The following is a 110,280-nucleotide window of genomic DNA, read 5'->3' as shown; positions in this document are numbered from 1 at the left end:
CGCCAGCGCGCTGTTTTTCATCGGCTTCCACGCCGCGATGGCGGTCGCAGCGCCCCGCCGCGTGGTCGTCACGCTCGGTCTGTACGGGTTCGTCCTGCACGTCCTGTTCGGGAAGGCTTACGCGCTTGTGCCGTCGTACTTCGATCGGGACCTCGCGTGGGAACTGGGGCCTGCCGTCCAGTTCCCGCTGTCCGTCCTCGGCACAACAGGGCTGGCGCTTACACCGCTCGGTCCACCGTGGCTCCGACCAGTCGGGACTGCGCTCTGGGCCGGCGGCGTCGCAGTGTTTCTCAGCACGCTAGGATGGACAATTCGCGACAACGTCACTGGCGTGGCAACAGGGACCGGCGGTCCAAACGCCCACAGGGAGCCGGTCGACCGGACTGCCAACGTCGCAGTCCCGATAGCGCTCGGCTACCTCGCACTTGCGACCGGTGGTGCGCTCGTTACCGTCGCCGGCTTCGGGTCGGTACTCCCCCAACAACTGTCGCACTTGCTCGCTACGGGGACAGCCGCGCTGTTCGTCTTCGGCGTCGGTTTCCGGCTGTTTCCCCGGTTTCTGGTTGCCGAAGCGCCGCGACCGATCGTTACGGTAGTCATCGCTGCCGGCGCTGTCGGTCCCGCATTGCTCGGCTTCGGGCTGTTCGAACCCGGACTTCTCCTCGTCGGTGGCGTCATCGAGGCTATCGCGGTCGCAGGATTCACGCTGTCATATCTGGTCCTGTTCCTGCGGTCGGAGCGCCGTCGAGTCGGGTTCTACGCGGTGCTACTGGCAGTGGTGTTCGGGGTCGTCGGTATCGGACTCGGACTGATTATCGCCGCAACCGGTCGGGACCCGGCGCTGGTCAGCGCACACTATCGGGCGATGTTGGCGGGCTTTCTCGGACTCACTGTGGTCGGGGCGACGTTCCAGTTCTATCCGCCGGCCGTCGGCGTCTGGCCCTACGCTGATGACCGGACTGCGCTGCTGTCGATTGGGCTGCTTGGTGGTGGACTCGGCATACAACTACTCGGTCTCATCGGTCGGTTCGGCTGGATGAGATCAGTCGGCACAGTGGCTGGCGTTGTCGGCGCACTCTGCTATACGTATCTCCTGTTAGCGGCATTCGCTCGCCGATGGCAGTAGGAGCTCCCCGTCACGAGCCTACTCCGCGACAATGCTGTCGAGCAGTTTCGTCTGGGCGGCGGCGAGGTGTTCCGCGAACGTCGAGACAGAGATATCCAGTTCCGCCGCCACGTCGCCAGCGTTGGCTCCTTTCGGATACTCGAAGTACCCCATCTCAACGGCGGTTTCGAGCACTTCTTGCTGCCGGTCGGTGAGTTTACTTCGGTCGACAAGAATCGAGTCCACCGGGTCAACGTCGCCGTTCCGCCGCATCGATCGGAGCGAGACGCCGTCATACAGTTCTTTCAGCCGCGTCACGATAGCGCGAACCCGGTCGACATCGGGAACGTGGAAGGTCAGGTGGAGCTGTCCGCCCTCGGCACGGATATCCGCGACCGGACAGTCATATGTTTCGACCGCCTCGCAGACGCACTCAGTTCGCGACCGAGAAAACTGGTAGCGCGTCCCATTGCCTGTCGCGAACACTTTGTCCATGTCTTCCCGTGCTTCGATTTCCCCGTCGTCAGTGTCCGTGGCGGTGAACTCTTCGATGACTTGCCCGTCTGCATCTGGGCTGCTTCGGGCGACATCGGTCACTGCCGTGCCCGCCTCATCTGAGACGCTCGCCACTGGACAGGCCCCGGGGGTGTCGACCGACAGCTCCACTCTGATGCCGGAGTCGCTCATATGAGATACTGTGACACCACGTTACAAAACGGGCGAGGCGCGTTCCCACGGAGTGAAAAACCCCCTCAATCTGCTGGGTGCTGATCGGGAACCGATCCCTCGAACCCATCCGGCTGGTAGTCACACAGCGGGTCCGCAGCCAGCGGGTCCCCTGTCGTCGCATACGCCCGCGACCGGCTGCCGCCACAGACTGTTCGGTATCGACAGGCCCCGCATTTGCCCGTCAGCGCGTCATCATCCCTGAGTTGCTGGAACAGGGATGACTCCCGATAGATGTCTACGACGCTTTCCTCGCGGACGCTACCAGCCGATTTCGGCAGGAACCCGGAGGGGAACACCTCGCCGGTGTGGCTCACGAAGGCGAATCCCTTGCCAGCGCGAATGCCCCTCCGGCGTTTGAGCCCGCTGGCCCCCTCCTCCTGATTCTGCATCGCGACGCGCCGGTAGTGGGGCGCTTCAGTCGTCTTGAGGCCGAACGGGGCCTCGTCGCTGACCTCGTGGAGCCACGACAGCACGCGCTCCGCTCGCTCGGGATCAATCGGCGTCAACACTCGCCCGCGGCCGACCGGAACGAGGAAAAACACCGACCACAGCACCGCGTCGAGGTCCGCAACGAGGTTCCGGATAGCCGGCAGTTGCTCGACCGTTTCTGCACTGACGGTGGTGTTGATCTGCAGTGGAATATCGAGGTCACGAGCCGCCTCGGCGGCCTCCATCGTCGCCTCGAAGCTCCCGGACTCACCCCGGAAGGTATCATGAGACTCGCTGTCGCCGCCGTCGATGGACAGGGCCAGCCGCCGGAGTCCGGCGTCGTCGAGTTCGATTAGTCGGTCTCGCGTGATGGAGTTCGTCCCGCTGGGCGTCAGCGTCATCCGAAGCCCCTGCTCGGTCCCGTAGTCGACGAGTTCCGGGAGATCTTCCCGAGCGAGCGGGTCCCCGCCCGAGAGGACGACCAGTTGGCCGTCGCCAAAGTCGCGGGCCTGATCCAGCAGTGCCTTCCCCTCTGCCGTCGAGAGTTCGTCGGGATGTCGGCGGGGTTGGGCGTCGGCCCGGCAGTGTTTGCAAGCCAGTTCACAGGCCTGTGTCACTTCCCAGATCAGCACAAGCGGCTGCTCGTCAAGGTCGAGTTTCCCGCGCATCTATGCCTCCCGGTGGACGCGGGTAACGTGGCCCCCACAGCCACACTGCTGGACGTACTCCGTTGTGATCGTCTCACCGAACGCTTCCTCCAGCGCGTCGAACAGATAGGTTTCCGGGTGGCCGTGGTCGGCGTGGCTCACCAGATTGACGTGATTCCCAGCCGTCGTCATCTCGACGGCGTCGATGGCCTGTTCGACGACCAAGTCGGAGTCTTCGGCGTGTGCGGGCGTCTCCAGGTTCGCCGACCAGGAGTTGTCGTGAACCTCGGTCGTGACCGGCGACACGTCCTCGTGGGAGTGGCTCATATGTACCCGTTATCGGCGGGCGTCCCTCGGTCCTCTCCCGAAGATGTTCGGGTTACTATACACACCGGATAGCAGAGAGTCGATCTCCGAACAGCCGCTATCACACGTCCCGCTACGACACCTGATCGACGAGCCAGTCGAACTGCTTGTTCAGTTCCTTCTTGCGCTGTCGCGAGATCACGGTCGAATCGATCATCTCGCCGAGGACCGGGAGGTCGAGTGCGCTGTACTCCGTCGTCGCCGTGACTTCGGTCCCGCCGTCGACGGCCTCGACGGTGTATTCTGTCATCATTGACTCAAAGATACCTTGCTGCTGCTCGTACCGCAGCACTGTGTCAGTCTCGACGATTTCGAGGTCCAGTTCGATTTCGAAGAGTCCGACGCGGTTCGTGATGCCGAGGTCGTCGCCGTCGAGTGTTACCTCGTCGAACCCTGCCGCAAGCATAAACGGCTCCACGTCAGTTATGAGGGCAGTGACTGTTTCTGGATCGGCCGGGACCATCTGGGTCAGTGAGACACGCTCCATACCAGACGGCCAGTGGCCGGCGGAATAAGCGTTCGCCATACCCGGAGATGTTCGACGCTGTGGTTTTGACCGGCTTAGCCTCGTGTTGACAGCGTGTGACAGTACGCCCCAAGTTTCTTATCCTCACCCAAACTAAACGAACATGTTCGGGAATATCGCCGCGGGGGTTGGGCGAATATATTCGGATACACCAATGCCACACGCTGAACTCACGCTCACGATTCCGGAGGAGATTTGGATCGGCGACGTCTCGCGAGCGTACGACGACGCGACGTTTCGCATCCTGTCTGCGCTCCCCGGCGAGGACTCCGGTGTCGGGTTAGCGGAGATCACATCGGACGACCTCCCAGCGGTTCTCCGTGATATTGAAAATCGCGAGTCGGTCACGACTCTTGAGATACTCTCTCACCGGGACGACAGCGCACTGGTGCAGTTCGAGACCTCGATGCCACTCCTGCTCTTCCCGGTGCAGGGCTCGGGTGTCCCGCTTGAGATGCCGTTTACCCTGTCCAACGGCGAAGCCGTCTGGGAGATATCAGCGCCACAGGAGCGGCTCTCCGAACTCGGCGAGCAACTGGAAGAGTTCGGTATCTCATTCAATGTTGACCGCATCCAGCAACACCTCGAAACCGAGCAGATACTCACTGATAGCCAACTGGAGCTGGTTCAAGAGGCCATCGACGCGGGCTACTACGACACGCCACGGGAGTGCTCGCTGACGGAACTGGCGGACCGCGTCGGTATCGCGAAGTCGACCTGCAGCGAGACGCTCCACCGCGCGGAGGAACAGATACTCAAGCAGTTCGTTTCGGACCTCCCCGCGCGGTGACGGGAAGTCGAAGCGCGTAATACGCGCCTCTGTGAGAGGTACGACATATGAGTTCCGACGCGGTCGACGAGACGCACGAAAACGCCCGACAGGAGGTTATCGCGGTAGACGCCGACGACAACAAGGAAGGGCTGGTCAATCGGCTGGACGCCCACACCGGCGAGGGAGTCCGCCACCGCGCGTTCACCGCCCTGCTGTTCGACGAGAACGACCGAATCCTGCTCGCACAGCGCGCGGCAAACAAACGCCTCTGGGATACGCACTGGGACGGCACCGTCGCCTCCCACCCCGTCGAAGGCCAGACACAGGTCGAAGCCACCGAGGAACGGCTCGAAGAGGAACTGGGTATCGACCCTTCACAGTACCAGAATCTCCGCGTGACCGATCGGTTCGAGTACAAGCGCTACTACGAGAACGCCGGCCTCGAATGGGAAGTCTGTGCGGTCTTGCAGGCCACGCTCCACGACACCTCACTGGAACCGAATCCCGAGGAGGTCGACGGCCTCATGTGGGTTCCCTACGAGCGACTCCGCGAACACCCCGAGTACTACCGTCAGCTCCGCCTCTGTCCATGGTTCGAAATTGCGATGCGCCGGGACGAGGAACGGTAACGCCGACGCTCACTGACAGCACGGTCGACAGGTATTGCAGTGACGCCACCCTGACCCGCCCTCTTTTCGGCCCCGCCGCCTAACCCCGGGTATGGACGTTCCGCTGTACGACTCCCTTGACGGTCAGATCGTGCTCGTCACCGGAGCCACGCGGGGCATCGGGAAGGCAATCGCCGACAGGCTGGTCGACCTCGACGCGACGGTGTACGCCGGCGCTCGTGATACTGACGACATCGCGGCTACGGACCGCCACGCTATCGAACTCGACGTGACCGACGACGGGATGGTCGCCGCGGTCGACCGCATCGAGCGCGAGCAGGGCCGGCTCGACGTGCTGATCAACAACGCTGGTGTGATGGACTCACGGGAGCCGCTCGATGAGATGCCGACCGATGTTATCGACCACACCCTCGACACGAATCTCCGGGGAGCGGTGCTCATGACGAAGTATGCCCTCCCGCTGTTGCTGGCCGAGGCGGGCGGCCGCGTCGTCACCATGTCCTCCGGGCTGGGCGCTATCACCGAGAGCCAGTCAGGCGGCACGCCGGCCTACCGCATCTCGAAGACAGGCGTCAACGGGCTGACGAAGTACCTCGACGGCGAGTACGCGGCCGACGGCCTCATCGCCAACTCGGTGTGTCCGGGCTACGTTCAGACGGACATGACTGAGGGGAGCGCCCCACGAACGCCCGAAAAAGGGGCTGAAACACCAGTCTGGCTCGCTCGGTTCCGACCCGATGCGCCAAGCGGGCGGTTCTGGCGCGACAGAGCTGAAATCGAGTGGTAGCAGCCGCGATCAATCAGCGTTCTCGCTGTGGGCCGCCGCTGATACGTCCGTCGCGTGGGCTGGCTCAGCCGCCGGCAGTTGCAGTTCCACAGTCGTTCCCGGCTCGTCCGTGTCGGGGAACGACATCCGGCCGCCAAGGTTCCGGACGATCCAGTTGACGAGCCAGAGCCCAACGCCGGAACCGTGTTTGAGCGGCGTTTCGGTCCCCGAGCGGATGACCTCACGCTCGTGATCTGTGATACCGGGACCGTTGTCATGAACGGCCACACGGACGCCCGGCGTTCCATCGGCCCGTGTCGCCGTGATTTCGACCGCGACTGGCCCCGCATCGGTCGCCTGATGTTCGACAGCGTTCTCGACAAGTTCCTCCAGCGCGATGAGGACCGATGGACCACCCCGTATCCAGAGATCATCCTCGCAGGTGAGCGTGATCGCCACGTCAGGATGGCGGCCCTGCGCATCGTTCATGACCGAGTCCAGCAGTTTCTGAAGCGGTGTCGGGCTGTGCTGTTCGGTCTCTAGAGCCTCCGTGACTCGGCCAATCTTGTTACTGCGATCGACGATGTCGTCGACCGTGCTGATAATACGGTTGAGTCGTTCGCGTTCGTCGGCGTCGGCCGTATCCCTGAGCAGGTCCGCGTTCCCCTTGACGACGTTCATTTCGTTTCGGATATCGTGACGGAGCAAGCGGTTGAGCACGTCCAGTCGTTGCTCGCGCTGTCGGCGGTCTGTGATATCCCGAAGGCTGATAAGATGGCCCGAGACAACGCCGTACGCGCGGTACAGCGGTATCACGCGCACGTCGTAGTAGCGGACGCTGCCGTCGCGTTCGAGGGCCGTCTCGGTTTGCGTTCGCTCACCGGGGTCGGGGACCGTCTCGGCAAGTGCCGGTGACGTATGCGGTAGCGAGTGGCCCAGAAGCGAGTTCTGGTCTCCGTCGAACAGCGCCGTGGCGGCCGCATTGACATCGACGATGCGGCGCTCGTCGTCGACAATGATGACGAAGTCGTCCATTTCCGTGAAGATAGCTTCCCGACCCAGTTCCCGGGTCACCGGCGCCACATCAAGTAGCTGCCCGCGGAGGATGGCGACCGAGAGGACGGCCCCCGACGCGACGTACCCGAGACTCGTCGGGTTGAACGGAGTCGGTACCGCACCGAGCACGAACAGCGTCTGGACGACCGTCGGGACGGCGATGGCGAGCAACAATGCGACCCCTTGGCCCTGAAACACCTGGTTCGACCGGAACAGCATCCGCAACAGGAGGACACCGCCGGCGAGAATCAACAGCAGTATGTAGGACATGTGCCCCCAGTACATGACTTCGTACGCGGGAGCGAGGGCTACCGACGATGCGGAGACGGATTGTGTCCCGTGGCCGGACCAGATGAGTTCGTGGGCGTGATTCGACCACACGAGCGTGACAAACACCGCCGGTTCGACGAGCAACAGCGCTGTTCGGCGCTGCGTGAGCCAGTGTGGGTGCCCCGTGTACTCGATAACCGTCACGAGCCACGCGACAGGGATGATTACTGAGAGCGTCAGCTGTGCCTGAACGAGGCGCTCCATGGTGGATAACCCCGGCACAGCGAGTTCGATACCGTACGCAACAGCCCAGAGGCTCGCCGCGACGACGAACACTGCCAGCGGTCCTGCCCCTGGCCGGTCCCGGTGGAGCCACACCAGAAAGGCGACAGCCATACCGACAACACCCGACAATAAAACGACAGTAAGCGGCGACAGGACCATTCAGTAGCCTAGCAAAGGCGTCCCTGACATAACTATTCTCGGTCACTTCGACTGCGAACGGAGCGCAGACCAGACCGCAAGCGCACCGAGTGCGAACGCCGGAACAAGCGGGAGCGTGAGATAGGCGTCCCGGAGCGTGAGCCCGAAGTTACTGATGACGGTCTGGGCGGCCGGCAAGAGCAAAATTGCGCCAGGAACGAGGAGGAACGCCACGCCGATCATCCCGACCAGAATCCAGCCGCTCGTTCCGAACTCGGGACCGTCGGCGGCTTCCGTGCCCGTTTCACTGTCCGCACGTGACGTCTCTGTGGACTGTGGCTCCGTGTCAGGGCGATGGACGTAGCCGGATTCGTCGTCAGCCATCGGCACGCACCCCGTCGCACCTGCTCGAACGGTGCGTCACGATGGGCCCACCTCCAGTAATACCGACGGAACAACCTGGCTGCATATCTCGGAGTCAGGCAAGCGTGCGCAAAACGCTAACGGTCCCGCTACTGCGACAGACCGGGTGCTTCCTGGCTCGAGATGTCACGCAGGCTCATCCGATGGCCGCTGTCGGAAGCATGTGCGTCCCGCTGCCCCTCCGCGACCGACGAGTCGTCGTAGAGTCCCTCGAACGCACACTCATGGCAGACAACGTGGTATCTTCCAGCCATACATTTTCTTTCTTCTTTCTATATTTTAAGCGTATCGGTTTCAGATATTATATATATTGCAGTTCCGCAAACAGTCGTCAGGGTATTTATTCACCGCAGCCGATGGAGTAGTATGGTGGATTTCCAGTCCCGTGACACACGCCGGGGTTCGACTGACGGGGAGGACGAGGAGATAGATGAGGCCGAGACGGGGGACGACGAGGAATCCGCAGCAGCCGAGACTGACGACGCGGCCACTAGTTCGGAACCCACCGAAGCAGCGGATACAGCGACGAGGAATGACGACAGAGTCCCAGATGAGGCTGACAGCCCAGATACCTCTGGAACGGATGATACCGCAGAGAACAGTGACGAGTCTACCTCGGAGCCCGAAACTGACAGCTCTGTGACGGAGCGAATCGACGAGGCGGCGGATCACAGTGCGGACAGCCAATCAACGGCTGAAACACAGGACGCTGAAGTGATTGCCGAGGCGACACAGAGACCTGACGAGGGCCCACAGGAAGAACCCCACACTGAGACCCGATCAGCCGCTCAGTCGGAGGAGAAAGCGGCGGTTCAGACAGCGGATGAGACGACAGCGCAGACAGCCACCCAGACAGACGCGGCGCAGGAGCAGTCGGTGGCCACTGCCGTCGTCACAGTCGGGACAGCGACAGAGGAAGGCGACCCGACGGGCGAGGCGGTGGAGACAGCACTCGAAGCGACCGGCCAGACAGTCACAGCCCGTGAGCGCCTTCGAGGAGACTACGACGGCATCCAGGAGGCCGTCGACCGACTGGTCAGGCGTGACGACGTGGCGGTCGTCGTCACTGCCGGTGGCCTCGGTGTCGCCCCGTCGGAGCAGACGCTCGAAGCGGTCCACCCGTTGTTCGAGAAGGCCCTGCCGGGGTTCGAGGAAGTGTACCGGGGCCTTCTTTTCGAGCAGCAGGGGACCAGTGTCATCGCTGTCCGCGCGACGGCCGGAATAGCCGACGGGACGCCAGTGTTTTGCCTGCCCGCAGACCCAGCGGCGGCCCGTGTCGCTATCGACGAGATCATCGCGGCGGAAGCCCCGTCCCTCGTCGCTGAACTGTCCTGACCCAGAGGCGGCGGAGTCATGGTATCAGTCTTGTGTCCGTTTACCCGACTTAACGTGATATTTGCCGGTTCGATCCGGGCAGCCAATTTTGCCGATGCCAACGGCTTGTACTCCTAGATATCGGCCGTTTAAACGGATAAATCGCCGTGAAAGGTCGTTAACTGCGCCCCCCATTGAAGTGGAGACAGTCCACAGGGCCGGGTGTCATGTCCGATCGCAACGCGACACGACGCGGCGTGCTCAAAGGTATCGGCGCGACAGCTGCGGCTGCACTGGGTGGGGCGGCCCTCTCCGGGACGGTTGCGGCGGCCGGTCCCTGGGAGTCCGTCGAGTCCCCGACCGGGAACACCCTCCACGATGTCGAGTACACTACGGCCGGTGCGTACGCGGTGGCGGGTGGTGGTATCGTCCTCGAACGAACTAGTACGGGCTGGCAGAAGGTCATCGGCGGCGGCCCGACCGGCAACGGCAACAGCCTCTACGGGGCCGACGTGACCGACGACGGCAAGGCCCTCTGGTTCGTCGGCGCGTCGGGCGCTATCGGCGAGTACGACGTGGAGTCGGGCGTCCTCACCGACCACAGCGCCCCGATGGACGTCACCAACAATTTCAACGATGTGTCCGTGACCGGCAGCGCCGGCGAGGCGAACGTCTACGTCGCCGGCGACTCCGGCAAGATGTACTACAGCTTCGAGAACGGCGCGAGTGAGACCTGGGACTACACCACGCCCGGCTCGGGATCGGCCATCAACGCCGTCGACTTCCACGGGGTTCGCTCGGGCCACATTGTCGACGGCAACAAGAGCGTCTTCGTCACCGATGACGGCGCAACGTGGAACAAGATCGGCCTCGCCGATGCCAACGTCAACTTCTACGGCGTCGACTCCGACGGCCCGGACGACGTGTGGGTCTCTGGCGGTGGCGGCATGATATTCCACTGGAACGGCTCCGAGTGGATGCCGACTGACACCGGCGACGCCGGCCTGCGCGACATCGAGGTCACCGACGACGACAGTGCTGGCTACACGGTCGGTGGCGGCGGCAAGGTGTACGCCCTCAGCGGTGGCGACTGGACACAGGAGGAGACTCCTGCCGGCGAGAACCTGAAGGCCGTCGTCCGGGGCGGCACCGACATCGCGGTCGGTTCTGGCGGGACTATCCTCGAGAAGTGACGCCACAGTAGCACTGGCTGGTTCGAGGCCGCGACACATCGGAGCCACTGACTTTTCACCGGCCCCCTCCAACACCGTACATGGACGACATTCAGGTCCAAGGAACCTCGGTCCCCGCACTCGGCCTCGGAACGTGGCAGCTCACCGGCCATACCTGCCGTGAGACCGTTGAAACGGCCCTGGAGATGGGTTATCGCCACATCGACACCGCACAGGCGTATGGCAACGAGCGGCAGGTCGGGTTGGGGATGGACGCCACCACGGTCGACCGCGAGGACGTGTTTCTGACGACGAAGCTCGACGGGTCCAACCGCGACGAGCACAGTGTGCGCCGGTCGACCCGCGAGAGCCTGAATAAACTGGGAACAGACTACCTTGACCTCCTGCTCATTCACTGGCCGAACACGCCGTGGATGGCGTCGCTATCCGAGACTCTCGGCGCGATGAACAACCTCGTCGAGGAGGGGCTAGTTCGACACATCGGCGTCAGCAACTTCTCGCCGTCGCTGCTGGACAAAGCACGAGGCATCTCTTCAGCCCCTATTTTCACTGATCAGGTGCAGTACCATCCCTACTGGGACCAGCGGAAACTGCTGGACTACTGTCGCATTCACGACGTGCTCCTGACCGCGTATAGCCCACTGGCTCGCGGCGGCGTCCTCGACGACCCCGCGCTCATCCAGATCGGGAACAGGTACGGGAAATCCCCGGCGCAGGTCGCGCTCCGGTGGCTGGTCCAGCAGGAAGGCGTAGCCGCGATTCCGAAGGCATCGAGCCGCGAGCATCTGGAAGCGAACATGGCGATCTTTGATTTCGAACTCACCGACGCGGAGATGGAGCGGATTCGGGACCCGTCAAAGGTCAAGACGGGCGTGCAGTTCGTCCGGTCACAGTTGCCGTTCTGAGCGGTGTTCCGTTTCGAACCAACGATCTCTGGATAGGAGAGGATTCGGCGGGTGGTGGCACGTATGAAGTATTTTGTAGCGTTTACCCCCGCAATCGTGGCGCATGGTGTGGCAAATATTACTAATCACACAACTATGATAAGCCGTCTGGCCGCATCTTTTGTGTGGTGTGTTACCACTGGATTTCGGCGCGGGAACACACCGATGAACCCACAGCGAGGCCACTGTGTCAGTACACGAATCCGATCCGATACGACGGAGCATCGAAGTGGAGTACTGGGTCATCGACGACGCGGGCCGGCTGGTCGAACCGGGCGCGCTCGTCGACGCAACCCCTGGGGCAGAGCGGGAGTTCGTCGAGCCCCTGCTGGAAGTCAAGACGACCCCGTGTGAGACAGCGACAGAACTGCGCGAGGAACTCCTTGGCCGGCTCGGGTCTGTGCTGCGACGGGCCGACGACCTCGGGAAACGGCTCGTGCCGCTTTCGACCCCAGTCAACGCTGACGAGATTCAGGAGATTCCGTGTGACCGGACCCGGATTCAAAACTGTGTCGTCGGCGACGATTTCGAGTACGTCCGCCACTGTGCCGGCACGCACATCCATGTCGAACAGCAGTCGGGGCGGGAAATCGACCAATTGAACGCGCTGATTGCCATTGACCCCGCGCTAGCGCTCGTCTCATCCTCGCCGTACTTCCGTGGCCGGCGGCTGGCCGACAGTGCGCGCTCGAAGCTGTACCGCTGGATGGCGTACAACTCAGTGCCACACCAGGGCTGGCTGTGGTCGTATCTCGACGACACTGCGGAGTGGGACCGCCGGCTCGAACGGCGCTACGATGAGTTCGTGACCGCGGCTGTCGACGCTGGTGTCGACCGCCGGACTGTCGCAGCGAACTTCGAGCCCGAAAGCACGATCTGGACGCCGGTCCAGCTTCGGGCCGAGTTCGGCACCGTCGAGTGGCGGTCGCCCGACGCTGCACTCCCGAGTCAGGTCCTGCAACTCGCCGATGCTGTTGCGTCTCTCATGGACCACCTCAGGGAAACCGAAGTACGTATCGAGGGCGAAACGGGCCGCGTTACCGACGACGAAATCGTGCTCCCAGAGTTCGATGCTGTCCTTGCATACGCGAACGACGCTATCCGGGACGGAGCCACCTCGGACAGCGTTCGGTCGTATCTCGACCGGATGGGATTCGATGTGGACGCGTACGAGCCGGTCGCGCCGACGTTCGACAGACCGGAACCGGTCACACCTCACGATGCTCGCGAGACTCGGCTCGAACACGCTGACCGACTTCAGGACGATGTGCGACAGGCTGCGCCGGTCGCACTCGATTAGAACCGGAGTCGGCTCGCCGAGACGGAGTGGTGACCAAGGGTTTAGGAATCGCCACACCAATCCCGCGCTATGGTAACGGCGCTCGACGATGATGTCTGGTGGTACGATCTCACGGGCGTCAACGCGACGCTCGTTGACGACGACGGCGCGCTCACGCTCGTGGACACGGGGCTGCCCTGGCACGGGAACGGGCTCGTCGCCGGCCTGAGCGAGGCCGGCTACGAACTCCGGGATCTTGACCGAATCCTCCTCACACACTTCGATTTCGACCACGTCGGCGGACTAACCGCCTTCGACGGCATCGACGTGCCCATCTACGTCGGCAAGCGGGACGCGCCGCTGGTCACCGGTGAGCGGTCGCCGCCGCTGGGAAACCACAAGGGTGCGTTCCAGCGACTCGTCTCACCGTTCGTCGACGCACCGGACAACGACGTTATCCCCCTGGCCGACGGCGATACCGTCGGGAGTTTCACCGCCTATCACACCCCCGGACACACGCCAGGGCACGTCTGCTACGTCAGCGAGTCGCTGTCACTGGGACTGCTAGGTGACCTCGTCCGTGAGGACAGCGGCCGCTTCGAGCCGTCACCGTGGTTGTTGAGTTACGATACCGACGCCGTTGCCCGGAGTGTCAGAGATTTTGCCGAGCGCGCACCACAGTTTGAGATTGCTGTGCCGGGCCATGGCGTTCCCTTCGAAAAAAAAAACGGCTCAGAGCGGCTGGACCGCCTCGCGGCGACGGTGTGAGTAACCGGACCGTGTGGGACTGCGCTACAGTTCCTCGGCGACCGCGTCGGAACCGAGCAGGCCCGGGTCGACGACGAGGTCCGTCTGTCGGCTGGCGAAATCGGGCAGGGAGCCCTCTGCGTAGACGACGATCCGGAGGTCGGGGTTGAGGTCCTTGGCGACGGCGATGGAGGTCGCCTGTGACATCTCAGTCAGCAGGTACACGTCCGCTTCGTGGATGCCGGCCTCCTCCAGCCCGGGGCGGTTGCCCACGTCAGCGACCGTCACAGTGTGTCCCTCGGCTTCGAGCGCGTCCGTGAGTCCGTTGGGGTCCGAGCCGACGAGAACGACGTTCATTCGTACTCGATTGTCGCCGGCGGTTTGTGGGTCACGTCGTAGACGACGCGGGCGACGTTCTCGTGGGCCCCGGTGATGCGCGACTGCATACGCTGGAGCGTGTCCCAGTCGAGTTCCTGTGCGCGGGCGGTCATTCCGTCCCGGCTCTCGACGGAGCGGACGGCGACGACCCAGCCGTGGACGCGGTTGTCGCCCTTGACGCCCGTGGCCTTGCCGATGACGGCAGCGAGCGCCTGCCACGGCTCGTACTCCTCCAGTTCCTCCTCGACGACGTGGTTGGCCTCGCGGGCCACCGCCAGTTTCTCCTCGGTGACCTCGCCGATGATCCGGACGGCGAGTCCCGGACCGGGGAACGGCATCCGCTCGGAGATGATCTCTTCGAGGTTGAGCGCGCGGGCGACCTCACGGACCTCGTCCTTGTAGAGGTCCCGCATCGGCTCGACAATGCCGTCGAAGTCGATGCGTTCGGGGAGACCACCGACGTTGTGGTGGGACTTGATCGTCCCCTCACTCTCGATGCGGTCGGGGTAGATGGTCCCCTGCACCAGGTAGTCGGCGTCAACCTCGCGGGCGACCGTCTCGAACTCCCGGATGAACTGCTCGCCGATGATATGGCGCTTCTCCTCGGGGTCGGTCTCGCCTTCGAGTTCGTCGAGGAAGCGGTCCTGTGCCTCGACAATGCGCAGCGAATCCATGTAATCGAACGTCTCACGGATCTCGTCGGTCTCGCCTTTCCGCATCAGCCCGGTGTCGACGTAGACGGCGGTGAGCTGGTCGCCGATAGCCTCGTAGGCCAGCGCGGCGGCCGTCGAGGAGTCAACACCGCCGGAAAGCCCGATGACGGCGTGCTTGTCCCCGATCTCGTCGGCGATCTCGGCTTTCGCCTCCTCGATGAACTCGTCGACGTTCACCATCAGTGGCTCACCTCCTCAGTCGTCGCAGTGTGGGGGTCGTCGCCAAGGACTGCTTCGAGCAGTCCGACGAACGGCGGGCTGGCACGCGTCGGCCGGGAGCGGAACTCCGGATGGAACTGCGTCCCGATGAAATAGGGGTGGTCCTCGGGTTCGAGTTCGAGTATCTCCATACGGTTTTCGGCGTAGCCAGAGAACTTCAGCCCGGCGGCTTCGAGGTCGTCGATGTACTCGGGGTTGACCTCGTAGCGGTGGCGGTGCCGCTCCGTGCAGGACTCGCCGCCGTACAGCGTTGCGGCGAGCGTGTTCGCGTTGATTTCGGTTTCATGAGCACCCAGCCGCATCGTCCCGCCCATGTCCTCGATTTCGTACTGCTCGGGGAGGATATCGATGACGGGGTGTGGCGTGTCCTCGTCCAGTTCCGCCGAGTGGGCGGCGTCCAGATCCAGTACGTTGCGGGCGTACTCGACGACAGCCATCTGGAAGCCGAGACACAGCCCGAGGAACGGAACGTCGTTCTCGCGGGCGTACCGGATCGCCTCGATTTTACCCTCCGTGCCGCGGGCACCGAAGCCGCCCGGCACGACGATAGCATCGGCCTCGCGCATCCGGTCAGCATGGTGGTCATTCATTTTCTCGGAGTTGACCCACCGGACGTTCACGTCGACGTTCTTCTCCAGGCCGGCGTGTTTCAGCGCCTCGTGGACGGACATGTAGGCGTCTTCGAGGTCGTACTTGCCGACAAGCGCGACTTCGACCTCGCCTTCGGTGTTCTGGGTGACGAGGTCGCGCCAGCAGTTCTCCCGTTCGTCTTCCGGCAGCGCCTCCGAGGCGATGTCCAGTTCTTCCATCACGTACTGATCGAGGCCTTCCTCCTCGACCATCAGCGGGACGTGATAGATATCGTCGACGTCCGGGTTCGAGAAGACTGCTTCCGTCGGCACGTCACAGAACAGTGCGATCTTCTCCTTCGTGTCGATGTCGAGTTTGTCCGAACAGCGGCCGACCAGAATGTCGGGCTGAAGACCGATAGAGCGCAGTTCCTTCACAGAGTGTTGGGTCGGCTTGGTCTTCTGCTCGCCGTTTTTCGAGTAGGGGACGAGCGTGACGTGGGTAAAGAGAATATCGTCCTCGTCCTCCTCGTGGGCAAACTGTCGGAGCGCTTCGAGATACGGCATCCCTTCGATGTCTCCAACCGTGCCGCCAACTTCAATGATACAGACGTCGTTGCCTTCGGCGGCCTCGCGGATACGGCGCTTGATATCGTCGGTGATATGCGGGATAATCTGGACCGTGCGACCGAGGTAGTCGCCGGACCGCTCCTTCTCGATGACGTGCTGGTAGGTCTTCCCCGTCGTGACGTTGTGGTCGAAGGTCATGTCGATGTCGAGGAACCGCTCGTAGTTCCCCAGATCGAGGTCGACTTCCCCGCCGTCTTTGAGCACGTACACCTCGCCGTGCTGGAAGGGATTCATCGTACCGGCATCGACGTTCAGATACGGGTCAATCTTGACCGCTGTAACGTCGAACCCGGCGTTTTTGAGTAATCTACCTGTGCTGGCGGCGGTGATGCCTTTCCCCAGGCCAGACATCACGCCACCGGTGACGAAGATGAACTTCCGACCCAGTTCTGGGTCGTAGTCCGTTTCGGGTTCGGTCGGCATACCGACGGTGAACCCCGCGTAGTCTAAACGGTTTCGGAGCGCGCACTGTTCGCCACCCCGTCGCAGTGTCAACGCGACTACAGTGACGGCTGCGTGAGGACGCGCCACGCTGCCACGAGAACAGCCAGCGACAGCGCCGAGAACAGCGCATCACCGGGACTGGAGCCGATTGCGATGAACAGCAGGTAGCCGGCGACGAACCCACCCAGAAGCGAGACGACGCCGTGCCGTGTCGAGTGAGACACCGCCGCCCTGGTTCGCGTTGACATACAACATTATTTATCAGTATATAGTATAAATGTACCTTCGGTATCCGTGGGCGGGTTCGGCGACGGTCAGGACTTGAGCACGCCGGATCGGATGGCGAAGTACGTCCCGATAGCACCAGCCGAGGCGAGCACAAGCGCCCGTGCCGGCCCGCCCGCGACGAGTGCCGTCTGCATCAGTACTAACAGCGTCACCAGCGTGGCGAGAAACGACACAGCAGCGAACGCGAGCGGGCGATCCATGATTGAAAATCGAGCCGACAGCGCCTCTGTCTTTCGATACTATCCAGCAGGTGTGGGGCCTGAACGATACGTTCACTGGGCGCTGAACTGGCGACAGGAATCGACCACGGACCCTGAACAGTGGGTTCCCAGCAGCTACAGGTGGTCGCGGAGAAAGGGCCCAACTGTCTCGCCGATACGGCCGCTCTGACCGACGAAATGGTGGTCGGCTGGCAGGTGCTCAACTGTCTGGCCCAGCTCGGTGGCCCGGTCGACGACCGGGTCCCAGTCCACTGTCGCATCGCGCTCCCCGACCACGACCTGCACTGGACAGTCGATGGCCTCAAGCGCGGCAACAACGTCGAGGTGCTCGGTCACTCCGGCCGGTGGTGCAAGCACTGACAGGGCCACGGGGTCGGCCGCAGTGTCGTGTTCAGCGGCCGCACAGAGCGCCACAGCCGCGCCGAAACTGTAGCCAAACAGGCCGACTGCGTCGTACCCCTCGTCGGCCCATACCAGCGCGTTTTCGGCGTCGGCCCGCTCGCCACGGCCCTCGTCCCACGCGCCGTAGTCGAAGCGGAGACAGCCGATATCGGGGGCCAGCGCATCACTGACCGCTTTCAGGCGCGTGTCCGACCGCTTACCGCCGTACTGCGGATGGGGCGGGCACGCGACGACGACGGCATCCGATGCCGGCCGGTCGAGCGATGCGGTGACATCTCGCCCGCCCGGTATCCCGACGGTAGTCATACGTGTTCACTCGTCATCCCTCTGTAAGAAATTTAAGGTTGGAGAGACCAATGCGCATACATGGGAATCCTCTCGCGCGCGTCGTACGTCATCCGCTCCAAGCTCAACGCCGTCCTGAACCGAGCGGAGGACCCGACAGAGACCCTCGACTACAGCTACGAGCAGCTGCGTGACGAACTGCAGGACGTCAAACAGGGCATTGCGGACCTGACGACCCAGAAGAAGCGACTGGAGATACAGAAGCGCCGCCTCGAAGAGAACGTCGAGAAGCACAACGAACAGGCGCGCCAGGCTGTCGAGCAGGACCGCGAGGACCTCGCCCGCCAGGCGCTGGAAAAGAAAAAGCAGAAGATGAGCCAGATTGAGGACCTGGAAGGCCAGATACAGGACTTACAGAGCCAACAGGACCAGCTAGTCGAGCAGAAAGACGAACTGCAGAAACAGATCGAGCAGTTCCGCACCAAAAAGGAGACGATGAAGGCTCGCCACGAGGCCGCCAAGGCGTCAGCGCGCGTCAACGAGGCGATGACCGGCGCGGGCGACGAGATGCAGGACATCAATCAGGCTATCGAGCGCGCGGAGGAACGCACCGAGGACATGGAAGCCCGTTCGCAGGCGATGGACGAACTCCGCGAGGACGGCGTCCTCGAAAGTCAGATATCGGATGAGAGTTCACTGGAACGGGAGCTTGAAGAGGTCCGACAGAAAGGGTCAGTCGACGCCGAACTCGACACGCTCAAAGCAGAGATGGGGAAAGCCGAGGACGGCGACAGCGGGTCGAGCGATGCGGACGTCTCCGAGGCCGAACTGGAACAGGAACTCACCGACGAGAGTACACAAGTCGACGTCGACGAGAGCGAGGTCGAGTCAGAACTGGATGAGCTGAAAGAAGACGAGCAGTAACGCGGCGACACGGGAGTTTTATAGCGGCCAGACAACCGACACCGAGAGCGTCGTAGCTGCACACAGAAGCAGCTGTAGCGGTCCGCCGACACGCGCGAAGTCGGTGAAGCGGTAGCCGCCGGGGCCGTACACCATCAGGTTCGTCTGGTAGCCGATGGGCGTCAGGAAGGCCGTCGCGACCGCGAACGTCACGACAACGAGGAACGGGAACCCGGAAACGCCGATTTCAGCGGCGGTGGCGACGGCAATCGGGATCATCAACACGACGGTCGCGGCCGGGGTGATGGCGCTGGCGAGGACGGCAGTCAGGAGGTACACCAGCGCCAGCAGCGCGAGCGGCGGGAGGACGCCGGCGGCGTCAACGAGGAGCGCGCCGACGAACGCGGCCCCGCCAGTGGCTTGCATCGCCTGCCCCAGTGGGAGCAACCCGGCGAGCAGGAACACAACGTTCCAGCTCACCGCGTCGTAGGCCTTCGACGCGCTTAGCGTGCCGGTCGCCACCGTGGCGACGACGCCGCCCAGCGCGGCGATGTAGATCGGGAGGAGGTCCAGTGCCGCAAGCGCGATGACAGCAAGCAAGGTCACGAGTGGGACCGCCGCAGCGGCGTCGAGCGAGGGCTGGCCGCCGTCGAGCGCGTCGAACAGCTCGGGAGGGCCCTCTGTCAGGGTCAGGTAGCCCTCATCCTGAAGATGTCCCACTTCGTCAAGGGGCGTCTGGAGCAAGAGCAGGTCGCCGGCGGACAGTTCGACTGCTGTGAGGTCCTCGTGAATGATCTCGTCACCGCGGCGGACGGCGAGGACCGTCACGTCGAATCGACTGCGAAGTTGCACGTCGGCGAGCGTTCGCCCGCGGAGCCGCGACTCCCTGTCGATGACGGCCTCCGCGAGGATGCCCGGGTGACCGCTCTCCGCCAGTAGGTCCGCTGTAACGGACTCGCGGGCGAGGTCCCGCAGGTCGAGCGTCTGTGCGAGTTGGTTGACAGCCTGACGGTTCCCACGGACCGTCAGCACGTCGCCGGGTTCGAGCGGCCGATCGGTGGCCGTCGCGAAGAACGACTCGCCGTTGCGGTCAATCTGGAGCACGTCGACATCGAGCGGGTCACTCACGGCAAGGACCTGCTCAACGGTAGCCTCGGTCGGCAGTGATTCCCCCGTGTCGACCACCTCAACAACCGCCTCAACCGCGTCGACAGGGACGCTGCCTTCGAGCGCTTCCTGCACCGTCAGCCCGACCAGCGGGGACGTCTCGCGAACCCGTAGCTGCGACAGGTGGCGATCCATCTCGAACTCCTCAGTGAAGTCGGCTGCGGGGTGGATGCGTTCGGGGACGAGCGCCCGACCCACCGTCAGCAGGTAGCCCACGCCGACAGTGAGAACGACCACGCCGACAGGCGTCAGCGTGAACATCGAGAACGGCCGGCCGAGTAACTGCGCCGAAAGGTCGCTCGCGAGTAAGTTCGTCGCAGTGCCGACCAGCGTGAGCGTCCCGCCGAGCATCGCGGCGAACGAGAGCGGCAGCAGCAGGTTCGACGGTGAGATACCGTATCGCTCCGAGAGCCCGGTGACCAGCGGTATGAAGACCGCGACCACCGGCGTGTTGTTGACGAAGCCCGCGCTGACGCCCGTCGTGCCGACGATGGCGGTCAGCAGACGCCGTTCGTCACCGCCCGTCAGCGCCGCGAGCCGCCCGGCCAGCCAGTCGACAACACCGGCCGATTCGACGCCGGCGCTGAGAATGTACATCGCAACGATAGTGACCACCGCCGGGCTGGCAAACCCCTCGATGGCTGTCCGCGCCGGGACACCGGTGTACGGTTCCAGCACGACCAACGCGACGAGGACGGCGATGGCCGTCATGTCTGGCGGGAGCCATTCGGTGACAAACAGCGTCAGGGCGGCGGCGACGAGCGCGAAAACCACGAGCGCGCCCATCGAGAGCGAGGGCATACCACCCCTCTCGGCGGACGGCGATAAAAACATCCGGGACGCCGTCAGGGGGTTTCGCGAGCGGACTCACTTCGCTCACCGCCGCCCACCGGTCGCGCCATCTTGTCACGTCGGGTCCGGCTCGTATCCCGGGCCGACCCGGAGCGTCAGTGCGGTCTCACGCACTGACAGCGACAGCGTCTCGTGCGTACTGAGTTCGCCGTCGCGGCTGAACGTGAGTTGCTCGCCGTGTCCGGCGACTGTGATTTCATCCGCCCGGACGTGGGTCACTCCGTCAGTGTCCAGCGTCAGCAGCCGCTGGCCGATGGCCTCCGCGACGAGGTTTCCCGTGGGCATCTGTTCGACGATGGCCACGTCAAGCAGGCCGTCTTCCATGTTTGCCTGTCCGCCTTCGGCAACGAACTTGCGAGCGTTGCCCACCAGCAGGCAGGTGGCTTCGCCGGACCAGGTGAATGGTCCGTCTTCGCCGACAGCCGCGATAGTGATATCGAGCCCGTCGAAGCGGAGCGCCTCTTGTGCGCCAGTGAGCAGAAACGCCAGCGTGCCGAACCGCTCCTTGAGGTCGCCCGGAGTCGAGACGCTAGCGTCGGCAGGAAGGCCAGCGATACAGGACACCAGAAACGGTTCGTCGCCGGCGACACCCACGTCAACCGGGCGCGTCTCTCCGGTGTCGGCGATTTCGACGCCGTGTTCGATGTCCTTGACACCGATGTTCCCGGCCAGCAGGTTCGCCGTTCCGGCCGGGATGACGCTCAGCGTCACCGAGTCGAGGTGGCCGGCGTCATCGAGTCCGCGGACGACCTCGTTCACCGTCCCGTCGCCACCACAGACGGCGACCTCAGAGGCCTCGGCCCGCCCGGCCTCGCGGCCGAGTTCGACTGCGTCGCCCGCTGCCTCGGTTTCGTACACCTCGAACCCGCGTGCCGCCATCAGCCGCGGAACGTAGTCGGCGTGCTCGCCATCGCCGCTGACGGGATTGAGAATGCACCGACGCGAGCCAATCTGCATAGTACTAGCGAGTCCAGACCAGCACTTATACCGTGGTGATGTAACGGCGTCACTCCCAGTCGACGTCGACACTCCGGTCCGTCTCACGGAGGATGAATGGGCCAATTGCGAGCGTTCGCTTAGTTATTGTGACGATACGGAGGATGTACGAAATCAGGACTGTGAACGGAAGCAGCGATGCTGTCGTCGTCACCGCGAGGAGCCACAGCGCGTCGGGGACGCCGGCTGTGACGCCGACGAAATCCTGCACATCGAGGAACAACAATGAGGTGATTGCGACGGTAAGCGCCGGGATGGCGACGTACAGCAATGTCCGAGAGAGGTCGGACAGTTCCCACTGAAAATACAACGTTTTGAAGTGTTCTCGAGCCGGACCAAACAGTTCGAGCGTCTCGACGAGTTCCGCAAGTGAGTCGTCGATCTCGTCGGTGAGTTCGTCGGCGTAGGCTTCGCGAATCCGCCGCCCAGCATACAGCTTCCAGGAGTAGTTGTAGTTTAGCGCGGCCTTGACGACATCGAACTCGCCGAAGGTTCCGCCGTCGAGTTGATCGGTAACGCTGTCGGCGTTGGTCAGTACGGCGTCCAGATAGTTCGACAGCAACGCCGTCAGGTCGTCATCAAGGGTCGTCTCATCGACGACGTTTTGGGCATTCTCAGCTCGCTCGGCGGTCCCGCGAACCAGCGACCGGAGGAACGCCGAGGGCTCTGCCGGACTGACCGGCGTGTCGACGGCGTCGGCCACATCGGCGCGGAACTGCATCGCCCCGTTCATCCGTTCGCGCTGGTCGCCGGCCGCACCGAGTTCCTGCGACAGGACAAGCTGATTGAGTGTCAGGACCAGCGTAACGGCAGTTATCGTCCCCGTAATCAGCGCCTGAAACAGCGTTTCGACCGGGTCGCCGCGAGTCAACAGCGTCATGGCCGGTTCAGGATGCAAGAGCCCGACGGCGAGAATCCCACAGAACAGGACGGCCGAGAGGAGGCTGGTGACGAGCCAGCGGTTCGCATCGAGGAGGAGCCAGAGGAGCCGGGTGTCACCGGCGGCGCGCTCTCGCATGGTGTCGCTCAACTGGCTCTCGGCAGAGGGGGATGGCACACCGTCCCGGACTCCTGCCAGGCAGAAAAGCCTCCGGCCGGGGCGGCGTCACCCCTGAATGGGCCAGTCAGTTGTCGGTGGCGTCAGTGTCGTTCGTCATCAGTTCCAGCGTCTCGGATTGCGCCCCTGCAATGTTGGTGTAAACATTGACGGGGCGGTGACCGACGTGACCGGACGGACCACCCGCGTCTCGACTGCCTCAACCCGGAATGCCGCCGCATTCGGCTCGGTCGTCGTGACAGTCACCAGTAGTGAGTCCGCAGTACCCACCGGACTTGCGGCAGCGTCTGCGCCGGCGGCGATTCCGGCCGGACCCAACGAGCGGCCTGAATCCCCTCCGCGGCGTTCGGAGTGGGGTGATCCAACAACTGACACCCGAACACACGATACGCTGAGAGCGTCTGCGAGCGACTGTGGTGAGCGTAGTAGATGGTCGCTACCGGTCCGTGGATCGCGCTCCGACACCCAAGTTCCTCGGCGAGTTCGCGTTCGAGCGCCTCCCGGTCGTCCTCGCCTGGCTGAGTCCCGCCACCGGGGAGCGTCCAGAACGGCGTTCCGTCGGCGTGGTACTCTTTCACCAACAAAACCTCGTCCGACGACCGGATGAGGGCTTTTGCACCGGGACGGAGGCAACCACCGGTCGCGGAATCACTAGTCGTTGGGTTGACGGTCTGATTCGACACGTGGAGTGCAACTATCGCGAGACAACCACATTAGTAGTTTCCGTCTACCGGAGCAAACGCGGGGGCAGGGGCTGACTCGGAGGCTACCGCCCGGCGAGGAACGTCACAGCGGTTCGCTGCTGCTCGACCTCGGTTTCGAGGTGGTCGCGGAACTCGGCGATGTCGATGTCCTTCTCCTCGCGTTCCTTGCGATCCCTGACTGAGATTGTCCCGGCTTCCTCCTCGTTGTCGCCGATGACACACATATAGGGAACCCGGTCGTCGTGGGCCTGCTGGATCTTCTTGCCGACAGTCCAGGATCGGTCCTCGATAGTGACCCGGAAGTCATCGAGTTCGTCCTGAATCTCCTCGCAGTAGTCGATGTTGTCGTCGCTGACCGGTAGCAGGCGAATTTGTTCGGGGGCAAGCCACGGCGGGAACTTCCCGTTGTAGTGCTCGGTCAGCACCATGAAGAACCGTTCGTAGGAGCCATACAGCGCGCGGTGGATCATCACCGGGCGATGCTCCTCGTTGTCCTCACCGGTGTAGGAGAGGTCGAACCGCTCGGGCATATTGAAGTCCAACTGGACGGTCGGGCCGTCCCAGTGGCGACCGAGCGCGTCCTCGAAGGCGAAGTCGATCTTCGGGCCGTAGAACGCGCCATCGCCTTCCTCGACGACGTAGTCGATGTCCTGCTCGTCGAGGACAGATTCGAGCTGGGATTCGGCTTTCTCCCAGATTTCGTCGCCGCCGACGGACTTCTCCGGCCGGGTAGCGAACTGGACCGTGTAGTCGAGGTTGAAGGTGTCAAGCGTATCGAGGATGATGTCGACCGTCGCCAGCACTTCCTCCTCGATCTGGTCCGGGCGGACGAATAGATGGCCGTCGTCGATGGTGAAGGCCCAGGTTCGGGAGAGCCCGGAGAGTTCGCCGCGCTGCTCTTTGCGGTACACCTTCCCGTCCTCGAAGTACCGCACCGGCAGGTCCCGGTAGCTCCAGGAGTTCTGCTCGAAGATGGTGGCGTGGCCAGGGCAGTTCATCGGCTTCAGGCCGTACTCCTCGTCGTTGACATCGAGCAAGAACATGTCGTCGACGTAGTTCTCGTAGTGGCCCGATTTCTTCCAGAGTTCGGTACGGAAGACGTGAGGCGTCTCGACCTCGTCGTAGCCGGCGTCGCGGTTGAGCCCGGCGACGTAGTCCGACAGTTCGTTGAGGATCTTCTTGCCGTTGGGCTCGTACAGCGGCAGACCCGGCCCTGTGGTCTCGTCGATGGAGAACAAGTCCATCTCCTGGCCGATCTTGCGGTGGTCGCGCTCCTCGGCCTTGCGGCGCTGTTCGAGGAACTCGTCGAGCGCGTCCTCCGTTGGGAAGGCAGTTCCGTACACGCGAGTCAGCGTCTCGTTTTCCTCCTCGCCACGCCAGAAGGCCGCCGAGATTTCGAGCAGTGCGAAACCGCCGATTTCGCCGGTCGATTCGACGTGGGGGCCCTGACAGAGGTCCTCGAACTCGCCCTGGGTGTAGAAAGAGACTTCCTCGTCGTCCGCGGCTTCGGTTTCGAGGATGTCTTGTTTGAACTGATTATCCTCGTAGCGTTCGAAGGCGTCGTCGCGGTCGACGAGTTCGCGTTCGATGTCGAGGTCCTCCTCAATGATCTCCTCGGCTTCGGTCTCGATAGCTTCGAGGTCGTCCTCGTCGATGTCGACACCGGTAATGTCGTAGTAGAACCCGTTGTCGGTCCACGGCCCAATTGTGAGCTTTGCATCGGGGTAGAGGCGCTGCAGGGCCTGCGCGAAGACGTGGGCGGCGGAGTGACGAAGCACATCGAGATACTCGTCACTGCTCTCGGTGACGATTTCGAGTCCGACATCTTCTGTCAACGGCGCGTGTTTGTCGACAAGTTCGCCGTCGACAACGCCGGCGACCGTGTCGTCACCCAGCCCTGGCCCGATTTCGTAGGCGACATCCTCGACCGTGCTGCCGCGTTCGACCTCTAGTGGGGTCCCGTCGGGCAGCGTGACCGTGACCGTACTCATATCCGAGGATACGACGGCGGCCGGGGATAAGTGTATTGAGACGCGGGCGACGCTGGTGTTACTCTGGCAACAGCGGGTCCGAATCCTCGTCGATAGTGTCGGCCGCCGGCAGGTCAGACTGGGCCGGTGGCCGTGCTGCACTTGCCCGCTCCAGCGATGAAAGCGCCAGTTCTTCCTCTCCTTCGAGCATTGTGAGGCGATCCATGACAGTGACAGTCTCCCCGCCGGCCGTATGCGGTGTCACGCACCTGAGTTCCGACCCGGCGTACTCGGCTAATAGTTGGACCGGAAACACAAGCGCTCGGTACTGCTCCCCCGACATCTCGGAGTCAACCGACCGGACCTGGAACGCGGGTTCGAGTGAACATTTGTTGCGTTTTGCCCATTCCTGAAAGACGCTGACTCGGTTGAGTGCGAAGAGTCCGAGTTCGGTCCGCGCCTCGGCTGGCGTGGACGGTATTTGCCGACCAACGACCTGAATAGTAAAGTCCGACAAAACATCAGTGTCTGACAGCCCCTGAAGTCGGTCGATAACCGCAGCCTGTTGCTGCGTGTGCCCGTCGGGCAGGAGTGAACGAACGTACAGTTCTGCCCGTGTGCCGTCTGGCTGCGTGCTCCCCTGCATCGTATAGAAATTAATGGACAGCAACTGGCAAAAGTATTCCTGTTGACAAATAATGGTTAGAACGATTATACACTGAACGACGGAAACTGAATCAAACGATTACACCACCGGTTGGACAGCTGTGGACCGTGTCAGTGTGATAGGGAATACTATGTGGGCACAGTTCGCATGAGAAGCCGGATATGTACGATTCGGTGCTCGTGGCCACAGACGGCAGTTCGGGAACGACTGAGACGCTCGCACACGCCACTTCGATCGCGCGCGACAACGACGCGACCCTCCATGGGCTGTACGTCGTGGACAGACGACTGTACGTCGCGGCCGACAAGGCCAATCAGGACGAGGTGCGTCAGTCGCTGGAGGAAGAGGGAGATGTCGCGCTTGACGACATCGTGGTTGGGGGCGAGGAGGCCGGCGTCGAGGTCGTCACGACCATGGCGGAAGGGATTCCCCACAAGACAATCACCGACTACGCAGAACAGGAAGACATTGACCTCATCGTGATGGGAACCCACGGCCGAACCGGCCGAGACCGGGTCGCCAATCTCGGGAGCGTCACCGAGCGCGTCGTCCAGAGCGCGCCCGTCCCCGTCCTCGTCGTCCACATCGAATAGCTCGGGTCAGGTGCGGTTGCGGTGGAGACGTGCGCGACAGCGGCTATACAACCGGTAGCACCCCCTTCTGACCGGTATCTTTTCGATCCGCCGACACGATGGTGACAGTATGGACAGCCGAGAGTACGCTTTCGAAGGAGCAACACCTGACATCCACGGATACGCCCACGTCAGCCGAGAGGCGACACTGGTGGGTGATGTCACCGTCGGCCCGAACGCGAACGTCTGGCCCGGTGTCGTGTTGCGCGGCGACGTGGCCCCCGTCGAGGTAGGCCGCGAATCGGCGATCGGTGACGGAGCCATCGTCCACGCCTCGTCCGTCGGCGAGAAGGTGATGGTCGGCCACGGAGCTGTTCTCAACGACGCCCATGTGCGTGACGGGGCGCTCGTTGGATTCAATTCGACAGTCAGCGACGCCACTATCGGCGAGGGCTCTATTGTCGCGATGGGAACGGTCGTCCCACCGGGCTACGAGGTCCCCGCGGAGTCCTTTGTCCGCGGGAGTCCGGCCACAGTGACACCGTTGTCAGAGACCACTATCGATCCCAACGAAGTGTTCGAGGCGTTCAGTTCCGGCGATTACGCCAACCTCGCGGCCCGCCACGAAGACCTCTTCGAGTAACCTCCCGTCGGACAACGACGGGCCACTTATAGTGGAAGAACCCACACAGTACCGACCATGGACGATATCGTCGACCTAGTGACCCGGTCGCTCGCTGACGAGACTGCCGCGGCGTTCACTGAGCGGGTCGACGAACAGGCGATGCAGCTGCGGAAGGCCATCGAGGCCGGGGAGTTCGACAACGAGGCGTTCTCCGTCGGCCTGGAGATCGAACTGTACGGCATCAACGCCGAGCCGGACCCGCCCGAACCGGACGATGCGGAAGACAGCGAGGAAGCCACCGAAGAGGGCCTGAGCGGATCGGGCGGGGCAGCCTGGAGCGGGTCGCTCGACGCGCCGGCGGAGCCAGAAGACGACGGCGCATCACTGGAGCCAAACGGCAACGGGGCATCGCTGGAGCCAGACGATGGCAATCCACTGGAGCCCGCCGGCAATGAGCCTCCAGAGCAAGACGCTGGTGAAGCTGTTGACGGGTCCGACGACGCGTTCGGTCCCGGAGAGGGGCCGTCACTCGACATCGACCCGGACAGCCCGCTGGCAGAGGACGAACCGGAGACGCCAGAGGAGGAAGAGGCCGAACCGGCCGTCGAGTCATCAGTCGACGAAGAAAGTGACAAGCCGTACATGGACCCCGAGGACTGGAAGGGGCGGCTGACCCCCTTACCCGACGTGGTGTTCGAGGGGGAGGCCAACAAGGAACTGGGCCTGCACAACGCCGAGGTCAACACCGAGCCGAACAGTTTCGACGAGACGGGAATGGAAGTCCAGACGACGGCGGTGGAGATGCAGACGAAACAGGCCCGCCAGCAAGCGAGCAAGCACAACTGCGAACTCGTCCTCGACGCGATGTGGACCATCCCACCCGAGGAAGGCAGCGAGCAGTACCTCTCGGCGCACGAGACGAACGACGGCGTCGTCCTCGCGGACAACATGCGGCAGGCTCCCAGATACGTCGCGCTGGACAACGAGGCGCTGGACCACGCCGGCGGCAGCATCGACTTCGACGTACCGGGGTACAGCGGGTCGTTCCCGACGATTCTGTTCGAGTCGCTGGCCACCTCGATCCAGCCTCATCTCCAGATTCCGGACGCCGAGGCGTTCCCCGAGTACTACAACGCCGCGATCCGGACACTCGGGCCTCTACTCGCGCTATCAGTCAATTCGCCGTTCCTCCCTGCCGATATGTACGGTGACACCGACGGCGAGTGGCTCTGTGCGAACACCCACCACGAACTCCGAATCGCGGCCTTTGAGCAGTCGGTCAACACCAGTGAGAACCCAAAGGTCCGGGTCCCGCGAGACCTCGACGACACCACTGATGTCGTCGGTCGCGTCGTTGACGACGACCTGTTCGCGCCGTTCCTCCGGGAGTTTCTGCACGACGACGACCGGGCGGCATTCGAAGACGAGTTCTGGGAGTTCGACCACAAGCGCGGGACCTACTGGCGCTGGCTCCGCTGTGTCGTCGGCGGGACGCCCGTCGACGGGGCAAGCACTGAAAAGTCACTCCGAATCGAGTATCGCCCGCTCCCGACCCAGCCCCACGCCAAGGACATGATCGGGCTGCAGGCGCTGACGGTCGGCCTCATCCGTGGGCTGGTCGTCGCCGACCACCCTGCCGCGGAACTGCCGTGGCAGGAGGCCCAGCGGAGTTTCTACAACGCCGCGGACGATGGTCTAGAGGCCGACCTCTCATGGGTGACAGCGCAGGGCGAGCGAACGGACGACCACGACGCTATCTACGAAGAGATTTTCCAGTACGCTCGTCTGGGGCTAGCCGAACAGGATGTGCCAGAGGCCCGCATCGACGAGTACCTCGGCCCCATTGAAGCCCGATACGACGCCGGCATGACCCCAAGCGGATGGAAGATCGCTCGCGTCCGTGAGTACCTCGACGACGGCGACGACCTCTCGGCAGCCATCCAGTCGATGCAACGGGACTATATCGAAGCAAGTCGCGAACACCACTCCTTCGAAGAGTGGCTGTAAGCGGCCAGCCCCCGGTAAAACGGAGACCAAGAGTCTCCTGCCGGATGGCGGGTATTTATTCGGATGACGCCGTTATATTCGGGTGATGGTATCCACAGGCGACACAGCGCCGGACATCTCGGCGACAATCGCGAACGGTGAGGTAGAGGACTTCGAACTGAGCGACCACCTTGGTGATGGGCCGGTCGTGCTGGCCTTCTTCCCGGGCGCGTTCACACCGCCGTGCTCCAACGAGATGGTGGCCCTGCAGGAGCACCTCGGTGACTTCCACGACGCCGGCGCAACGGTCCTCGGCGTCAGCGCCGACTCGGCGTTCTCGCTGAACTCCTTCCGCGACGAGCACGGTCTGGAGTTCGACCTGCTCAGCGACATGGGCCGGTCGGCGATTCAGGACTACGACCTCGAAATTGACATCGAAGACCTCGGGCTGCTCGGCGTCTCGAACCGCGCCGTGTTCGTCGTCGACGACGACGGCGAGGTCGCCTACAGCTGGGTCGCCGACGACCCGACCAACGAGCCGGACTACGAAGAACTGCTGGACGCCGTCAAGTCGGCGTAAGCGGTCACCGGCCGAACCTATTTTTTATTTTACAACCTCGGAGCTAGGCGTCTCGCGTCCGCCGAACGCCGGTGCCGGCCGACACCGAAGTGAGGTCGAACACGTCCCCCTCCAGCGGCACGCCGTCGTAGGGATCTGACGCTAACAAGAGCGCTCCGTCGAGGTCGACGTAGTCGACTAACGGCGCGAGATGGACCGCTGCGGCGATACTGGCATTGGACTCGACCATACATCCAAGCATCAGGTCGAGGCCATGGGCGTCGGCAGCGTGAAGGAGTCGCGTTGCGGGCCGGAGGCCGCCGAATTTGACAAGCTTGGCGTTGACGATGTCACAGGCGTCAGCGACCCGCGGCACGTCGGACGCAGTCACGCAGGACTCGTCGGCGGCGACAGGAATCTCAGTCGCGTCGGTCACGCGGCGCAAGCCGTCAATATCGTCGGCCGCAACCGGCTGTTCGAGCATCGTCACGCCAGCGTCGGCAAGCCAGTCCGCATTGTCGATAGCTTCCTGTGCGGTCCATGCGGTGTTGGCGTCGACGCGTACCTCGGCGTCGGGAACGGCGTCCCGGACCGCGTCCAGTCGCGCCCGGTCGTCCTCAGTCCCGAGTTTGACTTTCAGGTGGCCAAAGCCGCTGTCGGCCGCCTTCCTTGCTTTCTCAGCCATCCGCTCGGGTGAGTCGATGCCGACCGTGTAGGTGGTCGGTGGGACCGTGTCCGGGTCAAGTCCCCACTGGCGGTACAGTGGCAGGTCCAGTTGCCGAGCGGCGAGGTCGTGGACGGCGATAGAGAGTGCCATCCGGGCGGCGGGCTGGTCCGGCGCTCGCTCGGCGAGTTCCCGTTCGATGCGTTGCTGGGCATGTGGGTCGCCGATGCGGTCGACAGTCTCACAGAGCGAGGGCAGCGTTTCAGCCACCGACCGAGCGCTCTCGTTGTAGTACGCGGACGGCGTGACGGCCCCGATGCCGGTGGTGCCCTCATAGGTGAGTTCAACCACAACGGTCTCGCTGGTCTCGCTGGTCTCCCGCGAGATGCCGAACGGGTTCGACAGCGGCAGGTCGTGACGGTCGACGCGCCAGTTCATAGGATGGCGTCCAGTACCTCGTCAGGGACGCCGTGGCGGACGGGATCAGTTGCCGGTGCGTCCAGAGCGTCGCTGTACTCTGCAACAGCATCTGCGGCCACACCGTCGTCGAGGTGGCGCGTGTTCAACATGCCCGCAACGACAGAGGCGTCCGAGATGGGCGCGGCCAGACGCTCGTAGATGCCGACGTACTCGGGGAGGGGCGGAATATCGAACGACTCGTAGCCGTGAATGGCCTCGCGGCCGGCCTCGTGGCACATGACGAGCGCATCCGGGACCGACCCGTGGAGGATGCTCGTCGTCACACCCGAATAGGCCGGATGGGCCAGCGCGCCCTGTCCTTCGACGACGAGGAGGTCCGCCGCCTGCACTTCTTCCACCAGCCGTTCGACCGCGCCGGCGGCGTAGTCAGCGATGACGCGGTCGATGACGATGCCCCAGCCGGTGATGGCGATACCGGTCTGACCCGTCGGAACGACGGCAGCGTTGAGGCCCCGCTCCCGCGCCGCATCGCGGATCTCGAACGACGCAGTCATCTTCCCCGTCGAGCAGTCGGTGCCGACGGTCGTGACGACTGTCGCGTCCACGTCGCCGGCGGTCCCCGCTGCCACGGTCAGGTCCTCGGGCGGCTTGCGGAGGTCGTGCAGTTCGGCGTCGTGTTTCGCGGCGAGATGGGCAAACTCGTCGTCGTCAGCCAGAAAATCGTGCAGTCCAGAATACACGTCACAACCGCGTTCGAGCGCTGTGCAAACGTCTTCTCGCCAGGACTCGTCGAACTCGCCGCCGATTGGAGAGATACCAATTACGAGCGCGTCAACGTCGGGTGCGTCGGCCATCGATGCGACGACTGGCGCATCCTGTACGTCCGGCAGCGAGTCGTGGACGCGCTGGCCGGCCCGCTCGCGGTCGATAAGCGCGCGTACCGTTCGGTCACCGTACCGCAACAGCCCGACGGCCGTCTTGGCTCGGTCGGGGAAGGCGTCGTGTGTTAAGATGGCTACGGCCATGGCCGGACAGAATCACCGCCCCGCGAAAAAGCTACGGAACGCGTAGCCGGACTGACCACAGCGACCGAACGGCGTCGTCGAGCGCCGCGTCGGGCTCCCCAGTCGCGTCGACCGGCTTCGTCGCCGTCGCAAGGTCCTCAAACTCGTGGATGACCGACCCCTCGCCGACGACGTACAGCCGGTCGGGCGACACCTCCTCAATGGCGGCCCGACAGCGGTCGAGGTGGGAGTCGATCTGCTGGTCCCGGAGCCGTTCGAACCGGCCCTGCGAGAAGCCGCCCTTCGAGTGCTGGCTTTTCAGCTCCGAGTCGAACCCGTGGAACGCGGTCCGCTCGCGGCCGTCGTACTCGCCCATGGCGAACAGGTCCGAGCGAACCAGCGCGACGACGTGTTCGCCGGTCGGTTCGAACCAAGACCGCTCCAGTTGAACAGTGTCGGCCCACCCGGTGAACGGCGACGGCGGCGCAGGGACGGACAGACACGCCGACAGGATGCCGGCGTCGTCCGTCACAGCCAGACACGGCGCGGCGCTGGCGACCAGCGCCGCGCGGTCGCCGAAGGCGTCCCGAACCGGGCCGGGCAGGGAGCGCTCCGCGTCGACGTAGGCGGTAAAGATCCCCTCTGGCTCCGTCTCGACAGATTCCAGCCGGTCGAGTACTTCACTCAGGCGCGCCCGACTGAGCGTCTCCTCGGCCCGGAACGTCGATTCGCCCTCCTCGTCTTGCAGGCGTGCGACCCGGTCCTGGAGTTCGGCCACGCGGTCCTCCAGCCGATTGACCTCGGCCTCGGCCTGCTGGCGTTCGGTCGCTGCGTCGGCGCGGCGCTCCTTCTCGGCGTCGAGCTGTCGTTCGAGATGGTGGTTCTCCTCTTCGAGTTCGGCCACCCGCTCTTTCAGCGACGCTCGTCCCAGCAACCGGTCAAGCATCGACTGGATGGCAGACGGGGACGGGCTTAAAACTGACTTCCGACGACCCTCAGACGGCGGTGTCGGGCAGTGTCGGCGTCCCCTCTGAAATAGAGAGCAGTTGTGCGGCGTGGTCCGCTTTCGCCAGAAATACTTCTTCGAGGCTGGGTGGGTTCCGGACGTTGGCGTTTTCAAGCATCGTTTCGGGAACGACGAGTGTGTCCGCCGGGACCTGTTCGTCACCGTGGACGGCGAAGTGCTGGGAGCCGAGTTTCATTACGAGCGGATAGTCTGTGCGCTCGACCCCGTCCCCGGAGGCGTACAACTGTTCGTTCACTCGCTCGTGCTGCTCGCGACACATTGCGGCCGCCGCGTCGTCTCTCGGTTCGACGTAGAGGCGGCCGAGGTAGTATCCGCGCGAAAACTGTTCGAACATCGGTGCAACTGAATGTGTGTCATTGACATACATAAGTGTTCGCCGGCAACCTTTTGCCGTCGTGCAAACAGCGCGGATTCGGGGGGTCGGTAACCCGATACCGGCGTCTGTCCGACAGGGCTTTGCCACGGCCGGCCCCGAATCGACCTATGAGCGAGCAGCGAGGGCCGTTGCCACGTCGGTACGCGCGCTACTATCTGGAACAGACGCCGAGTCTCGTGTGGCTGCTGGTCGTCAACGCCGTCGCGATGCTCGTCGGTGTCCGGTTTTACGTCGAGACGATGCCCGGAGTGTCGACGTTCCTCTGGCCACTGTACGCCGATTCGCCGGCTGCGCTGTTCCTGATGACGCTATCGGTAGCGACCCTCCTGCCATTCCTCGGCAAGTCACTCGACGAGGTCCCGCTGACGGTGCCGCTCGCGTACCTCCACACGATTGCGCTGGTCTGGCTGGTCAAGATGGGTCTGTGGACCGTCGTGGCGTTAAACATCGGCTTCGACGCCTACTTCCCGGCTCCGTGGGCGTATTTCGGCATCATCATTACCCACCTCGGCTTCGTCGCCGAGGGGCTGTTAGTCCCGCACTACGCCCGAACAACGAAGGGCGCGCTCGTGACTGCACTGGTGCTGGCACTCGGCAACGACGTCCTCGACTACGGCTTCGGCTACTATCCGCCGTTACGATACGATCCAGGACTCGTGTTACCGATTGCCACCGTCGCGCTCTCAGTGCTATCGGTGGGAATCGCCTGGCGACTGCTTCCGATGCAGCTGCCGACTGAAAAGACATCTTAAACACTCTTGGACTATTTGAGGTTGTTTTGAGCGTCTATGAACGACGCGAACGAAGGCATTTCTTTTTGATGTGGGAGGACAGAGGCAGGAACAGGAATGAGCCCACGTCAGGCCACGCTCCTCACCGTGCTGGTCATCGTCGGGACTGTCGCTGTCGGCCTCCCGGCCGTGACAGCACAGGAGACCGCGACGGAGACAGTGGCTACGCAGAACGACTCTGCCAGCGGCATGGGAACGCAACTCACCGCGTTCCTGCAGTCGAACTCCGCCGCCGCGAACGACACGGTCGAGAACGGGATGTGGCGGTCCGCATACAACCAATCGAACGGAACCGAACGGGCCGAACTGGTCACGGATCGGGCCGACTCGCTTGAGCGCCGACTCGACCGACTACAGGAGCGCAATACCACGCTCGAACAGCGATACGAGAACGGAAGCATCAGTGAGCAGGCCTACGTGGCACAACAGAGCAGACTCACCGCGGAGATCGCGGGCCTGCAGGCCGCGATTAATGACACTGACACAGCCGCCGAACAGACCGGTGTGAACGACACCGCACTGAAGCGGCTGAAACAGAATGCCAGCAATCTCTCCGGTCAGCGGGTCGCATCGGTTGCTCGCGGCATCGCCGGACCGCCGGAGACCACCGACCCGGATGAGCAGGGGCCGCCGGACGACATCGGATCCAACCAGAGCGAACGGGGCCCACCAGCCAACACATCCGAGCAGGGTGCAAACCAGAGCCAACAGGGGCCGCCTGTTGATACCCCCGGACAGCAAGGGAACGAGAGCGACCAAGGCCCACCGGACGACGGGCCTGGCGACAGCGAAAACGAAACTGCAGAGTCCGACGACACAGCTCAGAGTGGGGGAAACGGCGCTGAACAGGGTAACGATAGGGGCAACAGCAGTGATGATGAGAACGCCAGCGGCGACGATAGCGCGGGAGGCAGCACTGGGCCTGATGGGGCTTCTGACAGTGGTGGGGAAGATGATTCAGCCGACACGTCGGATTCTGACGACAGTTCTGGCAGTGACGGTTCTAGCGGCTCTGACGACAGTTCTGGCAGTGACGGTTCTAGCGGCTCTGACGATAGTTCTGGCAGTGGCGATTCTAGCGGCTCCGACGACAGTTCTGGTAGTGACAATTCCACCGGCAATGGCGGTGCCGATGATTCTGGCAGCACTTCCGATGGTGGCAACGACAACGCCGATAACGGAGGAAATGGTGGCGGGCAAGGGAACAGTGGCGGACAGAGCGGTAATGGCGGAAGCGGTCAGGGGAGCGGAAACAGCGGCTTACAGGGCACATCGTGGATAGACCGGCTATCGTAGGCGGGTGACACCAGCAAACCGCCTGACGAGAGTCATGCTTTTGAACCGTGACCCGCTACCTACGTATCGATGGACTCCGCCGAGTTACTCAATCTCCTTGGAAACGCCAACCGCCGGCGGATTCTCAAACTACTCGCACACAAACCCTGCTACGTCACCGAAATCAGCGAATACATCGGCGTTAGCCCGAAAGCGGTCATCGACCACCTCCAGAAGCTCGAAGACGCCGGGCTCATCGACTCCCGGACAGACGACCAACGCCGGAAGTACTTTTCTATCGCTCGGAACCTCCGTTTGGAGGTCCGTGTCTCTCCGTATGAGTTCGGCACCAAGAGCGCCTATCCGGCAAACCCCGAGTTCGAGATGCCCTCTTGCCGCCACCTCTCGATAGATGTCGGCGAAGAAGCTGGCGGGAATTTTCACGACCTGGCACGCGAACTGGAGCATCTCCAGCAGCTAGAGAACGAACTGTCGCTGGCCCAGCGGTGGGTGCAGGCCCGTATGACCGACGTGCGGGACCGCATCGACTCCGGCTTCGAGAACCGCGACGGACGACTGTACGCAGAACTGGTCAGCGGACTCGCAAACGGTATCGACACGGTGCCGGCGCTGGCCAGAAAGATCGAAGCCCCACCGGAGATCGTCGAGGAAGCACTCACTCGGCTTGCGGACGATGACGTGGTCGAACAGACCGACGACGGCTGGGAAATCGTTTAGACGGGACGGGAGAGCTTCAGGAAGCGGACCGTCTCAGTCCGCATTCGACCCGTACGAACTCGGGACCTCGACCGACAACTGTTCTGAGAGCAGGTACGTCACTGACCCGACAGCGGCCAGTCCGATCGGAAGCGCGATGTACGCCGGGACGCCGTAGCCGGCCATCAGGAACAGCCCGGTTGCGACGATACCGGCCAGCACTGCGTAGGGAATCTGAGTGTTCACGTGGTCAACGTGGTCGCTTGCGGCGAACATACTCGACATCACCGTGGTGTCCGAGATCGGCGAACAGTGGTCACCGAACAACGCGCCGGTCAGAATCGCCGCGATAGCCGGTGCCAGCGGCGCGCCGAGCGCGTGTCCGAGCGGGATTGCGACCGGGAACAGGATACCCATCGTCCCCCAGGACGTACCGATGCTGAAGCTGATAATGACCGCGCTGACAAAAATGACGGCGGGTAGCATCCCAGCCGTGATAATCCCCTCGCTGATGGCGATGACGTATGGGCCGACACCGAGTGCCTGGCTCACGGCACCGATAGACCACGCGAGCGAGAGCACCGCGACGGGGAACATCACCATCTTGAACCCCTCGAAGATAGCGTCGCTCACTTCGTCAACCGCGATCCGTGCGTGCCCGACGAGAATGGTCAGAATGACCAGACAGGCCGAGAACGAGGCCCAGACGATGGCATCCGCAGTGGCCGCGTTCGACAGCGCATCGGTGAGGCTCTGCCCGGCGAACCCACCGCCGGAGTAATACAGTGAAAACCCGGTCACCCCGACGAGTGCGGCGATTGGGGCGGCGAAGTACCACCACCGCGGCTCGACGTGGTCGGGCGTCACGATATCGTCTTCCTGCGTTTCCATGAGCGGGTCAGCGTTGTCGCCGAGGACTTTGCCCTCTTCTCTGGCTCTGCGTTCGGCCTCCGCCATCGGGCCGAAGTCAAGGTCGGCGATGACGACAATGAAGACCATTGCAAGCGCGAGCAGGCTGTAGAACCGATAGGGAATCGATTCGAGAAACAGCAGGAACGCGCTTCGGTCCACGCCGATTGTGGTCAGTTGCTCGGCGATGAGTCCGACCTCGAATCCGAGCCACGTCGAGACGACTGATATCGATGCAGTCGGGGCAGTGGTGGAGTCAAGAATGTACGCCAGCTTCTCGCGACTGATGTCGAACTTATCGGTGATCGGCCGCATGACCGACCCGGTAATCATCGTCGAAGCGTACGAGTCGACGAAGATCGTCATCCCCAGTAGCGACGTGCCAAGCGCCGCCTGCCGGCGGGTCCGAATGCGCTTGACCATCTGTGACGCAAGCGCATTCATCCCGCCGGAGAGGAAGATCATCCCCAGCATTGCTCCGATGAGGAAGGTGAACAGGAGCAATTTGACGTTAAACGGCTCGGTCACGTTATCCACGACAAACTGTAGGCTCCGAGCGGCTCCGGCGGCTGGGTTCCAGCCGACGAGCACCGTCGCACCGATCCAGATACCTGCAAACAGCGAGAGCAGTACTTGGCGAGTGAACAACGTCAGTACAATGGCGAGCATCGCCGGAAACAGGCTGATAAGCCCGTACGTTTCTGGTGCCATGCGTTCTGTTCCGGGATTTACATACGAGAGTTATAAGCGTTATCAACTCAAGACACTGTGATTGAAAATCGAGAAAGTGCACCATATGGTCAGTTACATCTCAATATTCTGGATATATGGATTTATCTTACCACTATATGACAAGACCAGTACAGTCAATATTACGTGCCAAGAAGTCCGTTCACGCCGAGACTGCTATTGGGGACTCTTTCGCAGGCAGGCTATCGGCAGGACATCGAGATCGTTTGGCCGACCGATGTGCGGCATATCAGACGACAGGATCATCAAGTACAGTAAGCCCAGAAGGGGCGGTCGCGCCACTGGCCAGAATGTACCGTCGAGCAAACTACAGGTCTTCCGTCAGTCCGCTGCGAAGGTCACGCCCGAAGTAGTGCCCGCCGACTGCGAGTACCAAACCGACAGCGCCGGCGATGGCGAACAGTCTGGTCCCGTTCAATCCCGCGGCGAGCTGTGGGAGGAGAGACAGAACGGCCGTCGCACCGCCGCTGAAACCGCCCGCCAGCCCCAGTTCGACGTATCGGCGCTCGCTGGCGAGCAGTCCGTAGACGAATCCACCAAGCAAGATGCCGACCAGTTCGGTGAACGGGACGAGCGGTATCAGCCCGCCGAGCACCATTCCGCCGCCGACCGCGCCGAAGGCAAATAGCAGCGCCCGCAGTGAGAAGTAGCTGCCGCTGTCTTTCGTGGACGTTTCGGTGACAGACGATGTCGTATCTCGCGATTCCCCGACAGCAACATCCGTCTCGACCGACTCGGTCGTGCCAACATCGACGCCGAGGTCACTGCCCGATTTCGCGTCCGTGTCGCGGGTCCGTTCCTCGGTTCGTTCGGCCATACAGAGTGTGGGACCGCGAGTAGTATGGTCCTTGTGGGGTCTGCCGGCACTCAGGGATACGGTGGTGTGTCGCTCAGATACCGAGCCACTCGTCGTTGCGAACCGAGTAGCCGTTCGACCGGCAGAACTCCGCCGCTTCCCGGCGAACGTCGCGAGACCCAGGAAGCTTCTCGTTCTTGTGAATGTGCTCAATAATCCAGTCGGCGATGGCCCGAATGCCCTCATCGTCGTCATCCGCGTCGATAGTCCGTAGCTCCCGGAACGTCCGCTCGTAACCGTCGCGCTGTGAGGCCCCGAACGACGCGCTCTGGTGTTCGTCGGCGGCCTCGACGACGCGTTTCATCGCCCCGGCTACCGTCGGCCGCTGGACCCGCGTCCGGACCTCGGCTGGCGATTCAAAGGACTCGACCTCCGCATCGGGTAAGAGGTCCGCAACGGTGTACGTCCCTTCGGTGGCCTCGATTTCCCTATCGCCGACCGTAGCGACCACTTCAGCCGCTGTCACCGGGAATTCGAGCGTTTCGAGTTCTGTCTCGAAGTACGCGAGTTCCGTCGGGTCGACCGGCGGTTCGGGTTCGTCCGCGCGCTCAAGTTCCTCGGCGATAGCGCGCTCCCGCTGGCGGCGTTCCTCGTTCCGGGCCTGGGCTTCGCGGCCGTTCTTGTTGTCTGCCATACCTGTTAGAAGAATGTCGAGTGGGATAACACTGTGGTCTGGTAACGCTTGAAATCCAACGTAACGAGTGTCGATATTCCGAAATTGAACCGAAGCATAGACTGAAACCGCCGACCGGTCAGCACAGTCCAATGTGTGACTGAGAGCGCTCGTCGAAACGAGTGGGTTCAAGTCCCACCGGCGGAAAGTGCCGCGCATGAACGCAGGCGACCGGGTCCGCGTCGAGCGCGCGGCCCAGACCTACGAGGGCGTGTTGCTCCCATCGAGTACGCCCGAGCACCTCGTCGTCAAGCTCGACGGCGGATACAACGTTGGTATCGACCGTGAGGACGCATCCATCGACGTGCTTGAATCGGACGTGTACGACGTCGAGAGCGCACAGGACGAACAGAGCCAGTCGGCAATCGAGTTCGACGACGACCTCCCGACGGTCTCGCTGATTTCCACTGGCGGAACCATCGCCTCGACGGTCGACTACCGGACCGGGGCAGTGACGGCACAGTTCGACGCCGAGGACGTGCTGCGGGCAGTCCCGGACCTGGCCGGGATGGCGAACTACCGCGGCCGCGTCGTTGCCAACATCCTCTCGGAGAACATGACCCCGGCCGTCTGGCAGGACCTCGCGCAAGCGGTCCACGAGGAGATCGAGGCCGGCGCGGATGGCATCGTCGTCATGCACGGCACTGACACGATGCAGTACTCCGCGTCGGCGCTGTCGTTCATGCTCGATACGCCAGTACCCATTGTGTTTACCGGCAGCCAGCGCTCGGCGGACCGCCCGTCCTCGGACAACGTGATGAACGCTGTTTCAGCGGTCGAGGCTGCGACGAGCGACTGTGCGGAGGTTTTGGTCTGTATGCACGCCGACGAGTCCGACGACCGCTGTGCGCTCCACCGCGGCACTCGCGTCCGGAAGAACCACACCTCGCGCCGGGATGCCTTCGAGACCGTCGGCGCGAAGCCACTCGGCGAGGTCGACTACGACATCGACGGCGAGAGCACGGTCACGTTCCGCCGCGAGTACACCGAACGGGACGCCGTCGACCTGGCGCTACACGACCATATCGAGACCGACGTGGAACTCCTGAAGTTCTCGCCGGGGATGGACCCGTCGCTGCTCGAAGCGGCCGCCGAGAACAGCGAAGGCATCGTTATCGAAGGGACCGGGCTCGGCCACGTCAACACCGACTGGATCGGGACCGTCGAGGAACTGGACATCCCGCTTGTCATGACCAGCCAGTGCCTCGAAGGGCGTGTCTGTGACCGCGTCTACGACACTGGCCGGGACCTGCTCGACGCCGGCGTCATCGAGGGCGAGGATATGCTCCCCGGCACAGCGAAGGTCAAGCTCATGTGGGCGATGGCAAACAGCGACGACGTGGCCGATACGATGCAGGACCCCCTCGCCGGCGAGATTCAGCAGCGCTCGACACCTTGGTTGTAGCACTGGACCCAGCGCGGTAACTCGGTCACGGTGCGGGCGACTCCGCCACCGGAGCGCCTCTTTTTTATTGTCGCGGGCGAGTCTCCCGGTATGTCGCCGACTGTTCGGACGGCTCGTCACGACGACTACGACGATATTGTGGACTTGACAAGCGATGTCTGGGCCGACCGCGCGATGGCTGATTACATCCCCGACGTGTTCCGCGAGTGGGTCGACGACGACGGCGCGGACCGGAAAACCCTCGTCGTCGACGTTGACGGCCACGCGGTCGGCCTCGCGCAGGCCGTTATACTCACCGAGACCGAGGCATGGTTCCAGGGCATGCGTGTTGACTCGGACTACCGGGGGAAGGGGTTCGGGTCACTGCTGACGGACCACCTCATTGAGTGGGCGGCCGATGCCGGCGCGTCGGTCGGTCGAAGCATGGTGTTTTCCTGGAATGAGGCTGGACTTGGCCAGTCGCTGGCGACTGGCTTCGAAGCGGTCACGTCGTTCCGCTGGGCGCACCCCGATCCGGCGGACGAGACGCCTGAAATGACTGTCGGAAACGACCCCGCGACAGCATGGCGCTATTGGAAGGAGAGCGACGGCCGAAGCGCCCTGTCCGGGCTCGCGCTCGACAGCGGGGAGAGCTGGGCGCTCTCGACGCTGACTCGGGAAACACTCGACCGGCTGGCGGCCGACCAGACTGTCCTTACTGTCGGCGGTGACGGGCCACAGGGGATGGCCTGTCGGGTCCGAACGACAGACGCTGACGGCGAACAGCTCGCGGAGTACGCGGTCGGGGTGTGGCATGATGTCGACGCCGCACAGGCGTTATTCACTGCGATAGCTGCCGATGCAGCTACTCTCGGCGTCGACGGAACGCGGGTCCTCATCCCTGAGACACCGCGCCACGTCGCCCAGACCGCGTACGCTGGCGGGAACATCGATGAGCGCCCGGACTTCGTGTTCGAGATAGACGGCCTCAGATAGTTATCATAACCGATAACGCGGTCACAACACTCATAGAAATACTTGCCGTACCATCGGTAGATGAATTTGTTTGGGAGCCCTCCAGCGTTTCTTGCGTATGTGGCGGCGTACGCCCTCGCGGCGGTCGGGTGTGGTATCGGGCTCTACAGAGCGACTCGCATGGAGGACCCCGATACCCGCCGGGGAATGGTCGGGCTCCTCCTCTGTAGCGGTGGCTGGGCGGCGCTGGAACTCGGCTTCCTGATCACGCCCGGGACGCTGGGGTACGCATTCTACCTCGGCAGCCTCATCGTCGGGCTTGCGACGGTCGGTGCGTGGCTGTACTTCTGCTCGGCGTACACGGGTCGGGCCTTCCACCGGAACCAATCGTACCGTGCGGTCGCTGTGGGCGCGTATCTCGGTATCGTCATAATAAAGCTGACCAATCCGCTTCACGGGCTCTACTTCGCCACGCAGTTCGTCGCCAACCCGTTCCCGCATCTGTCGATCACACACGGGGTATTCCACTGGGTAGTGACGGGGCTCTCCTACGCGCTCGTCACCGTCGGCTTCTTCATGCTGTTCGAGTTGTTCCTCGAAGCCGACTACGATACACGTCCGCTCGGCGTTCTCGTCGGTATTACCGCACTTCCGGCGACGCTCGATATCGTCGGGTACGTCAGCGACCTCTTGCTCGACATCAATCACGAACCGCTCGGCGTTGCACTGTTCGCGTTGGGTGTCCTCTACGTGTACGATGAGGCGTTCCTCGCCGTACAGTTGACCGACGGCGTCGATGATGCTGTCGTGTATCTCGACGAGGACGGCCATATCAAGGAATCTAACGGCAAGGCACAGCGGCTCTTCCCGACACTATCTGGGAGCCGCGGGCAGCACCTCAAGACGGTATTGCCGGCGGTCATGGAGATCCTGAAAACGGACGAGCAGATTCTCGAACGAAGCCGGGGTGGCGGGACCGAGTATTACCTCGTCAGTGACACCTCATTTTCGCTAGGACAGGTCGATATCGGTCGGATGCTCGTGTTCACCGATGTGACCGAAACCGAGCGGCGTCGCCGCGAACTTGACCGACAGAACGAGCAATTAGAGGGATTCGCCACTGCAATCAGACACGAACTGCTGAACACGCTCCAGATAATCACCGGTCGCGTCTCCGCCGCTGGCGACGCCCTGAACCGCGGAGACGTAGACCTAGCGAAAGAATCCCTCCAATCAACGTCTGAAACGGCCGATCGGATGTCAGAAATCGTCGATGGGCTCGCGACGCTAGCTCGACATGGGCAGACAATTGACGAAACAATGCCTGTCGACCTCGAGCCAGTTGTCGAAGGAGCCTGGGAACGTGCCGACACCGACAGTCTCACCATGGCGGCTGACGTGGAGGGACAGGTCGTCGCCGATCCGACACGATTGCGGGACCTCTTCGAGAGCGGGTTCACGTTCGCGGCCCATAACGACGCGTCAACAGTTACCGTTTCCCGGGAGGCCGATGAGATTGTCATTACCGACGATGGGACCCCGGCGGGCGAGACAGACTCGGAGGCCTTTTTCGAGTACGGCGGCGCGATACCGGACGCTGCAGCCGGGATGACGCTCCCGAACTTGCGGATGCTTGCACGGACCCACGGCTGGGACGTAACACTCGATACTGAATATCAGGACGGCGTTCGCGTCGTCATCTCGAACGTAACAGTGGCGAGTCCGGTGAAAAACTGACCCGGCCAACGATCCGTCTCAACCGCCGCTGACCGGTGGGAACAGCGCCAGTTCCGTCTCCTCATTGACTGTCGTCGCCAGCCCATCGCCGGCGGCGAACGGGTCTTCGCCGTCGACGAGCACCCGGATGTGGTCGGCCAACTCTTCGTTCTCGTCGAGTACCTCCTCAGCGAGCGTCGGTCGCGTCGTAAGCAGCGCGTCGAGCGCTGTTTCGACCGTCGCGTCCCCTTCGATATCGACGCTGACCGACTGGCCGTCGGCCGCATCCCGGAGGTGTGCGAACAGTTTCCACTCCATAGCCGTACTCCGAGCGTCCGGCAAAAGAGAGTTCCGGACCACAGTGTGTCCGGCCCGTTCGGGCAGGCTGGAGAATAACAGTCTGCGACGGCGTGCATCTGGCAGTAACGATACTCGCCCCTCAGCTGGGTTTCTCTGGATCATCACCAGCAGTTGATTCGTCATCTTCGCCGTCTCCGTCTTCGGTTAGCGCTTCGGAGGCCGGCGAGTCACTGTCGTCGGTTTCGTCGGCAGCAGGCTCACCGTCCGCCTCGGCGATTCGCTCTTCCGGGTCCCACACCTCGACAGTGTCATCGTCGTCGTCCGCCGGCAAGTCGTCGAACGCGTCATCAGCCGTCAGATCGTCGCTTGGCTCTTCAACGTCGGTGTTCCGGAGTGCCTCTAGCGGGTCGTCGTCCGGGGACTCGTCGCTGTCGGCGGCGTCCGCCATGGCCTCGATTTCGGTGTCTGCCATGGAGTCCGCTTCGTCGCGGGTCGCCGTCGACTCATCCTCAACAGCGGTGTCAGTCGCGGTAGTAGCGGTACCTGTCGGCTCGTCGGCAGTAGCGGTGTCAGCCGCGTCTGCGCCTGCGTCAGCGTTGGCTGTGTCATCGGCATCAGTCTCGACCGTGTCGACATCGGTAGCGCTGTCGTCAGCGGTGGTAGCAGTCGTATCAGCCGCCGTTTTTTCCGTCCCGCCAGTCTGCTCGTGGCCACCAGTGGGTTTGGACGCATCTGGCTGGCCATCCCCGTCATCAGTATCGTCGTCCGGTTCGTCCATCACAGCTGCCGTCGTGGCTGGTTCGCCTCTCCCCTCCGTGGCCTGTTCCAGCCGCCGCAACGCGTCCGGGGTGGCGATTGCGTAGATTGTGTCTCCGACTGCGAGGACGCGTTCGCGGGAGGGGATTGTCTCCGGCGCTGTGTCGTCGCGGGTGATCGCGACCACCGAGACTGCCAGACTGCCGACCGGCGCGCCGTCAAGCGTGCTCCCCGGTTCGACAGTGGCGGTGCCCATCGTCTCGTCGGCCGCACGGAGCAGCGAGGCGAACTCCCGGTCGGAGCGGTCCTGCACCGGGAGCGTGACGAGCTTGTACTGTGTTTGCGGGTCGAGTTTCGGCGTGTCGGCGGCGTCGATAGCGACCGTTACCACGTCGTCGGCGACGCCCCGGAGTTCGCCGGTGAGCACGCGCTTCGACGGTGCCTGCGCCCAGACCTGAACCAGATCGCCGGCGCTCGCGGCATGGGCTGGGTCTGCCTGGATAGCGACGGCGTTCGTCGAGGGCGGCAGCGTCGGGCCGATACCAGCCGCCCGCGACCCGACCGCAAGGTAGTCGACGGTGCCGTCATCGGCCAGTTCGACATCCACATGGCCGACGCCGTAGTCGGTCTTGAGCCGGCCAACCAGGCGGTCCCGGAGTTCGTCTTTCGTCAGCCGTCGAGGGAAGAGAAACCGCCGGTTTGCAAGTGTCTCTTTAGTCTCATCGGGCATCGGGTCGTAGCCGATAATGTCTTCGATATCCTCGGGGAGGCGGACAGACGTGACACGACCGACGGTCTGGACGATCTCGCTCACGTCGGCGTCGATGTTCCGGCCGCCAGTCGCGGCAAAGAGGTCAACACCCAGTCGGTCTCCAATGCGCATCCCGCCGTAGGCTCCGACGCCGCCGGCGAGGAACGCGGCAAGATTCAACAGGACTGCACCGGCCGCCAACACGTCCTCATCACCGAGGATAACCTCGCTGAGCGCAGTCGTCGCGCCGATAACGAGGACGACCGCAGTTAGCCCGAACAGGAGCCCCAGGCCCGTCTGAATCCGTTCACGGACGTACCAGCGGTAGAAGACAGCGATAGCGCCAGCCGGCGTCGCAGCGAGGAGCATAATGACGAGGAGCCAGACAACGCCCTCGACCAACGTCTGTGACACCGTCTCCAGTTGCAGGTTTGCACCGATCTGTGCAAGCAGTGTCGGGCCAAGCGGTGTCATGCGACCGCCTCCACGAAGGCATCAAGGTCGGTTCGGCGGCCAATCGCGTACAGTTCGTCGCCGGCTTCGACGGCCGCATCGCCACGCGGCGCGACCTGCCAGCCATCCTGTGTCCGGATAGCGACGATAGCAACGTCGTGGGCCTCCCGAACATGGGCATCCCGGAGCGTCGTCCCGTCAAGCGGGCCGTCGGCGCGAACCGTGAGACGGCGAAACCGGCTTCCAGCCCGGCGGAGCAGGGAGACGAGTTCGTACTCCCGGTGAGTTCCCCGGGGTTCGACCACGACCTTTGGCTGGGCCGACCGCAAGAGCGGTTGCACATCCGTCCGGGTCACAGCGACGGTGAGTCGGCCCTCGCCGCCGTCGGTCGTCGGTGCCTGAACCGGCGTCGGGGGCGCCTCGGCGTCGGCGATTTCCGGTTCCGTCGGCGTCTCGGCCGGCGTCTCATCGGCGGACGGCGTCGACCGGGCACTGACCACAGTCCCCCGAACCTGTGCGTCCTCAGTCAGCACTGTCACCTCATCGTTTCGGGCCAGCCCGGTCGGCAACAGCGTGTCGACCGAAACGGCGTGGCGATTGTCGCCCACCCGTTTCGACAGGCCCGAAAACGGCGGCGCGGCGACGACCGTCGCTCGCCCTTGCTCGTCGATTGAGACGGCGGTGTCGCCGAGATCGAACTCCGACTTCAGGCGCTCCTCCATCCGGCGTTCGAGTTCGCCGATGCGCAGGTCGGCCGGGAATCGCCACTCCTCGTTGCGAATTTCGGCTCGGAGCGGCTCGGAAAGCGGCGGATACCCCTCCATGTCGGCCACGTCACCGACGATGCGAATACGGACCTCGTCGCGGCCGCCGACGAATTCGACCACATCCGCGGAGAGTTTCTTCTCGCGTAGCCCCTGCAAGGAGAGCCGCTTCGGGAAGTTCGCGCCGAGCTGGTCACCCTTGCTATGTGCGTACAGCGATACCATCCCAACGAGGATGATTGCAGTAATGATGCGCTCGGCGTTGGGGGCCTGCGTAATCGACTTATCCGCCAGTGCCATGAGGCCGCCGCTGACGCCGGCAAGCGCGATTGCCAGCACGACAACACCGAACCCCGGCACGGTGATGCCGGTGAAATACTTGAAAGTAAACCCCAGCGCCCACGACACGAGCGCCGGTATCACTCCCACCAACAGGCCCAGATAGATCCCCATCAACACCTCGACTGGGAGCGAAGCCATGTCCACATTCTGCGTGGCCGGTAGTAAATCGCTTCCGGCCCGCGGACAGTACATTTACACCGACCGCTGTAATCTGGATGGGTATGGACAGGCCGCGGAACTGGTTGGGGGCACGCGCAACGATCATCCTGCCAGTGCTGGTGGCAGTGTTGTCGTTCGTCACTGGTGTGGTCAACATCAGTGCCGTGTCGATCAGCGGGCCGCTCGGGGGTCTCATTCCGCGAAGCATACAGCGGACAGCCGGATTCACCGGTGCGCTCACTGGGTTTACGCTACTCGTTAGCGCCATCGGACTCCGACGCCGCCTGCGAATCGCGTGGTACGCGACCGTCGTCTTGCTGCCCGTGGCAGCGATTCAGGGGCTGGTACAGAAGTCGGAGGTGGTACTTCCGTTCATTGGCACCGTGCCGAGTTCAGCCGTCTCGGTTCCGCTCGTCGTGTTCTCGCTGCTCTCGCTCCCGGTGATGCTACTGAACCGGCGGCGCTTCGACCGATCGGTCGATCTCTCGACAGCACAGCTGGCTGCGGGCGCGGCACTCGTCGGCTCGCTCATGTACGGGACGGCAGGGTCGTACGCGCTACGCGATGAATTCGCCAATCTTTCGACGGCGACCGATGCGTTCTATTACACGCTGGTCACGGCCAGTACCGTCGGGTACGGCGACGTGACCCCACAGAGCCAGCAGGCGAAGCTGTTCGGGATGTCCGTGGTCGTCCTCGGAACGGCCAGTTTCGCTATCGCACTGGGGTCGCTGCTGGGCCCAGCAATCGAGAAGCGGCTTTCGGAAGCACTCGGAAACATGACTGACGCACAACTTGACTTGCTCGAGAACCACGTACTGGTGCTCGGCCACGGCGACCTGACGGAACCGATTATCGAAGAACTGACCGGCGCAATCGATTTCGTGGTCATTACGCCGGACACAGAGACGGCCACGCGGCTCCAGCAACAGGACATCGCTGTCCTGACCGCAGACCCAAGCGATGAGGAACCCATGCAACGGGCCGGTATCGAGGAGGCCGCGGCGGTCGTTGCGGCGACGAATGACGACGCACAGGATGCGCTGGCGGTACTGACGGCACAGACGCTGAATCCGGAGGTCAACATCGTCGCCGGAGCGACCGACCGCGAGAACATCGAGAAGCTCCGCCGAGCGGGCGCGGACACGGTCATCAGCCCGGCAGTGCTGGGTGGCCACCTCATCGTTCAGTCGGCACTGGGTCGAAAGGGGATGGAGAATATCGCCGACCACCTGCTCGACGTGAGCGACGAGGACGACGCAGATATCTAGGGCCGGCCGCGGTCGACGATAGCGATGTCCGTCTCCACGTCCTCAAGCCGTTCGAATGTCGGCGGCGAAATGAATCGCGACGCCTTGCTCCGGTCACGGCTAGCCCCGATCATGATGAGGTCGTATTGCGATGCAGTATCGGACAGGAACGTCTGAATGCTTGTTCGCGGAACCCGCGTCTCGAACGCGCCCTCGTATGGCTCGATGAGGTCCGCAAGCATCTCTTCGGCCCGGCGGCGGTCCCCGCGGGAGCCGATACAGGTCGCGACAGCGACCCGCCCGCTCCGACCGGCCAGTCGCGTGGCGAAGTCGACCATGTTGTGTGCCACGTCGCTGACAGACCGCACCGGGACGATGACCTGTTTCCAGCGGGTCCGGTCGCTCCGAGACCGATGGACGACGATGTCGCTCTTACTGCGGAACAACCGCTGTAGATACGGCGTCAGCGCCCCGTGCTGACTCTCGTAAGGTGCGACGATGAGGTCACAGTTGGTTTCGGCCGCAGTCTGCAGCGTCGTCTTGGCCGGCGAGCCATCGTCGCTCGCGACGACGACCTGACAGGAGACGCCCGTTCGCGTCTCGATCCGGTCGGCGTGGGTCTCCAGCCAGTCGACCTCCGCTTCAAGATCGGTCTTGTCCGGCGACACCCCTGCGGTGGCCGGGTCACCGCCATCGCCGACGAGGCGGGTCCGGGCCGGTGGCGACTCTGCGCCGTTCTCCGACCGAATGTCCATCTGTATCGTGTCCCGCGTGAGGGATTGCTGGGCCGTGGCGGCGTCGCTGTCCGAAACCACGTCCAGCAGGACCACTTTGCCGGCTTCGTGGGCGGCTGCGAGTCGCGCGCCTAGCATCGCTGTCTGTCCTGCCGAGTCGCCGCGCATCGGGACCAGAACGTGGTCGTCACCGGACATCGACTCGTAGAGATACGTTGCTCGCTGTTCATAGAACTGCTCGCGCCAGATGACGAAGAGAACCGCCACGAGCGAACTGGCGAGGAAGATGCTGGCAACGAACGTCGCCCGTTGGCTCGGTTCGACCAGCAGCGCCAGCAAGGCGGTGGAGTACGATGAGGGCTCCTCGATGTCCAGCGGCCAGGTGACAACGCCAGTCGCGAAGACAGCGAGGCCGGCACCGAGCGCGTTGACACCGAACTGGCCGCCCGGTGCTGTGAGATAGCCGTTCGAAACGGCGAGTGCACCCAGCCCACAGACCGCGCCGATGGTGAGCCCCGCGACGAACCGCTTCGGATCGGAGTACTTGCTCGTCGGGTCGATGAACAGGGTGTACGACCCCGCCGCGAGCGGCGGGAACAGTAGGAAACTGAGTCGTGGGACAGTGTTTGCTAGCGTTGTCACCAGCACGATCGCAAGCGGAACGAACACCAGCATGGAGAGGTGGACGAGGTTTTCGGTCACCTCGGCCCACCGTCTGAAGTCCTGTAGTTCGCGGCGCTCGACCCGCCGGAGCCGTCTGACCGCCGCGTGGAGTCGCTTCCGGAACTGGTCGAGCATACAGTTTTCCACGGGAGAGTGTCTGTTAAGCCCTCCGCCGGAAAGCGGCGCGACCGGACACTCATGGGGTCCGATAGCCCGGCTGGCGCTCTCAGAAGTCCAGCAGTTCCAACCCTACAGCGACGCGGCCGCCGTCAGACTGATTTCGATAGCGCGCTCGACGTTATTCTTGGCTTTCTCGGGGAGTTCCTCGCCATCGGTTTCGCCCTTCTGCGTCCCCTCGACGAGGTTTCCGTCGACGGTACAGATAGCGCCCGAGCGCAGGCCCTTGCGACGGCACAGCGAGAACAGCGCGGCGGCCTCCATCTCGACGGCCAGCAGGCCCGCGGCCTCCCAGTCGTTGATGTATTCGTCCGTCTCGGCATAGAAGGCGTCATCCGTGGCGATGGGGCCGACGTGAACGTCCTCGTCGTTCGCCTCGGCGGCGTCGACCAGCGACGAAAGCACGTCGTAGTCGGGGACAGCCGGAATCTCCACGTCCTCGTAGCGTTTCGTCGTCCCCTCGTCCTTGGCAGCGCCATTGGCGACGACCATGTCGCCGATTTCGATGCCTTCCTGAAGCGCGCCGGTCGTTCCGACACGGATGAGCGTCTCGACGCCGACTGCCTCCAGCTCCTCGACAGCGATGGCCGTCGACGGCGAACCGATGCCGGTCGAGCAAATCGTCAGTTCGCGGCCGTCGTAGGTCGCGTTGACGAGTTTGTACTCGCGGTTCTCCGCGACGACCTCGTGGTCGTCACAGAGGCCTGCAATGCGGTCGACGCGTCCGGGGTCGCCCGGCACGAGCGCGATATCTGTTAGGTCACCCGGCTCAACGAGTAGATGCGGTTGTTTCGCCATACAGGCCAGTCGCACGGAACTATTTAGTAGTCAATGGATTTCCGTCGGTCACAACAGTGAGGTAGGACGGCCGTGAGAGAGGACGTATGGCAGACGATATCTCGCTGTTCGACAGGCGGATGCGAGGGCCGGCGGGTATCGCTCTCGCCGCCGGAGTCGTCCTCGGACTGCTGACCGGCTACACCATCGGCGCAGGAACGCCGAACGGCCCCTCGTGGACCCTCGTCGTCCCGTTCGCGCTGCTCGCCAGCGTCTTCCTGTATCTCGGGGCCTACAGAAACCTCTCGAAGCGAGTCGGGGACACGTAGCTTACAGCCAGGTAACGAGCACCGGGGTGAACAGTGCAAGCGCCGTCCCGAAGATGAACGCCGTGAGTGCCCACTGTCGGATAATCTCGTCAGCGTCGTCTCGGACGCTGCCGCCGAAACGAGGCATAGCGACACGGGCGAAAAAGTAGTAGATGAACGTGGAGATGCCCACAACACCGACGATATGGGGTATCAGCGGGACGCCGTTGACCGGGAGCGCCGTCGGAAGCACGAACGAGAGGCCAGCAACAACCGCGCCGTACAGCAGCGCCGCGACGAGGGCGGTGCCGTGATGGACGACGACAGCGAGGGGACGACTCACTGCACTCGGGTCAGTGCGGGTGAGTCCGGCCGCGGCAACGTACGCCGGCAGGTACCCCTCGTCCTGTGTCACCATCGGGATGTTCAACAACAGGCCGACGACCGCGCCGGCGACGACACAGACGAACGCCCACTGCGTGAGGGGGTAGTCAAGCACGTACCATCCCTTGTTCGCAGTGCCAATGAGCATTGTGTCATGCGACTGGGGAGGCGCAGCGGTACAGTTCCAGAACAGGGTCCGGGGCTAGAACGGCCCGCCGTCAGGATAGCTACTCCGGGTGTCTCACCGAGCGCCAGCAAGCTTGTTTCAGCATCCGCGGTAGTGTCGTCTTGGAGCAACCGTCCCCGGAGCTCAATTCACTCAATATAGTACACCACGATAATATATATGTCGCCGCACGAAATCATGATGCAAGTTATATCATGACACAGCAGCGCTACCAGAACGGAAAGCAGGTGATCAGACGTTGGGACAAAGTTTTCAAGGCTGTTGCCGTCGAGCCGCGGCGACAGCTCATCATCACGTTGTTGGATGCCCACCCTGACGAGACAGTCCCCCTCCCCGAGAGTGCGGTAAACCCAAACGTCCCGCCGGATCCAGAGGGCCTTCGGCAGGAGTTGTACCACTGTCATCTGCCGATGCTGTCCGACCACGAGTTCATTACGTGGGAAAGTGAGCCACTGGTTGCCAGTCGTGGTCCACGGTTTGATGAGGTGGCTGTCGTGTTCGAATCGCTACAGTCCAACGCGACGGACGTTCCGGATTCACTCGTGTTCGGATGTCAGCGGCTCGAACGGGAACGGCAGGAGCGATTCGGTGATTCGGTCCCAGAGTAGCCGCCCTCAGACCGGACTGAACAGGAACAGGACGATGTTGTTCGTGGCCGGGCCGATGCCGACGGCGGTCACGACCGCGAGCAAGAGGCTCGCTTCGACGGGGTCCTCTTCGAGATAGTCATCCAGCAGGAAGACAACCCCAATCGCCACGAGGAGTTTGACGAACACGAACAGCCAGCCTTTACCAAGATACGGGGCCGTCGGAAGTGTGCCGGCGAACTCCATGATTCGGGCCGGGATTGGCGTTCGTTCCGTGATGCCGATAACATCAGCGCCGACCGCCGTCGAGACGCCGTCGAGCATATGCGCGAACACGACCGTCGGGGCTGCATAGCGCATCCGAACCACGACCGGTGTCCGCCATAGCGCGACCGCAAGCACCGTCACCGCGGTGGCAACCGTCGCGACGACGACAGCGATGGTTGGCCAGATAAGCCCCAGCAGGTCGGACTCCAGTGCCATCACGACAGCGATGACAAGCAACACCGTCAGGAGTCCGATACCAATATACCCCAGATTGCGCGATATCGTCTCGCTGTGGCCGCGGCGAACGCTGAACAGCGTCAACGTGATCCAGACGACGCCCAGCGTGACGAAGGTTGTGAGGTACACCGCCGGCGCGCCGAACAGCGGCGTGACTACGGGCCTGTACGCTTCAATCGGTGGCTGGTGGAACGCGTGGAGTGCGCCGCCAAGCGCCATCCACGGCGTCAGGGCAACCACGGTCCGCTGGTCGATCGGTGGTTCGAGGGCGTACAGCAGCGCTGTCACCACGAGCGTGCCCGCAAGCAGCCCAACAGTGTACTCAAGCGGCGGGAGCGCTAACCCCGAAGGCAGTACCATGTCCCCCACGCCGACTCCGATGAGGGAAAATCTTCCGAACGAGACTGACGGAGGGAATCACAGCCTGAGCGGCGACCGTCGGACACTGAAGACGGAGAGACAGTAAACCACCCACCGTCTGCCGCCCGCCGTCTTTACGTAGATACCACGTGTCACCCCGCGGTATGGACGATATACCAGACCGAATCGAGCATACAGTCCTCGGACCGACGACGACACCGGACGACATACGAACCTGTCTCGACGAGGCGCTCCAGTACGGCATGCGAGCATGCATCCCGCCGTGGGCGCTGCCGCTGGCGACCGAGTACGCGAACGTCCCACTCACGGCCGTCATCGACTTCCCACACGGCCAGGGTCAGACCGACAGCGTCTGCCAGGCGGCCAAGTTGGCCTGGGACGCTGGAGCCGACGAACTGGATATGGTGTGCAACGTGGGCTTGCTCAAAGCCGGCGAGGACGACGCCGTCCGGGACCACATCACCGAAGTCGTCGCCAGCGTCCCGGTTCCAGTGAAGGTCATCGTCGAAGCGCCGCTGCTTTCGGATGACGAACTCGAACGGGTCGGGCAGCTCACGGCTGATGCCGACGCCGCGTATCTCAAGACGGCGACGGGATTCAGCGAAGGCGGTGCGACGGTCCACGACGTAGAGATTCTCAGCAAGTACCTCCCGGTGAAAGCCAGCGGCGGCGTCGGGTCGTGGGCCGACGCCCAGGCGATGTTCGAGGCTGGAGCCGAGCGGATCGGTGCGTCGAGCGGCGATACCATCGTTCGGGAGTGGCAGGCCGCGACGGAAGGCGAGACTCCAACCGAACCGGAGACAGACTCGGACGACGCGGACACAGATAGCGGCTACTGACCGGTCCAATCCGTCGCCCTTTTGCCGTCCTAGCGATAGTATCTGAATGAATGGCCCGGTATCACATCGAGACGTACGGGTGCACCTCGAACAGAGGTGAAACCCAGCAGATCGAGCAGGCGCTCCGGGAGGGCGGGCACCACCCCGCCGACGGGCCGGAGTCCGCCGACGTGGCGATACTCAACACCTGCACGGTGCTTGAGAAGACCGAACGCAACATGCTCGCACGGGCCAAAGAACTCGACAAGGAAACGCCGGCCGACCTTGTCATCACGGGCTGTATGGCGCTCGCACAGGGCGAGGAGTTCCAGAGCGCCGACATCGACGCCGAAGTGCTCCACTGGGATGACGTTCCACAGTACGTCCTCAACGGCGAGTGCCCGACGATCACGCCGGATACCGAAACGGTGCTCAACGGCGTCGTTGGCATTCTCCCTATCGCCCGGGGCTGTATGTCGGACTGTTCCTACTGCATCACCAAGCAGGCGACCGGGCGGATCGAATCACCCTCGGTCGAGGAAAACGTCGAGAAGGCTCGCGCGCTCGTCCACGCCGGCGCGAAGGAAGTCCGTATCACCGGCCAGGACACGGGCGTCTACGGCTGGGATACGAACCAAGGGACGAGCCTCCTGCCGGAGCTACTGGACCGCATCTGTTCCGACATCGACGGCGACTTCCGGGTCCGTGTTGGCATGGCGAACCCGAAGGGACTCCACGGCGTCCGTGAGGAACTCGCAGCGGTGTTTGCCGAGCACGACGAACTGTACAACTTCATCCACGCGCCGGTCCAGTCCGGCAGCGACGACGTGCTGGCGGACATGCGCCGGCAACACGCCGTTTCGGAGTATCTGGAGGTCGTTGAGACGCTGGACGACCATCTGGACTACTGGACGCTGTCGACTGATTTCATCGTCGGCTTCCCGACCGAGGAGCCGGCCGACCACGAGCAATCGATGGCGCTGCTTCGCGAGACCCGCCCCGAGAAAATCAATGTCACGCGCTTCTCCAAGCGGCCCGGTACCGACGCCGACGACATGAAGGGCCTCGGCGGCCAGATCAAGAAGGACCGCTCGAAGGAAATGAGCGAGGCGAAGATGGAACTGATGGCCGAGGCCTACGAGGAGATGGTCGGCCACACGTCCTCGGTGTTGCTCGTCGAGGACGGCACCGACGAGTCGCTGGTTGGCTACGACGAGGCCTACCGGCAGGTCGTCATCGCTGACGCACAGGAACGCAGCCTCGAAATCGGTGACACGGTAGACGTGGAAATCACGAGCCACAACACCGTGTACGCCTTTGGCGAGCCGGTCGAGCGAGCGCAGATAGCGGACTGACGGGTCGTCAGCTCACATTTTCAGTCAGAACGACCGGCCCCTCAGTCGCTACGATAGGCTTCGCGAAGGAACGTGACCGCTGCGCCGAACATCGCGAGGTTCCCGAAGAAAGCCAAGCGCTCGCCGCCCCGGTTGTCCGGGTCGGCGTTCCAGAAGTCGTGCATCGTCGGCGTGACGACGGCCAGAAACGTGGCGACGGCACCGGTCGAAATACGGGGGAGCCGCCAGAATGCCGTCCCCAGCCCGCCGACCAGCATCATTCCCGAGGCCAGCGGGGCCAGCAGGTCCGGTGCGGGGACGCCCGCAGACTCAGCATACTCGATAGCATCCTCCATGTCACGGAAATCCTCAGCGGCTTGGAGGGCCACACCGAGGCCGAACAACAGTCGTCCAAGCGCGAGCCAGCTACGCGATGAGTCATCACCCATATGCTATCGCATGGCACGACAGGTATTAAAACGTCACTCCAAGTCAGCGAGCCGTTCCACTTCTTCGTCGTCTTTCCACTCGCCGAGTTCCTTTGGGTCAACGTGGATGAACGCGTCGTCGACCTCCGGAAGCTCCTCGATTGACTTGATGACCGCCGTCTCGATGTCGTGGGCCTCGAACAGCGTCAGGTCGCCCTCCACCTCGATGTGAAGGCTCACGTCGATTTCAGGACCGACGTAGTGGGCGATGACGTCGTGTGCACCTCGGACCTTGGGGTGGTCCAGCGCACAGCGGAGTATTTCGCGCCGGAGGTCCTCCGGCGGTGCGCCGCCGACAAGATACGTGACGTTTTCCTGCACGACCTCGATGCCAGTGTAGATGATGCCGATGGCGACGACGAGTGCGGCCAGCGGGTCGGCGATAGGGTAGCCGGCCATCGCGCCGGCGACGCCGACCAGCGCCGCTCCTGCTGTGAGGATGTCGTTACGGTTGTCCTTCGCTGTCGCAATGAGCGCCGGGGAGTTACGGTCCGTGCCCGCGCGGAGACAGTACCGGTAGAGCCCGTACTTCGCGACGGCCGAGAACGCGAGCACGAGCACAGCGGCTGGCCCCTGTGTCACCGAGATGTCCCCGGTCAACAGGGCGGTCCCGGCGTTCCAGAGGACGAACCCGCCAGCGGCGAAGATACCCGCGGCGACGAACAGCGAGACGAACGGCTCGATACGCTCGTGGCCGTGGGGGTGCTCGAAGTCCGGCGGGCGCGTTGTCAGGTACAGCCCGGCAACGATGACCAGCGAGTAGGCGGTGTCGGCGGCGCTGTTGACCGCCTCGGACTGGACGGCGAAGCTTCCAGTGGTGAGCCAGACGCCGGCTTTCAGCAGCACGAGGAGAAGGTTGACGCCGAGAACGAGCAGGCCGACTCGCCTGAGCGTCGCGCGGCGTGACATTGCTCCCCCGTTGTCGGGCCGCCGTCAAAGCCGCTTCGACACTGACCTATCCCTGTGGCCGAGGCCGGGACGCGAAGGTTGCCTTCGTTGGTGAGAACGGATCATACACCGACTGGTGGCAGTTACAGTACACCTTGTCGGCGGCTTCGAACTTCGCGCTTCCAGGCGTCTTTTTGTACCCGGGATTACAGCAGAGGTGCGTACAGCGGTTCACCCATGCGATGAAATCCTCGGCGGTGGCCGCGTCTATGAATTCACGTATCTCACTGGCGAGGTCGGCGTACTTGTCTTCACCGGCGACCATCTTCGCGACGGCAGGTGTCCGGAGTACCTGAACCTGAATCTCCTTGACGTCCTCGCCCTGTGAGCGCCAGGTCGCGACCGCTGGCTTGCCGAGACCGTCGCTACCGATGTTGTTTCCCCACGACTCGTAGTCCTCGAAGTGCTCGACACGGAGTTTATCGCCGTCGCGTAGCTCGGATTGCCAGTCGTACGTCGCCTTCGACCTGAGGAACCCATCGCGCTCGGGGTCTGGTTCGAGTCCCGCAGCGACTTCGAGCCCACAGTACTGGAACCACTGCTGGGAGTACGTCACGCCGCCCAGTTCGCCCTTGGCGATACGGAAGGTATCGCCGCCCGCTGTTTCTTCTGAGACGGACGGCCAGATGCCGCGGAGTGCGCCATCGGATATCTCCAGCGGGACGATCGGCATCGGTCGGTTCGCCGGGCCAGCAATGTTCCGGATGCCGACATAGGACACGGTACCGCCACCGACGCCGCCTTGGTCGGTCGTTGCGTCGACTGCGAGGCCACCGACGGTTGTCACCCCCGACAGCGCACTGGCGCCGACCAGTCCTTTGACGAAGCGGCGGCGACCGGATGGAGCCGGGTACTTATTACGCTGGCCGTGATTTGGAGGGCCTTCTTGGGTCATGGGACCATACGACGGTTTGACGGCCACTGAAAAAGGCCCACCCGATGCTTTTCAGCTACCGGAAATCGGCTGTCTGACCACAGTTCTACCGGCGAAGACCGTAGCTTAGCTGGATGCCAGAACAGCCGGTCTACTCGACTCGGACAGCCCCATCCGCAGGAGCAGTCGTCCCGTCTTGTGACGCGAACGCAGCGTAGAGCCGGTCGTACGTCTCTTCGACAGCCTCGACGATGACTTTCGTATCACTGATGACCGGCATGAAGTTGGTGTCGCCGTTCCACCGCGGCACAATGTGGGTATGGAGGTGGTCGTCGATGGAGCCGCCAGCCGCCGTTCCGCCGAGGTTTAGCCCCGCGTTGAACGCATCCGGGGATAGCGCAGTTTCGAGAGCGTCGAACGTCCGCTGTTTCAGTCGAGCGTGGTCGAGCAAGGTTTCGTCGTCGAGATCGCCGTACTCGCCGGTGTGGGTGTGGGGAATGACCATCACGTGTCCGGGATTGTACGGATAGTTGTTCAGGAGGACAAAGGCATGGTCGCTTCGTGCCACGAGATTGTTCGCCCGGTCGTCGTCCTGTGCCTGAAACGCACAGAACACGCAGTCGACATCTGGGTTCGTCTCCTTGCGCTCGACCCACTGGATGCGCCACGGCGCAAACACCTTGTCCATACCGCCAGTTGTTGACCCATCAGCAAAAACGGCAGGACTGTGGCTGTGAAGCGCATATATAAAAGTGTTGGCCGTTCACGCAACCTGAGTGGATTCTGTGGCCTTAGCGAATCTTTTAAACATTCTTGGCTTACCTAACGCCGCCTTCAGCAGAAATCGACTTCCGTCTTGCGATAAACAGTGCTGAACGGACCAGAACTGAAGGTGGTTTTTATACTCTCTACCGGGCTTGTATCAGACGGGATGGCAGCGATAAACGGCGGCGTTGACATGGCCGAACACTGTACCACGTGTGACCGTGAAACACCGCACGGCGTGCGTGTCCAGATACAGACAGAGTCCGATAAACGCGAAAACGCGGCGTTTTCCCGGGAGCCGTATCGGGTTAGCGAGTGTCAAATCTGTGGGACAACCACGTCGACACGGATGAACAACGCCTGACCATCCCACACACCCCCACCCCACCTTTCCATACGCCACGCGGTCTCTGACTGCGTGGCCACACACCCCCTACTCCACCCTTTCCACTATTCGCAGAGTGGTGGCGTTGCTCGAAAACGGTATCCCGATGTCACCCAGCAGGTTCGAAGCCGTATCGCGTTACCGCGAGCGCGTCGTTACTTCACAGCCGTCCTCGGTGATGATGACAGTGTGTTCCTTCTGGCTGACGTACGCGCCGTCCTGCTCTTTGAGGACTGGGTAGCCGTGGACAATGTCCTGCTGTTTCAGGCGGCGAAGCGCCATCTCCGCTCGCGGCGAGTCGAGCCAGCGTGCGGCAAACGGCAGCGTACGGTACTCCTCGGTGATCTGTTCGAGGACCTGGCGGGCCTGCCGGTTGCGGACTGACCCCTCCCGTTCGAGGGCGAAAATCTCCTCGTCGGCCCCTTCCTGCACCTTGCCGCGGCCGTCGGTGGCGAACGGCTCGATAGCGACCACGTCGCCCACGTCGAGTGTCGCACCCTGTGCCACTTCGCGGTTCGGGATGTTCGGCGATGTGTGTTGCTCCCAGTGACCGAGTCCGTGGCCGGTGAGATTCACGACGGGGTTGTAGCCGTATCCCTCGATAACCTCTTCGACGGCTGCGCCGATCTGGCCCACGTCAACACCCGGGCCGGCAACGTCCAGCGCGGCGTCCAAAGCCTCTTCGGGGGCTTTGGCGAGTTCGTCCTGCCCGGAGAGGTCGACCGTCACGGCGGTGTCGGCGAGCCACCCGTCGACGTGGACGCCGATGTCGAGGTTAACCATCTCTTCACCGAACGTCGCGTCGTCGTCGCGCTCAGGGGTAGCGTGAGCGGCCTCCTCGTCGATGGAGATATTCACCGGGAACGCCGGCTCGCCGCCCAGCTCCCGGATCTTGTCCTCGGCCCACTGGGCGACTTCGAGGTGGGAGACGCCCACCTCGACGCGTTCTGCCGCCTCGTCGCGCACCTGTGCTAGAATTTCGCCCGCTTCGCGGCATTTCTCATACTGCTCGGAATCGAAGTCCACGTCAGTCATGCACGCCGGTTAGTCGGTGGCGGCCAAAGGGGTTTCCCTCTGGTTATCTCGTCGCGGTTTGCATTGCGGCAGTGTTCCGTTCGGCTCCGGTGTGGCCGGCGTGGTCGAGAAGGATTACGCCGGCACGCCCGCCAGTCGCGTCTTCGAACTCGGCGATTGCTTCTTCGGCGGCCTGTTTCGGGCCGTACGTGCCCAAGAGTTCGACAGCGCGGCGAGCCAACCCGAACCGGGCGATAGCTTCTCCCTCTCCGGTCGCGCTCGCACCACCGCGGTCGTCCGCGTAGAAGCCAGCGCCGACCTGTGGCACATCGCCGACTCGACCGGCCAGCGCGTACCAGCGCCCGGCGGTCGATGTCGCCGCGGCAAGCCGGTCCCCGTCGGTTGCGACCGCACCGACGGTGTCAGTGCCGCTGAAATGCTCACGGACCCAGTCGAGGTGGTCGGCGGGTCCACCGTCGGGCGGGTCCGCACGCTCGTATCGCTGTCGCGTCTCTGTATTCGTGAGGTCCCGGCCGGTTTCGACACCTGTGCCGGCCGCGAAGTCAACGGCTTCGTTGCCGGCCAGCAGGACGTGTGGCGTCTCAGTTGCCACAGTGCGGGCTACATCCGTGGCGTGTACAACGCCAGACATTGCACACGCTGCTCCAACCCGGCCGTCGGCGGTCATCAGTCCAGCGTCAGTCCGGACCTCGCCGTCACTCTGGATTGCTCCACCGATGCCAGCGTTGAACGCCGGGTCGGATTCGAGCGGCCGAAGCGCGGCCAGCACCGCCTCCATCGGACCCTCTGCATCCGTTGCCTGTTCAGCGGTCTCTGTGAGGGTTCCCTGCCGAGTGGCCGGTGTCTCCGGGAGACTGCCCGCGCCGCCGTGGACGATAACGTGCATACAGCCCCGTTGACACACGAAAGGCATATCACCTCCGGCAGTTGCGGTAGTGACGTGCCGGCGTGCGGTCGTGACCTTTCTTTACGCGCTGTGTTACCACGTCTGAGGCAAAGCGGCACGCCTTTAGGGGCGACTATCAATTGGCGGAATATGGGCTACGATTACGACAAAGTGGAGATTCCCGACGAGGGACAGCAGATTCAGGTCACGGAGGACGACGAACTCGACGTTCCGGAAAACCCAATTATCCCCATCATCCACGGGGACGGTATCGGGACGGACGTCGGTCCGGCCGCACAGAAGGTGCTCGAAGCCGCCGCGAACGCCACCGGTCGTGACATCTCCTGGATGCGCGTCTATGCCGGCCAGTCCGCCCGAGACAAGTACGACGAGAATCTCCCTGATGACACCGTCGAAGCCATCAAAGAGTTCAACGTCGCTATCAAGGGCCCGCTAACGACACCGGTCGGCGCTGGCTTCCGCTCGCTGAACGTCGCACTCCGGAAGACGCTCGACCTCTACGCGAACGTTCGCCCGACCTACCACATCGAGGGTGTCCCGTCACCGGTCAAGGACCCCGAGGAGATGGACATGGTCACCTTCCGAGAGAACACCGAGGACGTCTACGCCGGCATCGAGTGGGAGGCCGGCACCGACGAAGTCGAGGAGGTCAAGGAGTTCGTCGAGGATGAGATGAACTTCGACGAGACCATCCACGACGGCCCGGTCGGCATCGGCGTCAAGCCGATCACCGAGTTCGGGACCAAGCGCCTCGTCCGCGAGGCCATCGACTACGCCCTCGAAGAGGACCGCGACAGCGTCACGCTGGTCCACAAGGGCAACATCATGAAGTTCACCGAGGGTGCCTTCCGTGACTGGGGCTACGAGGTCGCCGAAGAAGAATACGGCGAGCACGTCATCACCGAGGACGAGCTGTGGGACGAGTACGACGGCGAGGCGCCCGAGGACGCGCTCGTTGTCAACGACCGCATCGCCGACAACATGCTCCAGCAGCTCCTGACCCGGACCGACGAGTATGACGTCATCGCGACGATGAACCTCAACGGGGACTACATGTCCGACGCTGCCGGCGCACAGATCGGTGGGCTCGGCATCGCCCCCGGTGCGAACTTCGGCTCGGCTCGCTGTCTCGCAGAGCCGGTCCACGGCTCCGCGCCGAAGTACGCCGGCGAAGACAAGGTCAACCCGACCGCGATGATCCTCTCCGGCCGCCTCATGCTCGAATACATGGGCTGGAAGGATGCTGGCGAACTCGTTCGTGACGCCGTCGAGGAGACCATCTCCTCGGGCAACGTCACCTACGACCTCGAACGTCAGATTGAGGGCGGCACGAAGCTCGCCACCAGCGAGTTCGCCGAGAAGGTCGTCGAGAACATAGAGAAGCTGGCCTGAAGCCAACTTCTCTGGCTCGCGCGGTTACACCGCGCGAATATCGAGAAACTCGCATAAGCGAGTCGCGCTGACTACATAGACGCTCCATTTTTATCGCACATTACAGCTCGAGAGCGACGAGACAGGCGCGGAGTCTGTCAATAGAACAGAGCTGTCACTCATCGGTTTCCTTTGTCTACGGAGCGTACCCGGTCCGAGAAGCGTTACTCGGTCAGCGGCATAACCACACCGAACACGAGCGGCGAGAGAAGCCCGACGAGAATACCGAGCATTTCTATGTCGACCAGCAGCGTGTCGCCCCAGGCAGGGAGCGTCCCGAGAACGGTGCCCCCAGCGACTTCCCCTGCGATACCGAGGAGGAACAACCCTGCCCCGAGCATGAACCCGCGCTTTGCGAGTGTCGCGTAGTCCGCGTTCCAGTTTTGACTCATACAAGTCAGTTCTCGTGGGCCTACTAAGCTTTCTCGGATCGAAAGAGCTACAAGCGCATTCGTAGTGATATCTGTGCATACATGGTTTCAGAATCGATTCCGGAACTATTCGAACTCCTGCTCTCGACGCTTCTCGCAACCGGGCTAACTGTAGGGGGAGCACTCACCGAACAGGCCGCTCTCGTCGACCTGTCCGGCGGCATCTCCGCGTTCGCTGCCTGGGAGGTGTACATGGGTCTGGTCCTCCTGTACGCTGGCTATATGCTCAGCTCACGGCGGGTACTGCCCGCGCTCGGTAGCGCCTGATCTGTTCTTTGCAGGCGGACTAGTAGTCCTGAAGCGACCGCTGGGTCGTATTGGCGACCCACTCCGGCTGTCTCACCGTTGTCGACCCGATGTGTCGTAGCCGCATCTCTTGTGTGACACGAACCTGCCGGTCGCTTCGTTCAGCGTCGAAAGCCAGCCGAAACGCCGAAACGGTGCCATCGTGATTGACGCGGAGTCGGACGGAGACGTTGCGGGGGTCGCTCACGAACAGCGGTGTGTTGAGTCTGTCAGGGTTGCTAAGGCGGGTGCCGACGAGGACGACGACGCCATCACTCCGGTCGGCAACGGAGAGGTCGACGGCTTCCCCGATCCCACGGATCGTCCGGCGCTCCGAGAGGTCCGAAACCGGGCCGTCGTCGGGGACAGACCACTTGACCTGGCTGCGGCGGTTCACTCGCTCGTCGTACTGGGCCGCGACGATGGAGCCGTTGGTCCAGTAGTCAATGCGGGTAGTGAACGTGTTCAGTTCCGTGCCGTTCTGTCGGAACCGCCCTGCGTACGTCGTCTTGTTCACCGCAACGTAGCGCGTATGGTTTGACCGTCGGAGTAACGTCCCGTTGCGGTCTGTGACTCGCTGGCGAGTGATCAGCGTGTAATTTGTCGTCGCAAGTGTCCGCTCGTGAGCGCTGGCCAGCGTTGACGGAATCACTGCGTCGTCGCTCACGCCCGGCGGATACCCGACCCCGTCAGTCGGCACCGCCGCCGGTGTGACCGTCTCTGGACTGTCCGGCTGGACGAACCCGGAACAGCCAGCGAGGACGAGCGTGAGCGTCACGATAGCAGCCACTGCCCGCGTCATCAACTACCATACGGCCGCAGGACTCAAACAGTTGTGGTTAGTCCTGCCAGTCCGGGTTTGGTCTGGGCGGACTGAACACGTCGATGCCGCGGACCGGCTCCTCACCGTCGTTGCGCGCTTCATGTGGTTCCTCGCTCGGGACCACATAGGAGTCTCCGGGGCCGATGACGTACTCCTCGCCGTTGACGTGGAACGTGAAGGTCCCTTTGACAACGTAACCGACCTGCTCGTGGTGATGGCTGTGCTCCGGGACGGCCGCGCCTGGTTCGATATGGAACTGCTGGACGCTCATCTCCTCTCCGACGGCCATCTGTGTCAGGTGCACGCCGTCGACTGCTTCGACTGTCTCACAGGCCGCCTGCGGTACTTCTTCCATGGGCGGTGCTGTCGCGCCCTCTCCACCTAAGCGTTCGTCCCCCGGCATCGGACGTCGGTGGGTTCAGTACCGTCCAGCCCTGACGGAGAGCTATGTACGCGGTCGTCGGGTGTAGTGAGTGCAGTGCGCTGTGGGTCACCGAAGGGCGACCGGAGACGACCCAGTGCCCGCGGTGTGGCACGCGCCGCAAACACGAGAAGCGTCGGAAGTTCATCGAGACGGACGACGAGGCCCACGCCCGCGAGGTTCGGGCCTCGATGCTGGCCAACCGTCAGGGGGAGGGCGACGCCTTCGCGGAGTTGGACTCCTACGCCGAGATGGAGCGGCAGGTCGACGACGTGGGTGTGGATGACGAGACATACCTCGAAGATTCGGGGATCGACACCGACGCCGTGTCGGCGGCCGCCGACCGCGCCGAACAGGGTGCGACGGGCGGGTCAAGCCGCAAGGAGACGGTAACGAGCGCGGTGCGGGAACTGGATGAGCCGACCGAGGACGATATCGTGGGCTACGCGGAAGAGCGCGGCGTCCCGGCGTCGTACACCCGGGAGGCACTGGAAAAACTGGTTCGCGCCGGCGAAGCATCGGAAAGCCGGGGGCAGTACCGGCTGCTATGACCGCGACGCTGGATTTCGAACTCGGACCGGTCGCGGTCGGGACGCTCGTCGGTCTCTCTGGACTGCTGTTCTTGCTCACGCCGGTCGTCGAACCCGTCGCAGTCGGCTCGTTGCGGGTGAGCACGGTTGCGCTCTCGGCGGTCGTTCTCACGCTCGGGTTCGCGCTGGGGACGGTCGTGTTCGCTCGCCGGGGCCGCCGGCTGTTCGCCATCGCCCACGGTGTCTTTGCCGTCGCGTGGGCGCTGCTCGTGCTCGGCCCGCTGCTCGGGCGGGAAGCGCTCCTGCTCGCCGGCGTCGTCGTGCTCGTCGCGGGGGCCGGCTTTCTGGTGAGCCAGAGTCGGGAGTGACAGCACACCTCCCCGAAGCCGGGACTACCGCCCGAGGTCAGCGTGCGCCGAGGAGAGGTGGCGCGAGGACAGCGCCGCAAGCAAGGAGAGTTCGCCAGCCAGCGCGCCGGCGGCGATGACTTCGGCGAGCGCGTCGGCGTTGCTCCCGGCAGGGTCACCGCCGCCGCTGTACCCCAGCACGTCAAGCGCTTCGGACTGGGTTGGCAGGCCCGTGCCGCCGCCGACGGTACCGACCTCCAGCGATGCGATGGTGACGGAGGCGTATAGACCGTCCTCGCGAGCGTCGACCGTCGTGATAGCGTTACTCCCTTCGACTACCTGTGCGATGTCCTGCCCGAGCGCGAGGAAGGCGGCAGCGACGACGTTGGCAGCGTGGGCGTTGAACCCCAGCGCACCGGCCTTCGCCGAGCCGACGAGGTTCTTGCGGGTGTTGGCCTCGACGATAGCGTCGGACGTCGTATCGAGTCGGTCCTCGACCTGCTCGTGGGGGATGAGCACGTCGGCGGCGACGGTGCGGCCCCGGCCCTCGACGGCGTTGATGGCAGCAGGCTTCTTATCCGAACAGAGGTTGCCCGACAGCGCCACGAGGTCGGCCGGCGTTTCGGACTCGACAACGTCACAGGCCGCCTCCGTCGCGATGGTGGCCATGTTCATCCCCATCGCGTCCTTGGTGTCGTAGGAAAAACGAAGGAAGACGCTGTCACCGACGACGTAGGGTGTCACGTCCTGTAGTTCGCCGTGACTCGTCGTCGACTCGGCGGCGTCGGCGAGAACATCGACGTGTTCGCGAACCCAGGCCGACACCTCGCCTGCCTCGGCCACATCCTCGACGCGAAACACCGGCGCGCGGGTCATCCCGGACTTGAGGACGCGAGCGGTCGCGCCCCCGGCGTTGCGGATGGTCGAGACGCCGCGGTTGACTGAGGCCAGCAGCGCGCCCTCGCTGGTCGCCAGCGGGAGGTGGTGGTCGCCGTCAGCGGCTCCACCGTCAACAGGCAGCGGGCCAACGACGCCCATCGGAACCTGTGCCGCGCCGACCATATTCTCAATATTGCTCTCGGCGTCGGCGGCGTCGAAGGTGTAGTCGCCGACCGCGGAGAGGTCCGCACCAGTCTCCTCGGCCAGCAGGTGCCTGCGGGCAGCCGCTGCAGTGTCAGGGTCGGCGTGGTCTTCCAGTTCGTAGAGCCGCAACTCACCGTCACGAATGCGCTCTGCGAGCGCGACGACGTCGGAGTCGGTCATACTGACCGGTGTGGCTTCGGGGCTCCTAACAGTTGCTCTTGGCGGGCCAAGGGTTTTGCAGTCGCCGCGCCCGGAGTCTGTATGGTCGACCGCGTATTCACAAACTGTGAGGTACGGCCGCTGTCCGGCGACGACCCGGCGTCAGCGGTTGCAGTAACGGACGGCACGGTTACCGCCGTCGGGGACCCGGACGAACTCTCGGCCGCGGGTGCTGAGACCGTCGACTGTCGCGGTGGCGTTCTGTTGCCCGGCTTCGTCGACGCCCATACGCATCTGGACATCGTCGGCCGGCGTGCGATCGAAGCCGATCTCGCCGGGGCAGACGGACCGAACGACTGCATCGACCGGCTGCTGGCGGCCGACGACGGCGAGGGCTGGGTTCTGGGCTTCGGCTACGACGAGAGCGACTGGGGCGGGGACTTGTTGCAGGCGGCGACACTGGACCGGGTAAGCACTGAACGTCCGGTCGCGGCCGCGCGGGAGGACATCCACACCGTATCGGTGAACCACGCCGCGCTGGACGTGCTGGATCTGCCCGACGACGGCGTTCAGACCGGGGACGGCGCGCCGACCGGGGTACTCGTTGAAGAAGCCGCCGAGGCCGTCTTCGATGCCATCGCGCCCGACTACGCACAGACACGGGAGTACCTGCTGGCTGCACAGGAGGTGGCCCTCTCGAAGGGAGTCACCGCTGTCCACGACATGGTTCGGCAGTCACACGCCCCACGAGTGTACCGCGATTTAGATACCGAGAACGCCCTTTCCCTGCGAGTGCGACTCAACTACTGGGCGGACCATCTCGAAGCAATCAGAGAACTCGGTCTGGTGACGAACCACGGGAGCGACCGCGTCCGGACGGGCGCGATCAAGGCGTACATTGACGGGTCGCTCGGGGCTGGAACCGCGCGGCTCCGGGACCCATACGCCGACAGCGACAGCGTCGGCGAGTGGCGGACGGACCCCGACGCACTTCGGGAACTCGTGTCGGCGGTCGACGACGCGGGCCTCCAGTTCGCCGCCCACGCCATCGGCGACGCGGCTATCGACACGCTGCTCTCAGCTATCGAATCCGTCGATGCCGCGGACGAGCGCCACCGTGTCGAACACGCCGAGGTCCTCACCGGTGACCTCGTGGAGCGACTGGCAGCGTCGCCGCTGGTCGTTTCGGCCCAGCCGAACTTCCACCGCTGGGCAGCGACGGGGGACCTGTACGACGAACGCCTCGGCGAGCGTCGCGGACTGACGAACCGTTTCCGCGACCTCGTTGATGCCGGCGCACAACTGGCCTTCGGGAGCGACTGTATGCCGCTCTCTCCGCTGTATGGCGTCCAGCAGGCCGTCACTGCGCCGGAACCGAGCCAGCGCCTGACAGTCGACGAGGCGCTCCGGGCGTACACCAGCGGTGCTGCGTATGCAGGCTTCGATGAGGACCGGATGGGCACGATTACGCCGGGATCGGTCGCGGATTTCGCTGTGCTATCGGCCTCGCCGTGGGAAATGCCAAACGGGGAGATTTCGGACACAGCAATCACGATGACCGTCAGCGCTGGCGATATCGTATTTGACTCCGGTGACTGAATCAAACAAAGAGCGGTATCGAAGCGCCACAGTTCTTGTTGTTCGGTAACAAATAACTTGGTTCAACAATACAGGGTATAGAACCGGATATATCGCCAAAGTCGAGTATAAAACCAGAGTGGCCACCAAGTCCAGAAACAAAAATAGAGTTGCCACCGATATTGATTATACAATCTTCTCCGCCACCAACCAACTCTTTTGAAGATAAAATCTTTTCACCGAGCAGTTCCGAAGTGTGAGTACCCACAGGTGGATACAACGTGCCCGAAATGGAAACCGCCGCGTTCGAGACGGATCTGAGCCTCTTCAAGTATGACAACCTCGAGCAACTCCCGCCGGCGTACCGGGACCTCGAGGCAGACGAGCGGACCGAGCGCATCGAGAGCGCGCTCGCCGAGCTTGGCGACGACGTGGTCATCCTCGGCCACAACTATCAGCGGCGGGAAATCGTCGAGCACGCCGACTTTATCGGCGACTCCTACCAGCTCTCGAAGGAAGCCGCCCAGTCCGACGCCGATTACGTAATCTTCGGTGGCGTGACGTTCATGGCTGAATCCGCGGACATTATCACGGACGACGATCAGTCCGTGATTCTCCCGTCGATGGAGGCGTCCTGCCCGATGGCCGGCATGGCCGAGGCGCTGCAGGTCGACGCCGCGTGGGCGGAACTGACCGCGGCGCTCGACGACGACGAGGAAATCATCCCAATCACGTACATGAATAGCTACGCCGACCTGAAGGCCTTCTGCGCCGAGCAGGGCGGTCTTGTCTGTACGTCCTCGAATGCCCACAAAGCGTTCGAGTACGCCTTCGAGAAAGGTGACAAGGTGCTGTTCCTTCCCGATAAACACCTCGGCGAAAACACGGCCCACCGGCTCGACATGGCCGACGAGACAGTCGAGTGGGACCCCTGGGACGCCGAGGGCACCGACGCCGCCGACGCCGTCGAAAACGATGTCATCCTCTGGGAAGGGTACTGCCAGGTTCACGAACGCTTCCGCGAGCACCACATCGACTCCATCCGCGAGGACTACCCCGACGCGAACGTCATCGTCCACCCCGAGTGTCGCCGCGAAGTCGTTGAGGCCGCCGACGTGGCCGGCTCCACGTCGACTATCTGTGAGTCCGTCGCCGAGGCTGACCCCGGCGAGACGTGGGCCATCGGCACGGAGATTCACCTCACGCACCACCTCCAGCGGTGGCACCCAGAGGTGAACGTCGTCCCGCTGTGTGGCGACGCCTGCATGGACTGCAACGCCATGCGCCAGATCGACCCGAACTACCTCGCGTGGGTGCTAGAGGAACTGGTCGAGGGCCGCGAGCGCAACGTCATCGAAGTCGCGCCCGAAGAGAAGGAACTGGCACAGGTCGCGATGGACCGAATGCTGGAGATCTAACCATGACAGACGACCCGATTACGACGGATGTGCTAGTCATCGGTTCCGGTATCGCCGGGCTGGCGGTGGCGCTCGCCGCGGCCCGCGAAGGTGACAACGTGACGCTCGCTACGAAGGCGACCCGTCCGGAAGGCTCCTCTTCCTGGTGGGCGCAAGGCGGCATCGCCGTCTCCCGGGATACGCCCGAAGAATTCAAAGACGACATCATGGCCGCCTCCGACGGTACCGCTGACCCCGATGCCGTCGATGTGCTGGTCGAGAACGCAAACGAGGCCGTCGAGGACGTGTTGCTTGAGACGCTCGACGTCGAGTTCGACCAGAACGGCTCGGGCCACGACTTCACCCGCGAGGCTGCCCACAGCGAGGACCGCATTCTCCACGTGGACGCCTCGACGGGCAAGCACATCCACGTCCCGTTCCTGAACTACATCGACGATCACGACGGCGTGGAGATTCTGGACGACACCGCCGCACTCGAACTCATCCGTCACGAGGGCCGGGTCCACGGCGCAATGCTCGAATCCGACGGCGAGGTCGACCCGTACTTCGCCGGCAGCGTCGTGCTGGCGACGGGCGGTATCGGCGACCTCTACCCGCGGACGACGAACCCCGACAACACGACCGGGGACGGTATCGGCATGGCCGCACTCGCCGGAGCCGAGGTCGAGGACATGGAGTACGTCCAGTTCCACCCGACCGCGTGCGTACTGGAGGAGAATGGCGACGCTGACGTTGCATTCCTCGTCAGCGAGGCCGTCCGCGGCGAGGGCGGTCTGCTCCGCAATGGCGACGGCGAGCGGTTCATGCCCGACTACCACGCCGACGCCGAACTCGCGCCCCGCGACGTGGTGGCCCGCGCTGTCAAGGCCGAGCGGGAGGCGACGGGCGAAGTGACACTGGACGTGTCGCCGCTCGACTTCGCCGAAGAGTTCCCGAACCTCGCCGACAGGTGTGCGGAACACGGTGTCGAGTGGGCGGACGGCATCCCAGTCGCGCCTGCCGAGCACTTCCTCTGTGGCGGCATCAGCGTCGACGATCGTGGCCGGACGACGCTGGATCGGCTCTACGCCGTCGGCGAGTGCTCCCGGACCGGCGTCCACGGCGCGAACCGCCTCGCAAGTACATCCCTGCTTGAGGGACTGGTCTGGGGTCTGCGTGCCGGCGAAGACGCTGCCGGGGCCGATCCGGAACCAATCGAAGCGCCGGAACTGCTCGAACGCGACCCGGACCTGCCCGAGCGGTTCGCCCGCGACAAGTTCCAGCGGCTGACCCGCGTGATGGACGAGAATGTCGGCGTCGAGCGCGACCCCGCGGACCTCCAGCGCGCGATGGCCGTCCTCCGCCGGCTTAAGGGCGAAGTGGATGCCTACGTCCGTACGCGAACCAGCCGCTCGCTGTACGAACTCCGCCACGCTAGCGTCACCGCCCTGTTGATTGCGCGCCACGCCGCCGAGAACGAGAAGAGCGTCGGCACGCACAATCTCGTGGACGCGAGCGAGGACCCACCGGAGTCCACAGCCGACTAATGCTCACTGACAGCGACATCGAGCGGTGGCTCCGCGAGGACGTGGGCCACCACGATGTGACCAACGACGTGCCTGGGACGACCGAGGGGCGACTAGTCGCGAAAGCGTCCGGCGTGGTTGCGGGCCTCGACGCCGCCACCGGCGTGTTCGAGTATCTGGACTGTGCGGTGGAGACACCGGTCGACTCCGGTGACGCTATCGACGCCGGCGACGTGGTGCTTCGCGTCGACGGCCCCGCGCAGTCGGTGCTCCGCGGCGAGCGCGTCGCCGTGAACCTCACTGGTCACGCCTCGGGTGTGGCGACGAAGACCCGGGCCGCTGTCGATGCGGCGGAATCCTCCACGGCAGATTCCACACCCCGTATCGCCGGCACGCGAAAGACGACCCCGGGCCTGCGCGGCATCGAGAAGCGAGCGGTGGCAGCCGGCGGCGGCGACACCCACCGGCTTGACCTCTCGCACATGGTGATGGTCAAGGACAACCACATCGCCGAGATGGGACTGCTTGACGCCGTCGAGCACTTCCGCGAGCGGGTCTCCTTCGCCACGAAACTCGACGTAGAGGTCGAATCCCCGGCGGACGCGCCGCGGGCCGCCGAGGCCGGTGCGGACATCGTCCTGCTGGACAACATGCCCCCCGCGGAGACCGAGCGGGCCGTCGACCTCGTAGCGGCGGCCGATGCCAACGCGCTCACAGAGGCCAGTGGCGGCATCACCGTCGCGGACGTGCCGGCCTACGCCGAGACAGGTGTGGATATCATCTCAATGGGGTCGCTGACCCACTCCGCACCGACGCTGGATTTCTCCTTTCGAACGGGTTGAATCCGGTCAGTCCGGCCGACTCGACGAGGATTCGGTCCTGAGTTCGGGCGGGAGTTCGAGTTGCTTGATACCGGCGCGGTCATCGATTCGGAACCGGTACAGCGCTGTGGCCTCCGTCTCGGCCGCCCGCTCAAACACGTCGGGCTCCCAAGCGGTGTCGATCTGTTCTCCAATTGCCATACGTTCGTCCTCAGGGACTCGCTCGATTGGTCCCGTCAATAGGACGCTGCGCCAGTTGAACGTCGTTTCGATGTCGTGGATGAGAAACCGGGCAACGGCCGCGTTATCGCTCGCTGTTACTTTTCGGCTGTCGACACCGAGAACGTAGACGAAGTAAAGCGCGGACTCGCCGTCGTACCAGAAACTAAGCGGGCGCAATAGCGGCGCGGAGTCAGTTGGGACGCCGAGCACGCCGACACTTGTGTGTTCGAGGGTCTTTTCGATGTCCCCGCTGTCCATCTGGAGCATCCCGAAGTCTTCCAGTTCGGAAACTGTCATGTCGCTACTTGTCGGCATATAATCATAAAGCCACAGGGCGCTGGCTCGGGGGTCGCTATTCACCACGCGGTGGGACGCTGTGCAGTCTGTCTCAGTCCAGTCGGCGGGCCAACATTACCTCGTCGACCAGTTCGTCCCGGATTTCGTAGTGATCGGCACGGACAGCCTCAGCCGTCCAGCCGGCCGCCTTCAGAAAGTCGATTGCTCGCTCGTTCGTCGCCGGCAGGCTGTTGTACACCTTTCGACAGCCACGGCTTGCGGCCCATTCGACCCCACGGTGGAGCAGGTGACTGCCGATACCATGGCGACGGTACGTCTCCATCACGCCGAGCGTGAGTTCGGCCGTCGACGCGAGTTCGTCCACTTCGGACATGGCGACGTGGACCCAACCGACGACGTCATCGTCCACCGTGGCGACGAACACGACACGACAGCGGTTGGGGCCCCAGCGGACGAGCGTGTCCTCGTAGGCCAATTGTTCGGCCACGCCGGCCGCGATGAGATACGGCGCTTCGCTGGTCACGTCGCGTATCGTGCCGACGACGCCGGAGAGGTCCGACGGCCGGGACGGGCGTATCTCATAGCTGACGCCGGCCTCGTAGTGTTCGGCCGTTTCACCGTCATGAAGCGCCACAGTGAGGTGCCCGTCCTCGGTGGCCTCGATGAGGTCGTCCCGTTTGAGAATGGAGACGTGGTGCTGGAACCGCTCGGGGTCGACACTGATGGCTTCGGCCACCTCGCTGGGTGCGACAGGGCCGTTCCGTTCCACAAACCGGTACACATCGGACCGCTCACCGCCGAGTTCGAGGTCTGTTGGGGACGGCATTTCGCTATGGCCCACTGATGACTGTATCTACTTGAAGCTACCCGGCAACGTCGCCTGCAATTGCAGGCCGGCTTGCCAGCAGCGCTGCCGTGGCCGCCGGTGAGACCGGTTGGAACAGGAGTTGCTGCCGCAGCATTGCATGCGTCCGCGTGACGCTTTTGTATGGTCGTAGCTCATTTTCGGCTATGCCAGACGCAGTCCGCCGCTGTCCCGAAGACGGCTTCTTCGAGGGCGACACGTGCCCGGTTTGTGACGGAACAGGGCCCCAGATTCTCGACGGCGAACGGCGACGACAGCTCTCGAAGTTCGTCTCGGGCGCGCTCAGACATTTTCCCGAAGACGCAGGCATCGAGGTAGACAAAGCGGGGTGGACGGACTTCGCTTCTCTCCGTACGGCGGTCGAGCGACAGTACGACTGGGTGGATGGTGAAGCACTGGCCGGCGTCATTGCCACAGACCCAAAAGGGCGGTTCGAACGGACAGGGGACAGTGGAGAGACAGATACAGCGACCGCTGGCGGTCGCGTTCGCGCGGCGTACGGGCACTCCATCGACGTGACCCTCGACAAGACCGACGACCCCGTTCCGGCGACGCTGTATCACGGGACTGCCCCGCGGAACGCCGATTCGATACGCGAAGCGGGGCTGAAACCGATGGGCCGCCAGACGGTCCACCTCTCGGAATCCGTCGCAGCGGCCCGCGAGGTGGGGCGTCGCCACGCCGCAGACCCGGTCGTGTTTGTCGTTGACGCCGAAGTGATGAAGTCCGATGACCGACGGATTGTCAAGCGCGGGACCGAGACGTACACGACTGCCCGCGTGCCGCCGCAGTATCTCTCCGTGCTCGAAAACTAGCGTGGTCGCGTCGCCTGCTACTCGACCAGCGGCGTGCCGGTCATCGCGTCCGGCCGGTCGATACCCATGAGCATGAGCATCGTCGGCGCAAGGTCGGCCAGCGTCCCGCCGTCACGAGCGGTCCGTCCACCGGCAGTCCCGTCAGGAGAGAGGTAGATGAACGGGACGGGGTTGGTCGTGTGGGCCGTGTGCGGGTCGTCTTCGGTCCCCATGTCGTCGGCGTTCCCGTGGTCGGCACAGATGAGTGCGTGACCGCCAGCAGCCCCAATCGTCTCGACTAGCCGCCCGAGTTGTTCGTCGACGACCTCGACGGCGGTCACCGCCGCGTCGAAATCGCCAGTGTGGCCAACCATATCAGGGTTGGCGAAGTTCAGCACCATCGCATTGGGGTCCTCAGTCTCGATGAAGTCGATAGCAGTGTCGGCCAGTTCTGGCGCGCTCATTTCCGGTTGCATATCGTAGGTCGCCACGTCGGGGCTGTCGACGATTTCGCGACTCTCGCCGTCGAACGCGACCTCACGACCGCCGTTGAGGAAGTACGTGACGTGCGGGTATTTTTCTGTCTCGGCCAGCCGAATCTGTGTATTCCCGGCTTCGGAAAGCACCTCGCCGAGCACGTCCTCAGGCTGGTTCGGTGGGAACGCGACCGGCAGGTCGAACGTCTCGTCGTACTGCGTCATCGTCACCAGCCGGGTGTCCGGCGGCTCGGTGTCAGCTCCCCAGTCATCCGGGCGGATATCGCCGAGCATCCGGGTAAGTTGCCGAGCGCGGTCCGACCGGAAATTGAAGAAGATGACCGCATCGCCGTCTTCGAGACCGGCGTGGTCGCCGACGGTCGTCGGCTCGATGAACTCGTCAGTGGTGTCGCGGGCGTACGACTCGGTGGCCGCCGTGACGGCGTCATCGGCGTGGTGGTCGCCCTCGCGGTGAACGATGGCGTCGTAGGCTCGGCGGGTCCGCTCCCAGTTCTGGTCACGGTCCATCGCGTAGTAGCGCCCGCAGACGGTGGCGGTATGGCCAGTTCCGTGCTCCTCGGCGTGGGCTTCGAGGTCGGCGAGATACTCCTCGCCGCCGGTCGGCGAGGTGTCACGGCCGTCGGTGAAAGCATGGGAGACGGCGTCGGTATCACGCTCGCCTGCGAGTTCGATGAGCGCGTGCAGGTGGTCCTGATACGAGTGGACGCCGCCGTCCGAAACGAGGCCCATGAAGTGGACCCGACCGTCGTGCGCCTCGGCGTGCTCGAAGGCCGATAAAATCGTTTCGTTCTCGAAGAATGGTGGGTCCTGTGCGTCGTCGTCGGGCGGTGATTCGCCACGTGAGCGAGCGATACTGTCGCTGACGCGAGCGGAGTCCTGTTTGACGACGCGGCCGGCCCCGATGTTGAGGTGGCCGACCTCGGAGTTGCCCATCTGGCCCTCCGGGAGGCCGACCCGGCGGCCGTGGGTGGCAAGTGTCGACGCTGCGCCTGCGTCTCGGTAGCGGTCGAAGTTCGGCGTGTCGGCGGCAGCGACGGCATCCCGGACATCGTCGTCCGGATTCAGGCCCCAGCCGTCCAAGATGATGAGTCCGGCGTCCATATCCAGTGGGTCACGCGACCGGCGTAATACACTGTCGGTCAGTCTCGAACGTGACGGTCGATAATGCGAAATTCGGCGGTGCTGATGGGGCTATCCCTACGCATCCACTCCGCTATCCTTGCCGGTATCTGGAACCCTGAAATTAAGAGGGTGGCCCGCCTTCGGTCGGGCATGACTCGAAATATTCTCTCGGACGATCTAGCCGACGCAATCGTTACCACAGCCCGGACGGCGACGGGCGACTCGCTCCGTTCAGTGACGTATTTCACACGTGCGAACTTCGAGCAACTCTACCTGCGGGAGGACCTCGAACAGGACGCCGACCTCAACGACTTCGTCGGCCACGAGTGGCAGGGGTACAAGCAGACGAAGAACGCCTATCAGGAGTCCGAACTGGGCGACTATCGCTTCACCGTACGCGCGTTCTCCAACGGCTACCTCGTGCGAGCGACAACCGAGCGTCAGGGCGTGCTCATCACCACGGACGGCCTGACGATGCAGTCCTACGAAGAGATCGCCGAGGCCATCGAGCGCCTGCTCCGCGAGGAGTCGGGCAAGGAGTAACCACTGAATCGGCGGGTGACCAAAGGGTTATGCCCGTGCCGGCGAACCCACGGGCATGACGCTTGACCCGGTCCACGTCGACGGAATCGCCAAGCTCGCCGGGCAGGTACGCGAGACCGTCGAGACGAGCGACCAAGAGGCGGCCGCCGAGGAGGTGTGGGACAACTTTCTCGACCCGCTGTGGCAGGAGGGAACGAAGATTCTGGAGCCACTGGACGAGCAGCGCCGCCGGAAGGTCCCCATTGAGGATATCGCGCTGGCGGACCCACCGTTTCCGACCCAGCACGGTCTGGACTCGGGGACAATCAATCCGACGACATTCAAGAACGGGCTGGTACTTGATGTGGCCCAGGCGGCGATGGGGAGTGTTCCCTCGGACGTGGAACTCCACCGGGGCCGGACCATCATCATGGCCGTCCACTCCAACGACGCGACGCTGGGGTTCGACGGCGAGTGGCAGGGCGGGGACCGCGGCTACGCCAAGCGGCGCGTTCTCGACGTACCACAGGTCGACCGTTACGAACAGCGGGTCGTCCACGCGCTGGCGCTGTACCTCGCGGAGAGCCAGCACGCACTGACCAACGCCGACATGGTCGAGGACCTGTTCATCCTCGACGGCCCCATCTACCCGACCGGCGTGCTCCGCTGGGCCGACCGCGACACTGAATTGGCCGACCTGCTCGCGGAAGACGACCGCCCCAAAACGGTCGTGAACAACTATGTCGACCTCGTCGAGCGATTCGTCGAGCGGGGCGTCCCGATGGTGGGGTTCATCAAGAACTCCTCGACGAAGGCCCTCACGCGGGCGTTACGGCGCAAGACCAACGCCCCGTGGGTGAACGACACCGCCTTCTTCCGGCGAATCCTTGAGCGCCGCGACAACGAGGGAGAGCGGCAAACCGACTGTCTCACCGCGACGAACTGGTTCCGCTCACGGGGCGGTACTGACGGCATCATGGCCGCCGACGGTGACGCGCTGGGCATCGAACGGTCCCTCGACCCCGAAGCCTACGAGGTGACGTTTTTCGTCCTCTACGACCCGCGTTCGGATCTCGTGTTCCGCGTCGAGGCCCCGTACGCGTTCACCAAAGATCCGGAATGCCGGGCCAAGCTCACGCGGCAGATACTCCACGACGTGGCCCGGGAACAGGGGCCGCCACTGGCCATCGGAAAGGCCGATGAACTCGCCAAAATCGACCGGCAGGGCAGCGAGGAACTCACTCGCCGCATCGAGCGGACGTTCGAGACCGACCGGGAGCGAGAGTTCAACGACATCCGGTGGGGAGCCGTCGAAGAATCGTTCTGAAGGGTTAGTCACGACGGGCCAGAACGATAGCGTAGAGGAGGACGAGGAGACCGACTAGTTCGGTGATGGTGCCCGGGAGGGGAAGCACCATTCGCGGGAGGACCTGCACGGCACTAAGGGTAACCAGGTACGAAACGAAGGTGAGGAGGCTGATTCCGGTAGCCAGTGCGAGCATGGAGCGAGTCCGCCGTCGACGGTAGCCAACGAGCGCCAATGCAGCAATGAGCAGTCCGACCCCCGTCTGTGCGAGGTGGAAAGCAGTGTTGACGGTAACCCACGTTTCGGCGGAGAGGCCGGCAAACTCCATTAGAGTCCCTCCCAGAGGTCTACTAGCGCATCGGCGAACTCATGTGTCTTTGACTCAACGGAGAGGGTCACGTCGAAGGCCCCTTCGGTGAGACAGACGGTGAGTTCGTCCATCTGTGCCTCGTACACGTCTACGTGATGCCCGTCATCCGCAATTTGCGTTCGAGCAGCGACGAGGCCGCAGTCCTCAAGCGCGTCGAGACGGCGATACACGGTCGAGAGTGACATGTCGCAGTCGTTGCTGAGTTCAGTTGCTGTCATGGGTCTGTGACTCGTGGCTGCAAGGAGTGCGCGAGCGTATTCGTCATCGAGGAGGGCAAACACCTCGGTCGGGGACGGGTCCTCGGCCACGTGCAGCGGTTTCACCCGAGCCGTTGTATAACTCACCGGTCGTTCGCTGACTCAGAAAACGGCGGGAAAGCATGCCGGTTCGACTACGCCGTCTCGGCCTGCTGCACCGTCACGTCGACCGTCTCGCCGGCCACACCGAGCCGGGCGAACTGCGTTCGGACGTGTTCTTTGGCCGCGTTGATGGCCGCATCACGCGTCTCGAAGCCGCGGGGCATCGGGGATTCGAAGGCGATTCGGATCTCACGGTCGCCGATTGACTGGACCTGTCCGCCGCTTTCAACCTCGTAGAAGGCGTCACAGACCCAGACGTAGGGTGTCCCCTCGTCCGGTGCGCCGTTGAACTTGGGCGGCTCCTCGCCTGGTTCGTACAGCGTCCCGGTTAGCGCTGTCCCGCCTGCTGTCCCCCGAATAAGCAACATGCTCCGATGTAAGGGCCCCAGCGGCAAAAGATTCTCCCCCGGGACAAGCGGTCGCCCCGACACCGCTGGACTGAACCGGTCGCTCTCGGAACTGCTCGCATCCCGACGAGGGTCTTCGACTGGCGGCAGCATCCCAAGCGGTATCCGAACGCGCTCTTTCTCGTGCCTCGGAATTTGGCACGTGCCGAGACAAGTCGTATGTCAGTGGGTGCCGCAGATAGTCGTATGTCTGACTCGACTGGTGCCAGTGTTCAGTTACTTCGTAACGCGACTGTCCTCGTGGACGTTGGAGACGTGACGTTCCTCGTCGACCCGATGTTCGCGTCACCTGGGGAGAACCCGCCTGTTCCGAATTCGCCGAACGACCGTCGAAACCCGCTCGTCCCAATGCCCGACAGTGACCTGTCCTACGACGCTGTGGTTGTCACGCACCGCCACCAAGACCACTGGGATGGGGCGGCCCAGGCGGAACTCGATGCCGACGTGCCGCTGTTCTGTCAGCCCGAGGAGGCGGACGAATTTATTGACGAGGAGTTCACCAATGTCTGCCCCGTCGACGACGAGGCGTCTATCGAGGGAGTCTCGATACACCGAACGCCCGGGCGGCACGGGCACGGAGAGTTAGCGGCGGAGATGGGCCCCGTTTCGGGATTCGTGTTCGAGGGCGACGAAACGGTGTACGTCGCAGGCGACACGGTCTGGTACGAGCCGGTCGAGGAAACGCTCGATAGGTTCGAGCCGGATCTGGTCGTGTTGAACGGCGGTGAAGCGCAGTTCGAACACGGCGACCCCATCACAATGGGCGTCGAGGACATCACGGCTGTCCGGGATGGGACCGCCGCTACGGTCGTTGTCGTTCACATGGAGGCGATCAACCACTGCCTGCTCAGCCGGGACGAGCTACGGTCGGCAACGGAAGACGTTCGGGTTCCCGACGACGGGGAATGGGTCAATCGATAGGCTCGGTCAGTTAGCAGGTGCTTTGACGAAGGCGCTGTCAGATGCCACGGCGACACCGGCAGGTCAGGGTTCGCAGTCGACCACGACGGGCAGGTGGTCGGAGCCGTAGTGGTCGTCGTCGCGGTCGGCGATGACTGCCCTGGTGTCGATGGACACGTCCTCGCTGACGAACACGTGGTCAATCCCCATCTCGGGGAGCAAGTCGTGGAAGTCGGTTCGGCTCGTCGTCGGACCGTGGGTGACGGTCGCTGTATCGCGAGCGTCAACAAGTGTGCGGCCGTCCGGGAGTTCGTGCCCCTCGGCGCGCTCGTAGGCCGGTTCACCGACAACACAGTTGAAATCGCCCATCACCACTGCGGGCGCATCCCGGGTGGCAGAATCGAGATGGTCAAGCACCAGTTCGATACCCTCGACACGCGCGTCAGCCCCCTGATGGTCGAGATGCGTGTTCAAGCACAGGAGATCATCGTCGGTGTCGCGGTCACGAAGGCGGGCCCAGGTCGCTACGCGGGGATAGGCGGCGTCCCAGCCGATGCTGCTCGGCTCGGCGGGCTGTTCGGAGAGCCAGAACGTGTTTGTGGCCGCGCAGTCGAAGCGCTCGGCCCGGTAGCCGATGGCCGTATGCTCCCCGCCGGCATCGACAGAGTCCCGCGGGTCACCGACCCACTCGTAGCCGTCCAGCAGCACCTCTAGCTCCCGGAGCTGGTGAGCCATCGCCTCCTGTACCCCGATAATGTCGGGGTTATGATACTGGATGATACCCGCCACCAGCCGCCGCCTGTGGGGCCACCCGTCTACCCCATCCCCGGCGGTGTCGTACCGCACATTGAAAGACATCACCCGCGTCGGCTTCATATGCGTTCGTTGACAGCCAACCGGGTAAGGTTTCACATTCATGCTGCTGGGGAAAGGTGTTAATCCCCGGCTACCCTGAACTGGGGTATGTCCGACCTCGGGGATTTCACTGATTTCGATGGCGACGACGCGGCGGCCGACGACGAGGCCGCACAGTCGGCCGAGACGGCCGATGACGGCGATGGGGCTGTCGACGCGTCGGAGGGGACCGGCCCGACAGCACAATCTACGGACGATGACTTCGAAGATATGGACGTGACACCAGCAGGAACAGACACCGGTCTCGGTGTCCTCTCAGCGGCGAACGGCCTTCGAATCAGCGAGGAAGCGGAGGAAACGGTCCTGCGAGCCTACGTCACCGCGCGGAACCGCTCGCGTCTGCGTATCGGCACATATCTACTCGTCCCATACCCTGGCGGTGAACGTCTGTTCTGTCGTATCAAGGCTCTGGAGTACGCCCAAGAGTTCCACGCCGACGACGCGACCGAGATCCACGCCCGGCGAGCGATGCGCGAGCGGGGAATCGACGAACGAGATTTCAAATTCATCGCCGAGCTTGAGCCGGTTGCAGTGCTGTACAGCGACGGTGGCGAACTCAAACGTCGGATGACCGACCGGGTCCCCAAACCCGAAACTGTCGTCCGGGAGGCCACCGACAAGTCTGAAATCAAGACCGGTCTGAAGATTCCCGAGGACGGCGTCTTCCTGGGTCATCTCGCCGTCGGCGGCGAGAAGGTCCGCACCGCCGCCGAGCCGCCGACAATCGACTACCGGCTGAAAGACGACTACGACGCCGGCGACCCACTCGTGTTCCGGCACACCCTCGTCGCGGGCGGGACCGGGTCCGGGAAGACCCACAGTTCGAAGAACATCCTGCGGCAGTATCTCGGCCGGACCTACGAAATGGGCGATGGCCGTACGCCCGAACTCGCCGTCGTCCAGTTCGACCCGCAGGACGAGTACGCACAGATGCACGACGACAACCCCGCGATGACCGACGAGTTCGAGCGCCGCTGTGAGCGGGAAGGCGTCGCTTACGGCGGGCATGACGACACCATCGCCTTCGTTCCGAAGGTGGCCGGGGCCGACTACAACGCCAGCCACCACCGCGCTGAGCAGGTGGAGTTCACGATCCCGTTCTCGCTCGTCCACGACAATCCCTGGCTCATCGCCGGCTCCAGCCTGAACGATAACCAGTACGGCGCGCTGGTGAACACGCTGCTCCCGCGGTTCAAGCGCGAATATGGGGAGGGTGGGACCTACAGCGACTTCCGGACCTTCCTCGGGGACCCCGCACTCAAGGAGGAACTGGACGAGGCGGGCGATGTCCACGAGGCCACGTTCGACGCCGTCAAGCGTCGCGTCCAGGGCTTCGGCGCAGTCTTCGATCAGGACGCCCGGCCAATCACCGACCAGATTTCACAGTTCGTCCGCGACGGGGGCCTGACGGTCATCCCGACCTACCACATCACGGACTCCCGGACGGCCTCGACTATCGTGCTTGCCGTCTCCAGCCTGCTCATCGACCAGAAGCTCTCGAACGACCCGGACTACGACCGCATCAAGGAGACGCCGCTCGTCCTCGGGATGGACGAGGCCCATAACTTCCTGACTGACGCCGACAGCGTTCAGGGCCGCAAGGTCATCGGGAAGTTCACCGAAGCCGCCAAACAGGGCCGCAAGGAGCGTCTCGGCCTGTATCTCATCACGCAGGACCCACAGGACATCGCCGACCCGGTGTTCAAGCAGATCAACACGACGATGGTGCTCAACCTCGGCGACGAGGATGCCATCTCGGCGGTAAACATCCCCAGCAACCTCGAATCGAAGGTTCCCTACATGGAGAAAGGGCAGCGAGTCGTCTACTCGCCCGATAACTCCGAGCCGGTCGAACTGATCGGCCTGTCGACATGCGTGACCCGTCACGGGCGAGACTGACAAACCGAAGGCCTGCTCACCGATTGCAGCGGGCCGAAGATTCAAACCGGCCCCAGCGGAAGTGGGCGTATGGCAAAGCGAATCCTTGTTCCGGTCGACAGTTCAGATCAAGCAACGGTCGCCTGTTCGTTCGCAGCCGAGGAGCATCCCGACGCAACGATCGTTCTCTTACACGTCATCAATCCCGCAGAGGCCGGCTACAGCGCGGAGGCCTCGATTCCCTCCTTCTCCGAGGAGTGGTATGAACAACAGAAAGCCACAGCGGAGGACCTGCTCGATGACCTCGAGGCAGAAGTGACTGCGGCCGGTGTCGAGTCCGTCGAACGCGTCATCGAGGTCGGGCGACCAACGAAGGTCATCGTGGAGTACGCAGACGACCACGACATCAACCAGATCGTCATGGGGAGCCACGGCCGCTCGGGCATGTCCCGTATCCTGCTTGGTAGTGTCGCTGAAATCGTCGTCAGACGAGCGTCCATCCCCGTAACCGTCGTCAGATAGCGCTACGGGTGTCGGACGATATGGACGTCGTATTCGGGGTCTTCTGATATCGGTGAGCCGACGCTACAGACCGGCGTTGACACCCGCCCGGCGTTCTCACTGCCGATGAACACGATTGAGGCTCCCTCTTCGTGAGCGACTTCTCTGATGGTCCGGGTGATATCCGTTGTCGTTGACGCCATTGAGCTCACGTCCTTCGGGATCTCGTAGCGGAACGACACTGCCGGGGCGACCGACTCGGCTTGCTCCCGCATCCGGTCGGCGACCGCCTCAACACTGAACGCTTCATCCGCGTCGAGCCAGCCGTGTTCCCGCGCGTACGCCGCATCATCCGGGATAACGGACAGCGCAGTGATGTCCTCGTCGCGGTAGTCCGCGAACTCCATCGCCCGCGTGAGCGCGGCTTTTGACAGGGCCGAGCCATCGAAGGGCACGAGTAGTACCATATCCCACTTGTTGCCCGGTTGTGATTTATTGGTTCCGCCGGCCGGTGCAATATGAGCGACACAGTGCCGGATAACACATCGTAGTCCTGCGGTAAGCCGAGCGAATAACCCGGCAAGGTGTCTGTAACTAACTGTGTTTAGTGTGACCAATAACCATGGAGTCGATAGACGACGCACTCAGGTATCCCATGGAAGACGACGACTGGACCATGACCGTTCTCATCGGTGGCGTCCTCAGCCTCCTCTCGTTCTTCGTCGTCCCCGCCATCCTCGTGTACGGCTATCTCGTTCAGGCAATCCGCAAGCGGGCAGACGGCGCGACACAGCCGCCAGCGTTCGAAGACTGGGGGGAACTGCTTGTTGACGGGCTCAAAGCCTGGGTTATCGGTATCGTGTATATGCTCGTCCCGCTCGTCGTGTTCGGGGTGACTGTCGGCGGGAGCCTGTTCGCGATGGCGACCGGGACTCGTGCCGGGGCGGGTGCCGGTCTGGCCGGCCTCTTCGGCGGGCTGGCGATCTCGTTTGTCCTGTCGCTGGTGTTCGGGTATGTTGCGACAGCGGCTATCATCCACTTCGCCTGTACCGGCGAGTTTGGTGCCGGGTTCGACTTCGGGACGCTACGGAAGTTAGTCATGTCTCCGGAGTACGCGACGCCGTGGCTGGTCTCGATTGCCCTGTTTATCGGTGCCAACGTCGTGGTGAACTTGCTGAACGTCGTCCCGTTCATCGGCTCGCTCATTGCCCTGATTCTCAGTCCGTTCGCCACCTTCTACGTGCTGGTGGTTGCGACGGACCTCTGGGCCAGTGGCTACAACGCCGCACTCGACGAGCGAGATGAATCAGAATCAGTCGGGACGGCGACAGTTTAGAAGATATTCGCCTGCTGGTAGACCGAGATACCGTCGTTCGTTATCTCATAGGGTTTCGTCTCCCGCGAGTGGTTCGCGTTCCGTATCTTTTGGATCTCGACAGCGAGCCGCGTCTCGCTGGTGTCTGACCGGACGTACTGAAGGATGAACACGGCGTCAGTCAGGTATTCGATGATACCGTGTCTGGACGCGAAAGGGTTGGTCTCGCTGGCTTCAGAGACGAGCATCGTCGTCACGCCGGCCTGCTTCAGCGATCGGGTGAAATCGAACACTTCGGTACGTCTACGGGACTGGTCGTCGTACATCATCTCAAGCAATGAGACGGAGTCAAGCACCAGCCGGTCGGCGTCGAACTTCTCGATGAGCGCCGGCAGCTCGCCGCGGATGTTGTCAAGGCTGTTTGCCATCTCGACCGGGTCGAGATCGACAATCGCTAGCTGGCCCTGTTCTTCGTACTCCTCGAACCCCCAGCCGCGGTCGCCGGCGGTGTCCAGTATCGCATCGTGGGACTGTTCGAGCGTCAGAAACACCGCGTTTTCGCCATTCCGAAGCCCATGGTGGAGGAACTGCAATCCGAACGTCGTCTTTCCGGTTCCGGCCGAACCGATAGTGACGATGAGGTGGCGCTGTGGGATTCCGCCCTGAATCATCTGGTCGAGTCCCTCGATACCGATGTCCACCCGCGGGATGTCGGACTCGAACTCCTCCTCAAAGTCGCTCCCGCTGTCACCATCGCCACTACCGGCAGACTCGAACGCAGTGGCGAAGTCGTCGTCGAAGAGCCCACCGCCATCATCGTCGCCAGGGGACCCAGCGTCGGCATCAGCAGACTCACTCTGGCTGCTGAAGGGGTCACCGCTGCTGTCGTCGAACGGGCTGCTGTCACTGTCCCCGCCAGCAGCGGCGCTGCCGTCGTCACCAAACGGATTACTATCACTGCCTTCACTAAAATCGGCGCTGCTATCGTCATCGAACGGGCTGCTATCACCACTGCGCTTGTCGTCGTCGCTCTCGGGTGCAGACGGCCCGGTGTCGGTAGACGCCGGTTCCTCGGCGTCGCTCTCGGATGGTGTCTCCGAAGTGTCGTCGGCCTCCGTCGGTTCGCTGTCGCCGTCCTCGTCGTCCAGCGCACTTTCGAACCAGTCGTCATCGGACCCGCTGTCCTCGCTCATACGCACGACCACCAGCCACACGAACGGCCCATGGAAGTGGATACGCGTCGCGACTGATATAATTGCCGTCGTAGAGGGTTTATATACGGCCAGCGGGAACGTCCGGGCAATGACTGTCGGGATCGTCGCGCAGCGGGACAACGACCGGGCTATGTCGCTTGCGAGTACACTGTGTAACCGGCTGCGCGCCACGTCGGCGGCCGTTGTCGTCGACGAAACGACCGCCGGAGCGCTGGGTGACCACGACGCATGGGACGCAGCCGTGCCCGATTCGGCGCCGGTCGATGAGATGTCCGCCTGTGACCTCGTCGTGAGTATCGGCGGTGACGGAACGTTTCTGTACGCGGCCCGCGGTGCGGGGTCGACGCCGATACTGGGGGTCAATCTCGGCGAGGTCGGCTTTTTGAACGCGATTGCACCCGAAGAGGCCGTCGAGACGGTTGTCGCGGAGGTCGAACACATCCAGAAGACCGGGAGCGCCAGAACGCGGGCCAAACCGCGACTGCAGGCAAGCGGCGACGACTGGGAGCTGTCGCCGGCGCTGAACGAGGTCGTCGTGCAGGGCGAGCGACGCGGTCACGGCGGCGGGGCGACGGTCGATGTGTACGTCGATGATTCGCTCTACACGTCCGGCCACGCTGACGGCGTACTGGTAGCGACACCCACCGGATCGACGGCGTACAACCTCAGCGAACGCGGCCCACTCGTCCACCCCGACGTGGCCGGTCTTATCATCACGGGGATGGCAGACGAGATGGGGACGCCGCCACTGGTCGTCGACGTTGACAGCGAAATCGTCATCGAGCTCACAGATGCTGACAGCGGTGTCGTCGTCAGTGATGGTCGGGTTCGAAAAGACGTGGTCCCGCCAGAGCGGATAACGGTCTCGCGTGCGGGCGAACCGGTCCGGCTTGCTGGTCCGCCACTTGATTTCTTCACCGCACTCGACAAACTGGCCTAACGCCGACCGACGGCGTACAGCACCGGGGCGAGAACGAGCAGTACCAGACCGAACAGTTTGTACTGGAACGACGACGCGAGGACGCTCGCGCTGTTCGGTTCCATCGCCGACGCCGGCGTAATCACAAGCAGTGCCCCCAGCGCGATTGTATGGAGTCCCAGCATCCGGAGCGACCGTTGTGGGAGAATCGCGACGAGTCCACCGACAAAGCCGAGTAGCAGGACATCACCGATGGTGTAGTTCAGCAGGAAACTATCGATGAGTTGCAGCGGTGACGCGAGCATTCCTATCCAGAATTTCGCCGTGATGGAATCTTTAAAGTTCCGTTACGCCGCCGACCACGGGCGGCGTTTGGCCGTTCAATCGCCCGCCGTCCCCAGTGGTGTGAGCAGGAGATAGCCGGTCGAGGGGGCGCCGGCCGTCCGCAGCCGAAACTGCCGCGGTTCGTCGGGTGCTGTCGAGAGGGCGACGACATCGAGGTCAGCTGTACTGACTGCCTCGGCGTCCACCTCGTCTATCCCGGCCACGAGCAGCGCCTCTGAGAGGGCGGTCCCGTTGAGGCGATCGGACGGCACGTCGAACGTGGTCCCAAATGACTCGTTTGCCGCACGCACGACCGGGCCGTGCCCCTCGTCGGCGAAGTACAACACCGGGTCAGGATGGCCATCGAAGAGGTCGACTGGCTGTGGCTCCGGTGTTTGCTCGACATCTGCCGACACTGTCATCATCTCGTCGGTCGTCTCGCCGGGCGAATCAGTCACCAGAAGGTAGGAAACGCCGCCCAGCCCGCCGCCAAGCGCCAGACCGAGGCCGACGGTGACCTGTTCCGAAAGTCCGAGTGAAAACACTGACTGCACCACCAGCGCGACGGTAGCGAGCACGACCGCTCCTGCCCCTATCCAACCGATCACGGCCGCGAGGCTGCCAAGACGGTGTCGACCGCCTGTGTCCGTCGACGACTTGCTCATCGGTGCACACTCAATGGGCCATCGGTTAACGCTTTTCGAGAGGCGGTTGCCGGTAAAACATATACAGTTGCCAGCCCTAGAACAGTTTAATACTGTGTCCAGAAGTACAGGTGGCCCACCGCGGGTGCTCGTTGTCGACGACGAACACGATGTCGCCGACACGCAGGCCCTGAAACTCGGCGAGCGCTACGAGACGACTATCGCGTACAGTGGTCAGGCGGCGCTTGACGCTGCCGGCCCAGAGTTCGATGCTGTGTTGCTCGACCGACGGATGCCCGACGTGCACGGTGACGACGTGCTTTCGCGGTTGCGCGAGCGGGGGTATGACGGCGTCATCATCATGCTGACCGCAGTCGACGCCGATCTGAACATTCTGGAGATGCCGTTCGATGACTACCTTCAGAAGCCGGTCGACCAGTCGACGCTCCTGTCGGCGCTCGATCAACATCTCGACCGATCCGATGCAGACGAGAGGCTCGACGAGTACTTCCGGATTTCCTCGAAACTCTCCGTGCTGGAGCGCGAAAAGTCTACGTCACAACTGGAAGCGAGCACCGAGTACACGGAGCTAAAGGAGCGTGCCAGGGAACTGGAGTGGGTGCTGCAAGCCGAGAACAATGATTTCGAAGAACTGAAACAGACGTACCAGTCTATCAGCAGAAGCTAGGTGTTGAGAATCAGCGTCTCTTCGATGTACTCGTCGATGGTATCCCGAACCTCGGCGACAGGATTGTCGTTGCGAGTTGCGCTCTGAAGGATCACACCGTCGAGTATCGTGATCATGAACCGCGAAACCGTGTTAGGGTTGACATCGGCGAAGACTCCCTGTTCGATGCCGTCCTCAATGATCTGTACGAGTTGCCGGGCGAACAGTTCGTCCGTCTCAGTGAACTTCTCACGGAAATCCGGGTTCTGGACTGCCTGGGCACGCATCTCGACGTATGAACCGAGTACGGCGTCCTTATCTGGCGTTTCAACGCAGTCAGGGAAATCATCGAGAATGAGACTGACAAAGGTCTTGATGTCCTGTTCGGGGTCGCCAGTCGATTCGATTTGAAAGATGCGGTTAAATTCCGTGAGGATGAACTCCTGAAACGACAGCAAGAGGTCCTCCTTGCCATCGAAGTGGTGGTAAAACGTCGATTTGCTGAGGTCGGCCTCGTCCGCAATTCGCTGTATCGAAAGTCCGGCATACCCGTATTCCCGGAGGGCACGGAATGTCGCTCGCATTATCGCCTCATGCGAATCCGCTGGCTCCCCGGCGAACGGAATTCCATCACTCATCCCGACCGAATATTCGTTCGGGCAGTAAATATCTTCCCACTGTTACGGAACCACAACGTTGATGCACGACCGAACGTTCGTTCGATGTACACGGTTCGGGCGGGAGTCTGCACAGACGTATGTGGGTATATATCCCAATCTCCCAGGCATGACGTCCGCTCCGGACAGAAATAACGACAAGGAATGTCCGAAGTGTCCCTACGTATGAAACCACGAACGATACTGACGCTGGCTGTTGTCGCATTGCTCATGGCATCCGGAACGGCGATCGGCGCTGTGACCGGAAGCCCCGATTTCGACGCAACGTTCGTCGATAACACCGTCACACCCGGTGAAGAGACGACACTCGACGTTGTCCTCGTCAACAGCGGAACGGTCGACTCCGGGTCTACGACCCAGGGAATACAGAATAGTGAAGTAACGACCGCCCGCGGGACCACAGTCAAGGTCAATAACGGAGACGCCCCGATTACGGTAACAACGAACAAACAGGCCGTCGGCTCCGTCCCGGAAGGCAAGACGAGTCCGATTTCATTCGACATCAGCGTCGATGACGACGCAAGTCCCGGGGACTACACCGTTCCTGTCATCGTCGAATACGAGTACACGAGCTATATCTCCGAAAATGACGGGGCACGTGACGAAAAGACCGCGACTGAACGGGTCGAACTCGAACTCGAAATCGACGATGACGCGGGTTTTGACGTGGTGAGCGTCGACTCCGGCGCGCGCGTCGACTCGGTCGGGACGGTTGCAGTCACCGTCGAGAACACTGGTGACGAACCAGCCCGAGAAGCCTCAGTAACGCTGGAATCGACAAATCCTGAACTCACAGTCGGTAGTGACACCAGCAGCTCCCGGTTTATTAACACCTGGGAGGCCGGTGAACAGCGGACGCTCCGGTACCGCGTCGGTGCAAGCGGTGACGCCAGAGCCGAACCGTACCAGTTTGACCTGCAAGTCGACTTCGATGACACCGACGGGGTGCGAAAGAGTACGTCTGCCTCTTCGATCGGGATTACACCTGCCCGCGAGCAAACGTTCACTGTCGAACGTGTTGACAGCGACGTTGCTGTCAGTGACTCCGGGACGTATAACGTGACCCTGCGCAACGACGGACCTGTCACAGTCTCGGACGCGACAGTGACACTTACCACGCAGAACAGCGCGATTACGTTCGGACAGTCCGAATCCACATCGCAGTTTGTCGGCTCCTGGGAGCCTGGTGAAACGCGAACGGTGAGCGTTGACGCAAGCGCCAGCGACGACGCCAAGACACAGAGCTACGCGCTGTCGGCGTCAGTGAGCTATGACGACCCAGAAGGCGATGCCGGCGTCGCTGACGACATCTCACTCGGACTTACACCCGAACCCGAACAGTCCTTCGCCATGGGTGACGTCGAGTCGTCCCTGCAGGCGGGTGACGACGGCACGCTGGAAGCGTCGTTGACCAACACCGGCGACCGGACAGTTCGTAACGTCGTCCTGAACTGGGCGAGCACTCACGACAACATCTCGCCGAAGGAGACCCAGTACGCGGTCGGCAACCTCGAACCGGGCGAGTCAACGACCGTCTCATTCGATGCCGACGTGTCGGATAACGCGAACTCCGGCCCACGACAGTTCGACTTCGTCGCCAACTACCGCAACAGTGAGGGCGACAGGCGCGAGAGCGACACGCTCGAAATCCGGCAGAGCGTCGACGGCAGCGCCGACGAGTTTATCGTCGAGACGACGAACGCGTCGGTCAACGTTGGTGGGTCGAGCACGCTCGAAGTGACCATCACCAACGACGCCGGTGAGCGACTGACCGATATCGAGGCAAAACTGTTCGCCGAGTCACCGATCTCTGTGTCGGACGACCAGGCGTACGTCAACAGCCTCGATCAGGGCGAGTCAACGACCATCGAGTTCGGTATCAGCGCAAGCGGTGCCGCGATGACGAAAAGCTACCCCGTCTCGGTCGACTTCCAGTACGAGGAGCCGGACGGAGATACGCCGGTGTCTGACACCTACCGCCTTCCGGTCTCCGTGACCAACTCCGGCGGTGGCAGTTCACCGCTGACGGCGATTATCGGCGTCGCACTCGTGGCCGCTCTGGCCATCGGCGGCTACTTCAGGTTCCGCTAACGCATGGACTACCAGCGCTACATCGATTGGGCGGACGACCGCATCGTCCACGATTCACGGAAGGTGGTGCTTCTCTTCCTAGTCGTGACGGTGGTCTTCAGCGCCGGCCTCGGGAGCGTCTCGACTAACTCCGGGACGTCACAGTTTACCACCGACCTGCCGGCCGAGGAGGCACTGCAGGAGGTCAACGACAAGTTCTCGCCGACCTTCTCACCAGACACAGGGAGTACACAGCTCATCCAGCGGGAGACCAACGTCCTCTCGAAGCCGGCGCTGCTCCGGATGCTCAGGTCACAGGATCGGTTGGAACAGCACGGAAAACTCCGTGTCACATCGACCTCAAGCGCTGCGAGCATTGTCGCCCAGCAACTGGACCCGGAAGCGACGACGACGGAACAGCAAGTCTATGCTGTCGAAGCCACGACACCGAGTGAAATCGACGCCGCCGTCAGGCGCGCGGCCGAGCAGAATCCCCGGTTCAAATCGCTACTAAGCAAGGACTTCAATCGCAAAGCCGCCTCGGCGTCGGCGACCATCGGGGTCGTCACACATGAGGTCCCGGCCGGAATCTCCTCCGGGTCAGGCCAGGGCGGTTCGAGTCCGCTGACGAGCATTCAAAAACAGGCCGGGTTCACTGTCGCCAGCGCTGACCACGGTGGTATTACCCTGTTCGGCAGTGGTATCGTCGCGGACGAGTTCTCGAACGTCGTCGGCGACTCACTCATCCTGACAGTGCCCGCAGCAGTGCTGTTCATCCTGTTTTTCCTGACGATTGCCTATCGCGACCTCGCGGACATGGCGCTTGGCTTAGTCGCACTGTTTATGGCCGTCGTCTGGACGTTCGGCTTCATGGGGCTTGCTGGCATCCCCTTCTCGCAGATGCTCATCGCCGTGCCACCGCTGTTACTAGCAGTCGGTATCGACTTCGGGATTCACGCTGTCAACCGGTATCGGGAGGAACGCGAGACCGGAGCGTCCATCCAGAAGTCGATGCGGATCACGACCGACCAGTTGCTTGTCGCGTTCTTCATCGTGACCGGGACAACGGTCATCGGGTTCGCCGCGAATCTCACCAGCGCACTGCCGCCGATTCAGGACTTCGGCTACGTGGCCTCTGTCGGTATCACGTTCACCTTCCTCATCTTCGGGGTGTTCCTGCCCGCAGCGAAGGTGGAGTTGGACCGACTCCGCCAGCGCTACCCCATTCCGACGTTCAGCGAGACGCCGCTGGGCGCGGAAGATTCGGCACTCAGCGACGTGTTGCGCGGCGGCGTTATCATCGCGAACCGCGCCCCGATCATCTTCCTCGTACTCATCCTCGTATCTACGGTCGGTGCCAGCTACTACGCCACTGGCGTCTCGACCTCGTTCAGTCAGGAGGACTTCCTGCCGCCCGAGGAGAATCCGGACTTCGTCGAGGCCCTGCCGGAACCGTTCGCTCCGAGCGAATACACTGTAACGGAGGTGACGAACTTCCTCGATGAGCGGTTCGATACGACCCAGTCCAGTCAGGCGACGGTGTACGTAGAGGGGCCGATGCGGAACGATGCAGCGCTTGAGCAGATGTATCGAGCGGGTGACAACCCGCCAGACTCGTTCGTCCGAGCAGACGGGCGGGCTGATTCGACGTCCATCGTGACGGTCATTCAGGATCAGGCAGAGCGTGACCCCGAGTTCCGCCGGATGGTCGAACGCAACGACCAGAACGACAACGGGGTTCCGGACGATAACCTCGAGGAGATATACGAGTATCTGCTCGACTCGCCGGCCCGTAGTACGGCGCTAGAATACATCACCGAAGACTACCGGAGCGCGCGTGTCGTTTACACAGTCGAATCAGACGCGACCGACGCAGAGGTGACCACCGATACGAGAAACGTCGCCGACGACTTCCGGTATGAGGCGACGGCAACCGGCACGGTCGTCGTGTTCCAAGCCGTCTCGGACCTCATTCTGGAGTCAGCCATCCAGTCGCTGGCAATCGCACTTGTCGGCTCATCAGTGTTCCTCATCCTCATCTACAATATGCTGGAGGGGCGGCCGTCGCTCGGCCTCGTGAACATGATTCCCGTCGTCGTCACAGTGGCGTGGCTCGGCGGGACGATGCGGCTGCTCAATATCCCGTTCAACGCACTCACAGCGACGATGTTGGCGATAACTATCGGGCTAGGGGTCGACTACTCTGTCCACGTCACCCACCGGTTCGCCGACGAGTTCAAGGAGAACGACCTCGAAACGGCACTGGACCGAACTGTTCGCGGGACTGGTGGGGCGCTGTTCGGGAGTATGCTCACCACGACATTCGGTATCGGTGTGCTTGGGCTGGCTGTGTTCCCCGCAATCGGCCAGTTCGGCATCCTGACGGCCATGTCAATCGGGTACGCGTTCCTCACCTCCCTGATGGTGATCCCCTCCGCGCTCGTCGTCTGGGACCGGGTATTCAATGCTGACTGGTCGGTTCGTGGCATACTCGGGTTCGGTCGGTCGCGTCCACCCGCGCCTGTCGACGGCGACGACTGACCCGTGGCCTCGGGGCACAACCCACCGCTGGTCGTGTCCGGGCGAAACACGCCACTGAAGCCTTTATTTGCCGGCATCGTCCTAGCATTGGTATGACTCACGTCGTTATCATCGGCGCGTATGGAAGTGCCGGGGCCGCAGTCGCCGGCGACCTTGTCGAGGCGGAGGACATTGAACTCACGCTCATCGACAACGGCGAGCCCGGCGGTGGCCTCTGTATCCTCCGTGGCTGTATGCCGTCCAAGGAAGTGCTCTCCGCAGGCGCTCATCGCTTCCAAGCGCGCCACGACGACCGTCTCGTCGGCGACGTGCCCGACGTTGATCTGGATGCCGTCGTCGAGCGCAAGGACGACCACGTGCTCGACTGGGCGGGCCACCGCCGGGACTCCGTCCACGAGATGGCCGAGCGCGACGACGTAACGTTCATCCATGACACTGCCACGTTCGTCGACGAGCATACGGTCCGGGCCGGCGGTGAGGAGCACGAGGCTGACTACGTCGTCATCGCGACCGGTTCCAGCGTGAACGTCCCGGATACGCCCGGTATCGACGAGGTCGACTTCATGACGAGCGACCAAGTGCTCGACGCCACCGAGTTCCCCGACTCCGGCATCGTGATGGGCTTCGGGTACATCGGGATGGAACTGGTCCCGTATTTGGCGGAGGCCGGCGGCATGGAGCTTACCGTCATCGAGCACGACGACCGGCCAATCGACGAAGGTGACCCGGAGTTCGGCGACGAGGCGCTTGACATCTACGAGGACAACTGGGACGTGACCATCCCGACGAATTGCTACGAGAAGGAACTGGAGGAGACTGCGGACGGCGGCGTCCGCCTCACCGTTGAGTACGACGACGGTAGCGAAGAGACGTTCGAAGCCGACCAGCTGTTCCTCTTTACCGGCCGGCGGCCGACCGTCGAGGGGCTCGGTCTGGAGAACACGCCAGTCTCGGTTGAAGGCGACTGGGCGAAAGACACGATGCAGACCCGCGACGCCGACCACATCTACGCCGTCGGCGACGTCAACGGCAAGGAGCCGATTCTCCACGTCGCCAAAGAGCAGGGCTTCACCGCGGCCGAGAACATCGTCCGACAGGAGGCCGGTGGCTCACTCGAAGCATACCGAAACGTCCACCACCACGTCATCTTCTCCGGACTGGGCGTGTATCCGTTCGCTCGTGTCGGCCACAACGAGGAAACCGCAAACGAAGCGGGCTACGACATCGTTACAGCGACGCGACAGGCCAGCGACGACGGCGTGTTCAAATCCAAAGACGTGCCCGAAGGGCTTGCAAAGCTCGTCGTCGACGCAGACGACGGGACAGTACTCGGCTGGCAGGGCCTGCACTACCACGCGGATAGCTTCGCCAAGACGTTCCAGACCATCGTCGAGCTCGGCCTTGACGTGCGTGATCTGCCGGACCGGGCCTACCACCCAACACTGCCGGAGAACGTCGATGGCCTCATTCGGGACTGCGTCGACCAGCTATAAGCGGTCGACCTGAACACCGGTCACATCGAATCGCACTCCGCCGTCCTCGCTTTCTGTGACAGTGATCCGGCCACCGTGGGCGTCGACGATTTCGGAAACGATAGCCAGCCCGAAGCCGGTCCCTTCGTCGCTCGTGGTGTAGCCGCGCTCGAACACCTCGTCACGCTCGTCTTCGGGAATCCCGGGACCGTCGTCCGCGACGTAGAACCCCCGGCCGTCAGCGAGGGTCCCGACGCAGACGGTCACGGGGTCGTCGCTGTGTTCCACACTGTTTCGGAAGAGATTCTCGAAGAGTTGTTGAATGCGCGTCTGGTCGCCCGTAATTCGTGCGTCCGTATCGACCCGTTCAAGCGTCGCGTCCGAACTCTCGACGGTGTCCCAGGCGGCTGTGATGATGTCGTCTAACGACGTTTCGGTCGCGTCGATGACCTTGTGGCCGCCGCGAGCGAGCGCGAGCACGTCGTCGATGAGTTCGTCCATCCGTTCGAGTGACCGCCGGAGCGATTCGACGTGTTCCGGGTCCCCGTCGTACGCCTCGTCAACAAGCGTGAGCCGGCCGAACGCAACGTTAAGTGGGTTCCGGAGGTCGTGGCTGACGACGCTGGCGAAGTCCTCCAGACGGTTTCGCTGGCGGGTGAGTTCCTGCTCACGGCGTTCGCGCTCCTGTTCGTAGCTGATCCAGTTCCCCATCAACTCAACAAGCGTGACTTCCCACTCCGAGAAGGAATCACGGGGTTCCGTCCCGTAGAAGCAGAACGTGCCGTACACCGACTCGTCGACGACGACGGGCGTTCCAAGATAACAGGAGACACCCATCTCCGTGTAGCCGGTCTTGGTGGTCAGTTCAGGACGGTCCGCGGCGATGTCGGCGAGCACCAGTGTCTGCTCCTCAACGACGGCCCGCTCGCAGTTCGTGGCGTCCAGCGGGACTGTATCGCCCGCCTCGATAGCTCCCGTCCGGTCGCGGACGATTTCGAAGACGTACATATCGCCATCGATGTGTGAGAGTACAGCCGTTTCGGCTCTGAGGGCGTTCTGCCCGATTTCGAGGAGTCGCTCGACCTTCTCCTCGAAATCCAGATCCTTACGCGAGATGACCCGGTAAATCTCTCGGAGCGTCCGCTCTCTGCTCCTGATCTCTTTCTCGTGCTCGTGTCGCTCAGTGATATCACGGAAGTACACCGAAATTCCGGTTTGCGATGGGTACGCAGACACTTCGAACCACGTCTGTAGCGGCTCGAAGTACGCTTCGAAGGATGTTGGCTCCTGCTTAGTCATCGCCTGTCGGTACTGCTTGCTGAACTCCGTTTCTTCGAGGGACGGGACCACTTCCCAGATGTTTTTCCCCAGCAAGTCGGTGGTATCACCGTCTCCCGCCATCGCACGGCCGATGACGCGGCGACCGCGTTCGTTGGCGTATGTGAACTCCCAGTTTTCGTCCACCGCAAAGAACGCGTCGGTCATCCGGTCGAGAATGTCCGCCTCCTCCTGATAACGAGCGACAGCAGCGGTGATCCGCTGCCGAAGGAACTCCGTCTGCTCTGAGAGGGGTGTCTTCGTCACGTAGTCCGTGACCCCGGCAGAAATGGCATCGCTGGCCACGCTTTCGTCCCCATCATCAGTGAATAACAAAAACGGGAGGTCAGACGACTGCTCCCGGACGACGCTCAACAGTTCGATCCCGTTCCGATCCGGGAGTCGGTACTCGCTGACAATGCAGTCGTAGGACGCGTCTTCGAGGGATTTGAGCGCGTCGTCAACCGTTTCACACACCGTCACAGTGAATTCGTCGGTGCTACCAGTCAGCGTCTCTTTGACTGCCGTGACGTCGTCACAGTCCGCATCGACATAGAGAACGCGTACCCGCCCGGCAGTTCCGTCATGCCCGTGACGGTTCGGCGTGGCCACGGGTGTATCCATATCCGTTTCAGGAGATGTGGGAATAAAATTGTACCGCCGGTAGGCTTTCATTACCAGGGTTTAGCAAGGGTATATCGACTGGGAGGTCAGTCGGGCCGACGAGCCGATAGGACCGGAATCTCGTCGATGCGCGACGGGGGAAGCGCGTCCCAATCGACGCCCGCTGGCGTCGTGTGCGTGGTCTCCGTCTCAACCGTGCGCTCCGGCGTCACAACCCAGTCCATCGGCACGTCATGGTCGTCGACGGGGACAGTGGTGTCGACGACACCTTCGGGGCCGCCGACAATCTGGAGTTCGTGGACCGTCGTCACGACCGGTGTCGTCTCGTCGACCAGCCCCAGTTCACGGAGGACGGCGTATTCGAGGTCGCTGTACCCCTCGCCCTTCCCGATTCGCGCGCCGGCTTCAGTGACCGCGACCGACCCCGACACCACGAGGTCGACGCTCCCAACCGCTTCCGGGCCGACCTGTCGCGCGTGGTCCGCGACGTTTGACACTGCCGGTGCGGCCTCAATGTCGTCGAGTTCGGCGGGATCGAGTTCGTAGAAGCATCGCTCGTCCCGGAGCCGTGGCACGGCCATATACACTGTCTTGCCGGCCCGCAGCGCCGCCCGCCGGACCGGAAGCTGGGGCGAGTCCGGATTCGCCTTGACCGTCTCGGCGGCGTCCCATACCGCCGTCTCGGCCAAGCGCTGTGCGGCCTCGCTCGCGCCCGCGAAGTTCGGAATCCGGTCGTGGGGCGGAAACGGAAACCGAGCGATACTGCGCTCTTCCAGCGCGTCCCAGACTGTTTCACGGATGGTTTGTTTGTCCATGGCGCTACGGCCTCCGGCGGCGGAACTGCTGTGTGCAGACCAGCGCCAGCAGTGCGACAAGCGCCGCGACAGCTGTGAATCCGGGACCGCTGGCGTCGGTCGTGGACTGGTCAGTGCTCGGCGTGTGGTCCGCGGGCGTGGGCTCGCTCGTTTTGGTCACGGCCGACCTCGGAACGTAGCTGTCGGCGTCGTAGCGGTCCGGATAGAGCTGCGCGGTAGCGTTGTGTGCGAAGGAGACGACGCTGCGGGGCGCGGGCTGGTTAATGTCCCGCACCCGGACAGAGACCGTCGAGTTGGTCTCGCCCGCGGTCGTGCTGGCGTATGGTTCCGTCTCAGCAATGGTCGCCGAGTTTTCGGTGACGAAGAGGACCTCCGGATTGAGTTTGAGGATAATCTCGTCGCTGAGTTGTGGGTACTGCGTGTGGTTGCGTGCGGCGACGTTCTCCGCGCCGGCGAGTTCGATGAGCGACGTGACGAAGGTGTTGTCTGCCGCCACGTACCCCCCGCCCAGCGGGTACAGCGCGGCCGGACGATCTTCGGCGTCTGCGGTGACCTGTCGAACGGCGTCGACGTTCGCGTCCATCCAAGCGTTCGCTTCGCTCGCGCCCCCGCAGTTACCAGTCAGGCGACCGATAGTCGCCGTCTTTGTCCGGATATCTTCGATAGTTGTCGCAGCTGGAAGGTGATACACGGTGAGCCCGGCCTGCCGGAGCGGGGTCACGTCACCGGCGCTGGCGTTCGGCGCAATCACCAGGTCCGGGTTCGTACTGACGACGCGCTCGACGTTGACGCCGAAGCTCGCGGAGACGTTCGTCCGACCCTCAGCGCCGTCCAGATAGCTTGCATACTGGGTGAGCCCGACCACCTGAGAGCGACCGCCGATCTCCCACATCGTCTGGGCAGCCGAAGGGTTGGTCGTCGTGACCCGCTCCGGGCGTTCCTCGAGGGTGACCTCGGTCCCGGTCGCGTCAGTCATCGTGACGGGAAACGAGCAGTCGTCGGCCTGCGTGGCAGTTGTTGCTGCGGCCGGAGAGACGCCCGCAAGCGAGCCGACAAGCAAGACAAAGACACAGACGAGAGAAAGTCGTCGCATACCCTATGCGGGTGTCAGGAGCAATAAATACTTATCTACTGCAACTGGGCTTTCATACATGCGTTTCGCGGGTCGGACCGTCGGGTGGTCGGCGGGGCTCGTCGCCGTCCTCTGTGCCGTGGTGACGACGAGCGCCGGCATCGGCCCGGTTTGGATTCCACCCGATATCGTCGGGAGAGTGCTGCTCAACACCGTCGTCGTCCCGACTGGTATCTCGGTCTCAGGCCCTACTGTCGGCGTGACTACGGCCCACGTGTTCTCCTACGCTGTGAGCGACCTCCAGACACAAATCGTGCTGCAGGTCCGACTCCCCCGGATACTGCTCGGTGCGGTCGTCGGCTTCTCGCTCGCCGCCGCGGGGACGATCATGCAGGGGATCTTCCGGAACCCGATGGCTGATCCCTCTATCATTGGCGTCTCCTCCGGCGCGGCGGTCGGCGCGGTCGGCTTCATCGTTGCGCCCGTCGTGATCCCGTTCGGGCTCGGGCTCCGCGGCGCGGCCTTCGTGGGGGCGCTGGTCGCGGCCTTTGGTGTCTATCTCATCGCGACGCGGAACGGCCGCACACCGGTCGCGACGCTGTTGCTGGCCGGCGTGGCGATACAGACGTTTCTCGGCGCGGTGGTCTCCTTCCTGTTGCTCCACAGCGGCGAGAGCATCCGGCGGGCGCTGTACTGGCTAATGGGCCATCTCAAAGGCGCGTCCTGGCCCGAAGTGACCAGCAGCGTCGTGCTCGTTGCCATCCCGTTCGTCGTGCTGCTGGCGTATGCACGCGACCTGAATGTGATGCTGCTCGGCGAGGAGGACGCACAGAGCCTCGGTATCGAGGTCGAACGAACCAAGCGGGTCCTGCTCGCGCTGTCGGCAGTCATCACGGCGGCGGGCGTCGCCGTCGCCGGCATCGTTGGCTTCGTCGGCCTCATCGTGCCTCACGTGATGCGGCTGCTCGTCGGGCCTGACCACCGGATACTGCTCCCGACGGCGGCGCTCGCCGGGGCGTCGTTCCTCGTGGCGACGGACACGCTAGCACGCTCGGGTAGCGCCGAGGTCCCGGTCGGTATCGTCACTGCCGTCCTCGGTGCGCCGTTTTTCCTGTATCTGCTCCGGAAGCGGGAGGTGCACGAACTGTGAGCGGTGCAAATGGGTCCAACAGTGCCGACCCAGAACGAGACCGCTCCGGGCCGATGCTCGACGTATCCGACCTCGCGGTGTCTTTCGGCGAGCAGTCGGTCGTCTCGGGCGTCGGTTTCAGCGTCGACCGTGGGTCACTCGTCGGCCTCGTCGGCCCTAACGGCGCGGGCAAGACGACCGTCCTGCGAGCGGTGAAGGGGACACTCGATCCAGACGCCGGAACGGTTCGCGTCGACGGCGAGCCGATCTCGGACCGCTCGGCGAAGGCGGTGAGCCGCCTCGTCGCGAGCACGCCACAAGGAACCGCGCTGTCGTTCGACTTCAGCGTCAGGCAGACCGTTGAAATGGGGCGGACACCGCATCTCGGCCGGTTCGACCGGATGGACGAGGACGACCGGAATGCCGTCGAGACAGCGATGGAGCGCGCGAGCGTTACCCAGTTCGCCGACCGGCCGTTCACCTCGCTGTCCGGCGGCGAGCGCCAGCGTGTCCTGCTGGCCCGGGCGCTGGCTCAAGAGACGCCAGTCCTCCTGCTGGACGAGCCGACGGCGAGCCTCGACATCAACCACGCCGTCCGCACGCTCGAACTGGTCCGGGCGCTGGTCAAGGACGGAAAGACAGCCATTGCTGCGATTCACGACCTCAATCTGGCCGCCCGGTACTGCGACGAACTGGTGTTGCTCGCCAGCGGCGGCATCCGTGCTGCGGGCCGTCCCGCCGATGTTCTCACGAGCGACACGCTGCGGGATGCTTTCGACGCGGAGACGCTGGTGACGACCCAGCCCGGCACCGATGCGCCGCTCGTGACGCCGCTGGCTGACCGGGAGGCAGTCGACCGCCGCATCCACGTCGTCGGGACCGGCAAGCCGGCGGCATCCGCGGTCTCGACGCTCGTCGGGGCTGGCTGTCGCGTCAGTGTCGGCGTCGCGCCCGCCGGCGACATAGCCGCCGAGCGGGCCCGAGACCTCGACTGTGAGGCGGTTACGGTCCCAGCCTTCGCTGGCATCGACGACGCGGCCCGCGAACGCGCGGCCGAACTCGCCCGGGCCGCCGATGCCGTCGTGATAGCGGGCGAGACCGGTGACGGCAACAGGCCGGTCGTCGAGGCTGGCGGGACCCGCCTCGCGGTCGAGACGGATGATACTGCCCTCGCCAGCAACGGTCGCGACGCCGTGCCGATGGCCGCGCTCCCCACAGCGGTCGCGTCTCTGCTGCCCGCACCGGAGCGCGATGCAACACCGCCGCTCAATTAGTCGACCACTGACTGAGTCCACCGTCGGCTGAGGTATCTCCAGCCGAGAACAGCAACACCGATACTTTTCGCTCCCATACGTCGCCCGTGGACGACACGATTTCGTGGCTCCGGAACCGGCCGTACTACGAGGGACAGATCGTCGACCAGCGGACGGTCCCGGGCCGGGACGCGCGGACCGCGGACTGCGAGGTTGCGGACCGGCTCGCCGGCGTCCTCGAAGACCGGGGTATCACGGACCTCTACACCCACCAAGTGGACGCAATCGAGGCGGTCCGGTCCGGTGACAACGTCGTTCTCGCGACCGAGACGGCGAGCGGTAAGAGCCTCGCCTACACCGTTCCGGCGTTCGAGCGGGCGCTTGACCGCCGGGCGACAACGCTGTACATCGCACCACAGGTCGCGCTCATCAACGACCAGACGGAGACGCTGTCGGAACTGGCACAGGGACTCGGGTTTGCCTCCGGCGTCTCCGTTGCCCAGTACACTGGCCGACAGTCGAAGTCAGAGAAGGAGGCCATCCGGGAGCGTCAGCCGACCGTGTTGCTGACGACGCCGGACATGCTCCACTACGGCATCCTCCCCCACGCTCACCGGCTGTGGGACTGGTTCTTCCAGCGGCTCGAGACCGTCGTCATCGACGAGGTCCACGGCTACCGCGGCGTGTTCGGCAGCCACGTCTCGCTGGTGATGCGCCGCCTCCAGCGCGTTGCCGAACGGTTCGACGCTGGGGACAGAGGCGCAGGAAGCGACGGTGGGACAGCGGGCGGCCCGGAGTGGGTCTGTTGCTCGGCGACCATCGGCAATCCGGTCGAACACGCGGCGGCTGTCACGGGCCAACTTGAGCGGTCGTTCGCACTGGTCGACGAGGACGCCAGTGCCAGCGGGCCGCGTCACTGGCTGCTGTGGAACCCACCGGAGTACGAGGGCGACAGCTGGGGGAGCGGCCGCCGGAAGTCGAACCACGTCGAAACGAAACAGCTGTTCGTTGACCTCGTCGAACGAGGTCTCCAGACGGTCGTCTTCGCCGGGTCACGCCAGACGGCCGAGCGGTACGCCAGCGACAGCGCCGACGAACTCCGGAGCCGCGGGGAACACGACCTCGCCGACAGCGTCGGTGCGTATCAGGCCGCGCTGACCGACGACCGGCGACGCGAACTGGAGCAGGGTCTGCAGTCCGGTGACCTGCGGGGCGTCTGGTCGACCAGCGCGCTCGAACTGGGCGTCGACGTGGGCGGCCTCGACGCCGTGTTGCTGGACGGCTACCCTGGCACGCGGATGCGGGCCTTCCAGCAGGCCGGGCGGGCCGGCCGCGGCACCGACCCCGCGCTCGTCGCGCTGGTCGGCGGGGAGGACCAGCTAGACCAGTACGTCCTGCGCAACCCAGACGCGCTATTCAAGACGGGGGCCGAGCAGGCCGTCACCAATCCCGAAAATGAGCAACTGCTGCCGGACCACGTCCATGCAGCCGCCTGCGAGAATTGGCTCTCGCCAGACGACGACCGCCATTTCGGCGAGACGTTCCCCGACATGGTTTCGGGCCTCGAATCGGCCGGAAAGCTCGACCGCCGCCAGACCGACCAGGGAATGCGCTGGCTCGGCAACGGTAGCCCGCACCACGAGATGAACCTGCGGACCGTCGATGACGGCGAGGTGAAGCTGGTGGCAAAAGGCGACGTGATAGCGAAGCTCTCCGTCGAGGATGCACTGCGAGACGCCCACCCCGGCGCGATTTACCACCATCAGGGCCGGCGCTACGAGGTGACAGACCTCGATCTCGATACAGGCGTTGCCGAGCTTGACCGGACATGGGCCGATTACTTCACTCGCGTCCTGCACGACAAGACCATCACCGTCGAGGCGGACCTGGCGGAGCGGCGACTGCCGACCCGCGAGGACGTACCGGTCCGCTTCGCCTCAGTGACGATGCGCAAGCAGATCACCGGCTACGAGCGTCGCGACGGCTCCTCCGGGGAGGTACTCGGGCAGCGCTCGCTTGACCTGCCGGAGACGACACTGGAGACGAAGGCGCTGTACCACACCGTGCCGTCTGACCTAGAAAGCCAGATACGGCAGGGAGCATACGGAGCCGAAGGCGACCGCGGGAGCGGTGGCGGCGGTCAGTCCGGCGATGCAGCGACCGACGGTGGTGACACCGGCGACTTCTCAGGGGCAATCCACGCCGCAGAGCACGCGATGATTTCGATGTTTCCTTTCGAATACCTCTGTGACCGCGGCGACATCGGCGGCCTGTCGACGCCGCGACACCCGCACACCGGCGAGCCGACCATCTTCATCTACGACGGGTACCCCGGCGGTATCGGCCTAACACGGGCCGGCTACCACAACATCGGACCGCTGATGGACACCACGCTGTCGATGCTGACCGCGTGTGACTGCGCCGACGGCTGCCCGGCCTGCGTGCAGTCGCCCCACTGCGGGAACGCGAACGACCCGCTGGACAAACACGGTGCGATACATCTACTGGACGGATTGTTGAATCGATAACAAGCTCCCTCGGTTCCGGCAGTGGTTCAGATGTCATCCGCCGCTTTCGGCAGCGTGAGTCCGACAACGGCCCCCCGCGGCTCGTTATCTTCGACCCACACGTCGCCGCCGTACGCATCGACCAGCGTTCGGACAAGATAGAGGCCGACGCCGGTCCCCTCACTGTCCGGTCGCTTCTCCCCGCGCTCGAACACCGTCCGTTTCTGCTCGTCCGGGATTCCCGGACCGTTGTCGCTGACAGTGACGCTGACTGCGTCACCGTCGTCAGTTACGTCGACGGCGACCGACGGCGGTGCCGAATCGTTGTGCTGGATGGCGTTGGTGAGGACGTTCCGAAACACGGAGGACAGGAGTTCGTCGGCTTGCACCCGTACCCGACGGGAACTCATCCGGGACGGTGACCTGCGCGTCGGTGTACGTCGCTGTGATATCCTCAGTCACTGAGGACAGGACTGACTCAAGCGCGACCGGCTCAGTCTCCCAGTCCGTCTGTCGCATTACCGTCGCAAGGTTTCCAGCTGTCTCAAGCAGTTCCGCAGCTGACCGGCTACTCTCCTGGATTCCATCGACGTGTTCCAAGGCGTTGCCACTGCACTGGTCCCGGAGCAACTCTGCCCGGCCACTGATGGTCTGAAGGTGGTTCGTGAGGTCGTGACGGACGATCTGATTCAACAGGTCGAGGTTGTCTCGCTGCCGTTTCAGCTCCCGCTCGCGTTCGATCCGTTCGAGAGTCGAGAGTGCGTTTTTCCCGAGGATATCAGCCAACTGTGCCTCCCGTTCGGTCGGTTCGGCTCGCTCGTCCGTCCCGGCCGTCAGGAGTCCGTACTCTGCGAGCGGGACGGTGATACCCCCGTGCAGCGGTACATCCGCTGCGGCTTTCTCTTCCGAAACGAGAACTCGCTGTGTCTCGTCGGATTCGTACTGTTCCCACAACCAACTCCCGCGCTCGTGTCGCATCACCTGGCCCGGGTCAGCACGGACCTCGACGTGCTCCCGGAGTGGCTCAGAGATGGTTACAGCTTTGAGTTCGCTGTCGGTGGCCGCCCAGAAGACACTGAAGGGAAAATCGAGAATCGCTGTTGCAGTCTCGACCGCGACTGTCGCGACCGTAGACTGGTCTCCGGCGGCCATCAGTCGCCGCATCGCTATATGTAGCTCCCCGATCTGGTCCTCTGGAGGCGCCTGATAGGGAAGGGAGTCGGAGTTTGACTCCATTTTTACCCCCTTATTTCGACCTGAATATAAATACTCTTTTTGTGTGGTAAAAGTACACGCCCAACACAGCCATCAAGAACGGTTCACTCGTAAACCCCCATTCGCGTTCGACTTCCCGGCCCGATTACGGCGGCTAGCTGAAGTCTTCCAGTCGTAACTGATCGGGGTGGATACCGTCTGGTTCGCTCGCGCCGAGCAGACGGGGGAGTGCCGTGTTCGCGAACGTCATACCGACGACGAGTAGTATCGGTGCAAAGAAGAGCCCGTAGAATCCCAGTACGACTGGTCCGAGCGTGTACGCGAGCATGAGGAGCCCGACATGCGTGCTCTCACCGCTGAGAAGTGGCCGGAGCAGCAGGTCCGGAATTGTGTCGACGACGACCACCGCGATGAGAAGGAATCCAAGCACGTACGCAAGCAGCGAAGACTGCCCGTCAAGCACCACCGGGAGCGCAGTGATACCAGTCAGTGGGAGGTAGATTATTTTCATCCCGACGACAGGGATCAAGCTCGCAATACCAGTCAGCGCGCCGGCAAGCGTCGGATACGGGACCTCGACAGCTGCCGGCGCTACGACGTTATAGCCGGTGAATGCGGCGATGGCGATGAGCGAAATTGCGAGCACATTCAGAAGATTGCCGAACAGCACCGCTTCCAGTTCCTCGTCGACGGCTTCGAGGTACTCGCGGATGATGGCCCCGTCATCGAATCGGAGCAGCCACTCGCGAATGCGCTGCCCGTCCACTAGAAGGTAGTACGTGACGATGGTCGTGATGAACAGATTGAGGAAGAACTGGGAGGCGACCGACGTAAGCACCATCGCGTTCTCGCTGAGGAAGTCGACGAATGGCGAGAGCTGTCCCGACTGGTAGGCGCTGTACAGTCCCTCGACGGTGAGGTCTGGCACTGACTCCGCGCCGTCCAGCCAGCTGATGTGTGCTGCGGCCACGTCGACGAGCGCGTACTGGGTGACGAACTGTCGGGCTTCGACGATGAGGAGGACGGCGGCATAGCTGACGAGCAACAGGAGGGGGATCGCCAGCGACGCCATGACGACGACGGCACGTACCCGCGCCGGAAGACGGAGCCTGCGCAATGAGCTGTAATACCGTCGCGTCGAGTAGTAAAGGAACACGGAGACGGTCAACGCCGCGATAAACTGATATGCGAGTACGCCAACCACCACCGCGACAGCGAGACCAAAGAGGGCGACGACGAAGCGCTTCTCGTCCATATACATACCATCTTGTGAACAAGTATAAACGTACGGGCGCTGGGAATTCCGCAGACAACACGGGGTCTGACACTGTCGCAAATAGCTACTCGGTTCGCTCGCGTGTGGGTCTGACGCCGTCGTGGACGCCGATGTCGCCGGAGAGTTCGTGCTGGCTCGTGTCGCTGAGGTCGATACCCTCCGCGCGGCAGTCCTCCTGCACCTGCTGGATGAACGCAGCCCTGACCGACGCGAGTCGATTCCGCCGTTCGTTGGGAATCCAGATCCGGCCTGTCAGGATGACCGCCGTCGACGCGAGGTCGCTGACTCTGGCTGTTGGTGCCGGCTTCTCCGAGACGTGATCGAGATCGCGGGCGGCGTTCGTGATGATTGCCTGTACCGTCTCGATATCGTCGTCGTAGCTGACACCGAACCGGTAAGAGATACCCACTGGGCCTGTTGATGTCTGGTTCGTCACCGCACTCGTTGCCAGTTCTGTGTTCGGGACGATTATACGCTCGTTGTCCGGCGTCCGAATCCGCGTCACGCGCAGGTCGATGTCGACGACTGTGCCCTGCATCCCGTTCCAGGCGATGACGTCACCGACGTTCAGATCCGGGTCGGTCACGATGAACGCGCCGGCAACAAAGTTCCCGAGCACGTCCTGTGCCGCCAGCCCCACCGCCAGTGTGATGCCTGCGGCCAGCAGCGTCGACCCCGCGAGCGCGCCCCGGAAGCCCGCAACGCTAGCCCCGATGACCACCGCAAAGACCACCGACAGCAAGTGGACGGCACTGGTGAGTGCACTCGCGACCGTCTTATTCGTCGCCGTCCGTGACAGCGCCCACCGGACCGCTGGCACAACGATGAGCCGGCCGATAGCGTAGAGCAGCGCCGCCACGGCGAGAAACTGCGCCCCGTCGCTCGCGAGCTGTCCGTACGTCGAGATGATGTCGATATCCAGACCCGCCGGGAACTGCATATCGTCTCTCGTAGCCCAACGGATATGAAATCAAGGTGTCCCGGGCTGGTGGTGACTACGGCTCTGCCCTGCGTCACCCGACACGCTCGTTTAAAATCAGCCTCGTCTTCGTACCCACAACCTCCTCCAACTCACGGGCTTGCGTGATGAGTCCGTTAACTGCGTCGGTGTCAGCGGCGTCAACGACAACGACGATGTCCTCCTCGCCGGAGACTTGCCACACGAAATCGACCTCCTGCCAGTCGGCGATGCGGTCCGACACTTCAGCCGTGTCGACGTTCACGTCGACGCTGACCTCGATCATCGCTTTCACGTTGCCGGTCCGCGTCGCGACAGTGAACCGTTCGATAACGCCGTCATCGACCAGACGCTCGACGCGGTTTCGCACGGTCCCTTCCGACGTTCCGACTCGGTCTGCGATTTCGGTGTACGGGGTCCGAGCGTCCCGGCGGAGTATCGAGAGTATCTCTCTGTCGAGGTCGTCCATCGAGATGTGACAGTATCACCGGTCGTGACTTGAGGATTACGAAATTCGAAATTCGTCTTCGAAAGCAACCCTTATGCCCCACTATAGTATACGCATCTCGTAATGGCTGACGCATACGTGGCAATCGAAGGCGACCGTGTCATCGAGGCGCGTGCTCGCGCTCCCGGGACGGCCCGCGGCGAACTGGTCTTTACAACGGCGTACACCGGTTACGAGGAGAGTCTCACAGACCCTTCCTACGAGGAACAGGTCCTGACGTTCTCCTATCCACTTATCGGGAACTACGGCGTCCGAGAGGAGCGCTTCGAGTCGGACCGCGTCCACCCGCGCGCGGCGGTCGCCCGCGAGATGACCGACGACGTGGCCGAGTGGCTAGAATCCGAGGACGTCCCGGCCGTCGACCATCTCGACACGCGCGATATCGTCACTGAAATCCGCGACGAGGGGGCGATGAAATGCGGGATCGCCGCCGGGCCGGACATGACCGAGCAGGACGCGCTCGACGAACTCCACGAGTGCAAGCATATGTCCGACCACACCGACATCGGCGCGCAGGTCTCCGTCGACGACGTGGAGGTCCACAACGAGGGCGGCGACGGTGCGACGGTCGCGCTGGTCGACTGCGGTGCGAAGGGTTCTATCACCGAGTCGCTCGTCGAACGCGACGCCGAGGTCCACGTGTTCCCCTACGACGCCAGCGAGGACGACGTGGCGGCCGTCGACCCGGACCTGCTGTTCATCTCGAACGGCCCCGGCGACCCGGAGAATTTCGAACAGGCCGGCGAACTCGTCGAGACATACGTCGGTGACGTGCCGCTCGCCGGCATCTGTCTCGGCCAGCAGGTCGTCGCCAACGCGCTCGGCGGCGAAACCGAAAAGATGGAGTTCGGCCACCGCGGCGTGAACCAGCCGGTCCGTGACCTGCGCTCCAATCAGGTCGTGATGACGACCCAGAACCACGGCTACACCGTCGCCGATCCCGGCGACAAGCTCGACGTGACACAGGTCAACGTCAACGACGATACGCCGGAAGGGCTGGAAAACGATGATCTGAGCATCATCACGCGCCAGTACCACCCCGAGGCCAACCCCGGTCCGCACGATTCGCTCGGCTTCTTTGATGATGTGCTAGGGATGGCGGGGGAGTAGAGAGAGCCCGAGCGGAGCGAGGGGTCTCCAGATATCCGAACGGCGACGGTAGGAGCCGTGAGGAGAGCGAGGGACGCGACTACAGGGAACGGCCCTCGAATTGCGAGCGGAGCGGGACCTTCGGTCCCGCAGGCAGTCGGGCGGTATCGCCGCCCGACGACGGGGAACGGAGTGACTCGCGAGCAATAATGCGGTTTGCACACGCATGAGCCACGTCTGTCAGTCGCTGTCGTCGTCGATTGGTTGCCCGCGGTAGTATGTGGTCTGGTCGCTGTCTTCGGTTTCGGTCGTGTTGTTCTGCGGTGCGACGGGGCGGCCGCGGTACATCACTCGGTTGGCGGTGTCGTCGCCATCGATTGCGTCCGGACTATCCTGCTGGTGGGTCTCGATGAACTCGGCAGCTGCTTTGAGAGTCGTCTTGTCGGTCTTGCGATGCACCCAGCAGTGGTACATTTTCCGTGGGGTTCTGAGCGCGAGGCGGTGCGCACGGAACCCTGACTTGGTGGTAACATCGGCAACTGCCTCGTGTGGGATCTCGATGACTTCGTCGTCCTCGTCTTTCCCGATGAGACAGAGCGTCCGGCGACCAGTAACCAGAATGACCGTCCGCCGGTCGCCGATCGGTGAGTCGGTCTTTCGTTTCGTCCCGCGCCCGATGCCGCGCTTCCCGTTGGTCAGGAGATACGCCGGAGCTTCCGCGCCGTCGAGGTACGTCAGCGGTGGGTTGTTCAGCGGTGGTGACTCGGAGAAGCGACTCTTGTATCCAGCGAGGACTCCTGTCGTAACCGAGTCACCGGGAGCCATCTCAGCGACTGTCTCCGCCCGCTTAGTGATGTCCTCTATCATCGGCTTCCCGGAGCGGCGACAGCGATTGCAACACGGTCCATACCGCTAGTGTCATAGCCTCAGAAATGAGTGTTACGAACGTGCCATTATTGTCCCAGGATAAGACAGATGATCATCAATAGATAACTAGGTACTATCTATGGACACCATATATGCTCAGCAGTTCAGATGTGCAATACTTGAGGAACTGGCTCTTGGATGACAGCCGTTAGGACCCGGCTGCTCTAGGACTCCTGTCTGACGCCCCTGAACTCGAACCGTGCGCCACCGGTATCGCTCTCAGTAACGGACACCGACCAGTCGTGTGCCGCCGCTATTTCCTTGACGATAGCGAGACCAAAGCCAGTGCCACCATCGGTAGTGGTGTAGCCACTCTCAAATACGGTTTCGTGTTGTTCAGCCGGGATGCCGCCGCCATCATCGGCGACATAAAAGCCAGACTCACCGATAGTGCCGATCTCGACAGTAACGGCCGGGCCGCCGTGTGTCACGGCGTTGTTGATGAGGTTTTCGAGGAGTTGGCGAACCCGACTCTCGTCGGCATAGATGGTACTCTCGGCAGGGACCTCAAGGGTGGCATCAGACGTCTCAACGGCGTGCCAGCAGGACTGCACAGTCGATTCGAGGTCAAGCGGTTCCGTTTCGGATACCGTGTCCCCTTCACGGGCGAGAGTCAGCAGATCCTCGATGAGTTCCTTCATGCGGTCGATTGCACGGTAACAACGGTCGAACTGCTCGTCATTGCCGGTGTCTCTGGCGAGGGCGAGTGAGCCTTCGAGGACGCTAAGCGGGTTCCGGAGGTCGTGGCTAACGATGCTGGCGAACTCTTCGAGTCGGTCGTTCTGCCGCTCCAGTTCTTCTCGGTACTCGATGCGGTCGGAGATATCCCGGGAGATAGCAACGAGTCTATCTATCTCTCCGTCAGCGAAGATCGGTGTCACCTGCGTCTCCCAGACACCAGTCGGGTGGAGGTCCCGTTCTTCGAACGTGATGGTTTCACCGGCCGAGACACACCGCTTGTAGTGGTCGGCGATTCGACGACCGCTGTCCGGGCCGGCAGCTTCGACTGGGGTCTGACCGGTCAGTGACTCGGTGTCGAATCCGCTCTGTCGTTCGTAGGCCTCGTTTGTCCGGACGTAGCGGAACGTCGGATCGTCTGCCGACCCCTCGATGTCGACGAGTGCGATGGCGTCGTTGGTGTTCTCGAACACCGCTTCGTACTCGTCGGTGAGGCGGGCCAGCTCCCGCTCGCGCCGTTTCTGGTCGGTGATGTCGGTCGCAACGACACAGAGAGCGTACGGCTCGCCGTCCTCGTCGAGTATCGGCGTCTTCCGCGTCAGATGCGTCCGCTCCGTCCCGTCGACGGGAATTACCGTCTCGACCTCAACGGTCTCTTGCTGTTCGAGGGCCCGTTGATCGTCAGCGTGGGTCTGCTCTGCGATGTGGTCGGGAAGAATATCGTAATCGGACATCCCGACAACAGACTCGTCAGCGCCGATCCCGTAGAGGTCACGGGCCGCACTGTTGATGAAGAGAAAGCGACTGTCGGTATCTTTCATCAGGATGTACGTCGGCGCTGTGTCGAGAATGACCTGCAGTTTGCGGCTCGTGTCTTCGAGTTCCTGTT

General features: G+C 63.1%; 116 protein-coding genes (2 of these 116 only partly in view). 50 read left to right on the top strand and 66 right to left on the bottom strand.

What is annotated here, in order from left to right:
• Positions 1-1,126, top strand: the 3' portion of a protein-coding gene (locus RBH20_RS02340; RefSeq protein WP_306705113.1) for a hypothetical protein. Its footprint begins 35 nt before the window's first position; only the last 1,126 of its 1,161 coding nucleotides appear in the window; the start codon falls outside the window, past its left edge; it ends in the stop codon at positions 1,124-1,126.
• A gap of 18 nt (positions 1,127-1,144) precedes the next feature.
• Here RBH20_RS02340 and RBH20_RS02335 read toward each other — a convergent pair whose 3' ends face one another.
• From RBH20_RS02335 to RBH20_RS02320, 4 genes are all read right to left on the bottom strand, one after another.
• A complete protein-coding gene (locus RBH20_RS02335) occupies positions 1,145-1,792 on the bottom strand; it encodes a helix-turn-helix domain-containing protein (RefSeq protein WP_306705111.1) in 648 nt (215 codons plus the stop codon).
• A gap of 65 nt (positions 1,793-1,857) precedes the next feature.
• Complete coding sequence (locus tag RBH20_RS02330; RefSeq protein ID WP_306705109.1) at positions 1,858-2,931, bottom strand: radical SAM protein; 1,074 nt, start codon at positions 2,929-2,931, stop codon at positions 1,858-1,860.
• Positions 2,932-3,237, bottom strand: coding sequence for a CGCGG family rSAM-modified RiPP protein (locus RBH20_RS02325; RefSeq protein WP_306705107.1), 306 nt, complete (start codon positions 3,235-3,237; stop codon positions 2,932-2,934). It lies immediately after the preceding gene.
• Positions 3,238-3,349: 112 nt separating this feature from the next.
• Positions 3,350-3,763, bottom strand: a complete 414-nt coding sequence (locus tag RBH20_RS02320) for an SRPBCC family protein (protein WP_306705105.1) — start codon at positions 3,761-3,763, stop codon at positions 3,350-3,352.
• Between the two features lie 193 nt (positions 3,764-3,956).
• Between RBH20_RS02320 and RBH20_RS02315 the strand changes: the two genes are divergently transcribed.
• The 3 genes from RBH20_RS02315 (at position 3,957) to RBH20_RS02305 (ending at position 5,990) form a co-directional block, all read left to right on the top strand.
• A complete protein-coding gene (locus tag RBH20_RS02315) occupies positions 3,957-4,592 on the top strand; it encodes a helix-turn-helix domain-containing protein (RefSeq protein ID WP_306705103.1) in 636 nt (211 codons plus the stop codon).
• Between the two features lie 47 nt (positions 4,593-4,639).
• Positions 4,640-5,203 (top strand): NUDIX domain-containing protein, encoded by a 564-nt coding sequence (locus tag RBH20_RS02310; protein ID WP_306705101.1) that lies wholly within the window; start codon positions 4,640-4,642, stop codon positions 5,201-5,203.
• Positions 5,204-5,294: 91 nt separating this feature from the next.
• The gene (locus RBH20_RS02305) at positions 5,295-5,990 is read left to right on the top strand and encodes an SDR family NAD(P)-dependent oxidoreductase (RefSeq protein ID WP_306705099.1); all 696 of its coding nucleotides are present in this window, start codon (positions 5,295-5,297) and stop codon (positions 5,988-5,990) included.
• Positions 5,991-5,999: 9 nt separating this feature from the next.
• On the opposite strand, the gene RBH20_RS02300 is transcribed toward RBH20_RS02305, so the two are convergent.
• The 3 genes from RBH20_RS02300 to RBH20_RS02290 all read right to left on the bottom strand — a co-directional run bounded on the left by RBH20_RS02300 (position 6,000) and on the right by RBH20_RS02290 (position 8,395).
• Positions 6,000-7,739: a histidine kinase N-terminal 7TM domain-containing protein gene (locus RBH20_RS02300; RefSeq protein ID WP_306705097.1), complete on the bottom strand. Its 1,740-nt coding sequence runs from the start codon at positions 7,737-7,739 to the stop codon at positions 6,000-6,002.
• A gap of 42 nt (positions 7,740-7,781) precedes the next feature.
• Positions 7,782-8,102, bottom strand: a complete 321-nt coding sequence (locus RBH20_RS02295; RefSeq protein ID WP_306705095.1) for a hypothetical protein — start codon at positions 8,100-8,102, stop codon at positions 7,782-7,784.
• A 128-nt stretch (positions 8,103-8,230) separates the two neighbouring features.
• Entirely contained in the window at positions 8,231-8,395 is a 165-nt protein-coding gene (locus tag RBH20_RS02290) for a hypothetical protein (RefSeq protein ID WP_306705093.1), read from the bottom strand.
• Positions 8,396-8,507: 112 nt separating this feature from the next.
• On the opposite strand from RBH20_RS02290, the gene RBH20_RS02285 reads away from it, so the two are divergent.
• The 5 genes from RBH20_RS02285 (at position 8,508) to RBH20_RS02265 (ending at position 13,639) form a co-directional block, all read left to right on the top strand.
• Positions 8,508-9,476: a molybdopterin-binding protein gene (locus tag RBH20_RS02285; RefSeq protein ID WP_306705091.1), complete on the top strand. Its 969-nt coding sequence runs from the start codon at positions 8,508-8,510 to the stop codon at positions 9,474-9,476.
• Positions 9,477-9,682: 206 nt separating this feature from the next.
• The gene (locus RBH20_RS02280) at positions 9,683-10,648 is read left to right on the top strand and encodes a hypothetical protein (protein ID WP_306705089.1); all 966 of its coding nucleotides are present in this window, start codon (positions 9,683-9,685) and stop codon (positions 10,646-10,648) included.
• Positions 10,649-10,728: 80 nt separating this feature from the next.
• Positions 10,729-11,553, top strand: coding sequence for an aldo/keto reductase (locus tag RBH20_RS02275; protein ID WP_306705087.1), 825 nt, complete (start codon positions 10,729-10,731; stop codon positions 11,551-11,553).
• A 226-nt stretch (positions 11,554-11,779) separates the two neighbouring features.
• The gene (locus tag RBH20_RS02270) at positions 11,780-12,892 is read left to right on the top strand and encodes a glutamate-cysteine ligase family protein (RefSeq protein ID WP_306705085.1); all 1,113 of its coding nucleotides are present in this window, start codon (positions 11,780-11,782) and stop codon (positions 12,890-12,892) included.
• 69 nt (positions 12,893-12,961) lie between these two features.
• The gene (locus RBH20_RS02265) at positions 12,962-13,639 is read left to right on the top strand and encodes an MBL fold metallo-hydrolase (RefSeq protein WP_306705082.1); all 678 of its coding nucleotides are present in this window, start codon (positions 12,962-12,964) and stop codon (positions 13,637-13,639) included.
• Positions 13,640-13,663: 24 nt separating this feature from the next.
• Here RBH20_RS02265 and RBH20_RS02260 read toward each other — a convergent pair whose 3' ends face one another.
• The 6 genes from RBH20_RS02260 to RBH20_RS02235 all read right to left on the bottom strand — a co-directional run bounded on the left by RBH20_RS02260 (position 13,664) and on the right by RBH20_RS02235 (position 17,788).
• Entirely contained in the window at positions 13,664-13,975 is a 312-nt protein-coding gene (locus tag RBH20_RS02260; protein ID WP_306705080.1) for an NAD-binding protein, read from the bottom strand.
• Entirely contained in the window at positions 13,972-14,889 is a 918-nt protein-coding gene (guaA, locus tag RBH20_RS02255; RefSeq protein WP_306705079.1) for a glutamine-hydrolyzing GMP synthase, read from the bottom strand. Before guaA ends, RBH20_RS02260 begins: the two co-directional genes overlap by 4 nt.
• Positions 14,889-16,550: a CTP synthase gene (locus RBH20_RS02250; protein ID WP_306705078.1), complete on the bottom strand. Its 1,662-nt coding sequence runs from the start codon at positions 16,548-16,550 to the stop codon at positions 14,889-14,891. Before RBH20_RS02250 ends, guaA begins: the two co-directional genes overlap by 1 nt.
• A gap of 77 nt (positions 16,551-16,627) precedes the next feature.
• On the bottom strand, positions 16,628-16,819 hold the full coding sequence (locus tag RBH20_RS02245) for a hypothetical protein (RefSeq protein WP_306705077.1): 192 nt from the start codon (positions 16,817-16,819) through the stop codon (positions 16,628-16,630).
• A 66-nt stretch (positions 16,820-16,885) separates the two neighbouring features.
• Positions 16,886-17,059, bottom strand: a complete 174-nt coding sequence (locus tag RBH20_RS02240; protein ID WP_306705076.1) for a hypothetical protein — start codon at positions 17,057-17,059, stop codon at positions 16,886-16,888.
• Between the two features lie 135 nt (positions 17,060-17,194).
• A complete protein-coding gene (locus RBH20_RS02235) occupies positions 17,195-17,788 on the bottom strand; it encodes an alpha/beta hydrolase (RefSeq protein ID WP_306705075.1) in 594 nt (197 codons plus the stop codon).
• A gap of 60 nt (positions 17,789-17,848) precedes the next feature.
• Between RBH20_RS02235 and RBH20_RS02230 the strand changes: the two genes are divergently transcribed.
• Complete coding sequence (locus RBH20_RS02230; RefSeq protein WP_306705074.1) at positions 17,849-18,691, top strand: PspA/IM30 family protein; 843 nt, start codon at positions 17,849-17,851, stop codon at positions 18,689-18,691.
• A gap of 18 nt (positions 18,692-18,709) precedes the next feature.
• On the opposite strand, the gene RBH20_RS02225 is transcribed toward RBH20_RS02230, so the two are convergent.
• The 6 genes from RBH20_RS02225 to RBH20_RS02200 all read right to left on the bottom strand — a co-directional run bounded on the left by RBH20_RS02225 (position 18,710) and on the right by RBH20_RS02200 (position 26,062).
• On the bottom strand, positions 18,710-20,638 hold the full coding sequence (locus RBH20_RS02225; RefSeq protein ID WP_306705073.1) for an SLC13 family permease: 1,929 nt from the start codon (positions 20,636-20,638) through the stop codon (positions 18,710-18,712).
• A gap of 105 nt (positions 20,639-20,743) precedes the next feature.
• Positions 20,744-21,646, bottom strand: coding sequence for a diacylglycerol kinase family protein (locus RBH20_RS02220; protein ID WP_306705071.1), 903 nt, complete (start codon positions 21,644-21,646; stop codon positions 20,744-20,746).
• Between the two features lie 49 nt (positions 21,647-21,695).
• Positions 21,696-22,703 carry a hypothetical protein gene (locus tag RBH20_RS02215; protein WP_373567953.1) on the bottom strand — a complete coding sequence of 336 codons (1,008 nt, stop codon included), beginning with the start codon at positions 22,701-22,703 and terminating at the stop codon, positions 21,696-21,698.
• 281 nt (positions 22,704-22,984) lie between these two features.
• A complete protein-coding gene (locus tag RBH20_RS02210) occupies positions 22,985-23,425 on the bottom strand; it encodes an NUDIX domain-containing protein (RefSeq protein WP_306705065.1) in 441 nt (146 codons plus the stop codon).
• 83 nt (positions 23,426-23,508) lie between these two features.
• A complete protein-coding gene (gene thrS, locus RBH20_RS02205; RefSeq protein ID WP_306705063.1) occupies positions 23,509-25,437 on the bottom strand; it encodes a threonine--tRNA ligase in 1,929 nt (642 codons plus the stop codon).
• 58 nt (positions 25,438-25,495) lie between these two features.
• Positions 25,496-26,062: an HTH domain-containing protein gene (locus RBH20_RS02200; protein ID WP_306705061.1), complete on the bottom strand. Its 567-nt coding sequence runs from the start codon at positions 26,060-26,062 to the stop codon at positions 25,496-25,498.
• A gap of 182 nt (positions 26,063-26,244) precedes the next feature.
• On the opposite strand from RBH20_RS02200, the gene RBH20_RS02195 reads away from it, so the two are divergent.
• From RBH20_RS02195 to RBH20_RS02180, 4 genes are all read left to right on the top strand, one after another.
• Positions 26,245-26,676 carry a universal stress protein gene (locus tag RBH20_RS02195; protein ID WP_306705059.1) on the top strand — a complete coding sequence of 144 codons (432 nt, stop codon included), beginning with the start codon at positions 26,245-26,247 and terminating at the stop codon, positions 26,674-26,676.
• Positions 26,677-26,785: 109 nt separating this feature from the next.
• Complete coding sequence (locus tag RBH20_RS02190) at positions 26,786-27,298, top strand: gamma carbonic anhydrase family protein (RefSeq protein ID WP_306705057.1); 513 nt, start codon at positions 26,786-26,788, stop codon at positions 27,296-27,298.
• A 57-nt stretch (positions 27,299-27,355) separates the two neighbouring features.
• On the top strand, positions 27,356-29,287 hold the full coding sequence (locus RBH20_RS02185; RefSeq protein WP_306705055.1) for a hypothetical protein: 1,932 nt from the start codon (positions 27,356-27,358) through the stop codon (positions 29,285-29,287).
• Positions 29,288-29,372: 85 nt separating this feature from the next.
• A complete protein-coding gene (locus RBH20_RS02180; RefSeq protein WP_306705053.1) occupies positions 29,373-29,846 on the top strand; it encodes a peroxiredoxin in 474 nt (157 codons plus the stop codon).
• A 43-nt stretch (positions 29,847-29,889) separates the two neighbouring features.
• On the opposite strand, the gene RBH20_RS02175 is transcribed toward RBH20_RS02180, so the two are convergent.
• The 4 genes from RBH20_RS02175 to RBH20_RS02160 are packed head-to-tail and all read right to left on the bottom strand — an operon-like array spanning position 29,890 to position 33,274.
• Entirely contained in the window at positions 29,890-30,927 is a 1,038-nt protein-coding gene (locus tag RBH20_RS02175; RefSeq protein WP_306705051.1) for a dipeptide epimerase, read from the bottom strand.
• Positions 30,924-31,934, bottom strand: a complete 1,011-nt coding sequence (locus RBH20_RS02170; RefSeq protein WP_306705049.1) for a DUF1611 domain-containing protein — start codon at positions 31,932-31,934, stop codon at positions 30,924-30,926. The genes RBH20_RS02175 and RBH20_RS02170 overlap by 4 nt, the downstream gene beginning before the upstream one ends.
• A 31-nt stretch (positions 31,935-31,965) precedes the next feature.
• Positions 31,966-32,859 (bottom strand): Vms1/Ankzf1 family peptidyl-tRNA hydrolase, encoded by an 894-nt coding sequence (locus RBH20_RS02165; protein ID WP_306705047.1) that lies wholly within the window; start codon positions 32,857-32,859, stop codon positions 31,966-31,968.
• 49 nt (positions 32,860-32,908) lie between these two features.
• A complete protein-coding gene (locus tag RBH20_RS02160) occupies positions 32,909-33,274 on the bottom strand; it encodes a DUF5802 family protein (RefSeq protein ID WP_306705045.1) in 366 nt (121 codons plus the stop codon).
• Positions 33,275-33,423: 149 nt separating this feature from the next.
• On the opposite strand from RBH20_RS02160, the gene RBH20_RS02155 reads away from it, so the two are divergent.
• The 3 genes from RBH20_RS02155 to RBH20_RS02145 all read left to right on the top strand — a co-directional run bounded on the left by RBH20_RS02155 (position 33,424) and on the right by RBH20_RS02145 (position 36,120).
• On the top strand, positions 33,424-34,068 hold the full coding sequence (locus RBH20_RS02155) for a DUF1405 domain-containing protein (protein WP_306705043.1): 645 nt from the start codon (positions 33,424-33,426) through the stop codon (positions 34,066-34,068).
• Between the two features lie 96 nt (positions 34,069-34,164).
• The gene (locus RBH20_RS02150; RefSeq protein ID WP_306705041.1) at positions 34,165-35,403 is read left to right on the top strand and encodes a hypothetical protein; all 1,239 of its coding nucleotides are present in this window, start codon (positions 34,165-34,167) and stop codon (positions 35,401-35,403) included.
• A 69-nt stretch (positions 35,404-35,472) separates the two neighbouring features.
• Positions 35,473-36,120, top strand: a complete 648-nt coding sequence (locus tag RBH20_RS02145) for an ArsR family transcriptional regulator (RefSeq protein WP_306705039.1) — start codon at positions 35,473-35,475, stop codon at positions 36,118-36,120.
• Positions 36,121-36,153: 33 nt separating this feature from the next.
• On the opposite strand, the gene RBH20_RS02140 is transcribed toward RBH20_RS02145, so the two are convergent.
• From RBH20_RS02140 to RBH20_RS02130, 3 genes are all read right to left on the bottom strand, one after another.
• Positions 36,154-37,719, bottom strand: a complete 1,566-nt coding sequence (locus RBH20_RS02140; RefSeq protein ID WP_306705037.1) for a Na+/H+ antiporter NhaC family protein — start codon at positions 37,717-37,719, stop codon at positions 36,154-36,156.
• A 346-nt stretch (positions 37,720-38,065) separates the two neighbouring features.
• Positions 38,066-38,575, bottom strand: coding sequence for a hypothetical protein (locus RBH20_RS02135; protein ID WP_306705035.1), 510 nt, complete (start codon positions 38,573-38,575; stop codon positions 38,066-38,068).
• A gap of 73 nt (positions 38,576-38,648) precedes the next feature.
• Positions 38,649-39,248, bottom strand: a complete 600-nt coding sequence (locus tag RBH20_RS02130) for a hypothetical protein (RefSeq protein WP_306705033.1) — start codon at positions 39,246-39,248, stop codon at positions 38,649-38,651.
• A gap of 196 nt (positions 39,249-39,444) precedes the next feature.
• Here RBH20_RS02130 and gatD point away from each other — a divergent pair, with 196 nt between their 5' ends.
• The 3 genes from gatD to RBH20_RS02115 all read left to right on the top strand — a co-directional run bounded on the left by gatD (position 39,445) and on the right by RBH20_RS02115 (position 43,383).
• Positions 39,445-40,692, top strand: coding sequence for a Glu-tRNA(Gln) amidotransferase subunit GatD (gatD, locus tag RBH20_RS02125; RefSeq protein ID WP_306705031.1), 1,248 nt, complete (start codon positions 39,445-39,447; stop codon positions 40,690-40,692).
• 90 nt (positions 40,693-40,782) lie between these two features.
• The gene (locus tag RBH20_RS02120) at positions 40,783-41,667 is read left to right on the top strand and encodes a GNAT family N-acetyltransferase (RefSeq protein WP_306705029.1); all 885 of its coding nucleotides are present in this window, start codon (positions 40,783-40,785) and stop codon (positions 41,665-41,667) included.
• Positions 41,668-41,727: 60 nt separating this feature from the next.
• Positions 41,728-43,383: a histidine kinase N-terminal 7TM domain-containing protein gene (locus tag RBH20_RS02115; protein ID WP_306705026.1), complete on the top strand. Its 1,656-nt coding sequence runs from the start codon at positions 41,728-41,730 to the stop codon at positions 43,381-43,383.
• Between the two features lie 18 nt (positions 43,384-43,401).
• On the opposite strand, the gene RBH20_RS02110 is transcribed toward RBH20_RS02115, so the two are convergent.
• The 3 genes from RBH20_RS02110 to RBH20_RS02100 form a co-directional block, all read right to left on the bottom strand.
• Positions 43,402-43,680: a ubiquitin-like small modifier protein 1 gene (locus tag RBH20_RS02110; protein WP_306705024.1), complete on the bottom strand. Its 279-nt coding sequence runs from the start codon at positions 43,678-43,680 to the stop codon at positions 43,402-43,404.
• Between the two features lie 121 nt (positions 43,681-43,801).
• On the bottom strand, positions 43,802-45,643 hold the full coding sequence (locus tag RBH20_RS02105) for a cation:proton antiporter regulatory subunit (protein ID WP_306705022.1): 1,842 nt from the start codon (positions 45,641-45,643) through the stop codon (positions 43,802-43,804).
• Entirely contained in the window at positions 45,640-46,920 is a 1,281-nt protein-coding gene (locus tag RBH20_RS02100) for a potassium channel family protein (protein WP_306705020.1), read from the bottom strand. The genes RBH20_RS02105 and RBH20_RS02100 overlap by 4 nt, the downstream gene beginning before the upstream one ends.
• 29 nt (positions 46,921-46,949) lie before the next feature.
• On the opposite strand from RBH20_RS02100, the gene RBH20_RS02095 reads away from it, so the two are divergent.
• A complete protein-coding gene (locus tag RBH20_RS02095; RefSeq protein ID WP_306705018.1) occupies positions 46,950-48,158 on the top strand; it encodes an NAD-binding protein in 1,209 nt (402 codons plus the stop codon).
• Here RBH20_RS02095 and RBH20_RS02090 read toward each other — a convergent pair.
• On the bottom strand, positions 48,155-49,669 hold the full coding sequence (locus RBH20_RS02090; protein ID WP_306705016.1) for an HPP family protein: 1,515 nt from the start codon (positions 49,667-49,669) through the stop codon (positions 48,155-48,157). The genes RBH20_RS02095 and RBH20_RS02090 overlap by 4 nt on opposite strands.
• Positions 49,670-49,783: 114 nt before the next feature.
• Positions 49,784-50,509: a nucleoside phosphorylase gene (locus RBH20_RS02085; protein ID WP_306705015.1), complete on the bottom strand. Its 726-nt coding sequence runs from the start codon at positions 50,507-50,509 to the stop codon at positions 49,784-49,786.
• An 86-nt stretch (positions 50,510-50,595) separates the two neighbouring features.
• On the opposite strand from RBH20_RS02085, the gene RBH20_RS02080 reads away from it, so the two are divergent.
• Positions 50,596-50,817 carry a hypothetical protein gene (locus RBH20_RS02080; RefSeq protein WP_306705013.1) on the top strand — a complete coding sequence of 74 codons (222 nt, stop codon included), beginning with the start codon at positions 50,596-50,598 and terminating at the stop codon, positions 50,815-50,817.
• Position 50,818: 1 nt separating this feature from the next.
• Here the strand turns inward: RBH20_RS02080 and RBH20_RS02075 are convergent, their stop codons facing one another.
• A complete protein-coding gene (locus RBH20_RS02075; RefSeq protein ID WP_306705011.1) occupies positions 50,819-51,328 on the bottom strand; it encodes a hypothetical protein in 510 nt (169 codons plus the stop codon).
• A gap of 233 nt (positions 51,329-51,561) precedes the next feature.
• On the opposite strand from RBH20_RS02075, the gene RBH20_RS02070 reads away from it, so the two are divergent.
• Positions 51,562-51,975 (top strand): hypothetical protein, encoded by a 414-nt coding sequence (locus RBH20_RS02070; protein ID WP_306705009.1) that lies wholly within the window; start codon positions 51,562-51,564, stop codon positions 51,973-51,975.
• Positions 51,976-51,981: 6 nt separating this feature from the next.
• Here RBH20_RS02070 and RBH20_RS02065 read toward each other — a convergent pair whose 3' ends face one another.
• Positions 51,982-52,818 carry a DUF63 family protein gene (locus RBH20_RS02065; RefSeq protein WP_306705007.1) on the bottom strand — a complete coding sequence of 279 codons (837 nt, stop codon included), beginning with the start codon at positions 52,816-52,818 and terminating at the stop codon, positions 51,982-51,984.
• 164 nt (positions 52,819-52,982) lie between these two features.
• Here RBH20_RS02065 and deoC point away from each other — a divergent pair, with 164 nt between their 5' ends.
• Together deoC and RBH20_RS02055 are read left to right on the top strand one after the other, a co-directional pair.
• The gene (gene deoC / locus RBH20_RS02060; protein ID WP_306705005.1) at positions 52,983-53,678 is read left to right on the top strand and encodes a deoxyribose-phosphate aldolase; all 696 of its coding nucleotides are present in this window, start codon (positions 52,983-52,985) and stop codon (positions 53,676-53,678) included.
• A gap of 50 nt (positions 53,679-53,728) precedes the next feature.
• On the top strand, positions 53,729-55,012 hold the full coding sequence (locus tag RBH20_RS02055; protein ID WP_306705003.1) for a tRNA (N(6)-L-threonylcarbamoyladenosine(37)-C(2))-methylthiotransferase: 1,284 nt from the start codon (positions 53,729-53,731) through the stop codon (positions 55,010-55,012).
• 41 nt (positions 55,013-55,053) lie between these two features.
• Here RBH20_RS02055 and RBH20_RS02050 read toward each other — a convergent pair whose 3' ends face one another.
• The 4 genes from RBH20_RS02050 to RBH20_RS02035 all read right to left on the bottom strand — a co-directional run bounded on the left by RBH20_RS02050 (position 55,054) and on the right by RBH20_RS02035 (position 57,989).
• Positions 55,054-55,440, bottom strand: coding sequence for a DoxX family protein (locus tag RBH20_RS02050; RefSeq protein WP_306705001.1), 387 nt, complete (start codon positions 55,438-55,440; stop codon positions 55,054-55,056).
• Positions 55,441-55,473: 33 nt separating this feature from the next.
• Entirely contained in the window at positions 55,474-56,388 is a 915-nt protein-coding gene (locus RBH20_RS02045) for a cation diffusion facilitator family transporter (RefSeq protein ID WP_306704999.1), read from the bottom strand.
• 46 nt (positions 56,389-56,434) lie between these two features.
• Positions 56,435-57,322, bottom strand: a complete 888-nt coding sequence (locus RBH20_RS02040; protein WP_306704997.1) for a Rieske 2Fe-2S domain-containing protein — start codon at positions 57,320-57,322, stop codon at positions 56,435-56,437.
• Between the two features lie 130 nt (positions 57,323-57,452).
• Positions 57,453-57,989: an HIT domain-containing protein gene (locus RBH20_RS02035; protein ID WP_306704995.1), complete on the bottom strand. Its 537-nt coding sequence runs from the start codon at positions 57,987-57,989 to the stop codon at positions 57,453-57,455.
• A gap of 243 nt (positions 57,990-58,232) precedes the next feature.
• Here RBH20_RS02035 and RBH20_RS02030 point away from each other — a divergent pair, with 243 nt between their 5' ends.
• Positions 58,233-58,430, top strand: a complete 198-nt coding sequence (locus RBH20_RS02030) for a hypothetical protein (protein ID WP_306704993.1) — start codon at positions 58,233-58,235, stop codon at positions 58,428-58,430.
• Between the two features lie 159 nt (positions 58,431-58,589).
• Here the strand turns inward: RBH20_RS02030 and map are convergent, their stop codons facing one another.
• Both map and RBH20_RS02020 read right to left on the bottom strand, forming a co-directional pair.
• On the bottom strand, positions 58,590-59,486 hold the full coding sequence (gene map / locus RBH20_RS02025) for a type II methionyl aminopeptidase (protein WP_306704991.1): 897 nt from the start codon (positions 59,484-59,486) through the stop codon (positions 58,590-58,592).
• A gap of 43 nt (positions 59,487-59,529) precedes the next feature.
• The gene (locus RBH20_RS02020; protein WP_306704990.1) at positions 59,530-60,372 is read right to left on the bottom strand and encodes an isoaspartyl peptidase/L-asparaginase; all 843 of its coding nucleotides are present in this window, start codon (positions 60,370-60,372) and stop codon (positions 59,530-59,532) included.
• Positions 60,373-60,522: 150 nt separating this feature from the next.
• Between RBH20_RS02020 and icd the strand changes: the two genes are divergently transcribed.
• The gene (icd, locus tag RBH20_RS02015) at positions 60,523-61,785 is read left to right on the top strand and encodes an isocitrate dehydrogenase (NADP(+)) (protein WP_306704989.1); all 1,263 of its coding nucleotides are present in this window, start codon (positions 60,523-60,525) and stop codon (positions 61,783-61,785) included.
• Positions 61,786-61,988: 203 nt separating this feature from the next.
• Here icd and RBH20_RS02010 read toward each other — a convergent pair whose 3' ends face one another.
• A complete protein-coding gene (locus RBH20_RS02010) occupies positions 61,989-62,216 on the bottom strand; it encodes a hypothetical protein (protein ID WP_004593747.1) in 228 nt (75 codons plus the stop codon).
• Positions 62,217-62,297: 81 nt separating this feature from the next.
• On the opposite strand from RBH20_RS02010, the gene RBH20_RS02005 reads away from it, so the two are divergent.
• Positions 62,298-62,522 carry a hypothetical protein gene (locus RBH20_RS02005; protein ID WP_306704982.1) on the top strand — a complete coding sequence of 75 codons (225 nt, stop codon included), beginning with the start codon at positions 62,298-62,300 and terminating at the stop codon, positions 62,520-62,522.
• 19 nt (positions 62,523-62,541) lie between these two features.
• On the opposite strand, the gene RBH20_RS02000 is transcribed toward RBH20_RS02005, so the two are convergent.
• Positions 62,542-63,342, bottom strand: a complete 801-nt coding sequence (locus RBH20_RS02000) for a hypothetical protein (protein WP_306704980.1) — start codon at positions 63,340-63,342, stop codon at positions 62,542-62,544.
• Positions 63,343-63,379: 37 nt separating this feature from the next.
• On the bottom strand, positions 63,380-63,718 hold the full coding sequence (locus RBH20_RS01995) for a cupin domain-containing protein (RefSeq protein WP_306704978.1): 339 nt from the start codon (positions 63,716-63,718) through the stop codon (positions 63,380-63,382).
• Positions 63,719-63,810: 92 nt separating this feature from the next.
• On the opposite strand from RBH20_RS01995, the gene RBH20_RS01990 reads away from it, so the two are divergent.
• Together RBH20_RS01990 and RBH20_RS01985 are read left to right on the top strand one after the other, a co-directional pair.
• Positions 63,811-64,335: a DUF5817 domain-containing protein gene (locus RBH20_RS01990; RefSeq protein ID WP_306704976.1), complete on the top strand. Its 525-nt coding sequence runs from the start codon at positions 63,811-63,813 to the stop codon at positions 64,333-64,335.
• Complete coding sequence (locus RBH20_RS01985) at positions 64,332-64,682, top strand: hypothetical protein (protein ID WP_306704973.1); 351 nt, start codon at positions 64,332-64,334, stop codon at positions 64,680-64,682. The genes RBH20_RS01990 and RBH20_RS01985 overlap by 4 nt, the downstream gene beginning before the upstream one ends.
• Before the next feature lie 24 nt (positions 64,683-64,706).
• On the opposite strand, the gene hmgA is transcribed toward RBH20_RS01985, so the two are convergent.
• Entirely contained in the window at positions 64,707-65,924 is a 1,218-nt protein-coding gene (hmgA, locus tag RBH20_RS01980; RefSeq protein ID WP_306704971.1) for a hydroxymethylglutaryl-CoA reductase (NADPH), read from the bottom strand.
• Between the two features lie 81 nt (positions 65,925-66,005).
• Between hmgA and RBH20_RS01975 the strand changes: the two genes are divergently transcribed.
• Positions 66,006-67,502 (top strand): amidohydrolase, encoded by a 1,497-nt coding sequence (locus RBH20_RS01975; protein WP_306704967.1) that lies wholly within the window; start codon positions 66,006-66,008, stop codon positions 67,500-67,502.
• Between the two features lies 1 nt (position 67,503).
• On the opposite strand, the gene RBH20_RS01970 is transcribed toward RBH20_RS01975, so the two are convergent.
• Positions 67,504-67,749, bottom strand: a complete 246-nt coding sequence (locus tag RBH20_RS01970) for a hypothetical protein (protein ID WP_306704966.1) — start codon at positions 67,747-67,749, stop codon at positions 67,504-67,506.
• Positions 67,750-67,771: 22 nt separating this feature from the next.
• On the opposite strand from RBH20_RS01970, the gene nadA reads away from it, so the two are divergent.
• From nadA to nadC, 3 genes are read left to right on the top strand one after another with little or no spacing between them, the layout of a single operon-like run.
• Positions 67,772-68,899 carry a quinolinate synthase NadA gene (gene nadA, locus RBH20_RS01965; protein ID WP_306707443.1) on the top strand — a complete coding sequence of 376 codons (1,128 nt, stop codon included), beginning with the start codon at positions 67,772-67,774 and terminating at the stop codon, positions 68,897-68,899.
• 2 nt (positions 68,900-68,901) lie between these two features.
• Positions 68,902-70,425 (top strand): L-aspartate oxidase, encoded by a 1,524-nt coding sequence (locus RBH20_RS01960; protein ID WP_306704965.1) that lies wholly within the window; start codon positions 68,902-68,904, stop codon positions 70,423-70,425.
• The gene (nadC, locus tag RBH20_RS01955; RefSeq protein WP_306704963.1) at positions 70,425-71,246 is read left to right on the top strand and encodes a carboxylating nicotinate-nucleotide diphosphorylase; all 822 of its coding nucleotides are present in this window, start codon (positions 70,425-70,427) and stop codon (positions 71,244-71,246) included. Before RBH20_RS01960 ends, nadC begins: the two co-directional genes overlap by 1 nt.
• A gap of 6 nt (positions 71,247-71,252) precedes the next feature.
• Here nadC and RBH20_RS01950 read toward each other — a convergent pair whose 3' ends face one another.
• Together RBH20_RS01950 and RBH20_RS01945 are read right to left on the bottom strand one after the other, a co-directional pair.
• A complete protein-coding gene (locus RBH20_RS01950) occupies positions 71,253-71,744 on the bottom strand; it encodes a pyridoxamine 5'-phosphate oxidase family protein (RefSeq protein WP_306704961.1) in 492 nt (163 codons plus the stop codon).
• Between the two features lie 91 nt (positions 71,745-71,835).
• Entirely contained in the window at positions 71,836-72,570 is a 735-nt protein-coding gene (locus RBH20_RS01945; RefSeq protein WP_306704959.1) for a bifunctional helix-turn-helix transcriptional regulator/GNAT family N-acetyltransferase, read from the bottom strand.
• Between the two features lie 185 nt (positions 72,571-72,755).
• Between RBH20_RS01945 and RBH20_RS01940 the strand changes: the two genes are divergently transcribed.
• Positions 72,756-73,424, top strand: a complete 669-nt coding sequence (locus RBH20_RS01940; RefSeq protein WP_306704957.1) for an RNA 2'-phosphotransferase — start codon at positions 72,756-72,758, stop codon at positions 73,422-73,424.
• A gap of 17 nt (positions 73,425-73,441) precedes the next feature.
• On the opposite strand, the gene gpmI is transcribed toward RBH20_RS01940, so the two are convergent.
• Positions 73,442-75,001, bottom strand: coding sequence for a 2,3-bisphosphoglycerate-independent phosphoglycerate mutase (gpmI, locus tag RBH20_RS01935; protein ID WP_306704955.1), 1,560 nt, complete (start codon positions 74,999-75,001; stop codon positions 73,442-73,444).
• Between the two features lie 171 nt (positions 75,002-75,172).
• On the opposite strand from gpmI, the gene RBH20_RS01930 reads away from it, so the two are divergent.
• Both RBH20_RS01930 and RBH20_RS01925 read left to right on the top strand, forming a co-directional pair.
• Complete coding sequence (locus tag RBH20_RS01930; RefSeq protein WP_306707441.1) at positions 75,173-75,565, top strand: hypothetical protein; 393 nt, start codon at positions 75,173-75,175, stop codon at positions 75,563-75,565.
• A gap of 55 nt (positions 75,566-75,620) precedes the next feature.
• Entirely contained in the window at positions 75,621-76,871 is a 1,251-nt protein-coding gene (locus RBH20_RS01925; protein WP_306704952.1) for a DNA double-strand break repair nuclease NurA, read from the top strand.
• A 4-nt stretch (positions 76,872-76,875) separates the two neighbouring features.
• Here the strand turns inward: RBH20_RS01925 and RBH20_RS01920 are convergent, their stop codons facing one another.
• The 3 genes from RBH20_RS01920 to RBH20_RS01910 all read right to left on the bottom strand — a co-directional run bounded on the left by RBH20_RS01920 (position 76,876) and on the right by RBH20_RS01910 (position 77,947).
• Complete coding sequence (locus RBH20_RS01920; protein ID WP_306704950.1) at positions 76,876-77,178, bottom strand: hypothetical protein; 303 nt, start codon at positions 77,176-77,178, stop codon at positions 76,876-76,878.
• A complete protein-coding gene (locus tag RBH20_RS01915; RefSeq protein WP_306704948.1) occupies positions 77,178-77,528 on the bottom strand; it encodes a winged helix-turn-helix domain-containing protein in 351 nt (116 codons plus the stop codon). The genes RBH20_RS01920 and RBH20_RS01915 overlap by 1 nt, the downstream gene beginning before the upstream one ends.
• An 83-nt stretch (positions 77,529-77,611) precedes the next feature.
• The gene (locus RBH20_RS01910; RefSeq protein ID WP_306704945.1) at positions 77,612-77,947 is read right to left on the bottom strand and encodes a hypothetical protein; all 336 of its coding nucleotides are present in this window, start codon (positions 77,945-77,947) and stop codon (positions 77,612-77,614) included.
• A gap of 225 nt (positions 77,948-78,172) precedes the next feature.
• On the opposite strand from RBH20_RS01910, the gene RBH20_RS01905 reads away from it, so the two are divergent.
• Entirely contained in the window at positions 78,173-78,907 is a 735-nt protein-coding gene (locus tag RBH20_RS01905; protein ID WP_306704942.1) for an MBL fold metallo-hydrolase, read from the top strand.
• 63 nt (positions 78,908-78,970) lie between these two features.
• Here the strand turns inward: RBH20_RS01905 and RBH20_RS01900 are convergent, their stop codons facing one another.
• Positions 78,971-79,762, bottom strand: a complete 792-nt coding sequence (locus tag RBH20_RS01900) for an endonuclease/exonuclease/phosphatase family protein (protein ID WP_306704940.1) — start codon at positions 79,760-79,762, stop codon at positions 78,971-78,973.
• A gap of 87 nt (positions 79,763-79,849) precedes the next feature.
• Here RBH20_RS01900 and RBH20_RS01895 point away from each other — a divergent pair, with 87 nt between their 5' ends.
• Together RBH20_RS01895 and RBH20_RS01890 are read left to right on the top strand one after the other, a co-directional pair.
• Positions 79,850-81,700: an ATP-binding protein gene (locus RBH20_RS01895; protein ID WP_306704939.1), complete on the top strand. Its 1,851-nt coding sequence runs from the start codon at positions 79,850-79,852 to the stop codon at positions 81,698-81,700.
• Between the two features lie 69 nt (positions 81,701-81,769).
• The gene (locus RBH20_RS01890; RefSeq protein ID WP_005535919.1) at positions 81,770-82,201 is read left to right on the top strand and encodes a universal stress protein; all 432 of its coding nucleotides are present in this window, start codon (positions 81,770-81,772) and stop codon (positions 82,199-82,201) included.
• Positions 82,202-82,203: 2 nt separating this feature from the next.
• On the opposite strand, the gene RBH20_RS01885 is transcribed toward RBH20_RS01890, so the two are convergent.
• On the bottom strand, positions 82,204-82,647 hold the full coding sequence (locus RBH20_RS01885) for a universal stress protein (RefSeq protein ID WP_306704938.1): 444 nt from the start codon (positions 82,645-82,647) through the stop codon (positions 82,204-82,206).
• Between the two features lie 155 nt (positions 82,648-82,802).
• On the opposite strand from RBH20_RS01885, the gene RBH20_RS01880 reads away from it, so the two are divergent.
• Positions 82,803-83,516, top strand: coding sequence for a DUF4013 domain-containing protein (locus RBH20_RS01880; RefSeq protein WP_306704937.1), 714 nt, complete (start codon positions 82,803-82,805; stop codon positions 83,514-83,516).
• On the opposite strand, the gene RBH20_RS01875 is transcribed toward RBH20_RS01880, so the two are convergent.
• On the bottom strand, positions 83,513-84,688 hold the full coding sequence (locus RBH20_RS01875) for a KaiC domain-containing protein (protein WP_306704936.1): 1,176 nt from the start codon (positions 84,686-84,688) through the stop codon (positions 83,513-83,515). The two genes, RBH20_RS01880 and RBH20_RS01875, sit on opposite strands and share 4 nt — an antisense overlap.
• Before the next feature lie 109 nt (positions 84,689-84,797).
• Between RBH20_RS01875 and RBH20_RS01870 the strand changes: the two genes are divergently transcribed.
• A complete protein-coding gene (locus tag RBH20_RS01870; RefSeq protein ID WP_306704933.1) occupies positions 84,798-85,649 on the top strand; it encodes an NAD(+)/NADH kinase in 852 nt (283 codons plus the stop codon).
• On the opposite strand, the gene RBH20_RS01865 is transcribed toward RBH20_RS01870, so the two are convergent.
• Both RBH20_RS01865 and RBH20_RS01860 read right to left on the bottom strand, forming a co-directional pair.
• Complete coding sequence (locus tag RBH20_RS01865) at positions 85,646-85,933, bottom strand: hypothetical protein (RefSeq protein WP_004593774.1); 288 nt, start codon at positions 85,931-85,933, stop codon at positions 85,646-85,648. The two genes, RBH20_RS01870 and RBH20_RS01865, sit on opposite strands and share 4 nt — an antisense overlap.
• Before the next feature lie 75 nt (positions 85,934-86,008).
• The gene (locus tag RBH20_RS01860) at positions 86,009-86,617 is read right to left on the bottom strand and encodes a hypothetical protein (RefSeq protein ID WP_306704929.1); all 609 of its coding nucleotides are present in this window, start codon (positions 86,615-86,617) and stop codon (positions 86,009-86,011) included.
• 124 nt (positions 86,618-86,741) lie between these two features.
• Here RBH20_RS01860 and RBH20_RS01855 point away from each other — a divergent pair, with 124 nt between their 5' ends.
• Positions 86,742-87,284, top strand: coding sequence for a response regulator (locus RBH20_RS01855; RefSeq protein ID WP_306707439.1), 543 nt, complete (start codon positions 86,742-86,744; stop codon positions 87,282-87,284).
• Here the strand turns inward: RBH20_RS01855 and RBH20_RS01850 are convergent.
• A complete protein-coding gene (locus RBH20_RS01850; protein WP_306704927.1) occupies positions 87,281-87,901 on the bottom strand; it encodes a TetR/AcrR family transcriptional regulator in 621 nt (206 codons plus the stop codon). The two genes, RBH20_RS01855 and RBH20_RS01850, sit on opposite strands and share 4 nt — an antisense overlap.
• A 204-nt stretch (positions 87,902-88,105) precedes the next feature.
• On the opposite strand from RBH20_RS01850, the gene RBH20_RS01845 reads away from it, so the two are divergent.
• The 3 genes from RBH20_RS01845 to RBH20_RS01835 all read left to right on the top strand — a co-directional run bounded on the left by RBH20_RS01845 (position 88,106) and on the right by RBH20_RS01835 (position 94,044).
• Positions 88,106-90,031 carry a COG1361 S-layer family protein gene (locus tag RBH20_RS01845; protein WP_306704925.1) on the top strand — a complete coding sequence of 642 codons (1,926 nt, stop codon included), beginning with the start codon at positions 88,106-88,108 and terminating at the stop codon, positions 90,029-90,031.
• Between the two features lie 3 nt (positions 90,032-90,034).
• Positions 90,035-92,551 carry an RND family transporter gene (locus RBH20_RS01840; protein ID WP_306704923.1) on the top strand — a complete coding sequence of 839 codons (2,517 nt, stop codon included), beginning with the start codon at positions 90,035-90,037 and terminating at the stop codon, positions 92,549-92,551.
• 92 nt (positions 92,552-92,643) lie between these two features.
• Complete coding sequence (locus tag RBH20_RS01835; protein WP_306704921.1) at positions 92,644-94,044, top strand: NAD(P)/FAD-dependent oxidoreductase; 1,401 nt, start codon at positions 92,644-92,646, stop codon at positions 94,042-94,044.
• Here the strand turns inward: RBH20_RS01835 and RBH20_RS01830 are convergent.
• The 3 genes from RBH20_RS01830 to RBH20_RS01820 all read right to left on the bottom strand — a co-directional run bounded on the left by RBH20_RS01830 (position 94,039) and on the right by RBH20_RS01820 (position 97,872).
• Positions 94,039-95,964 carry an ATP-binding protein gene (locus tag RBH20_RS01830; RefSeq protein ID WP_306704919.1) on the bottom strand — a complete coding sequence of 642 codons (1,926 nt, stop codon included), beginning with the start codon at positions 95,962-95,964 and terminating at the stop codon, positions 94,039-94,041. The genes RBH20_RS01835 and RBH20_RS01830 overlap by 6 nt on opposite strands.
• 86 nt (positions 95,965-96,050) lie before the next feature.
• Positions 96,051-96,779 carry a 5-formyltetrahydrofolate cyclo-ligase gene (locus RBH20_RS01825; RefSeq protein ID WP_306704916.1) on the bottom strand — a complete coding sequence of 243 codons (729 nt, stop codon included), beginning with the start codon at positions 96,777-96,779 and terminating at the stop codon, positions 96,051-96,053.
• Positions 96,780-96,783: 4 nt separating this feature from the next.
• The gene (locus tag RBH20_RS01820; protein WP_306704914.1) at positions 96,784-97,872 is read right to left on the bottom strand and encodes a PGF-CTERM-anchored ABC transporter substrate-binding protein; all 1,089 of its coding nucleotides are present in this window, start codon (positions 97,870-97,872) and stop codon (positions 96,784-96,786) included.
• Between the two features lie 58 nt (positions 97,873-97,930).
• Here RBH20_RS01820 and btuC point away from each other — a divergent pair, with 58 nt between their 5' ends.
• The 3 genes from btuC to RBH20_RS01805 all read left to right on the top strand — a co-directional run bounded on the left by btuC (position 97,931) and on the right by RBH20_RS01805 (position 102,761).
• Positions 97,931-99,001 (top strand): vitamin B12 ABC transporter permease BtuC, encoded by a 1,071-nt coding sequence (gene btuC / locus RBH20_RS01815; protein ID WP_306704911.1) that lies wholly within the window; start codon positions 97,931-97,933, stop codon positions 98,999-99,001.
• A gap of 53 nt (positions 99,002-99,054) precedes the next feature.
• Complete coding sequence (locus tag RBH20_RS01810; protein WP_306707436.1) at positions 99,055-100,254, top strand: ATP-binding cassette domain-containing protein; 1,200 nt, start codon at positions 99,055-99,057, stop codon at positions 100,252-100,254.
• An 86-nt stretch (positions 100,255-100,340) separates the two neighbouring features.
• Positions 100,341-102,761, top strand: a complete 2,421-nt coding sequence (locus RBH20_RS01805) for a DEAD/DEAH box helicase (protein ID WP_306704909.1) — start codon at positions 100,341-100,343, stop codon at positions 102,759-102,761.
• Between the two features lie 26 nt (positions 102,762-102,787).
• Here RBH20_RS01805 and RBH20_RS01800 read toward each other — a convergent pair whose 3' ends face one another.
• The 5 genes from RBH20_RS01800 to RBH20_RS01780 form a co-directional block, all read right to left on the bottom strand.
• Positions 102,788-103,102 carry a sensor histidine kinase KdpD gene (locus RBH20_RS01800; RefSeq protein WP_306704907.1) on the bottom strand — a complete coding sequence of 105 codons (315 nt, stop codon included), beginning with the start codon at positions 103,100-103,102 and terminating at the stop codon, positions 102,788-102,790.
• A complete protein-coding gene (locus RBH20_RS01795) occupies positions 103,026-103,976 on the bottom strand; it encodes a sensor histidine kinase (RefSeq protein WP_306704905.1) in 951 nt (316 codons plus the stop codon). Before RBH20_RS01795 ends, RBH20_RS01800 begins: the two co-directional genes overlap by 77 nt.
• Before the next feature lie 133 nt (positions 103,977-104,109).
• Positions 104,110-105,210 carry an AI-2E family transporter gene (locus tag RBH20_RS01790; RefSeq protein WP_306704903.1) on the bottom strand — a complete coding sequence of 367 codons (1,101 nt, stop codon included), beginning with the start codon at positions 105,208-105,210 and terminating at the stop codon, positions 104,110-104,112.
• An 85-nt stretch (positions 105,211-105,295) separates the two neighbouring features.
• Positions 105,296-106,171: a mechanosensitive ion channel family protein gene (locus RBH20_RS01785; RefSeq protein WP_306704901.1), complete on the bottom strand. Its 876-nt coding sequence runs from the start codon at positions 106,169-106,171 to the stop codon at positions 105,296-105,298.
• Between the two features lie 73 nt (positions 106,172-106,244).
• A complete protein-coding gene (locus RBH20_RS01780) occupies positions 106,245-106,658 on the bottom strand; it encodes an Lrp/AsnC family transcriptional regulator (RefSeq protein ID WP_004518577.1) in 414 nt (137 codons plus the stop codon).
• 102 nt (positions 106,659-106,760) lie between these two features.
• Between RBH20_RS01780 and carA the strand changes: the two genes are divergently transcribed.
• Complete coding sequence (gene carA / locus RBH20_RS01775; protein ID WP_306704895.1) at positions 106,761-107,807, top strand: glutamine-hydrolyzing carbamoyl-phosphate synthase small subunit; 1,047 nt, start codon at positions 106,761-106,763, stop codon at positions 107,805-107,807.
• Between the two features lie 219 nt (positions 107,808-108,026).
• On the opposite strand, the gene RBH20_RS01770 is transcribed toward carA, so the two are convergent.
• Together RBH20_RS01770 and RBH20_RS01765 are read right to left on the bottom strand one after the other, a co-directional pair.
• Complete coding sequence (locus RBH20_RS01770) at positions 108,027-108,653, bottom strand: hypothetical protein (RefSeq protein WP_306704894.1); 627 nt, start codon at positions 108,651-108,653, stop codon at positions 108,027-108,029.
• 224 nt (positions 108,654-108,877) lie between these two features.
• Positions 108,878-110,280 carry the end of a PAS domain S-box protein gene (locus RBH20_RS01765; RefSeq protein ID WP_306704892.1) on the bottom strand. 1,618 nt of this gene lie beyond the right edge of the window, so the window shows 1,403 of its 3,021 coding nt (coding positions 1,619-3,021); its start codon lies beyond the right edge, outside the window; its stop codon occupies positions 108,878-108,880.

This window comes from Haloarcula sp. H-GB4 (assembly GCF_030848575.1).
Taxonomy (GTDB): domain Archaea; phylum Halobacteriota; class Halobacteria; order Halobacteriales; family Haloarculaceae; genus Haloarcula.
This window is presented reverse-complemented; position numbering and strand designations above follow the sequence as displayed.

Coding starts and splice junctions, on each gene's coding strand:
- RBH20_RS02320 (WP_306705105.1), bottom strand. CDS start 3,763: ATGGAGCGTGTCTCACTGACCCAGATGGTCCCGGCCGATCCAGAAACA.
- btuC (WP_306704911.1), top strand. CDS start 97,931: ATGCGTTTCGCGGGTCGGACCGTCGGGTGGTCGGCGGGGCTCGTCGCC.
- RBH20_RS01870 (WP_306704933.1), top strand. CDS start 84,798: ATGACTGTCGGGATCGTCGCGCAGCGGGACAACGACCGGGCTATGTCG.
- RBH20_RS01930 (WP_306707441.1), top strand. CDS start 75,173: ATGACTCGAAATATTCTCTCGGACGATCTAGCCGACGCAATCGTTACC.
- RBH20_RS01960 (WP_306704965.1), top strand. CDS start 68,902: ATGACAGACGACCCGATTACGACGGATGTGCTAGTCATCGGTTCCGGT.
- RBH20_RS02290 (WP_306705093.1), bottom strand. CDS start 8,395: ATGGCTGGAAGATACCACGTTGTCTGCCATGAGTGTGCGTTCGAGGGA.
- map (WP_306704991.1), bottom strand. CDS start 59,486: ATGACTGACGTGGACTTCGATTCCGAGCAGTATGAGAAATGCCGCGAA.
- RBH20_RS01835 (WP_306704921.1), top strand. CDS start 92,644: ATGACTCACGTCGTTATCATCGGCGCGTATGGAAGTGCCGGGGCCGCA.
- carA (WP_306704895.1), top strand. CDS start 106,761: ATGGCTGACGCATACGTGGCAATCGAAGGCGACCGTGTCATCGAGGCG.
- RBH20_RS01830 (WP_306704919.1), bottom strand. CDS start 95,964: ATGGATACACCCGTGGCCACGCCGAACCGTCACGGGCATGACGGAACT.
- RBH20_RS01785 (WP_306704901.1), bottom strand. CDS start 106,171: ATGCAGTTCCCGGCGGGTCTGGATATCGACATCATCTCGACGTACGGA.
- RBH20_RS02260 (WP_306705080.1), bottom strand. CDS start 13,975: ATGAACGTCGTTCTCGTCGGCTCGGACCCCAACGGACTCACGGACGCG.
- RBH20_RS01925 (WP_306704952.1), top strand. CDS start 75,621: ATGACGCTTGACCCGGTCCACGTCGACGGAATCGCCAAGCTCGCCGGG.
- RBH20_RS02130 (WP_306705033.1), bottom strand. CDS start 39,248: ATGGCAGACAACAAGAACGGCCGCGAAGCCCAGGCCCGGAACGAGGAA.
- RBH20_RS02300 (WP_306705097.1), bottom strand. CDS start 7,739: ATGGTCCTGTCGCCGCTTACTGTCGTTTTATTGTCGGGTGTTGTCGGT.
- RBH20_RS02160 (WP_306705045.1), bottom strand. CDS start 33,274: ATGTTCGAACAGTTTTCGCGCGGATACTACCTCGGCCGCCTCTACGTC.
- RBH20_RS02190 (WP_306705057.1), top strand. CDS start 26,786: ATGGACAGCCGAGAGTACGCTTTCGAAGGAGCAACACCTGACATCCAC.
- RBH20_RS01910 (WP_306704945.1), bottom strand. CDS start 77,947: ATGTTGCTTATTCGGGGGACAGCAGGCGGGACAGCGCTAACCGGGACG.
- RBH20_RS02140 (WP_306705037.1), bottom strand. CDS start 37,719: ATGGCACCAGAAACGTACGGGCTTATCAGCCTGTTTCCGGCGATGCTC.
- RBH20_RS01795 (WP_306704905.1), bottom strand. CDS start 103,976: ATGGAGTCAAACTCCGACTCCCTTCCCTATCAGGCGCCTCCAGAGGAC.
- RBH20_RS02075 (WP_306705011.1), bottom strand. CDS start 51,328: ATGCTCATTGGCACTGCGAACAAGGGATGGTACGTGCTTGACTACCCC.
- RBH20_RS02035 (WP_306704995.1), bottom strand. CDS start 57,989: ATGGACAAGGTGTTTGCGCCGTGGCGCATCCAGTGGGTCGAGCGCAAG.
- RBH20_RS02020 (WP_306704990.1), bottom strand. CDS start 60,372: ATGCACGTTATCGTCCACGGCGGCGCGGGCAGTCTCCCGGAGACACCG.
- RBH20_RS01845 (WP_306704925.1), top strand. CDS start 88,106: ATGAAACCACGAACGATACTGACGCTGGCTGTTGTCGCATTGCTCATG.
- RBH20_RS01850 (WP_306704927.1), bottom strand. CDS start 87,901: ATGAGTGATGGAATTCCGTTCGCCGGGGAGCCAGCGGATTCGCATGAG.
- RBH20_RS01770 (WP_306704894.1), bottom strand. CDS start 108,653: ATGATAGAGGACATCACTAAGCGGGCGGAGACAGTCGCTGAGATGGCT.
- nadA (WP_306707443.1), top strand. CDS start 67,772: ATGGAAACCGCCGCGTTCGAGACGGATCTGAGCCTCTTCAAGTATGAC.
- RBH20_RS02100 (WP_306705020.1), bottom strand. CDS start 46,920: ATGTACTGTCCGCGGGCCGGAAGCGATTTACTACCGGCCACGCAGAAT.
- RBH20_RS02165 (WP_306705047.1), bottom strand. CDS start 32,859: ATGCTTGACCGGTTGCTGGGACGAGCGTCGCTGAAAGAGCGGGTGGCC.
- gatD (WP_306705031.1), top strand. CDS start 39,445: ATGAACGCAGGCGACCGGGTCCGCGTCGAGCGCGCGGCCCAGACCTAC.
- RBH20_RS01825 (WP_306704916.1), bottom strand. CDS start 96,779: ATGGACAAACAAACCATCCGTGAAACAGTCTGGGACGCGCTGGAAGAG.
- RBH20_RS02175 (WP_306705051.1), bottom strand. CDS start 30,927: ATGAACTGGCGCGTCGACCGTCACGACCTGCCGCTGTCGAACCCGTTC.
- RBH20_RS02110 (WP_306705024.1), bottom strand. CDS start 43,680: ATGGAGTGGAAACTGTTCGCACACCTCCGGGATGCGGCCGACGGCCAG.
- RBH20_RS02105 (WP_306705022.1), bottom strand. CDS start 45,643: ATGACACCGCTTGGCCCGACACTGCTTGCACAGATCGGTGCAAACCTG.
- RBH20_RS02145 (WP_306705039.1), top strand. CDS start 35,473: ATGGACTCCGCCGAGTTACTCAATCTCCTTGGAAACGCCAACCGCCGG.
- RBH20_RS02120 (WP_306705029.1), top strand. CDS start 40,783: ATGTCGCCGACTGTTCGGACGGCTCGTCACGACGACTACGACGATATT.
- RBH20_RS01985 (WP_306704973.1), top strand. CDS start 64,332: ATGACCGCGACGCTGGATTTCGAACTCGGACCGGTCGCGGTCGGGACG.
- RBH20_RS02335 (WP_306705111.1), bottom strand. CDS start 1,792: ATGAGCGACTCCGGCATCAGAGTGGAGCTGTCGGTCGACACCCCCGGG.
- RBH20_RS01920 (WP_306704950.1), bottom strand. CDS start 77,178: ATGGAGTTTGCCGGCCTCTCCGCCGAAACGTGGGTTACCGTCAACACT.
- RBH20_RS02235 (WP_306705075.1), bottom strand. CDS start 17,788: ATGACTACCGTCGGGATACCGGGCGGGCGAGATGTCACCGCATCGCTC.
- RBH20_RS01840 (WP_306704923.1), top strand. CDS start 90,035: ATGGACTACCAGCGCTACATCGATTGGGCGGACGACCGCATCGTCCAC.
- RBH20_RS02330 (WP_306705109.1), bottom strand. CDS start 2,931: ATGCGCGGGAAACTCGACCTTGACGAGCAGCCGCTTGTGCTGATCTGG.
- RBH20_RS02225 (WP_306705073.1), bottom strand. CDS start 20,638: ATGCCCTCGCTCTCGATGGGCGCGCTCGTGGTTTTCGCGCTCGTCGCC.
- RBH20_RS02170 (WP_306705049.1), bottom strand. CDS start 31,934: ATGGCCGTAGCCATCTTAACACACGACGCCTTCCCCGACCGAGCCAAG.
- RBH20_RS02220 (WP_306705071.1), bottom strand. CDS start 21,646: ATGCAGATTGGCTCGCGTCGGTGCATTCTCAATCCCGTCAGCGGCGAT.
- RBH20_RS01875 (WP_306704936.1), bottom strand. CDS start 84,688: ATGAGCGAGGACAGCGGGTCCGATGACGACTGGTTCGAAAGTGCGCTG.
- RBH20_RS02045 (WP_306704999.1), bottom strand. CDS start 56,388: ATGTCACGCCGCGCGACGCTCAGGCGAGTCGGCCTGCTCGTTCTCGGC.
- RBH20_RS01950 (WP_306704961.1), bottom strand. CDS start 71,744: ATGACAGTTTCCGAACTGGAAGACTTCGGGATGCTCCAGATGGACAGC.
- RBH20_RS02005 (WP_306704982.1), top strand. CDS start 62,298: ATGGTTTCAGAATCGATTCCGGAACTATTCGAACTCCTGCTCTCGACG.
- RBH20_RS02315 (WP_306705103.1), top strand. CDS start 3,957: ATGCCACACGCTGAACTCACGCTCACGATTCCGGAGGAGATTTGGATC.
- RBH20_RS02095 (WP_306705018.1), top strand. CDS start 46,950: ATGGACAGGCCGCGGAACTGGTTGGGGGCACGCGCAACGATCATCCTG.
- RBH20_RS02065 (WP_306705007.1), bottom strand. CDS start 52,818: ATGGTACTGCCTTCGGGGTTAGCGCTCCCGCCGCTTGAGTACACTGTT.
- RBH20_RS01940 (WP_306704957.1), top strand. CDS start 72,756: ATGCCAGACGCAGTCCGCCGCTGTCCCGAAGACGGCTTCTTCGAGGGC.
- RBH20_RS02245 (WP_306705077.1), bottom strand. CDS start 16,819: ATGTCAACGCGAACCAGGGCGGCGGTGTCTCACTCGACACGGCACGGC.
- RBH20_RS01900 (WP_306704940.1), bottom strand. CDS start 79,762: ATGAAGCCGACGCGGGTGATGTCTTTCAATGTGCGGTACGACACCGCC.
- RBH20_RS01945 (WP_306704959.1), bottom strand. CDS start 72,570: ATGCCGTCCCCAACAGACCTCGAACTCGGCGGTGAGCGGTCCGATGTG.
- gpmI (WP_306704955.1), bottom strand. CDS start 75,001: ATGGACGCCGGACTCATCATCTTGGACGGCTGGGGCCTGAATCCGGAC.
- RBH20_RS02010 (WP_004593747.1), bottom strand. CDS start 62,216: ATGAGTCAAAACTGGAACGCGGACTACGCGACACTCGCAAAGCGCGGG.
- RBH20_RS01810 (WP_306707436.1), top strand. CDS start 99,055: ATGCTCGACGTATCCGACCTCGCGGTGTCTTTCGGCGAGCAGTCGGTC.
- RBH20_RS02200 (WP_306705061.1), bottom strand. CDS start 26,062: ATGCAGGGGAGCACGCAGCCAGACGGCACACGGGCAGAACTGTACGTT.
- RBH20_RS01975 (WP_306704967.1), top strand. CDS start 66,006: ATGGTCGACCGCGTATTCACAAACTGTGAGGTACGGCCGCTGTCCGGC.
- RBH20_RS02325 (WP_306705107.1), bottom strand. CDS start 3,237: ATGAGCCACTCCCACGAGGACGTGTCGCCGGTCACGACCGAGGTTCAC.
- RBH20_RS02155 (WP_306705043.1), top strand. CDS start 33,424: ATGAGCGAGCAGCGAGGGCCGTTGCCACGTCGGTACGCGCGCTACTAT.
- RBH20_RS02135 (WP_306705035.1), bottom strand. CDS start 38,575: ATGGCCGAACGAACCGAGGAACGGACCCGCGACACGGACGCGAAATCG.
- RBH20_RS01790 (WP_306704903.1), bottom strand. CDS start 105,210: ATGGACGAGAAGCGCTTCGTCGTCGCCCTCTTTGGTCTCGCTGTCGCG.
- RBH20_RS02000 (WP_306704980.1), bottom strand. CDS start 63,342: ATGACGCGGGCAGTGGCTGCTATCGTGACGCTCACGCTCGTCCTCGCT.
- RBH20_RS01860 (WP_306704929.1), bottom strand. CDS start 86,617: ATGAGCAAGTCGTCGACGGACACAGGCGGTCGACACCGTCTTGGCAGC.
- RBH20_RS02215 (WP_373567953.1), bottom strand. CDS start 22,703: ATGCGAGAGCGCGCCGCCGGTGACACCCGGCTCCTCTGGCTCCTCCTC.
- RBH20_RS02180 (WP_306705053.1), top strand. CDS start 29,373: ATGGTATCCACAGGCGACACAGCGCCGGACATCTCGGCGACAATCGCG.
- RBH20_RS02250 (WP_306705078.1), bottom strand. CDS start 16,550: ATGCCGACCGAACCCGAAACGGACTACGACCCAGAACTGGGTCGGAAG.
- RBH20_RS01995 (WP_306704978.1), bottom strand. CDS start 63,718: ATGGAAGAAGTACCGCAGGCGGCCTGTGAGACAGTCGAAGCAGTCGAC.
- RBH20_RS02295 (WP_306705095.1), bottom strand. CDS start 8,102: ATGGCTGACGACGAATCCGGCTACGTCCATCGCCCTGACACGGAGCCA.
- RBH20_RS02230 (WP_306705074.1), top strand. CDS start 17,849: ATGGGAATCCTCTCGCGCGCGTCGTACGTCATCCGCTCCAAGCTCAAC.
- RBH20_RS02050 (WP_306705001.1), bottom strand. CDS start 55,440: ATGGGTGATGACTCATCGCGTAGCTGGCTCGCGCTTGGACGACTGTTG.
- RBH20_RS02070 (WP_306705009.1), top strand. CDS start 51,562: ATGACACAGCAGCGCTACCAGAACGGAAAGCAGGTGATCAGACGTTGG.
- RBH20_RS01865 (WP_004593774.1), bottom strand. CDS start 85,933: ATGCTCGCGTCACCGCTGCAACTCATCGATAGTTTCCTGCTGAACTAC.
- RBH20_RS02185 (WP_306705055.1), top strand. CDS start 27,356: ATGGACGATATCGTCGACCTAGTGACCCGGTCGCTCGCTGACGAGACT.
- RBH20_RS01820 (WP_306704914.1), bottom strand. CDS start 97,872: ATGCGACGACTTTCTCTCGTCTGTGTCTTTGTCTTGCTTGTCGGCTCG.
- RBH20_RS02280 (WP_306705089.1), top strand. CDS start 9,683: ATGTCCGATCGCAACGCGACACGACGCGGCGTGCTCAAAGGTATCGGC.
- RBH20_RS02305 (WP_306705099.1), top strand. CDS start 5,295: ATGGACGTTCCGCTGTACGACTCCCTTGACGGTCAGATCGTGCTCGTC.
- RBH20_RS02150 (WP_306705041.1), top strand. CDS start 34,165: ATGAGCCCACGTCAGGCCACGCTCCTCACCGTGCTGGTCATCGTCGGG.
- RBH20_RS02240 (WP_306705076.1), bottom strand. CDS start 17,059: ATGGATCGCCCGCTCGCGTTCGCTGCTGTGTCGTTTCTCGCCACGCTG.
- RBH20_RS02265 (WP_306705082.1), top strand. CDS start 12,962: ATGGTAACGGCGCTCGACGATGATGTCTGGTGGTACGATCTCACGGGC.
- RBH20_RS01885 (WP_306704938.1), bottom strand. CDS start 82,647: ATGGTACTACTCGTGCCCTTCGATGGCTCGGCCCTGTCAAAAGCCGCG.
- RBH20_RS01990 (WP_306704976.1), top strand. CDS start 63,811: ATGTACGCGGTCGTCGGGTGTAGTGAGTGCAGTGCGCTGTGGGTCACC.
- thrS (WP_306705063.1), bottom strand. CDS start 25,437: ATGAGTACGGTCACGGTCACGCTGCCCGACGGGACCCCACTAGAGGTC.
- icd (WP_306704989.1), top strand. CDS start 60,523: ATGGGCTACGATTACGACAAAGTGGAGATTCCCGACGAGGGACAGCAG.
- RBH20_RS02085 (WP_306705015.1), bottom strand. CDS start 50,509: ATGGCGAAACAACCGCATCTACTCGTTGAGCCGGGTGACCTAACAGAT.
- RBH20_RS02030 (WP_306704993.1), top strand. CDS start 58,233: ATGGCAGCGATAAACGGCGGCGTTGACATGGCCGAACACTGTACCACG.
- RBH20_RS02080 (WP_306705013.1), top strand. CDS start 50,596: ATGGCAGACGATATCTCGCTGTTCGACAGGCGGATGCGAGGGCCGGCG.
- RBH20_RS01890 (WP_005535919.1), top strand. CDS start 81,770: ATGGCAAAGCGAATCCTTGTTCCGGTCGACAGTTCAGATCAAGCAACG.
- RBH20_RS02310 (WP_306705101.1), top strand. CDS start 4,640: ATGAGTTCCGACGCGGTCGACGAGACGCACGAAAACGCCCGACAGGAG.
- RBH20_RS02275 (WP_306705087.1), top strand. CDS start 10,729: ATGGACGACATTCAGGTCCAAGGAACCTCGGTCCCCGCACTCGGCCTC.
- RBH20_RS01880 (WP_306704937.1), top strand. CDS start 82,803: ATGGAGTCGATAGACGACGCACTCAGGTATCCCATGGAAGACGACGAC.
- nadC (WP_306704963.1), top strand. CDS start 70,425: ATGCTCACTGACAGCGACATCGAGCGGTGGCTCCGCGAGGACGTGGGC.
- RBH20_RS02115 (WP_306705026.1), top strand. CDS start 41,728: ATGAATTTGTTTGGGAGCCCTCCAGCGTTTCTTGCGTATGTGGCGGCG.
- deoC (WP_306705005.1), top strand. CDS start 52,983: ATGGACGATATACCAGACCGAATCGAGCATACAGTCCTCGGACCGACG.
- RBH20_RS02090 (WP_306705016.1), bottom strand. CDS start 49,669: ATGCTCGACCAGTTCCGGAAGCGACTCCACGCGGCGGTCAGACGGCTC.
- RBH20_RS01780 (WP_004518577.1), bottom strand. CDS start 106,658: ATGGACGACCTCGACAGAGAGATACTCTCGATACTCCGCCGGGACGCT.
- RBH20_RS02040 (WP_306704997.1), bottom strand. CDS start 57,322: ATGACCCAAGAAGGCCCTCCAAATCACGGCCAGCGTAATAAGTACCCG.
- hmgA (WP_306704971.1), bottom strand. CDS start 65,924: ATGACCGACTCCGACGTCGTCGCGCTCGCAGAGCGCATTCGTGACGGT.
- RBH20_RS02195 (WP_306705059.1), top strand. CDS start 26,245: ATGTACGATTCGGTGCTCGTGGCCACAGACGGCAGTTCGGGAACGACT.
- RBH20_RS02055 (WP_306705003.1), top strand. CDS start 53,729: ATGGCCCGGTATCACATCGAGACGTACGGGTGCACCTCGAACAGAGGT.
- RBH20_RS01905 (WP_306704942.1), top strand. CDS start 78,173: ATGTCTGACTCGACTGGTGCCAGTGTTCAGTTACTTCGTAACGCGACT.
- guaA (WP_306705079.1), bottom strand. CDS start 14,889: ATGGTGAACGTCGACGAGTTCATCGAGGAGGCGAAAGCCGAGATCGCC.
- RBH20_RS01895 (WP_306704939.1), top strand. CDS start 79,850: ATGTCCGACCTCGGGGATTTCACTGATTTCGATGGCGACGACGCGGCG.
- RBH20_RS02285 (WP_306705091.1), top strand. CDS start 8,508: ATGGTGGATTTCCAGTCCCGTGACACACGCCGGGGTTCGACTGACGGG.